We start from the raw sequence: 112910 nt of genomic DNA on the forward strand, positions 1-112910 counted from the left end.
CGCGAGAAATTCCGGGCCTGGATGCAGGCAAACGTGATCGAGAAAAGTCCCGACGATTTCGCGGCCCGGGTCTCGCATCTGCGGAACGCGGCATGAGCGACAATCAGCTGGGCTTCACCCCCAACGAGATGATGACGATCGCCGCGAGCCGGGCGCTGAGGAATGACAATGTCTGCTTCGTCGGCATTGGCGCGCCGTCCGCGGCCTGCAACGTCGCGCGGCTGACGCATGCGCCCGACATCACCTTGATCTATGAGAGCGGCACGATCGGTACGGCGCCCGACGTGCTGCCGCTGTCGATCGGCGATGGCGAATTGTGCGAAACCGCCGTCACCACCGTCGCGGTGCCGGAGATGTTCCGCTACTGGCTGCAGGGCGGCCGCATTTCCATCGGATTCCTCGGTGCGGCGCAGCTCGACAAGTTCGGCAACATCAACACCACTGTCATCGGCGACTATTTCCATCCCAAGACCCGACTGCCCGGCGGCGGCGGCGCGCCGGAGATCGCGACGTCGTCGAAGGAGATCTACATCACCATGGCGCAGACCAAGCGCGGCATGGTCGAGAAGATCGACTTTGTCACCTCCTTCGGCCATGGCGAGGGCGGCGATCACCGACAGCGGTTGGGCATCGAGACCGCGGGCCCCACGCTGCTGATCACCGATCTTGCCATCTGGAAGCCCGATCCGGTGACCAAGGAATTCACGGTCGTGTCGCTGCACCCCAAGGTAACCCGTCAGCAGGTGCAGGAGCGCTGTGGCTGGGTTGTTAAGTTCGCCGAGGCGCTTGACGAAACACCCGCGCCAAGCGAACTCGAACTGAAGACATTGCGCGACCTGCAGGCCCGCACCAAGGCGGCGCATGAGGGAACCGGAAAAACAAAGGCTGCATAAAATGGCCGAGGCCTACATCTGCGACTACATCCGCACGCCGATCGGCCGCTTCGGCGGTTCGCTGTCTTCGGTTCGTGCCGACGATCTTGCCGCCATCCCGCTGAAGGCTTTGCTCGAGCGGAATCCCGGCATCGACTGGCAGCGGATCGACGACGTCGTCTATGGCTGCGCCAACCAGGCCGGCGAGGACAACCGCAATGTAGCGCGCATGGCGTTGCTGCTAGCTGGGCTGCCGAAGGAGATACCAGGCTCGACGGTCAATCGCTTGTGCGGCTCGGGCATGGATGCGCTGACCATCGCGGCGCGTGCCATCAAGGCCGGCGAGGCGGAACTGATGATCGCGGGTGGCGTCGAATCGATGAGCCGCGCGCCTTTCGTCATGCCCAAGGCCGACACCGCCTTCTCCCGCAATGCCGAGATCTATGACACCACCATCGGCTGGCGCTTCGTCAACCCGCTGATGAAGAAGCAATACGGCGTCGATTCGATGCCGGAGACCGGCGAGAATGTGGCGGAAGACTTCGCTGTTTCCCGCTCGGACCAGGATGCCTTTGCCGTGCGCAGCCAGGACAAGGCGGTCGCGGCACAAGCCAATGGCCGGCTGGCGAAGGAGATCACCCCGGTGACGATTCCACAGCGCAAGGGCGATGCGGTCACTATCAGCAAGGATGAACATCCTCGCGCCGGCACAACCGTCGAGGCGCTGGCCAAATTGCCGACGCCGTTCCGGCAAGGTGGCACGGTGACGGCCGGCAATGCGTCGGGCGTCAATGACGGCGCGGCGGCGCTCATTGTTGCCTCGGAAGCGGCGGTGAAGACATGCGGGCTGACGCCGATCGCCCGTATTCTTGGCGGGGCCGCCGCCGGGGTCGCGCCGCGCGTCATGGGCATCGGTCCGGCGCCGGCAACGCAGAAGCTCTGCGTGCGGCTTGGCCTGACGCCGCAACAATTCGATGTCATCGAACTCAACGAAGCCTTTGCCTCGCAAGGCATCGCCGTGCTGCGCCAACTCGGCATTGCCGAGGATGCGCCGCACGTGAACCCGAATGGCGGCGCCATCGCACTTGGCCATCCCCTGGGCATGTCGGGCGCGCGCATCTCCGGCACGGCGGGGCTGGAGCTGCGCGAGCGCGGCGGCCGCTATGCGCTGGCCACCATGTGCATCGGCGTCGGCCAGGGCATTGCCATCGCGCTCGAACGGGCCTGAGCAATCGCTCTTCCTGGCTGGGCCAGGAGAGTGGATATGCTCGATCCTGCCAAATTTGACCATGTGGACAAAAGTCCGGACCCGTTCCATAGTTCCCCGTCTGATTTCAGGAACGGCCGGCTCGACACGGCTGTCAAACAGAGGGGCACTTCAATGGAAGACCGGAAGAACAGATCTCATTCGATGCGCGAAGGGCTGTCGCGACGCAACGTGCTGGAGCTGGGCGCGCTTGGCCTGGCCGCGACGATGCTGCCGGGTGCGGCCTTCGCGGCGGGCAAAAAACTGAAGGTGGCGGCGATCTTCGCCACGCCGATCGAGGAACCCTGGGACAACCAGATCCACGTCGCCCTGCAGAAGGCGCAGAAGGAGTTGGGCATCGAATACAAATGGTCGGAGAAGGTCCAGACCGCCGACTTCAGCCGCGTCATGCGCGAATATGCGCAGGGCGGGTACCAGCTGGTGCTGGGCGATGCCTTCGCCGCCGAGCGTGAATCGCGCCGCACGGCCAAGCAGTTCCCCAAGACAGCCTGGCTGTTCGGCTCCGGCGCCGGGCCGGCGGAGCCGAATTTCGGCGTGTTCGACAACTGGATCCACGAGCCCGCCTATCTCTCCGGCATGATCGCCGGCAAGATGTCGAAATCGGGCACGGTCGGCGCGGTGGCGGCGATGGGCATTCCGGAAGTGAACCGGCTGGTCAACGCCTTCTTCGCCGGCGCCAAGGAGGTCAACCCGAACGTCAAGAAGAAGGTCGCCTTCATCGGCTCCTTCTTCGATCCGCCGAAGGCCAAGGAAGCCGCGGTGGCGCAGATCGATGCCGGCGTCGATGTCATCTACGCCGAACGCTTCGGCGTCATCGAGGCGGCGGTGGAAAAGAAGATCTTCGCCATCTCCAACATGTCCGACCAGTCGAGCCTCGGCCCCGACACCGTCATCACCGGTCCGGTCTGGGATATGTACCCGACGGTCGAGCAGGCGATCAAGCTGGTCAAGGCCGGGGTGTACACGGCGCAGGATTATGGCGATTTCTCGCGCATGGCCAAGGGCGGTTCGTATCTGGCGCCCTTCCACAAGTTCGACAAGACTTTGCCCGCCGAGGTCAAGGATCTGGTCGAGAAGAAGAAGGCCGAGATACTGGAAGGCAATTTCCGGGTGGATGTGGACGAGAATACGCCGGTCTCGGATTGACGCCATGATTGAGGGGCTGGCGCGTGGCGCCCCCCTCCGCAGCTAAGGCCGGATCGGAAAAATCAGGAGCATTCTTGTCCGCCCCTCTCATCGAAATGCGCGGCATCACCAAGAGCTTCGGCGTCGTCAAGGCAAACGAGGCTGTGGATCTCAGCGTGGCGCCGGGGGAAATCCTCGGGCTGCTCGGCGAGAACGGCGCCGGCAAGACGACATTGATGAACGTGCTGTTCGGTGCCTACGCGCCGGATGCCGGTGAGATCCTGATCCAGGGCCAGCCAGTCAGGATCACCAGCTCGGCCGATGCGCTGGCCGCGGGCATTGGCATGGTGCATCAGCATTTTCATCTGGCACCACGGCTCACCGTGCTGGAAAATCTGCTCATTGGCATTCCGGGCAAATCGGGACGGATCGACCGCAGCGGCGGGCTGGCGCGGCTTGCTGAAATCAGCAGCCGGCACGGGCTGACGCTCGATCCCAATCTGCCGGTCTCGGCGCTGTCGGTCGGCGAGCAACAGCGGCTGGAGATCGTCAAGGCGCTGTTTCGCGGTGCCAAGCTCTTGATCCTTGACGAGCCGACGGCGGTGCTGGCACCGAGCGAGGTCGACGGACTGTTTTCGGCCCTGCGCTCGATGGCGGCGCAAGGCCTGGGCATCATCTTCATCTCGCACAAGCTCAACGAGGTGCGGGCGCTGACGCATCGCTGCACCGTGCTGAGGCACGGCCGCGTCGCGGGCCGTGTCGACGACCCCGCCAACACGACGTCGGCTGCAATGGCTGAACTGATGTGCGGCCATGAGATCGTGCCGCCGGCAAGGGGATCGTCGACGCCCGGCGCCGATGTGCTGACGCTCGACGGCATTTCAACCTCGAAGCATTCCGGCACGGCGTTGCGCGACGTGTCGCTTGCGGTTCGTGCCGGCGAAATCCTAGGCATCGCCGGCGTCTCCGGCAATGGCCAGCGGGCGCTGGCGGAGGTGATCTCCGGCGTGCTGGCGCCCGAGACGGGCCGAATGACGATAGCCGGCAAACAGGTGGCAAAATTCTCGCCGCGCGAGGTGCAGGCGCTCGGCCTTGGCCGCATCCCGGAAGATCGCATGACGACGGGGCTGGTCACCAATTTGCCGCTCGCCGATTCAATGGTGCTGCCGCGCATCGGCACTTCAGCCTTCTCCGCCAAGGGCTTGCTCAAGCCGGATGCGATCCGCGCTTTCGCCGAAGAACAGATCAAGGCCTATGACATCAGATGTCCCGGGCCGATGACGCGCGCCGGCGCGCTGTCCGGTGGCAATCTGCAGAAGGCGCTTCTGGCGCGCGAGCTTGCTTTCGATCCGAAGGTGCTGATCGTCTCACAACCGACACGTGGCCTCGACATCGGTGCGGCGCGCTTCATCCATGAAAAATTCCTCGACATGCGCGCCAAGGGCTGCGGCATCATCGTCATCGGCGAGGATCTGGAGGAACTGCTGGTGCTGTGCGACCGCATCGCGGTGATGTATGAGGGCCGCATCGTCGGCACGCTGGACAGTGCCGATGCGACCGTCGCCCGGCTCGGCCTGCTGATGACCGGCGCGGAGGGCCACTGATGTTCCGCCTCGAAGTCCGCACGTCCACGCCCGCCTGGTTCAACCTCGCGCTGCCCTTGCTGGCGATTCTCGCCACGCTCATCCTGTGCAGCGGCCTGATCGCGCTGGCCGGGGCCGGGGTGTTCGAATCCTACGGCGTGATGTTCACGGCCTCGCTTGGTGACAGCTACGCCGTCACCGAAACGCTGGTCCGCGCCGCCCCGATGATCTTTACCGGGCTGGCGGTGGCGGTCGCCTTCCGCGCAAAGTTCTGGAACATCGGCGCGGAAGGGCAATTGCTGGCCGGCGCGGTGGCGAGCTGTTTCATCGGTGCGATCCCGATGCCAGGACCGCTTGCCATGCTTTTCATGGCGCTGGCGGGGGCGGCCGCAGGCGCGGCGGTCGCGCTGGTGCCTGCGACGCTGCGCGTAAAGTTCAAGGTCGACGATGTCGTGAGCTCCTTGCTGCTCAACTCGGTCATCTATTATGCCCTGATGGCACTGATCGAGGGACCGTGGAAGGACAGCTTCAGCGGCTATCCGATCTCGCCGCCGATCGAGGATTCGGCGAACTTTCCGGTGCTGATCGAAGGCACGCGGCTGCATCTCGGTGTCGTCGCGGCGCTGATCGCGGCCCCGTTGATCTGGTTCCTGATCGTGCGCACGACGCTGGGCTTCCGGATCAGGGTCACCGGCGAAAACCCGGAAGCGGCACGCTATGGCGGCATCCATGTCGAGCGCGTGCTGCTGTCGACGGCGCTGCTGTCGGGCGCGTTGGCGGGGCTGGCCGGCGTCGGCGAGGTCGGCGGCGTGCATTTCCAGGTGATGAGCGATATTTCGCCGGGCTACGGCTATTCCGGCATAGTCGTCGCCATGCTAGCGCGGCTCAACCCGCTCGGCGTCGTGCCGGCGGCGATCTTCCTTGCAGCCGTGATGACCGGCGCCGAGGCTATGTCGCGGGCGACCGGCGTGCCGGCCTTCCTCAGCGACGTCATCCAGGGCACGGCGCTGCTTGCCATGCTGGTGGCGCTGCTGTTCACGGCCTATCGCATCCGCCGCGTCGGAGCCGTCGGATGAGCGCGGTGTTCGAGCAGATTTTTCAGGTCGGCTTTCTCGCCGCCATCATCCGCATCGCCACGCCGCTGGCCTTTGCCACGCTCGGCGAAATGTTCTCCGAACGGGCCGGCGTGCTCAATCTCGGCATCGAAGGCATCATGCTGCTCTGCGCCATGACCGGCTTCACCGCCACCAGCCTCAGTGGAAGCCTGTGGCTGGGTGTCCTGGTGGCGGTGCTGACCGGCATGCTGATGGGCGCGCTGCATGCGCTGTTCACGGTAGTGCTCGGCCTCAGCCAGCATGTCTGCGGTATCGGCGTCACCCTGTTCTCGTCGGGGCTGGCCTATTTCCTCTACCGGCTGATCTTCGGCCAGCAATCGGTGCCGCCGAGCATCAAGGGTTTTCAGACGCTGCCGATCCCGGTTCTCTCGGACATTCCCGTGCTGGGTCCTGCGGTGTTCAACCAGTTCGCGCTGGTCTACATGGCCATCCTGGCCATTCCTCTGGCGGGCTTCATCCTTTACCGCACCCCGTGGGGGCTGTCGGTGCGCATGGTCGGCGAGAACCCGCGCGCGGCCGACTCCGCCGGCGTCAGCGTCATCGCCACGCGCTTCCAGGCCGTCATTCTCGGCGGCGCCCTGATGGGGCTCGCTGGTGCTTTCCTGTCGATGGCGCAGTTCAACGCCTTCACCTTCGGCGTCGTTTCCGGCCGCGGCTGGGTGGCGATCGCGCTGGTCGTCTTCGGCCGTTGGGATCCCTGGCGCTCGGCAGGGGCCGCGCTGCTGTTCGCCTTCGTCGATGCCTTGCAATTGCGCATGCAGGCGAGTGGGCTTGGCCACATCCCCTACGAGGCGTTCCTGATGCTGCCGTTCATCTTCACCATCGTCGCCATGGCCGTCATGTCGCGCAACGCGGTGGCGCCCTCGGCGCTGCTCAAGCCGTTTCGGCGGGAGGAGCGATAGACGAGTAGGATTTGGTGCCCTTCCTATCCCTCCGGGACAGGAGAGGAAGGCGTCAAGCTGTCCCGGAATGAAGAAGCTTGACCTTGGGACGCCTCACATCGATGCCGCCACGCTCTTCCGATCGGTGGCCGGGGCCTATGCCAACAGCAACTTCACACCAATTTTTGGCCATTTATGAGAAAATAATTCTGCCACTTGCACAAGAATAGCAATCGACAAAGTCTACAAGTTTTGTAGATTAAGCGGCGAGACGGAGGTCGACATGTCCTATTTCCAGAACGCCCAGACCGACAGCAACGGCCAGCGAGTGGCCAATGCCCAGGGCTTTCGCCCGGCCTATGCCGGCGCTTTCGCCTATCTCGTCTTTGCCCTTGCGTTCGTGTTCACCGGGGCAGTCGTGCTGGGCCTTATTCCCTAAGGCGCGGGATCGAAGGGGCTGCTGCCCCACAGCTTTCAGGCAATCGGAGTTGAACCGAATCCCGGGGCGTTTTCGCGCGCCTGAGGATTCGCATTTCACAGCATCAGTGATTCCAGTGATGGAGGAGATGACAATGCCGATCGAATTCACGCATGTACCCGGCAAGACCGCCGACGCGGCGGTTCCCTTTTTCTATGACTTCGCCGAGACCTCGACCAAGCTCGGGCTGATCGAGGACGGCGGTTTCCAGAAGATCGTCGTCGACGATTCGGCCGGGCTGCTGACCAACATGGATCTGGCCTCGCAGGTGCTCAACCGCACCGCTTCGCTGCAAGTGGTGCTCACCCACTGGGCCGGCGTGATCGAACCCACGGTCGCTGCCCGCCAGCTGGCGTCCATCGACAGGGAGAGCGGCGGACGGCTGACGCTCAGGATGATCAGCGAGCCCTTGAACGACGACGATGCCGAGACACGGCCGGTCGGACATGGCGTCGTCTGGCAGCGCATCGACGAATATCTGGTGCTGTTGAAGCGGCTATGGTCGAACGACCGGCCCTTCGATCACGAAGGCGCGTTCTACAGCATCAAAAGCGGTTATGTGCCGCGCAAGGGCCCGCATGGCGCCGACCTCGTGGTCCGCATGGGCGGGCAATCCGGAACGGCGCTGAAGGTGGCCGGCCGGCATGCCGATGTCTTCGAACTGGCGCCGGGGCCGATCGACGATATCAGGCAATTGATGGAGCGGGCACGTGGCGCCGCGGCCGAACATGGCCGTGCGGGCAAACTGCGCTTCGCGCTTCCGGTCAGGATCCACCAGGGTGTTTCCGCCGCCGGCCACAAGGCGGTCGACCTATCCGGCCCGCCGGCCCAGGTCGCGCTGTCGCTGCTCGCCTATGCCGGGCTCGGGATCGATGAGTTCATGATCGTCGGCGTCGACACGCCGCGCGAGATCGCGACGGCCGGCCGGGAAACATTGGCGCTGCTGCGCAACTCCCTGGCGCGCCGGGAGGCCAGCGAGTTCCAGCCTGGAGCTTATGCGCCTCGCCCAGGATTGGAGACGCGAGCAGCGGGGTGAAGCCCATCAATCGTCTGCTGCTTGAGGCTGTCGCCAAGCCGCGACAGGCCTTCAATGACGGCGTCCGAATCGGCCAGCACGCCGAAGACGCCGTCCTCGACCGTCACCATGTGCAACGCCGCTTCATGCGCTTGTCTGTCGCCGCTGGCGCAGGCGTCCGAAATCGTCAGGCACTGGAAATTGCGGTCACAGGCCTCGCGCAGCGTGGTGTGGACGCAGACATCCGTCGTGCATCCGGAAAACATCAGATGCGTGATGCCTTGCGCCCGCAGCACAAGCTCGAAATCCGTATAGGTGAAGGCGCTGTTGCAGGTCTTGTCGATGATGATGTCGTGCGGCGCGACGTCGATCTCCGGGACGATCTGGAACCCAGCGCCTGAGCGCAGCAGGACGTCGGTGCCGTCGAGGCCGGAACGCTTGCGGCGCCATTTCTCGTAGGGCGTCATGTCGGCCATATCGGCGCGGTAACCCTGTCTTGTGTGGATGACCGTGACGCCGGCTTTGCGCGCGGCCGCGATCAGGCGGTTCACGGCGGGCAGGATCGCCCGCAGCGGCGAGGGGTCATACCCCTTCCTGGCGAAATAGCCCGATGTCGACAGGAAATCCTGTTGCAGGTCGATGACGACGAGCGCGGTGTTTTCGGCAACCAGCCTGCCGTCATAGGGGTAGTCGAAGGGTGTCGCCTTGATCATCCGGAGCTCCTTGCCGCCGGCTCACCCTAGCGTGTCCGCATCGATGCGGCGACACCGGATGCCGACATCGTGCGGCCCGGGATGGAGATCGCCGGCGCGGATCGGCCGGCTGCGCGAATGACGGCCCGTACGCGGCAACAATGCGCCGGCCGTTTCAGTTTTGGCGGCGCATTGCCAAATTGCCGAGTGTTGCGGTTATCTTAAATCTTGACTAATAATCTCATGTTTCATAATCAACCGGGGACCTGCCTCCGCAGCCAGGATGGGAATGCGGCGGCCGGGCTGGAGAAATGCCGTGACCATGGCCGAAGCCGATAGCCAGACCGCATTCGATATCGATGCCGTGCGTTTCGCCGTTGGCGAACGGACGCTGCTCGGTCCGGTTTCGCTCGAACTGCGGCGCGCGCGCGTCTACGGGCTGATCGGCCATAATGGTTCGGGCAAATCGACGCTGATCAAGCTTTTGGGGCGCCAGCAGCCGGCAAGCTCCGGCGCCATCACTTTCGCCGCGCGGCCGCTATCCCAATGGCGCGCGCGCGAGCTGGCGCGGGCTCTTGCCTATCTGCCGCAGACGACGCCGGCGGCGACGGGCTTGACCGTGCGCGAGCTGGCAACGCTCGGACGCTATCCGTGGCATGGCGCGCTTGGCCGTTTCGGCGCCGAGGACAGGCGCCATGTCGAGCAGGCGCTTGTGCTGACCGACATGGAAGGGTTCACTGAGCGGCTGGTGGATGAATTATCCGGCGGCGAGCGCCAGCGCGCCTGGCTGGCCATGCTGGTGGCGCAGAATGCCGGCGTCATGTTGCTCGACGAGCCGATCTCGGCGCTCGACATCGCGCATCAGGTCGAGGTGCTGGGCCTGGTCAGGGAGCTCAGCCGCAAGCGCGACCTGTGCGTCGTCGTGGTGCTGCACGACCCCAACATGGCGGCGCGCTACTGCGATGAGCTGATCGCGCTGAAGGACGGCAGGCTGCTGACGCGCGGCACACCGAGCGAGATCATGCGGAGCGATGTGCTCAAGGACATTTTCGGCGTCGAGATGGGTGTGTTCGCGCATCCCGTCACCGGCCAACCCGTCGGCTATGTGCAGTGAAGTCGTCGCCGGCGGTTGCAGGAACCGGCAAGCGGCTGGCCGCCGTGAGAACAAGGAAGAAGCTCATGTCGAGACATGGTTTGTTGGCGGCGTTGGTCGCATCGCTGGTTCTGGGGGCAACCGGCGCCACGGCCCAGGAGCAACCGGCCGGCTCTTCTCCAGCGGTTGAGGCCCCTGCCGCGCCGGCACAAGCTGCACCGGCTGCCATGGCGCCGGCGCAACCAGCCGGCCAGCCGAGCGCGACAGCGCCGGCCGAGGCCGCGCCTGCGGGGGCGATGGACCTGAACCTGCCGCATGACCTGTCGCCATGGGGCATGTTCAAGGCCGCCGACATCATCGTGAAGGCGGTGATGACTGGACTGGCCTTCGCGTCGCTCGTCACCTGGACGATATGGCTGGCCAAGTCGCTGGAGATTTTCGGCGGCAAGCTGCGCCTCCGCCGTACCGTCCGCGCGATCGGCGATGCCGCCACGCTGAAGCAGGCGAGCCGCGCGCTCGACCGCAGTGGCGATCCCGGCGCGCTCCTGGTGCGGGCAGCGGAAGAAGAGGCCGCGCTTTCGGCCAATGCGCTCGACCACGTCGGCGGCGACGGACTGAAGGAACGGGTCAGCTCGCGCCTGTCGCGCATCGAGGCGGCTGCGTCGCGGCGCATGTCGCGCGGCACCGGCCTGCTGGCGACGATTGGTTCCACCGCGCCTTTCGTCGGCCTGTTCGGCACCGTCTGGGGCATCATGAACGCCTTCATCGGCATCTCGCAGGCTCAGACCACCAATCTCGCCGTGGTCGCGCCGGGCATCGCCGAAGCGCTGCTGGCCACCGCGATGGGTCTGGTCGCGGCAATCCCAGCGGTGGTGATCTACAACGTTTTCGCCCGCTCGATAGCCGGCTACCGGCAGATCCTCGCCGACGCCTCGGCCGGCGTCGAACGGCTGGTCAGCCGCGACCTTGATTTCCGCACGATAGCGCCGGCGACAGCCTTGGCGGCGGAGTAGCGGGAGCGACGCCATGGGGAGCAGAATTCGACAGACCCTGGACGACGACCTCGAGGAAAGCCACGAGATCAACGTCACGCCCTTCATCGATGTCATCCTTGTGCTCCTGATCATCTTTATGGTCGCCGCACCGCTGGCGACGGTGGATGTCAATGTCGACCTGCCCGGCTCGACCGCGACGCCGGCGCCGCGACCGAAGACGCCGCTGTTCCTGACGCTGAAGAACGATCTCAGCCTGGCGATCGGCAACGATACGGTGCCGCGCCCGGCTTTTGCCGCCACGCTCGACAGCCGCACCAAGGGCGACAAGCAGACGCGGATATTCCTGCGAGCCGACAAGGCGGTCGCCTATGGCGAGCTGATGGAGGCGATGAACCTGCTGCGGGCCGCCGGCTACCTGAAGATCGCGCTGGTCGGCCTGGAGGCCGCGCCGGCTGGTGATATCGCCGCACCGGCGCCAGGCAAAGCGGCCGCTCCATGACGCCATCCGCCGCCTCGCCCACGGTGGTGCTGTCGCGCTTCGACTGGCGCGACCTTGGCCTATGGGCATGCGCGGTGGTGCTGATGCTTGGGGCTCATGGCGCGGTCGCTTATGCCGTGCAGAATTTCAGTCCAGTCGACCTGTCGGATGGCGGACCGCCGCCGGCCCTGGTGGTCGAGATGGCACCGATGATGGTGACGCCGGCGGTGCCCGAACAGGCCGCGATGCCCGACGCGGCCATTCCCGACCGGACCGAGCCGGTCGAAGAGATCGTGAAGGCAGCCGAAGCCGAGCCTGACAAGGCGGTCGAGCAAGCGGAGCCTGTTGCCGAGGCCGAGATGGTGCCGCCGGACGAACCCACGCAGATGACGGAGGCCGAACCGGTCGAACAGCCGCCGCTGGAAGAGGTCGTCCCCGATATTGTCGAGACCGTCGCGCCGGAGGCTGTCGTTCCGCTGCCGCGGGCAAAGCCGACGGAACGGCGCAAGGAAAAGAAACCGGCCGAAGCCAAGGTTAAAAAGCCGGTCGACAAGCCCAAGCCAAGGCCGAAGAAGGAAAAGGCCGAGCCACCGAAGACGGCAAGTGCCGCGAGCGCCGAGGCCAAGCCTGCCGCCAAGGCGGCAGCGCCGAGAGCCGCGGCCGGGTTCTCGGGTGTCAGCCCGGCCAAATGGGAGTCGCGGCTGACGGCGTGGATCAATCGCCACAAGCGCTATCCGAGCGCCGCGAAATCCCGGCGCGCGCAGGGCAATGTGAACGTGACTTTCACAATGGACCCATCCGGCCGGGTCCTGTCGGCCCGGGTCGCCCGTTCGTCCGGCGATGCCGAACTCGACCGAGCAGCACTTGCGGTGCTGCAGGGCGCGACCGTGCCGGCGCCACCGGCGGAACTCGGCCCGCGCGTCAGCCGTACAGCGCCATTCGTGTTCAGTTTGCGGGACTAGTGCCCCTCAAATCCGTGCCAGCCGTCCCGCAAGCCCGACAATTGCATCGCGCTACGCTGTTCTTGGCTGAGCGTGGTTGTCTTTCGGGTGTGCCTTGGGGTGCATCGGATTGCCGCTGAGCTGCGCGTGTCGTGCCGGCCGTGCGCCGCGCAAGACGTCGAAGGCTTCGGCATAGGCCATACCGAGCAGATAGGAGATCATGGGGAAGCGGCTCGCTTCGGCCATCTGCACCAGCTCATTGGTCATCGTCGCGATATATTGGAGACTGTCGAGCTCTGACTGACGTAAGGCCTGATTTGACATGTTCTGCTCCTGTCATCGAATGGAACTTTAGGGAATGCGTACTGGCTGCACTAGATGTACTACGCCGGCTAATTGATCGATCGACCGGCCGAATGCGGGTCAAGTTCCGGGATTGAGAGGGTCAACGCATAGACGGGCGCGTCGGTGAGGCGGTCGATGCCCGGAAGGCGCTTGATCGCCGAATGGCTCAGCGCCGCCGTGGGACAGGCCGACAAGCCGTGCCTGGTTGCCGCCAACATCATGTTCTGGCCAATGTTCACTTTCTTGGTCATTTTCGTCCCTTTCCCCGACCCCCAGGGGACCTGTTGAAAGATCCCGGAAAGGGATCCGCGGGAAGAAAGGTAAGGTCGGAAGAGTTACTGATTTGTTAAAACTGTAGTAAATCAGCTATGAGCTAAAATATCTTTCTTGGCTAGAAAGTCTAAAAAATCGATTTTACTCAGATATGGAGTAGGCAATCGCTGGCATACGCTTTTTTCGGGATATTCTTGTTCTTATTCAGCGTAAGCAAGCGGCTAACCCAGCCCGTCCCGTGCGAGGCTGACGACGAGCTGGTCGAGGCTGGGATCATCGAGCCTGACGACATGCGCCATGCGGATTGCATGCCTGGGCCGGATATTGGACCTGTCCTGCCGCATGATGACCGACACGAATGCCGGCCCGGCTTCGGTCAGAAGCATGGCCTTGCCTGTCAGCACCGGTTCGGAGATAGGTGCCCATTGCACCGAGATCAGCGACGGCTCGCCTGTCTGGCGGCGGTTGACGCCGCTGAAATAGATCCAGTTAAGGCGCGAGATCGCCACGCCGTAATGATTGCCGCGCGCCCGCGCCCATGTCGAGCCACGGTGCTCCGACCATCCGGTGACCCTGCGGAACGTGACCAGCTCGGCTTCGCGACGCACGAAGGTGATCGCCCGCACCAGCAGGTCGGATCTGCCGGGGATCGAAAAATAGGTGAAATAGGTGCCGCCCGCAATCGACGGAGCGGGCGGCCGGATCATCTGGGTGAACAGGCTTTCGGAGATCGGCGGCAGACCGGGAGCCGTAGGCGAGGGGGTGCCGGGATCCCGGTACAGCTCGGCTTCGTCGACGCGGAAATAATCGCAGATCAGCTTGGCGGTGGCCTTGTTGGGCACGGTCTGCCCTTGCAGGTAACGCTCGAATTGTGTGCGATTGATGCCAAGCTCGCGGCATACCGCGCTGACAGAAGCATGGTCCTTGCAGAGCCGCCTGAGATTTGCAGCAAGATTCTGGCGAATGGACACTAGTTTGCTTTCGCAGGCGGATACTTCATTTCGACTCGGAATCCGTATAGCGCTTTCGGTCGCCCCCGCCGAAACGCCCTGTCACAACACACAGAAAAAACTGATTTGAGAACGCCAGTCTAATGGGACGGCTTCCAAAAAAAATAGCGCCGGGGGGACACCAGCCACCGCCATAAGTCCAATTGACAACCATTTCGCCTTGGAAACGGCGAAATGCCATTTGGCCATTTTTGGGGGGATCGGGGCTATGCCTTGCATCGCGCCGTGGCGGATGGCGGCTGCACCTTGCCGGAACGATCAAAAGCAGACGATTATTCCGCTGGTGGAGCTGAGGAGGATCGAACTCCTGACCTCGTCATTGCGAACGACGCGCTCTCCCAGCTGAGCTACAGCCCCGTCCAGCGGATGGCGCATTTATCGGGCGCCGCGGTTTCCTGTCAAGGCGGCGCTTCACCGAAAAACCGGCTGCCAGTCGCGTGGCGGAACCCTGCCCTTGCCGGTTTGGCGCGTAATGGCTACATGTCGGCAACAATTGGAGTCCGGCATGCTCGCCCTCATACAAACCATCGTCATGGCGCTCGACCTCTATTGGTGGGTGATCATCGCCTCGGCGATCTTTTCCTGGCTCTATGCCTTCAACGTCGTCAACTCGCGCAACCAGTTCGTCGGGAGCATCGGGAACATGCTCTACCGCCTGACCGAGCCGGCGCTGCGGCCGATCCGCCGCTTCATGCCCGACCTTGGCGGTATCGACATCTCACCGATCATTCTGTTGCTGATCCTGTTCTTCCTCAGGCAGTTCATTCTCACCACGGTCGCGCCGCTGCTGCTGGCCTGACGATCGCATGAGCGCGCCGTTCCGCATGCGCGAGAACGGCGTCGATCTGTTCGTGCGGCTGACGCCGAAGTCTTCCGTGGACCGGCTCGACGTTGTAGAAACATTGGCGGACGGACGAAGTCACGTGAAGGCGCGGGTCCGCGCCGTGCCGGAAAATGGCGCCGCCAATCAAGCGCTGGAGAGGCTGGTCGCCAAGGCGCTAGGTGTTCCGGCATCGGCCGTTTCGGTCGTCGCCGGCGGTACGGCCCGCCTCAAGACGTTGCGAATATTGGGTGATCCGGAGGCGCTGGTAACAGGTGTCGAAGCGCTTTTCCAAAATTGAGACGCAGGCAGGACAGCGCCCACCTCTGTCCTGCCGGACCCGGTCCTGCGCCGTCGCTCCGGGCATTGGTCGTTCGGAAGCCAATCAGTTGGCTTTCCATCCGCTGCGCGGACACTCCTTCTCCCCGCTTGGGGAGAAATTGGCGGTTTCGGCGCCGGCTCGTCAATCGCCCAGCGGCAAACGGGGGTCGTCGACCTTCAGCGTGTTCACGCTCTGCTTGATGCGGCGCAGGTTCTCCAGCACCTTCGGTCCGCGTGTCTCGGCGACCGAGGTCACGATCATGTCGACGATCGCCAGCAACGCGTAACGTGACGATGTCGGCTTGTAGATGTTGCCGTCCTCGAACGGCTGCAGGTGGATGACAGTGTCGGCGACCTTGGCCAGTGCGGAGTCGGGCGCGGTGACCGCCACCGTGGCGGCGCCATATTGTTGGGCGACCTGCACCGCCTCGATGACCGAGCGCGCATAGCCGGAGACCGAGAAGGCGACCACCGTGGTGTCTGGCGTGGCAACGGCGGCATACATGCGCTGCAACTGTCCGTCGATCTGTGCCAGAACCGGCAGGCCGAGCCTGAACAGCCGGTTCTGCATTTCGGTCGCCATCATCGAGGAAATGCCACCCGAACCTATGCACAGCACATTGCCTGATGCCGCAAGGCGCGCGGCGACGTCGACCAGCGTCGTCATGTCGAGGTTCTCGCTGGCGCGCTGGATGGCTGTAACCGCCGCTTCGGTGATGGCCGAGGCAATGCGCTGTTCGCGGGCGTCGCGGCTCAGTGGCTCCGGCGACAGATACTGGCCGCCGATGGCGATGGCCTGGGCCAGGTAGAACTTGAAGTCGCGCAACCCCTCGCAGCCGAGATTGCGGCAGAAGCGGGTGACCGTCGGTTCGCTGACGCCGACCCGCGCGGCGATCTCGGAGATCGCGGCCTTGGAGGCGAAGTCGAGGTCGGACAGGACGAGGCTCGCCAGCCGGCGATCCGACTTGGTGCCGTCCTGCGACATCAGCTGCAGCCGCGTGATGATATCGGCCGGCGTCTTCATATCCGCGTTTCCGTCGTCATCGCAGCGGCAGGCCCGTCGCCGTGTCGAACAGGTGGATGTTGCCGGGGTCGACCGAGACCGGCAGCAGGTCGCCCGGCCGCACCGGCACCCGGTCGCGGAACACGGCGCGCACCGTATCAGTGCCAATGGCGCCGTAGACATGGGTTTCGGAACCGGTCGGCTCGACCACGTCAACCTTGAGCGTCATGGCATCGGTGGCTTCACCGACAATGAAATGCTCCGGCCGGATGCCCGCCTCGACGGCACTGCCTGCCGGCACCGGGTCGCCGGCAAGCGCAAGCCGGCCGCCGCCGACCGACTCGAACCAGGTCGTCCCGGGCGTCGTCTTCAGTGCCCCGGACACAAAACTCATCGACGGCGAGCCGAGGAAGCCAGCGACGAACTTGTTGGCCGGCCTGTCATAGAGCTCCAGCGGCGGCCCGACCTGCTGAATCCTGCCGCGGTCCATCACGACGATGCGGTCGGCCATGGTCATGGCCTCGATCTGGTCGTGGGTGACGTAAACTATGGTGGATTTCAGCCGCTGGTGCAGTGCCTTGATCTCGGTGCGCATTTGCACGCGCAACTGCGCGTCGAGATTGCTGAGCGGCTCGTCGAACAGGAACACCGAGGGTTCGCGAACGATGGCGCGGCCCATGGCGACACGCTGGCGCTGGCCGCCCGAGAGCTGGCGGGGATACCGGCCGAGATAGGAGAACAGGTTGAGGACGCCGGACGCCTTCTTGACCTTCTGGTCGATGGTGGCGCGGCTCTCGCCCCGGATTTTCGGACCGAAGCCGATATTGTCGGAAGCCTTCAGGTGCGGGAACAGCGCGTAGGATTGGAACACCATGGCGATGTTGCGCTGCTGTGGCGGCAGGTCGTTGGCGCGCGTGCCACCGATCAGGAGGTCGCCGGAACTGATGGTCTCCAGGCCCGCCAGCATGCGCAGCAAGGTCGACTTGCCGCAGCCGGACGGGCCGACGAGCACGACGAACTCGCCGCTCTTGATGTCGAGGCTGATCTCCTCGAGGATCTTGTGCTGGCCGAAGGATTTCGAGAGGTTGCGAAACTCGACGTCGGTCATGGTCACGCTCCCAGTATGTCGTCGATGAACGGCAGGCAGCCGGCGGTCAATCCCGCATCCACGGGCATCACCACGCCTGTTATGCCCGAGGCGCGGTCGGAGGCAAGGAAAGTCACCGCTTCGGCGACTTCGGAGGCGTTGACGATGCGGCCGAGCGGATAGAGCCGCTGCAGCTTGCCGATTATGTCAGGGTTCTTGGCAAGGCGATGGTCCCAGGCGGCGGTGCGAATCGATCCGGGGCAGACGACATTGGCGCGCACGCCGCTACGGCCGAGCTCGACGGCGATCGACTTGGCATAGGCGTTGATGCCGGCCTTGGCGGCGGCGTAGGCCGGATTGCCGAAATGCGCGATGGCGTTGACGGAAGAAATGAAGACGACGCTGCCCGAACCGCGTGCAGCCATCGCCCTAACCAGCGGGTCGGCGAAAGTCATCACACCGGTCAGGTTGAGGTCGAGCTCATGTTCGATCGTGTCCGCCGTCAGCGCATCGAGCGTTTCGGCGCGCGTCCAGCCGGCATTGTTGACCAGGATATCTGGCACGCCGTCCCGGTCGAGAACGGCGGCGATCCCCGCCTCGATGGAAGCCCGGTCGAGAAGGTCGAAGACATGCCGCGAGGCAAGGTGCGGGCTCGCCAGCGCCTCCTCTGATTGGTCGCAGCCGACCACCCGCGCGCCCCTGCCGGCCAGCAGTGCGACGATCGCCGAGCCAAGGCCGCCACCGGCGCCGGTGACGACGGCGGTCCTGCCTTCGAATTCGGCTCTCGAAACCACGCGCTTACTCCTCCCGCAGGTCAGGCAGATGCCGGAGAGGCTAAAGAACAGGATGTAATTAAGCAACATATTAATCCGCTTGCGCGCGGCGAATTCATCGATAATGTAGGAAAGTCACATAAATCTTGTGCCGGCACCGGCACAAGGAGCGCGAATGCGCGAAACAAATGGGAGAGATCGGATGAACCTTGCGAAATGGACTGCCGGCCTGATGGCCGGAATGGGCATTCTGGCCTTCGCGGCGCAGGCAGAGGCCGGCGAAGTGCGGGTTACCGTCGCCGAATACAGCGCCAAGACCGGTCCGTATTTCGAGCAGGTCAAGAAGGAGTTCGAGGCGAAGAACCCTGGCATCACGGTCAAGTTCGAGGTGGTGCCGTGGGATGTGCTCTTGCAGAAGCTGACCACCGACATCACCGCCGGCACCAACGCCGATCTCTCCATCATAGGCACGCGCTGGCTGATCGACTTCGTCCAGCAGGACGTCGCCGAGCCGCTCGACAGCTACATCACGCCCGACTTCAAGGGTCGCTTCATCGACACCTTCCTGTCGCCCTCGATCATGGGCGGCAAGACCTACGGCCTGCCGATCGCCGCCTCGGCGCGCGCCATGTATTACAACAAGGAGCTGTTCGAGAAGGCCGGCATCGCCAAGCCACCGGCAACCTGGACCGAATTGCAGGAGGATGCTCGCAAGATCAAGGCGCAGGGTGCCTTCGGTTTCGGCCTTCAGGGCAAGGAGATCGAGACCGACGTCTATTACTACTACGCGATGTGGTCGCAGGGCACCGAGATCCTCAACAAGGACGGCACGTCGGGCCTGAGCACGCCGGGCGCGCTCGAAGCGGCCAAGCTCTACAAGTCGATGATCGACGAGGGGCTGACGGAGCCCGGCGTCACCTCCAACAATCGCGAGGACGTGCAGAACCTGTTCAAGCAGGGCAAGGTCGGCATGATGATCACGGCGCCCTTCCTGTCCAACCAGATCAAGGACGAGGCGCCGAGCCTCAAATATGGCGTTGCCGCCATTCCGGCCGGTCCTACCGGTGCGCGCGGCACCTATGGCGTCACCGACTCCATGATCATGTTCAAGAACTCCAAGAACAAGGACGAGGCCTGGAAGCTGATGGACTTCCTGTTCACCACGGAACAGCGCGCCAAGTTCACGCAGGGCGAAGGCTTCCTGCCGGTGAACAAGGAAGAGGCCAAGATGGACTATTACGTCAACAACGCCGACCTGGCCGCCTTCACCGCCCTGCTGCCGGATGCCCGTTTCGCGCCGGTCATCCCAGGCTGGGAAGAAGTTGCCCAGATCACGTCGGATGCCATGCAGAAGATCTATCTCGGCGGCGATCCCGAGGCAGGCTTGAAGGAAGCGGCGGCCAAGGCCAACGCAGTGCTGAAGAAGTAGGGGCTGCGCCCAACAAATAGGGCGTATCTCCCTGCGCCCGTGGCGCGCCCCCTACTCAGGTGGGGCGCGCCACATTTCCAAACAGACATTTGGCTGCGCTCCACGTAAATAACGAAGACTGACAAGCAACCACTTTGGACGAATTGTCGACGTCAGCGCCGCCCCTCATTGCCCTGCCGGGCATTTCTCCCCGTATAGTGACGGGGAGAAAGGGCGGCCGGCATCTCGGAGCCCTTTCTGGACGCTGGTGACTGGCGAAAGCGGTGATGAAAGCTCCCCTCTCCCCGTCTCTATACGGGGAGAGGATGCCGGCAGGCAGGTGAGGGGCGGCGCCGACGCCGGGGAAGAGTTCGAAACCGAGCGCCTGGGAAGAACAGGTCAACTGGCCAACCAGTGCTACTGATGCCAACGCGGTGTAAAATCAGCCGATGCAAAATCGCTTCCTGCCCTACCTCCTGACCTTGCCCAGTCTGTTCCTGGCGGCGGTGGTCATCTTCTGGCCGGTCTGGGACCTGATCCAGATCGCCACGCATGACGTCAATCGCTTTGGTCAGCTGCGCGAGTTCAGCGGTCTTGCCAATTTCGCCGCGCTGGCCGCGGATCCCGACTTCGTCGCCGCGCTCTGGCGCACGGGGCTGTGGACGGTGCTGGTGGTCGGCGGAGCGCTGCTGCTCTCGGTCCCGGTGGCGATGATCCTCAACACCGATTTCTATGGGCGTGGCCTTGCCCGCGTCATCATCATGCTGCCTTGGGCAGTGTCGCTGACCATGACGGCCGTGGTCTGGCGCTGGGCGCTGAGCGGTGAAAGCGGCATGCTGAATTCGGCGCTGATCGGACTTGGCCTGATCGACCACAACATCCAGTGGCTTGCGAGCGCCGAGACGGCGTTTCCGATGCAGGTGCTGATCGGCATATTGGTGACGGTGCCGTTCACCACGACGATCTTTCTCGGCGGCCTGTCGTCGATCCCGGACGATCTCTACGAGGCGGCGGCGCTCGAAGGGGCAACGCCGCTGCAGCAGTTCCGCGAGATCACCTTTCCGCTCCTGAAACCCTTCATCAACATCGCCATCGTGCTCAACACCATCTACGTCTTCAACTCGTTCCCGATCATCTGGGTGATGACGCAGGGCGGGCCGGCCAACTCGACCGACATACTGGTCACCCACCTCTACAAGCTGGCATTCCGTATCGGCAAACTCGGCGAGGCGTCGGCGGTCTCGCTGGTGATGTTCGCCATATTGCTGATCTTCACCATGATCTATGTGCGCCTTGCCATGCGGGAGCAACGCGCATGAAGGCCAAGCTGAAGCGCACCATCATCGCCTGGCTGCTGCTGGCGCCCTTGATCGTGGTGACGATCTTTCCCTTCGCGGTGATGTTCCTGACAGCGGTCAAGCCGCGTACCGAAGTGCTGACGCCGACATGGTGGCCGAGCGAGTTCCGGTGGTCGAATTTTGCCGACATGTGGGTGGCGACAGGCTTCGGCCGGGCGCTGGCCAATTCGCTCTATGTGTCTGTCATCGCCACCGTTGGCGCCATCCTCATATCCGTCCCGGCGGCCTATGCCATGTCGCGCTTCCGCTTTGCCGGCTATGGAGCGTTCCGCCAGTTCCTGCTGATCTCACAGATGATCTCGCCGATCGTGCTGGTGCTCGGCCTGTTCCGGCTGATGGCTGCCTGGGGACTGGTCGAATCGACCACCGCGCTCGGCTTCATCTATATGGCCTTCAACGTCGCCTTCACCGTGTGGATGCTGCAGAGCTATTTCGACACCATTCCGCGCGACCTCGAGGAGGCCGCCTGGATGGAAGGCGCCGGCCGCTGGCTGACGCTGCGAAAAGTGTTCCTGCCGCTCTGCCTGCCGGCGATCGCGGTGACGGCGATCTTCACCTTCATCAATGCCTGGAACGAATTCGTCGTGGCGCTCACCATGCTGCGCAGCCAGGAGAGCTATACGCTGCCGATCCAGGTGTTCTCGCTGGTTGCCGGGCGCTACACGATCGAATGGCACCATGTGATGGCGGCGACGCTGCTGGCGACGCTGCCGGTGGCGATCCTGTTCATCTGGCTGCAGCGCTATCTTGTCCGGGGCTTGGCGCTCGGGGCTGTCAAATAGCAATCCCAGCAATTCCAGGAAAAGTGCCCAGCGGTTATCCGTCCGGAATTGCGAAAACAAGAAGTCCACGGAGTTTTCATGCGTATCTTCACCGCCTCGCTGGCGACGGAAACCAACACCTTCTCGCCGGTGCCAACCGACCGGGCCTCTTTCGAGATGGCGTTCTATGCCGGGCCGGGCAAGCATCCGGAAACGCCGACCCTGTGCTCCTCGCCGATGGTGGCGCTGCGCCGCCGCGCGGCCGCCGAAGGCCTGACCGTGATCGAAGGCACCGCCACCTGGGCAGAGCCCGGCGGCCTCGTGCAGCGGCAGACCTATGAGGCGCTCCGCGACGAAATCCTCGGCCAGCTCAAGGCCGCCTTGCCGGTCGATGCCGTCATTCTGGGCCTGCACGGTGCCATGGTGGCGCAAGGCTATGACGACTGCGAGGGCGACCTGCTGGAGCGCGTGCGTGGCATTGTCGGGCCAAGCGTGGTGATTGCCTGCGAGTTCGATCCGCACAGCCATCTGACGCCGAAGCGCGTGGCGGCGTCCGACATCATGGCCTATTTCCTCGAATTCCCGCACACGGATTTCTACGAGCGCGGCGAGCATGTGGTCGCGCTTGGCCTGGCCGCGGCGCGCGGCGAGATCAAGCCGGTCATCTCAACTTTCGACTGCCGCATGATCCAGGTGCTGCCGACCAGCCGCGAACCGATGCGCTCCTTCGTCGACCGCATCAAGGCGCTGCACGGCAAGGACGGCGTGCTGTCGGTCTCGGTCATCCACGGCTTCATGGCCGCCGACGTGCCCGAAATGGGCACGCGCATCCTTGTCGTTACCGACAATGACAAGGCCAAGGGCGATGCGCTGGCGGAGCGGCTTGGACGCGAGCTCTATGCCATGCGCGAAACGACCGCGATGACGATGCTGAGTACGGCCGACGGCATCGATCGGGCGCTGGCCGTGCGCAAGCAAAGACCGGGCAAGCCGGTGGTCATTGCCGATATCTGGGACAACCCCGGCGGCGGCGTTCCCGGCGACGGCACCTTCGTGCTACGCCAGATGCTGGCGCGGGGCCTGGACAAGTTCGGCGTGGCGACGATCTGGGATCCGATCGCGGTGACTTTCTGCCAGGCGGCCGGCGAGGGCGCCGTCATCGACCTGCGTTTCGGCGGCAAGGCCGGCCCGCAGGCGGGCGAACCGATCGATGCACGCGTCAAGGTACTGAAAGCGGTTGCCGAAGGCTGGCAGAGTTTTGGCCCGAGCCGGGTGACATTGGGACCATCAGCGGTGGTGCGCATCGAGGGCACGGAAGTCGATGTGATCCTGAACACTAATCGCACCCAGACCTTCGAGCCGGATGTCTTCTCCAACATCGGCGTCGATCCGCTGTCGAAAGACATATTGCTGATCAAGTCAACAAACCATTTTTACGCCGGCTTCGAGCCGATCGCCGCCGAGATCATCTATGTCGCGGCGCCGAGTTCCTATCCCAGCAATCCGGCGGCGACGAATTACACGAAGCTGACGCGGCCGGTGTGGCCAAGGGTAAAGGATCCTTGGGTCGGCAGCCAAGGACAACGAGGTTAACGTCGGCGCCGACTTCGGCGATTGCCTACACCAATCCGCGCTTGACCATCATCGCTTCCGGCGACGGCATTTTGCCGCGAAACGCCGTGTAGAGCTCTTCCGGATCCTTCGAGCCGCCGGCGGCGTAGATGTTCTTCCTCAGCCGCTCGGCCAGCGCCGGGTTGAAGGGGTCTCCGGTTTCCTCGAAGGCGGCGAAAGCATCGGCGTCCAGCACCTCCGACCACATGTAGGAATAGTAGCCGGCCGAATAGCCCTCGCCGGCGAAGACATGGCCAAAATGCGGGGTGCGATGGCGCATGGCGATCGTATCCGGCATATGCAGCGTCGCAAGCGTTTCGGCCTCGAAACGAAGCGGCTCTTCCGGCGCGTCGGGCCGTGCATGGTAGGCCATGTCCATCAAGGCAGAGGCGGTGAACTCGACGGTGGCGAAGCCGGCGCCGAAGGTGCGCGTGGCCAGCATCTTGTCGAGCAGCGCCTTCGGCATCGGCTTGCCGGTCTTGACATGCAGCGCGTGCTTTTCCAGAACCGCCGGCACCGTCAGCCAGTGCTCGTAGAGCTGCGAGGGCAGTTCGACAAAGTCGCGGCTGACCGAGGTGCCTGACACCGACGGCCAGGTGACGTCGGTCAGCATGCCATGCAGCGCATGGCCGAATTCGTGGAACAAGGTCTTCGCTTCGTCGACCGACAGCAAAGCCGGTTCGCCCGCTGGCGGCTTGGCGAAGTTCATGATGTTGTAGATCACCGGCTTCGAGCCATGGCCAAGCTTGTAACCGGACTTCAGCGCGCTCATCCAGGCGCCGGAGCGTTTTGACGGCCGCGCGAAATAGTCGGCGAGGAACAGGCCGCGCTCACTGCCGTCGGCATTTTTGACCACGAAGACGCGCGCGTCCGGATGCCAGGCGGCGATGCCTTTCTTCTCCTCGAACGTGACGCCGAACAACCGTGTCGCGACGTCGAAGCAGGCGTCAATGACGCGGTCGAGCTGCAGATAGGGTTTCAGCTCCGCTTCGTCGAAAGCGAACTTCTCGGCGCGCAGCTTCTCCTGGTAGAAGCGCCAGTCCCAGGCGGCGAATTTTTCGTTACTGCCGGCCTCGGCCGCCAGACGCTCCAGCTCTTTCTGGTCGGCGGCGGCTTTTTCCAGTGCCCTTTCCCAAACCGGGTCGAGCAGCGCGTGCACCGCCTTCGGTGTCTTGGCCATGGTGTCGTCGAGCTTGAGCGCGGCGAAGGAGGCGTAGCCGAGCAGCTTCGCCTTTTCGGCGCGCAGCTTCAGCATGTCGCGCACCACGGATGTGTTGTCGGACGCACCGCCGTTCTGGCCGCGCATGGTAAAGGCGCGATAGGCGATCTCGCGCAGGTCGCGGCGTTCGGAGAAGGTCGTGAACGGCTCATAGATCGAGCGCGACAGGGTGACGGCGTAGCGGCCCTTCTGGCCGCGCATCTCGGCGGCTTCGGCCATCGAGCTTTTCACGAAATCCGGCAGGCCGATGAGATCGGCCTCGTCGAGGAACAGCGCCCAGTCGCGCTCGTCGGCCAGCACGTTCTGACCGAAAGTCGTGCCGAGCGACGACAGCTCCTCGTTGATTTTGGCCAGCCGCGTCTTGCCGTCGGCGTCGAGCTTGGCGCCGGAACGGACGAAGCCTTTCCAGGTCTTCTCCAGGACGCGCAGCGTCTCGGGATCGAGGTCAAGGCTCTCGCGGCGCTGGTAGAGATCGTCGATGCGGGCAAACAGCTTCTCGTTCATCGAGATGGCCGAGAAGTGCCGCGACATCTTCGGCGAAATGTCACGCTCCAGGGCCTGGATGGTCTCGTTGGTGTGGGCGCCGGCGCGGCACCAGAAGATCGATGAGACATGATCCAGCGCCTCGCCGCCGAGCTCAAGCGCGGCAAGCGTGTTCTCGATGCTCGGCGTATCCTTGTTGCCTGATATCGCGTCGATCTCGGCCTCATGCGCCTTCAGCGCGGCGTCGAAGACGGGAGAAAAATCACCGTCGCCAATATGGGCGAAATCGGGCAGGCCGAGCGGCCCTCGCCACGCGGTCAACGGATGGGCGGCGAGATCGACGGCTTTCGGAGAGGGCATGGAGGGTCTTTCGCTGGCGTCAGGAAGGAGGTGTCACCGATGTAGGGCGCGGTCCGCGGGCCCGCAATATGCCAGTTGGCCGCTCCGCCTCAGTAGCCCTCGCAGTTTTCAGCGATTGCCGCCTGCGAACTGGCGGTGATGCGGTTGTCGCTCACCGCGAAGGTCTCCTGCATCAACATATCATTGTCGGGGAAGTCGTAGCAGGCGATCACGGTGGTGACCCCGCCTTCGGTCTTCTCGATGCGGTGGCGGATCGCGGCTCCCGCAACCGCGCCTTTCCATTCGTCGAGCGAGGCGATGAATTCCTGCTTGCTCTGGACAACGCCGAGGTCGTCGAGCTTGATGCGGACGTCGTCGGCGAGCAGGTCCGCCAGCTCGGTGCGATCGGCGACCAGCAGCGCCGAATACCAGCGGCTTATGATGGCGTGGTCATCGGCGCGAGCGGCAACGATCGCCATCATCAGCGCGGCCGCCGTGAAAACGACCGGCCGGACGCTCATCGCCTGCCGCGCCGTACCGTTCATTCCAGCACCGGCCGCTCGAAATCGCCGGTGTCCTTGTTCATCACCCAGAGCTCGCCGGTCGAAATGTCGAACCAGGCTCCGTGCAGCGACAGCCGACCCTTGCCCTCGAGGATCGAGACGCAGGGAAAGGTCCTGAGATTGGCGAGGGAGTAGCGGATCGAGATGCGCTCCAGGGCCGTCTGGCGTTCCGTCGCCGTCATGAAGGTGCTGGCCGACACCGTCTCGGCGGCCGGCGCGATCAGGCTCATCCACTTGCCGATGAAGTCGCCGGGAGATAGCGGCGCGGAGTTGGTGTCGAGCGCGGCCCGGATGCCGCCGCAGCGGCCGTGGCCCATGACAACGATATTCTTGACCTTGAGGCTCTGCACCGCGAATTCGAGCGCGGCCGAGGTCGAATGGAACTCGCCGTCCGGCTCGTAAGGCGGCACCAGATTGCCGACATTGCGCAGCACGAAGAGTTCGCCGGGGCCGGCGTCGAAGATCGCCTCGGGCGCGGATCGCGAGTCGCAACAGGCGACGATCATGGTCTCGGGCGCCTGGCCTTCGCGGGCGAGCTCGCGATAGCGGCCGCTCTCGGTGAGGTAGCGGCCGTTCATGAAATTGCGGTAGCCGGCGAGGAGGTGTTCGGGAAGATGAGGCATGGGCGGCTAAGGCCTTTCCGGGTTGGAGGCGGCAGCTCGTTGCGGTCGAGGAAAGCCTCTAACGGCAAAAGCCCGTTACGAGCAATGCAGAATTGTAGGAGCTAGCTATAAATGCCATGCGCCAAAGCGGGACGCCCGCTGACATTGTCACGCCCATATAGCGACCGGTATGCCAAAACCGTCAGCGCGAGGCGGGTCGGGAAACGGCTTCGCTTCGCCGCTGGCGATACGGCCGGCAATCAGCATCATCGCCGCGGCGTCCAGAAAATCGTCGGCGGCCGCACCACGTGGCGGCGGTCGGTCGAAGAAATCCATGTCATAGCCGTGCCGGCAAAGCAGCTCCTTGCGCTCCGCCATGCCGGCCGGATTGACGCTGCCCTTGATCTTCTTCGGCAACAGCATGGCCTGATCGCCGTTCAGGCGACAGAAGGCGACTTCCGGATGCGATTCGAAGATGCGGCCGCGCAGTTCGGGCCGCGCGATCAGCAATGTGTCGATCTCGCGGATTTTCGAAAAGATGCCGAAGGCCTGGATGGAAACGCCGCGCGGCGGGTTGGATGTGGCCTTGGCCGCTTCGCTTGCCCTGATATGCGCCGCGTACCAGGCTTCGATCGTGGTGAAGCCGCTGGTGTCGGCATAGAGCGCGGCACGGGACGGAATCGAGAAGACGCTGGACTGGCGAGCGCCAAGCAGCGGCCGCACCAGCGCTTCCGGCCCGCGTCCGCCCTTTTGCGAAAATTCCGGTAGACCGATCGGCATGTCGACGGCGACGATCGCGTCATCGGGGATCGCCGCCAGCAGGGCGGCGAACGAAGGGAAGACATCGACCGAAGGCGCCGTATCCGGGTCACGACGTGTCGAACCGGGTTCGCTCCGCACGGCGATCCAGCCGGCCTTGCAGCCATCGGCGCCGACGAGCACGACCTTGGCCGGGGTCACGCCCGGCGATCCCGCCCCGGATGCGTGAGGTGGCGAAGCTGGACCATGGCCATCGGGTGCGACAGGCTCTGCGCGTCGGTTTCGAGCTGCAGTTCGTCGCCGCCGCGTTTTGCGGTGCGCGCCAGGATTTCGTAGACCGCCGCCGTCGTCGACTGCAGCGCCTTGATCGCCGGCTGGCCGGACAGGATGCGCGCCAGGTAGACCGCTGCCGTCAAGTCGCCAAGGCCGTTCGGCGGCTTGTCGATCAGGCGGTGTTCGGCCAGCAGCGCCTGGGTGCCGTCGAGCAGCAGATTGCCTGTTCCGCCTGACATCATCGACGGTGCCGAGGTGACCAGCATGGTCGATGGTCCGGCGTGGAGTGCGGCCGAGATCACCGATTTCAGATCGGGCAGCGGCGCGCCGGCCATCCATTCCAGCTCATAGCGGTTGGGGGTGGCGATGTCGGCAATCGGCATCAGCCGGTCGCGCATGGCGGCGGCGGTGGGCTCGGGCACGTAGAGGCCGCCGGAATCACCCATCACCGGATCGCAGATATAGACGGCATCGGGCGTCCTCGCCTTGACCGCGGCGACCAGCGAGGCGACCGCCTCGGCCTGGCCGGCCTCGCCGAGATAACCCGACAGCACGGCCCCGACCTCACCCAGCCACGGCGCGCGCTCCAGATCGGCCATCAGCGCCTTGAACTGGTCGAGCGGCGGCACGATGCGGGTCGCGCGGCCATGGCCGGGATGCCAGGGCAGGGTGACCGTAGGTACGGCCCAGACCGGAAAGCCCAGTGTCTCCAGCGCGAAGACGGCCGCGCGGTTGCCGACGGAGCCGCGGGCGACATGGCTGGATATGACGATGACCGCGCGCGGCGCGTCGGCTTTTTCGGCGCTCATTGTCTCTTGATTCCTAGCTGCCCCGGGTGAGGAAAAGCACGAGCCAGACCATCAGGCCCAGCGCCAGAAGCAGGCCGAGTATCCTGCCAACACGCGTGCCCCAGACTTCGATCGGATCCGTGCGATCGGCATCGGCCGCGGAGACGTGGTCGCGCATGCCTTTCGTCGTCCGTGCCACGAAAGAATTGCCGGCCGGATCGGTCTCCTGCGCGACGCGCTGGAGGATACGGCGCGATTCGCTGTCGCTGTCCTGGCGTTTCGCCATGATGATATCCCGTTCTGATCGAACCTTATCGCGTTCACCGGGCCAATCACAGGGCCTTGCGCGGGCACAATTCATGCCGAGCCTGCTTCAGAGGCCGAGGCCGTTTTCTTGCGCGCCGATTGTGGTAATGCTTCGGATGCAACTTCTATCGAGGGATCCCTTCATGCTTGCCCAGCGCCTTGCTCGACCATCGACATTTCGCACGTTGCCCGCCTTCCTGATGATGGCAATCGTGCTGCCGCTGCTTGCCGGCTGCGGCTACAACACGATCCCGACGGCGGAAGAAAACGCCAGGGCGGCATGGAGCGAGGTGTTGAACCAGTATCAGCGCCGCGCCGACCTCATTCCCAATCTGGTCGAGACGGTCAAGGGCTATGCCTCGCATGAAAAGGACACGCTCGACGCCGTCGTCCAAGCGCGCGCCAAGGCGACGCAGATCACGGTGACGCCCGAAACGCTGAAGGATCCGGAAGCCCTCAAGAAGTTTCAGGATGCCCAGGCCGGGCTGACCAGCGCGCTGTCGCGGCTGATCGCGGTGTCGGAAGCCTATCCCGACCTCAAGGCCAACCAGAATTTCCTGGCGCTGCAGGCGCAGCTCGAAGGCACGGAGAACCGCATCGCGGTGGCGCGGCGCGACTACATCCAGGCGGTCAGGGACTACAATTTGACGCTGAAGACCTTCCCGTCGGTACTGTGGGCGACATTCTGGTTCCGCGGCAACGAGCCCTTCGCCAACTTCACCGTCGACGAAGACAAGATGCAGCCGCCGAAGGTCGATTTCGGCACGAAGCAGGGCGGGTGAACGGCGACTGTCCTCGGAACGAATTCCCGAAAAGACGGACCGCCGGCGTGCAAACACTCCCCTCTGTCCTGCCGGACATCTCCTCCTCAAGGGGGGCGCTACGGAACGCCCACCTTTCCTTTCTTGGCCTTCTTGCCGGCATCCTCTTCCTCCCGTTCGCCGCCTTCGCCGCCGATCTTCCGGCGCTGACCGGCCGCGTCGTCGACAATGCCGGCATCATCGATGCCGGCACACGTGCGGCGCTGACCCAAAAACTCGCCGACTTCGAGACCAAGGGCTCGGACCAGATCGTCGTCGCCACCATTCCCAGCCTCGGCGGCGAGGAGATCGAGCCCTACGCCAACCGGCTGTTCCGCTTCTGGAAGCTCGGCCAGGCCAAGGAGAACAACGGCGTCCTGCTTTTGGTCGCGCCAAACGACCGCAAGATGCGCATCGAGGTCGGGTACGGGTTGGAAGGCACGCTGACCGACCTGCACACCAAGCTGATCATCGAGAACGACATGGTGCCGGCCTTCCGCGCCGGCGATTTCCCGGGCGGCATCTCCAAGGCCGTCGACGACATGATCATGGTGCTGGAGGGCAATCCGGAAGAACTGGAAGCGCGCGGCAAGCGCAACGAGCAGGCACCATTCAATTCCGACGACCTGTTCTTCGCCATTTTTATCGGCATCTGGGCGATCATTTTCTTCGGCAGCATCGCGGCCTCGGTCCTGCCGCCGATCTTCGGCCAGAAACTCGGGCCCGGACGCTATCGCTGGCTCGGCATGACCTTCGAGCCGCACCGGCGATCATCGTCCGGCGGCTGGTCGTCCGGCGGCGGCGGTTGGTCCTCCGGCGGAGGGTCCTCCGGTGGCGGTTTTTCGGGCGGCGGCGGTTCGTCCGGCGGCGGCGGCTCCTCGGGAGGCTGGTAAGGCCATGGCCAGAGCTGCCGTCCCTTCAATGCCCGGCCAATGCGCTTCGCGGCTGCGCCTGGCCTTAATCATCCTGGCGTCTCTGCTGCTTGCCTCGATCGCCGCCGTGGCCGCCGACCTTCCGGCTCTCACCGGCCGCGTGGTCGACAATGCCGGCATCATCGATGCCGGCACACGTGCCGCGCTGACGCAGAAGCTGGCGGACTTCGAAACCAAGGGCTCCGACCAGATCGTCGTCGCCACCATTCCCAGCCTCGGCGGCGAGGAGATCGAGCCCTACGCCAACCGGCTGTTCCGCTTCTGGAAGCTCGGCCAGGCCAAGGAGAATAACGGTGTCCTGCTTATGGTCGCGCCAAACGACCGCAAGATGCGCATCGAAGTCGGCTATGGACTGGAAGGCACGCTGACCGACCTGCACACCAAGTTGATCATCGAGAACGACATGGTGCCGGCCTTCCGCGCCGGCGATTTCTCCGGCGGCATCTCCAAGGCCGTCGACGACATGATCATGGTGCTGAACGGCAATCCGGAGGACTTGGAGGCGCGCGGCCGGCGCAATCCCGCCGACAGCAGCACCCCCATGGATCCGGTCGTCGCGGTGTTCCTGATCCTGTGGGCGACGATGTTCTTCGGTGGCCTGGCAATGGCCTTCCTGCCGCCGATGTTCGGCACAAAGCTGTCGCCGGGCGTGTATCGATGGCTGGGTATGACGTTTCGTTATGGCCAGGGTGCGGGCGGATCATCCGGAACCAGCGGCTGGACGACAAGGTCGTCGGGCGGCGGCTGGTCCTCGGGTGGTTCCGGCAGTGGCTGGTCGTCGGGGTCAAGCAATGGCGGCGGGTTTTCCGGTGGCGGCGGCTCGTCCGGCGGTGGCGGTTCTTCAGGAAGCTGGTGAGACAAGATCATGGCGACACGACCGATCAGCCCGCAGGATCATGAGCGCATCGCCGCTGCGATCCGCGCCGCCGAAGCGCAAACCGACGGCGAGATCTACTGCGTCGTGGCGCATGCCAGCGATGGCTACTTAGCTCCCGCAGCCTTGATGGCGACCCTCGGCATGCTGGTCGTCAGCCTCGCGGTCGCCTATGGGCTGGAGGCCTGGTGGCTCACCATCCGCCTGCCACATTTCGTCATCGCTCAGTTGCTGGCCATGGCCTGCGTGCTGGCCCTGTTGTGGACGCTGCCCGGCCTGCGCATCCATATGGTGCCGCGTCGGCTGCGCTATCAGGCTGCGCACGCCAATGCGGTCAAGCAGTTCCTCGCCCGCAACGTCCACCGCACCACGGCGCGCACCGGCGTGCTGATCTTCGTCTCGATCGCCGAGCGCTACGCAGAAGTGGTCGCCGATTCGGGCATCGACGCCAAGGTCGGCCAGCATGTCTGGGACGGCGTGGTGCGCGATCTGACCGCGCATGCCGGCCACGATCGGCTTGCCGACGGTTTCGTCAAGGCGATCGAGGGGGTCGGGGCCGTGCTGGCCGAGCATTTTCCGGTTACTTCGGGCGATACCAACGAGCTCGACGACCATCTGGTCGAAATCTGAAAAGCCCTACCTGCAAACGCTACTCAGCCGGACGCCTGACGCGGCTTTGTGCGCTTCCGATGCCCACGGACCTAAAAGTCCGCTGGGTTTCGGTACTCGAAAGCCGCGCCATCCGCCTCGGCTGAGCGCGTTTTCAGGCAGGCTTTGGCCAATGTCGGCAGTGTCATGATCGTCTGTGCGAAAGCGGACCATCGGCCGCCGGGACTCTTGCAATCGGGCGATGCGGGTTTATGGTTAACAAATCATGAATACGCTGACGATCGACATTCGGAAGGCAGACCCGCGCGATGCCGGCGCCATCGCCGAAGTGCACCTCGAGGCTTGGCGCGGCGCGTATAGCGGAATCATTCCGCACCGCACGCTGACATCTATGATCAACCGTCGCGGAAGCGACTGGTGGGCCAACGCTATCCGCCGCGCCGCCACCGTCCTGGTCGTCGAGATCGGCGGCACGATCGCCGGCTACGCGACGATCGGCAAGAACCGCGCCAAGGAACTCAAGCAGCAGGGCGAGATCTACGAATTGTACCTGCGCCCGGAATATCAGGGCATCGGGCTCGGCAGGCGGCTGTTTTCGGCGGCCAGGGCACGTCTCGCCGACCATGGGCTGAAAGGCATGGTGGTGTGGGCGCTGGAAGACAATCAGAACGCACTTGCCTTCTATGCCGGGGCCGGCGGCCGCGACATCGCCGAAGGGGTCGAGATTTTCGAGCAGAAGGCGCTGAAGAAGGTCGCCTTCGTCTGGGAGTGACCGCCTGGGGATAATCGCGGAAGGTGTGGTCCCGGGCTCACGCACATCACGACCTTGAAACATCTTGTGCCGATGATTGAACGGGTCGACCGCCATCGCGTCTCGCCGGACGCCTGTAAGCACCATTCGCCGCATTGCACCATTTTGCGCCGCCCGCTATCTCCTGCCGACCGAGAGAGGGACAAAAGACATGCGCATCGAAGCTATAGCCACCGGAAAGAATCCGCCTGAGGACGTCAATGTCATCATCGAGGTGCCGATCGGCGGCGAGCCGATCAAGTACGAGATGGACAAGGAGGCCGGCACGCTGTTCGTCGACCGCTTCCTGCACACCTCGATGCGCTACCCCGGCAATTACGGTTTCGTGCCGCACACGCTGTCGGGCGACGGCGACCCGATTGACGTGCTGATCTGCAACACGCGCGCCTTGGTGCCGGGCTGCGTGATCAACGTGCGGCCGATCGGCGTGCTGATCATGGAAGACAATGCCGGCCAGGATGAAAAGATCATCGCGGTGCCGTCACCGAAGCTGACACTGCGCTACGAGAACGTCACCGAATACACGCAGCTGCCCGACATCACGCGCCAGCAGGTGCAGCACTTCTTCGAGCACTACAAGGATCTGGAACCCGGCAAATGGGTCAAGATCGAGGGCTGGCATGATTCCAAATACGCCAAGAGGATGATCATGGACGCGATCGACCGGGCGAAGGCGAGCAAGTAGCTCGAGCGGTCAGTTATCGACCCGGCCGAAAGCCGGCACGTCGCCAATCACCACGCGCTTGTCCTTGCCGCAGGCGAAGCCTTTCGCCTTCTCGTCGGCGATCTTGCGCGCCTGGTCGTTGGCGGCGGGGTTGCCGGTGGCCAACACCAGGCCGACGGTGCAGCCGTCCCGGGCGTCCATCTGGGCGACCTTGGCGACGAGCAGCACCTCGGTCTTCTTGGTCTCGTCCTCGCCATTGCTGATCGAGCGGCGGTGGATGACCGCGAACGGCACGGCTTTGTCGCCATTGGTTTCGACGCGCCACTCGACCTTGGCTCCGGACGAATTCAAGGCGGAAAAACTTTCCCAGGTGGACGTCATGTCGCCGCCGGGCGGAAAACCATAGAACAGCGATTCGCGGGCGTCGTCATATCCGACCAGCACGGGATAGCCGCGATAGCCGGAGCAGGCGAGGTCGGCCCAGTCGCCGTCGCCCTGCTCGGCCTGCGCATAGGTCACGCAGTCCTTCTTCCAGTCGAGGTCGGTGTAGGTGCTGGAAATGTCGCCGGCCTGTGCCGCCTGGCAAAGGCCGGCCAAGGTGAGCGGGATCAATAGGCTGCGCATGGCGGAGATCTCAGTTGGAGGTCTTCCCAGCGTATCGCCAATCGCTATTTCTTCAAGCTGGCTTCGATCAGCAGGTCGGCGTTGCGGGCAACCGACTGCGCGGGGCCGCCGAGGCCGAACAGTTGGCCGCTGATATAGGCGCCTTCGATAAGCAGCAGCAACCCGTCGCCCAGCGTGTCGGGGTCTTGCGCGCCCATCGCAGCCGCCATGGCGCGCAGGCGGCGGCGCAATTCCTGCTTGTTGGCCTCGCTGACGACGCGAGCCGGATGGCTGTGGTCGGGATATTCGACCGCCGCATTGGTCATGCCGCAGCCGCGATAGTCCGCCACTTGCGTTCGCTTGCCGATACGGGTCAGGAAAGCCTTGATCTGAGCGCGCGGGTCGCCGGGGTTGGCGGCGACGGCCTCGTCGAAACGCTCCCAATATTCAAGATCGTATTGCCTGAGGTAGGAGGCGGCCAGCTCGTCCTTGGAGGGAAAGCTGCGATAGAGGCTTGGCTTGGTGACGCCGGCACGCTTGACGATTTCGTCGACGCCGATCGCCCGGATACCGCGCCGGTAGAATAGGTCATAGGCCACGTCGAGGATCTTCTTGGCGGCCTTCGGTGGCGCCGACGCATGGCCGTCGCTGATGGTCAGTTCAATATTTTTGTCGCTTGGCATCATGGGACTCGATTGACAATGTTACCGATCGGTACGTATACATGCTCCCATCTTGCAACGTACCGGTCAGTAACATGATAGCTCAATCCCGTCCCTTTGGCCAGCGCTACGCTTTCGTGGTGGTGGGCGTCATCTTCCTCTGCCTGCTGATCGCGGCCGGCCTGCGCTCGGCGCCTTCCGTCATGATGCTGCCGCTCGAAAACAGCTTCGGCTGGCGGCGCGACGTCATTTCGCTGGCCGCGGGCGTCGGCATCCTGCTCTATGGGCTGACCGGTCCGTTCGCCGCCGCGCTCATGGAGCGCATCGGGCTGCGCCGCACGCTGCTGGCGTCGCTGGTGGTGATGTCGGCTTCGACCACGCTCAGCCTGCTGATGACCAAGCCATGGCATCTGTTCATCACCTGGGGCGTTTTTTCCGGCATCGGATCCGGCGCTGTCGCCAGCGTCCTTGGCGCCACCATCGTCAACCGCTGGTTCAAGACCAATCGCGGTCTTGTCATGGGGCTGATGTCGGCCTCCAGCGCCACCGGCATGCTGATTTTCCTGCCGCTCATCGCCTCGCTCGCCCAGTCAGGCGGCTGGCAGCCTGTCGTCATCGCTGTCGCGATCGCCACCGCGGCGTTGATCCCTCTGGTCTGGTTGCTGGTGCCGGAGCGCCCGGCCTCGATCGGCATGGTGCGTTATGGGGCCCAGGCGGATGATGTGCCGCCGACTTCGCCCGCATCACAAGGCAATTTCCTGGCGCATACGCTCAGCACGCTGCGCCGCGCCGCCGGCACGCGGGTTTTCTGGTACCTGTTCGCCACTTTCTTCGTCTGTGGCTTCACCACCAACGGGCTGGTCGGCACGCATTTGATCGCCTTCTGCGGCGACATGGGCATCGGCGAGGTGCAGGCCGCCGGCCTGTTGTCTATGATGGGCATTTTCGACCTGATCGGCACCACGCTGTCCGGCTGGCTCACCGACCGCTACGACCCGCGCAAGCTGCTCGGCGTCTACTATGCCATTCGTGGCCTGTCGCTGATCTATTTGCCCTATTCCGGCTTCTCGGCAACCAGCCTGATCATCTTCGCGGTGCTCTATGGTCTCGACTGGATCGCCACCGTGCCGCCGACTTTAAGGCTCGCCAACGAGGCCTTCGGCGACCGCAGCGGGCCGATCGTGTTCGGCTGGATCGTGGCCGGCCATCAGGTGGGTGCCGCCGCCGCCGCTGCCTTCGGCGGCACCATGCGCGAACTGCAGGGCAACTACGAACTGGCGTTCCTGATTGCCGGCATGACGGCGATCGCGGCGGCTTGTATTTCGCTCCTGATCAACACCAGCCGGCCGGCCTTCGATCCCGAACCGCAGGCGGCTTGAGGCGCGTCGATAATTCAGGTGAGGCCGGCCTGCAAACGGCGGATTCCTGCGCTTCTCAGTTCTACTGCGTCGCAGTAGAACTGAGCTCACGTACAAAATGTACGCTCCGCTCGGATCTCGAAAACCACTATTTTCGGCCCGGCCTGACCTGAATCTCAACACACCTCGGCGTGTAAGAACGGGCGCGAACGATCAGTCGGGGTAGCAGACCATTGGAATGTTGGGCCAGACCGCCGCGTCGCAGTTGGCGCTCGCCTGTCTCTGCTTGAAGGCGGCACTGACCGGCCCGGTCACCACGGGGTCGACGCCGTCGGGCGCGTCGGCAAAGGCCTGCTGCGCGGAAGGCGCATCGGCCGGCATGGCCGGCCGCGTTTCCTTCAGCGTCGCGGCCGACTGCGCGGCGTTGGCCGCCAGCAGCATCGCAAAGGCGGCGGAAGCGATAAGCGGCCAAAATCGGTTGAGTCTATCGGTCATGACGTTCGAACTGTCCGGGCCCTGAAAAGGTTCCCGCCTTGGTTAACAAAATCATTTCACACGCAGATGCTTAAGATTTGATGAGTATTTGGTATCGCGCGTCCCCTTTCGCAACTGCGAAAAACCCTGTATGAGCCGCGCAACCGAAAGAGGCAGCGCCTTTGGCCTGCTGCCTGCAACGCTTCCGAGACCAGAATCATGAACCTCCGTAATATCGCGATCATCGCGCACGTCGACCATGGAAAGACCACCCTGGTCGACCAGCTTTTGAAACAGTCCGGCTCCTTCCGCGACAACCAGCGCGTCGCCGAGCGCGCCATGGATTCCAACGATCTCGAAAAGGAACGCGGCATCACCATCCTGGCCAAGGCGACCTCGGTCGACTGGAAGGACACGCGCATCAACATCGTCGACACGCCCGGCCACGCCGATTTCGGTGGTGAGGTCGAGCGCATCCTGTCGATGGTGGATTCGGCCATCGTGCTGGTCGACGCCGCCGAAGGCCCGATGCCGCAGACCAAGTTCGTCGTCGGCAAGGCGCTCAAGGTCGGCTTGAGACCGATCGTCGTCATCAACAAGATCGACCGGCCGGACGCGCGCCATGTCGAGGTGGTCAACGAGGTGTTCGACCTGTTCGCCGCGCTCGACGCCACCGACGAGCAGCTCGACTTCCCGATCCTCTATGGTTCCGGCCGCGACGGCTGGGTGTCGGAAAATCCGGAAGGCCCGAAGGACCAGCAGCTTGCACCGCTGTTCGACCTCGTCATCAAGCATGTGCCGGCGCCGACCGTTCATCCCGGCCCGTTCCGCATGATCGGCACCATCCTGGAAGCAAACCCGTTCCTCGGCCGCATCATCACCGGCCGCATCGAGAGCGGCACGCTGAAGTCTAACCAGGCGGTCAAGGTGCTGCACAATGACGGCACCCAGATCGAGACCGGCCGCATTTCAAAGATTCTCGCTTTCCGCGGCCTTGAGCGTCAGCCGATCGAAGAAGCGCAGGCGGGTGACATCGTCGCCATCGCCGGCCTGTCCAAGGGCACCGTCGCCGACACGTTCTGCGACCTGGCGGTGACCGAGGCGCTGCATGCACAGCCGATCGATCCGCCGACCGTGACCATGTCCTTCCTCGTCAACGACAGCCCGTTGGCTGGCACCGAAGGCGACAAGGTGACCAGTCGCGTCATCCGTGACCGTCTGCTGCGCGAGGCCGAAGGCAATGTCGCGCTGAAAATTGAAGAATCGCCCGACAAGGATTCGTTCTTCGTTTCCGGCCGCGGCGAATTGCAGCTCGCCGTCCTGATCGAGACCATGCGCCGCGAAGGTTTCGAGATCGCCGTCTCGCGTCCGCGCGTCGTCATGCAGAAGGGCGAGAATGGCGAATTGCTGGAGCCGGTCGAGGAAGTCGTCATCGACGTCGACGAGGAGCATGCCGGTGTCGTTGTGCAGAAGATGTCGGAACGCAAGGCCGAAATGGTCGAGCTGCGTCCCTCGGGCGGCAACCGCCAGCGCATCGTCTTCCACGCGCCGACGCGCGGCCTGATCGGCTACCAGTCGGAACTGTTGACCGATACGCGCGGCACCGCCGTGATGAACCGTCTGTTCCATGCCTACGAGCCCTACAAGGGCGAGTTGCCTGGTCGCACCAACGGCGTGCTGATCTCCAACGAACAGGGCGAATCGGTGGCTTACGCCATGTGGAACCTTGAAGATCGCGGTCCGATGGTCATCGATCCCGGCGTCAAGGTCTATCAGGGCATGATCATCGGCATCCACAGCCGGGACAACGATCTCGAAGTGAACGTGCTGAAGGGCAAGAAGCTGACCAACATCCGCGCCGCCGGCAAGGACGAGGCGGTCAAGCTCACCCCGCCGATCCGCATGACGCTGGAGCGCGCGCTGGCCTGGATCCAGGACGACGAACTGGTCGAGGTGACGCCGAAGACCATTCGCCTGCGCAAACTCTATCTCGACCCGAACGAGCGCAAGCGTTTCGAGAAGTCGTCGAAGGCGGTCGGCGCGGCGTAAAGTTTCCCTTTCCGAGAGTTTGAGAGGGCGGAGCACTTGTTCTCCGCCCTCTTTCGTTCATCCACCAGCGGCCGAGATGATGGTCCGCCGGTCGGGCTCGCTGGCGAGATCGATGCGGATTGTCGCTCCCTCTCGGACCGGTTTGCGCAGGGCCTTTGCTCCATCCGGCTCGATGGTCAGCAGCCTCCGCTCGTCCAGTGCGTGAAGGCGCGACCGCGAGATGCCGAGTTCGTTGGCAAGCAGCCGGTCGAGCCTCAACGATACCGGTATTTCCAGACCAAGCCGGAGATCCAGCACCGTCGCGCCTTGCTTAATCCCGCCGATCACCTGCTTGCGCACGACGGCGTCGGGGAACTCTTCGACGCGTCCCACCTGGTTGCGCAGGGCGACGATGTCGAAGGCATGGCTCCGGACCAGTGCCGGATCATTGCTTTCGAGCGCCGCCAGCAGTGCCGGCGCGATATCGCGCCGGTTGCAGCGCTCGAAAATGCCGAAATTCCAGGAATTGTCGCAGTCGACGCAGCGATAGATCAGCCACGCGTCGATGCGCTTGCCGTTGGCGTTGACGCGGAATTTCTCGCTGCAGCGGTAGGCTTTCACGAAGCCACAGCGATTGCAGTTGATCAGGGGTCGTGGTGCGATTTCAGGCGCGATCGTCCAGTGGACGCGCAGGGCCGATGACATGCCGGTAAGTCCTTCCCGTTGGGAAGTTCATCCGGTCGGCGCTATCGAGATGCCCATGCGGGCGCGGCGTGGCGGGCGGCTGCGGAGATTGTGACGTCAGGTGTCGCTGGCGGTAAGCCGAGCGACAGCGGTTCAGCAGTGCCAAACCGGTCTCGAACCGCCGCCCAGAGGAACACATCAAAAAAACAAACAGGCACCGCTGATGCGGCGCCATGCAGGTGTGTCGGGGGAGTTGACGAGACCGGTGGTTACTGGGGCAAAGTGAAGCTCGAAATTGTTTCGCGGCGGCCCTTCTAGCGGCGTGACGCTGGGGCTGCAAGGGGCTCCGCAAGTCACGCTGAGGGGGTCAGCGCCCATGGCTCATATTGTCTTGCCTTTGCCAGAGACGCAGCTGTCGGGTTATTGTGATTGATGAAGCCCTGACGCGGAGACCCTCGCCATGCACCTCGCCTCGCTGCTGATTTTCGCCGCCGCCTTGTTCGTGGCCGCCGGTTCGCCTGGCCCATCGATCGCGGCGCTTGTCGCGCGCGTTATCTCGAAGGGGTTTCGCGATGTGTTTCCGTTCCTGCTTGCCATGTGGATTGGCGAAGGCATCTGGCTGTCGCTGGCGGTGTTTGGGCTGGCCGTGGTGGCGCAGACCTTCCATCTCGCTTTCGTCGTTGTGAAATGGATCGGCGTTCTCTACCTGGCCTATCTCGCCTGGAAGATGTGGACGGCGCCTGTCGACGCCAAGGAGGGCGAGATGCCGCGTGAGGATTCGGCCGGCAAGCTTTTTTTCGCCGGCATGGCCGTCACGCTCGGCAATCCCAAGATCATGATGTTTTACCTGGCGCTGTTGCCGACCATCATCGACCTCGCTTCGGTCAGTCTCGTCGGCTGGGTCGAACTGACGGCGACCATGGCGGTGGTGCTGATCGCCATCGATCTCGCCTGGGTGCTCGCCGCCTCGCAGGCGCGCAAGCTCCTCAGGAGCAAGCGCGCCATGAAGATCGCCAACCGCGTCAGCGCCACGACGATGGCCGGTGCGGCGGCGGCCATCGCGGCGCGGTAAGGCTATCTGGGCAAGACGCCGGCCGCAGGCATGGCGGCCGCCTTCGGCGCCTGCGGTCCGCCGGAATAGAATTTCGAGGCCGGGTTCTCCTGCATGAAATCGTAGGCGACCATGCCGAGCGGCCGCTTTTGCCGTTCCGATGCCGCCTGGTGCCAGGGGATCACCTGGCGCAGCGCCTCGAGCGCCGCGGTTGGCGCCTCGCCGAATTTCCGCTGCGGGTTCTGCGCCTTGCGGATTTCCATCCAATAGCTTGCCGTCAACAGGTCCTGCGCCAAGAGATGGAAGGATATGTCGACCGCCTCGCGGGCGCGTTGCGTCTTGATGCGGGTCTGCCCTTCCAGGTCCTCGACGGTGGCGACGATCGCCTGGCCATTCGGCGTCACCGGCGTGCCGAGGTCGGCCAGTTCCTGCCAGAGATCGGTCGGCAGATAGCCGTCGAAGGTCGGGATGTCCTTGCGCTCGTCGGGCTTCAGCGCATCGGTCGGCTTGATCACGGTGAAGAAGGGATTGCGGAAGCGCTCGATGCGCTGCGCCACCGCGACACCGAGATTGGTGAGAGAGATGGTGAAAGCCTCGACCTGATTGGCCATGGGATAGGGATCCCAGTTGGCGTTGGAGAAGATGTAGCCGGACTTGCCGCCGCTCAGCGGCCCGCCCTTGATGTAATATTTCATGAATTGCGGCGTGCTCAGCTCCGGCGAACTCTGCGGCGTCAGGCCCGGCAGCACGGCCGGATTGTGATCCGACGAATTGATGGAGAGCAGCACGGATTGGCGCAGATCCGCCCAGGCCTGCCAGGCCGAGCCCTGGCGCTGGCTGGAGGCGCGCATGCTTTCCGGATCCTGGATGATGCGGGCCTGATCCTCGTCGAAGAGATAGCTGCCCTTGATCATGTCCATGACCCGCGCGGCATCCCATGTCAGCCACGGGTAAGGCCGCATGGATTGCACGGGTGCCGAAATCGGCGTCACGCTGGAATTCATGCCGTTCAGCCCCATGGCGTAGCTGAGGTCGGTCCACTCCAGCAGTTTTCGCGCGTCCTCCAGCAAAAGCACGGCCTGTGCCTGTGCGTAGGCGTTGGTGCTGATCAGCGCGGCCTGGTCTGCGGCGAAAGGCTCGAGAGGCTTCAGACCGGCCTGCGAAAGGGCCTGTGTGGCCGGCATGCGGACGCCATCGAGATAGGCTTCGCCTTCGCCGACCATGGCCGCGCCGATATTGCCGAGCGTCGCGAGGTCGCCTTCGCCGAGCGTGCCGCGCGATTGCACGACCGGCGTCACCCGCTTGTTCAGCATGTCGACCAGCATATGCGTCAGCTGCGGGCTGGCAGCCTCGTAGGACATGGTGTTGGCGCGGATCGCCATGATGGCGCGTACCAGCGCTTCTTCCTGCAGCTCCGGCCCGTAGCCTCTGTTGACGCCGCCCTTGAAGCGGGCGAGCTGCTGATCCTTGAGCAGCTTACTGTTTTCCGGCGTCGTCGGATCGCCCGAGAAGATCACCGTCTCGCGCTGGTCGCCGGCGCCACGGTTGAACCAGTAGATGGTGACACCTTCGGCAGCACCTTCGAGCAGCAGGCCATAAGCGTCCGCCGAACGTTGCAGCGCCTCGGGACTGAGCTCGACCTTGGCGCCGTTGCGGGCGATGTCGATGACCTGTTCGACGGTCAGGTCATGGCCAGTCAGCGTTATCGTCTTGGCCGCGGCTGTCTCGAAAATGGGCTGGTAGGCTGTCACCGCCTCGAAGGCGTGGGCGGGTGGAGCGGCAAGCGCCAGCGTCATGGTCAGGGCGCGGAGAAAAATCCCGGGTTTGGCAATTGCATCAAGCATAGGGGGACTCCCATTCACGAAGCGTTGGCCTCGGGCATCAAGTTCACCCCTCGGAAATTTTGTTTCCCGGAAAACTAGCCGGCGGCATTCGCCTGTCAACGCTTGATGCGAAGCAGGACCGATGGTGGAACGCGCGTGGCCCTATCGCGCCATGGCGTGGTATTCGTCGTTCGGCCGCATGTCGATCGCGGCCGCGACACGGTTCGACATGTTGAAGAAGGCCGCGGTCGAGGCGATATCCCAGATGTCGCGATCGCTGAAGCCTGCCTGGCGCAGGGCGGCGCGGTCGGCCTCGACGATCCTGGCCGGCTCCTCGGTCAGCTTGACGGCGAATTCGAGCATTGCCGTTTGCTTCGGCGAAAGGTCGGCGGCGCGGAAATTCATCACCATCATCTCACCAAGCAGGGGATCGCCCGAGAGCTGGCGCACCGCCGCGCCATGCGCGGTCAGGCAGTAGTAGCAGTGGTTGATGGAGGAGACGGCGACCGCGATCATCTCGCGTTCCAGCTTCGACAGGCCGGACTCGCCCAGCATCAAATCATTGTACATGTCGGTGAAGGCGCGCAATTTCTTGTCGTCGAAGGCATAGGCCTTGAGCACGTTGGGGACGAGGCCGAGCTTTTCCTCGCATTTGGCGAAATAGGCCTTTGTCGGCTCGCTCAGTTCTCCGGCGGCCAGGTCTAGCGCGGTGATTTTGCCGGTCATCGTGTCATTTCTCCTCGTCATGCGAAGCCTTGCCGCCGAATTCCGAGAATTCTTGGCAAGCCGTCAAACCTTTGTCGCCAAACAGCGGTCATCTGCTACCATAGTCGCAAAAGCATGCGACGGGAGGGAAGAAGCGTCATGGCCAGCGTAAAATCCGCAGCTAAGTCGAAGAAGAAGGCACCTGCGGCAAAGGCCGATGACAGACCGGCCAGGCTCGCCGATTACCTGCTCGCCCGCGCGCCGGCGGAGGATATCGCCGCCTATGACGTGGCCGACCTCGAGCGTGCCGCCGATCTCGCCGGCCAGGCGGTCGCCGCCCACAAAAAGGGTGAGTGCGTCGTCGCCGTCGACGCCGATTCGGGCGTGGTTCGCGAAGGCCGTCCGGTGACCGTCATCACGGTGGTCAACGACAACATGCCATTCCTGTTCGATTCCATCCTCGGCGAGGTTACAGAAACCGCCGGCGAACCGACCCTGGTCACCCATCCGGTGATTACGGTCCGCCATGGCAAGACGGGTGTCGACGAAATCCTCGGCGATGGCAATTTCGCCAGGGATGACGGCAGCCACGACCGGCTCAGCGTGATCCATGTCCATATTCCCCGGCTGACGCCCGAACAAGCAAATGGCCTGGCCGAGCGGCTGCGCAAGATGCTCGGCCAGGTCCATGCCGCCGTCAACGACTGGCGGCCGATGCTGGCCCGGCTCGATCAGGCCATCTCCGAATTCCGCTATTCGGCGGTGCCGCTTGACAAGAAGAGCGTCGCCGAGGCGATCGCCTTCCTGGAGTGGCTGCGCGACGACAATTTCACTTTCCTTGGCATGCGTGAATTCAAGTACACCGGCGGCGAGGAAAGCGGCAATCTGGAGCGGGCCGAAAAACCCGGCCTCGGCATCCTGACCGACCCGGACGTGCTGGTGCTGAGACGCGGCACCGAGGCGGTGACGACGACGCCGGAAATCCGCGCTTTCCTGCACGGACCGGAGCCGCTGATCGTCACCAAGGCCAATGCCAAGTCGCTGGTGCACCGGCGCATCTATCTCGATTACATCGGCGTCAAGACCTACAGCGCCAAAGGCACGTTGGCGGGCGAACTGCGCATCGTCGGCCTGTTCACCTCGACCGCATACACGCGCTCGGTGATGAAGATCCCGTATCTCAGGTCCAAGGCCGAAACCATCATCGCCAAGTCGGGGTTCGACCGCCACGACCACTCCGGCAAGGCGCTGATCAACGTGCTGGAAAGCTATCCACGCGACGAGCTGTTCCAGGTTCCGGTGCCGATCCTGCGCAAGCATGCCGCTGCCATTCTGGGCCTGGTCGAGCGGCCGCGCGTGCGGGCGCTGGTGCGCGTCGACCAGTTCGACCGTTTCGTCTCGATCCTCGTCTTCGTGCCGCGCGACCGCTACGACAGCGTCGTGCGCGAGAAGATCGGCACCTATCTGAAAACCGCGTTCGAGGGCCGGCTGTCGGCCTATTACCCGGCTTTCCCGGAAGGCGGGCTGGCGCGCGTGCACTTCATCATCGGCCGCTCCGGCGGCAAGACGCCGAAGGTCGAGCAGGCAACGATAGAGGCGGCGATCCGAGACATCGTGCGCACCTGGGAAGATGCGCTTGCCGATGCGGCCGAAGCCAGCGGCAGCGACCCGGCGTTGAAAGCCATCGCCGCGCGGCTGCCAGAGAGCTACCGGGATACGTTCAGCGCTGGCGTGGCGCTGGCCGATGCCGGACGAATCGCCAAGATCAGCGCCGGCAATCCGATCGCCATCGATTATTACCGCCATGCCGAGCAGAAGCCGCACCAGGCGGCGCTGAAGATCTATCACCATGGCAGCCCGGTGGCACTGTCGCGGCGCGTTCCGGTGCTGGAGAACATCGGCTTCCGCGTCATCAGCGAGCGGACTTTCGAAGTCGGCGACGACCAGTCGGGCATGGTCTTCATCCACGACATGGAACTGGAGAACAGCTACGGCAAGCCGATCGACCTCGCCGACGGCGGTGCGCTGTTCGAGGACGCTTTCCTGTCGGTGTGGCGGGGCGACGTCGACAATGACGGCTATAACGGCCTCGCCCAGACCGCCGGCCTGTGGTCGGGCGAGATCACCATCCTGCGTGCCTATGGCCGTTACCTGCAGCAGGTCGGCATCCCGCAGAGCCAGGATTTCATCGCCGCCGCACTCAACCGCTATCCCGAGATCGCGCGCGGCCTGCACGCGCTGTTCATCGCCCGGCTCGGCCCGACGGCCGAAACCGAAGGCGTGGTGGCGGCAAAGCACCTCAAGGCCAAGATCAAGGATGCGCTGGAGGATGTGCCTAACATTGACGACGACACCATCATCCGCCGCTACCTCAATTTGATCGAAGCCTCGCTGCGCACCAATCATTTCGTTGCCGATACGAAAGAGAAAGGCCAGTCGCTGGCGATCAAGCTCGAGTCGCAGGCGGTCGAGGGATTGCCGGCGCCGCGGCCATGGCGTGAAATTTTCGTCTACGGCTCGGAGGTCGAAGGCCTGCACCTGCGCTTCGGCCCGGTTGCGCGTGGCGGCTTGCGCTGGTCCGACCGCGCCCAGGACTATCGCACCGAGGTGCTCGGCCTGGTCAAGGCGCAACAGGTCAAGAACGCCGTCATCGTGCCGGTCGGCGCCAAGGGCGGCTTCTATCCCAAGAAACTGCCGATGAGCGCCGGACGCGACGCGATCTTCGAGGCCGGCACATCGGCTTACAAGAACTTCGTTTCCAGCCTGCTCTCGATCACGGACAATATCGGCCTGGACGGCGTCATTCCACCGGCAGGTGTCGTGCGCCGCGACCAGGACGATCCTTATTTCGTCGTCGCCGCCGACAAGGGCACGGCAACCTTCTCCGACACCGCCAACGCCATCTCCGAAAAGCACGGCTTCTGGCTCGACGATGCCTTCGCCAGCGGTGGTTCGGCCGGCTACGACCACAAGAAGATGGGCATCACCGCCAAGGGCGCCTGGGAAGCGGTCAAGCGGCATTTCCGCGAGATGAACCGCGACATCCAGACCTCGCCCTTCTCTGTCGTGGGCGTCGGCGACATGTCGGGCGACGTGTTCGGCAATGGCATGCTGTTGTCGCCGAAAACGCGGCTGATCGCCGCGTTCGACCATCGCGACATCTTCATCGATCCCGATCCCGACATGGCGGCCTCGATGGCAGAGCGCGAGCGCATGTTCGCGCTGCCGCGTTCGAGCTGGCAGGACTATGACAAGACCAAGCTGTCGGATGGCGGCGTCATCGTTTCGCGCAGCCAGAAATCGATCACCTTGCCGGCTGCCGCGGCGGCGGCGATCGGACTTGCCAAGACGACCGCCGCGCCGGTCGAGATCATGACCGCCATTCTCAAGGCGCCGGTCGACCTCTTGTGGTTCGGCGGCATCGGCACGTATCTCAGGGCATCGACCGAGACCAATGCCGAGGTCGGCGACCGTGCCAACGACGCCATCCGCATCACGGCGCTCGACGTGCGCGCCAAGGTGATCGGCGAGGGCGCCAACCTGGGTGTGACGCAGCGGGCGCGCATCGAGTTCGGCATGAATGGCGGCCGCTGCAACTCCGACGCGATCGACAATTCGGGCGGCGTCAACTGCTCCGACGTCGAGGTCAACATCAAGATCGCTCTGGCGTCGGCAATGCGCAAGGGATCGCTGACGCGGCCGGCGCGCAACAAGCTGCTGGCCGAGATGACCGACGAGGTCGGCGGGCTGGTGCTGTCCAACAACTACCAGCAGACGCTGGCGCTTTCGATCGCCCGCAAGCGCGGCCTCGCCGACATTGCGCATCAGAGCCGCTTCATGACGGCGCTGGAAGCACGTGGCCTGCTCGATCGTGTCGTGGAAACACTGCCGTCGCCGGCAGCGCTTGCCGAGCGCGAGGCGCGCGGCGAGCCGTTGACCCGGGCCGAGCTCGGCGTGCTGCTCGCCTATGCCAAGATCGTGCTGTTTTCCGACATCGTCGCCAGCGACGTGCCTGACGATGCGCATTTCGACCGCGACCTGATGGGTTATTTCCCGGACCGGATGGCGAAGAAATACGCTTCCGAGATCCATGGCCACCGGTTGCGCCGCGAGATCATCGCGCGTGTCGTCGCCAACGATCTGGTCAATCGCGGCGGGCCGTCCTTCGTCAACCGGCTGCAGGAGGCGACGGGGCGCACTGCGGCAGATGTAGTGCGCACCTTCGCCGTGGTGCGCGATGGCTTTGCGCTGCCCGCGCTCTATCGCGAGATCGACGCGCTCGACAACCAGATCGACGGCCAGGTGCAACTCGATCTCTATCAGATGGTGAGCCGGCTTATCTATATGAGCAGCGGCTGGTACCTGAAGAACGATGCCGGCACGGCACCGCTCGGCCAGCGCATCGCCGAACTGCAGGATGCGCGCAAGGCGCTGGAGCCCAAGCTCGTTTCGCTGCTGCCGGCTTTTTCGCGCGAGCGGATCGAGGAGAAGCGGCACGGGCTGTTCAAGGCGGGCGCACCGGAAAAGCTGGCCGAGCAGCTGGCGATGAGCGAGGCGGCGGAGCTCATCCCGGACGTCGCGCTGACGGCCCGCACCGCCGGTGCCGATATCGTCGCGGCGGCCAAGGCGTTCTTCGCCGTCAGCGATGCCTTCCGCATCCCGCGCGTCGAGGATGCGGCGCGCTCGATCACGCCATCGGACTATTATGACCAGCTCGCTCTGTCCCGCGCCACCGACACGATCGGCGCGGCGCGGCGCGGCATCGCTATCGCCGCGCTTACCGGCCATGCCGAGGCGGCCGATCCGGTGGCGGCCTGGCTCGAAGCCGGTGGCGAGCGGGTGGCGCGCATCCGCGAACGGCTGCAGGCGTTGACGGAGGGCGGCGACATCACCGTGTCGCGGCTGTCGGTTGCGTCGGGGCTGATGAGCGATCTGACGGGCATGTGAGCCAGCGGTTGTCCGTTTGCATGATCATTCGAAACATGCAGACATGGCGCCCGAAATGGGCGGAGCGGACGCCGGGGGAATCACTATGGCGGTAGAGACAGTGCAGCGGGCATCCGGGCGCGGCATCTGGGGGTGGATGTTCTTCGACTGGGCGGCGCAGCCGTTCTTCACGGTCGTCACCACCTTCATCTTCGGCCCCTATTTCGTTTCGCGCATGGCGGGCGATCCAACCACTGGCCAGGCCGTCTGGGGTTATGGCATCGCCGCGGCCGGGCTGGTCATCGCGGTGCTATCGCCGATCCTCGGATCGATCGCCGACCAGACCGGGCCCCGCAAGCCGTGGATCGCGTTTTTCGCGGCGATCAAGATCACCAGTCTCACCTTGCTCTGGTTCGCCGCGCCGGGTTCCAACCTGTTCCTGGTCGTGGCGCTGTTCTCGCTGGCCTCGGTGGCAGCGGAGTTCTCCACTGTCTTCAACGATTCCATGATGCCGCGGCTGGTGCCGAAGAGCGAGATCGGCCGCATCTCCAACGTGGCCTGGGGCCTCGGTTATCTCGGCGGCATGATCGCACTGATCTTCGTCGTCACCTGCCTGGCCGGCTCGCCGGAGACCGGCAAGACGATCATCGGCATCACCCCGCTGTTCGGGCTCGATCCGCAGCTGGGCGAGGATGCTCGCGCCACAGGGCCGCTGTCGGCCGGCTGGTATTTCCTGTTCATCCTGCCGATGTTTTTCTTTACGCCCGACGCCATCAAGGGCATCCCGGTCGGGCCGGCGGTGCGCGAGGGCCTGTCGGAGCTGAAATCGACGCTGGCCGAGGTGCGCAAGCGCGGCGGCATCTTCCGCTTTCTCGTCGCCCGCATGATCTACCAGGATGGCGTCAATGCCTTGCTGGCGCTGGGCGGCACCTTCGCGGCGGGCATGTTCCACTGGTCGATCACCGAGATCGGGATGTTCGGCATCATCCTCAATATCGTCGCCATCTTTGGCTGCTGGGTCGCCGCCCGCCTGGACACCGCGCTGGGCTCCAAGGCGGTGGTGATGATTTCGCTGGTCATGCTGTCCATCGCCACTATCGGCGTGGTCTCGACCGGGCCTGGATTCACGCTGCTCGGCCTGATCCAGCTTTCGACCTCCGATTCAGGCGGCCTGTTCGGTACGGCGGCCGAAAAGGCCTACATCATCTACGGCCTGCTGATCGGCCTGGCCTTCGGGCCGGTGCAGGCCTCGTCGCGCTCCTACATGGCGCGCAGCGTGACCGCAGCCGAATCCGGTCGCTATTTCGGCATCTATGCGCTGGCCGGTCGGGCGACCAGTTTCCTGGCACCGTTCATGGTGGCGACGATTACCGCCACCAGCGGCTCGGCCCGGCTTGGCATGGCGGCGATTATTTTGTTCCTGGCCATCGGCATGGCGATCCTGGTTCGCACGCCATATCCGGCGGATCGGCCGGAGTAGATGCTTCGATATTCACCCCACTGGCCGCCGAGCGGCAGGTTAGTGCCGGAAATGCCGTACGCCGGTGAAGACCATGGCAATGCCGTGTTCGTCGGCGGCGGCGATGACATCGTCGTCGCGCATCGAACCGCCCGGCTGGATCACGGCGGTGGCACCGGCTTCGATGGCCGACAGCAGGCCGTCGGCGAAGGGGAAGAAGGCATCCGAAGCGACCACCGAGCCCTTGGTCAACGGCTCGGCCATGCCTGCCGTCTCCGCTGCGTCGATCGCCTTGCGCGCGGCGATGCGCGAAGAATCGACCCGGCTCATCTGGCCGGCGCCGATGCCGACCGTGGCGCCGTCCTTGGCGTAGACGATGGCGTTCGACTTGACGTGCTTGGCGACGCGGAAGGCGAATTTGAGATCGGCCATTTCAGCCGGCGTCGGCGCGCGCTTCGTTACCACCTTCAGGTCGAGGTCGTCGACCACGGCATTGTCGCGGCCTTGGACCAGCAGGCCGCCTGAAACCGACTTGACCGTCGTGCCGGCCGTGCGCGGGTCCGGCAGACCGCTGGTGACCAGCAGGCGCAAATTCTTCTTGGCAGCTATGATTGCAGCAGCCTCGTCGGTCGCGTCGGGCGCGATGATCACCTCGGTGAAGGTTTTCACGATTTCCTCGGCCGCCTCGGCGTCAAGGGTGCGGTTCAAGGCGACGATGCCGCCGAAGGCCGAGACCGGGTCGCAGGCGAGCGCCTTGGCGTAGGCCGCTTTCAGCGATGTGCCTTCGGCCACGCCGCACGGATTGGCGTGCTTGATGATGGCGACGGCGGCCGAGCGATTGGGATCGAATTCGCCGGCCAATTCGAAAGCGGCGTCGGTATCGTTGATGTTGTTGTAGGATAGCTGCTTGCCCTGCAGCTGCCGCGCCGTGGCGACGCCCGGCCGTTTGTCGCCATTGACGTAGAAGCCGGCGCCCTGGTGCGGGTTCTCGCCGTAGCGCATCACCTCGGCCAGCCTGCCGCCGAAAGCGCGCCAGGTTGGATGCTCGATCTCCAGCGCCTCGGCGAACCAGCCCGAGATCGCCGCATCGTAGGTGGCGGTGCGGGCGAAGGCCTTCGCCGCCAGCTTCTTGCGGAAATCCAACGACAGAGAGCCGATGTTCATCTCCAGCGCGTTGAGCACAGCGGCGTAATCGCCGGGATCGGTGACGATGGCTACATAGGCGTGGTTCTTGGCCGAGGCGCGGATCATCGCCGGGCCGCCAATGTCGATGTTCTCGACGATCGCCGCGTAGTCGGCGCCGGAGCGGCGGACTTCCTCGAACGGGTAAAGATTGGAGACGACGAGATCGATCGGCTCGATGCCGTATTTGCGCATCGCCAATGCGTGCTCGGGGTCGTCGCGCACGCCAAGCAGCGCGCCATGCACGGACGGGTGCAGCGTCTTGACGCGGCCATCCATGATCTCGGGGAAGCCGGTGAGCTCGGAGACGTCGCGCACCGCCATGCCGGCCTCGGCGATCGCTTTTGCCGTGCCGCCGGTGGAGACCAGCTCGACGCCGGCCGCGGCCAGTGCCCTGGCAAAGTCGATCAAGCCCGTCTTGTCGAAGACGGAGAGCAGCGCACGGCGGACCGGAACGAGGTCCGGGGCGGGAATGTTTTTGGCAGGAACGGCCATGGCTGGCGGCCTTTCATGTCTGGAGGAGCGTGCCCGCGCCGTAGCACATGAGGCTCGGAAATCAAGCATTGGCTTTTTCGCGGCATGCCATTGCCGCCGCAAGCTCAATTGTTTTCGGGATAACCGGCGATCTTTGTGCGGGTCAGCTGCCAGTGGACATCGGCAATTTCGGACGCCTTGAAGGCGAGTACGATCTGGCGGCTGCGGCGCGGACCGCCAAGACCGGCGAAATAGATCGATTCCTCAACTTCGGGCACCACTTCGCTGGAGGTGAACACCCAGGTATCGGCCTGATCGCCGGTCAGGACCAGCCGCTCCTGCTGGTCCTGCAGCAGATTGATGTCGGGGTGGATGTGAAAGCGCACGGTGATGAAATCGCGGCCATTGTTGCGGATCGCTGTGCTGCCCGGCCGCTGGAACCCGTCCCGGCCCACCAGCACATTGCCGTCCGAGGAGAGTTTCAGCTCGCGCTCATGCAGGAAGCCGAAACGCTGGAGATAGCCGTCATGACGGGCGATGAAGCCGTGGACGCCCTTCTGGTCGATGCGCTTGCACTGCACTTGCTGCGGGCCGCCGATCAACGGTGAACCCAACTGGTCGTTTACCCGCAGCGCGTGGGTGAAACGCGCCGAAGACGTGTCGTTGATGGTGGCCGTCGAATGCGCGGCGGTGGCGCGGGCCAGCGGCCGGAACTCGGCGGCGCCGTAGGTGTCGATGCCGGCATTGACGATGTAGTGCTGGCGGCCCGACGACAGTTCAAAGGCAAGGCAGCCGGCATGCGCTGCATTGGACACGTCGACCGGTGGCGGCAGGCCGGTATCGGCTATGACGGTGGTGCCGCCCATCGCCAGCCGCTCATAGCCCGAATGCGGCGCATGCAGCAGCGGTGCGCCGGCGGTGTCGTCATGGCGCAGGATGGTGGCGATGCGGTCATGGATGGTGGCGCCCATGCCGTTGAACCGGGCGAGGCTGCCGTCCTGGTGGCGGAAGAAACGCAATGCCGGCAGCATGCGGTCGATGGCACCGATCAGCGCCTGCGGCGGCGCTTCGGCCTGGTTGGCATAGGTCTGGCGCAGCGGCAGGAGGTCGGCGAGGATTTCCAGCACCGCCATTGGATTGCGCGAGATGTGACCGCCGTCGGCAAGGATCTGGCGATTGAGTTCCCCGGCGAGGTTGCGGGTGGCGCCGCGCAGCGCCGAGGCCGGCGCCGGCAGGGACAGCGCCGCGAAGGCCAGGGCGATGCGGGCGCGCAGCCGGTCCTTGCCGTCGGGCATTTCGCGCGCCATCGACCTGAGATAGCGGATCTGCATGGCCAGCGATTTCAGGAAAGCGCGGTAGAAGGGGAACTCGGCACCCTGCAGCACGATGGAGGAGTGCTGCAGCCAGGCAATGATGCGTTTGGCGGTCGTGCCTGGCTCCCAGGCAACGCCCGAAATATGATTGCCATGCATCGCGATCCAGTCCGAAACCAGGGCACGGGCGTTGGCGGCGGCAAGCTCGGTGCCGGCGGCGCGCATATGGCGCAGCCAGCGGAAGCCATGCAGCGTTTTCTGCCAACCGTGATTGGGGACATTAATCTGGAAAGGGGATTTGCCGCCGGTCTCGACCAGGTGGCCGGACAGGGGATAACGGCCGTAGTAGATCTCGAGCGCGATCTGCGGATCGGCGAGGCGCAGGTCCGGCGGTGCGATCAGGACACGTTCGGGCGTGCGGCCCGAATAGCGCCAGCGATAGATCGGCCCGGCGCGCAGGCGCCGGCGCGTCTTGCACCAGAACTCCTTCGCGACCAGCGTCCACAGACGCGTCGTGTTGCCGGCAGCAAGTGCCAAAACCCCTCCTGGTCGTCCTCTATCCCAAGCACAAGCTTATATGATTCAAGAACTTATGCGAAGGCGGATTTCGCCTCGGTAAGGCGCGCAACGGGCCGTGGCCGGGTCGCCCCTAAAAAAGTCACGTCTTTTCCGGGCCATACAGCCGGTTTTCCTGCGACTTATGTCTTCTTGCGGCGGCGGCCAAACGCGCTGGGCCAACAGTTTTCGCGGTCCCGAAAGGGCCGCGGAACGCGGAAGGCATCGCCGATATAGACCCTCGTCGCGACCGTTCGATCGAATCGGTAGCCGCCGCAATTGCCTCGCGAACAGGATGCGCGGCTGAAATGGCGTGAGCAGATGGAGGTCGGTTTCCTATCCATAGGAAGGGGCCGAATGATAAGGTATTCTCCGGCCAAGGTCGAACCGATCCAGGTGATTGAAATGTCGGTATCAACGGATGAGCAGGCATTTCCGGACACCCCGCCGGTTGCCCTCACAGCTGACGGCAAGCTGCTGTCGACAATGCCGAACAGGCTCGGATACCTTTCCGCGACCGACCCGTCCGTCGGCATTGAAGCCATCCGGCATCTTTATGCGACCCAAGGCTATGTCTGGCTGAAGGGCCTTTTGCCCCGCAGGGAAGTGATCGATTTTCGTGGCTGGGTGCTTTCCCATCTTGCCGAGAGCGGGCTTTTGGAACCCGGGACGGATCCCTCGCTCGGCATCGCTTCGGATCGTGCCATCGACCGTCAGCTCGCCGAGCGCCGGCTGATGTCGGTGGTCCGGTCAACCGGCTATGAAGGCTTTTGCGCGCAGCCGCGCCTGTCGCGCTTGATGGACGCTTTCGTGGGCGGCCTATCCTATCTGCACAAACGCAAGATCATGCGCTTCACCTTGCCTGGAACGGCCACCGCGACGCCGGCGCATTACGATCTCGTCTATCTGCGCGGAGGCACCGACCGGGTGGTGACGACCTGGATACCGATCGGCGACACGACCATCGACATGGGCGGCCTGGTCTACCTGGAGGGATCACACGCCGTCGGCGCCGCCCTGGAGGGACAGTTCAACAAGGACAATTCCGCTCTCAGTCCGCAGGAGCGCATCAGTGCCTATAATCGCAACATGAGTGAGGGCGGCTGGGTGTCGAAGGACCTGCCCGATATGGCGGAGCGGTTCGACACGCGCTGGCTGATGGCGGATTTCGAAGCGGGCGACATCGTCCTTCACTCGCCCTACATGATCCATGCCTCGACGACCAACCAGAGCCTCGATGGGTTGATCCGGCTGTCGACCGATATCCGCTACCAGAATGTCGACGACGAAATCGATGCCCGCTGGGGCAATCATTGGAGCCTTGATGACATGCTTTAGAGTGGTACAGCGTTTGATGGGATCGCCGACCGTTCTAACTCTTTGTTATCACGCAATTCCGGACGGAAAACCGTTACACGCTTTTCCCGGGATTGCTTTAGCCGGCACGCCGCATGCGGGCCGCGTAGAAGCCGTCGAGGCCGGAAATCGCGGGTGCGCCCAGCACCATGTCGGCGGGCGTGGTGCGCAGCGCGCCATCGGATGTGAGGAACGGGTCGAGACAGGCAAATTCACCCGGCCGGATCGGATCGGTGGTCACCCCCGGATTGTCGACCAGGAAGGCGCGGTAGAGTTCCTCGCCTTCCCGCGGATCGAGCGAACAATTGGAAAAGACGATCCGGCCGCCGGGCCTGACCAGCATCACGGCGCGGGCGAGCAGCCTGCGTTGCAGGTCGGCGAGTTTTTCGACGTCCGCCGCCGTCTTGGTCCACGGCACGTCGGGATGTCGCCGAACGGTGCCGGTCGAGGAACATGGCGCGTCGAGAAGCACGGCGTCGAACAACTCCGCCGGCTCGTATTTGAGCAGATCGGCCTGGACGATTTCGGCGGAGAGGCCGAGGCGCGCAAGGTTCTGCGTCAACCGCGCCAGCCGGTTCTTCGAAGTGTCGACGGCGGTGACCTTGGCACCGGCGAGAATGAGCTGCGCGGTCTTGCCGCCGGGCGCAGCGCAGAGATCGGCGACGCGCAATCCGCTGACATCGCCGAACAGCCTTGCCGGCAAGCCGGCCGCCGCGTCCTGGACCCACCATGCACCCTCCGCGAAGCCCGGCAATTCGGTGACAGCGCCGGCAAGCTTCTCCACCCGAACCGTGCCCGTCGGCAGGACAATGCCGCCAAGCTTTTCGGCCCAGAGTTCGGGATCGGCCTTGACCGAGAAATCAACCGGCGCCTCGTGGCGGTGGGCAGCCAGGATCTGCCGGGCCTTCTCGGCGCCATAGGCGGCCTTCAGCCGGTCGGAAAACCATTTCGGCGCTTCGTCGGTGGCGGCAAGCGCGGCCGGAAGCTCGGATTCCTTGGCCCGCGCGAGCGTGCGCAGCACACCGTTGACCAGGCCGGAAAAGCGCTGCGTGCGAGGATCGGACTTGGCGTGGGTCACCGCGAGGTCGACGGCGGCGCTGTCGGGAATATCGAGGAACAGGATCTGCGCCGCCGCCACATGCAGGATATGCGACAAGGCGGTTGCGTTGGGCGGCAGCGGGTTTTCCAGGCGCCGCGCCAGGAGCCCCGCTATGGTCATGCGGTAGCGCAGCGCGGTGACCAGTATGGCGCGCACCAGGCCACGGTCGCGCAGATCGAGCGCCTTGTATTGCGGATGGCCGTTCTCGTGATCGGTCAGGCCGTCGAGCGGCGTGCGGGCGTCGATGACGGCGGCCAGAAGCCGTGCCGCCGCCTTGCGCGCGGCCAGGCCGGCAACGAATTCGCCGCCGGCGTTGTGATCCTGATCGCCTGGAACCGTGCGTCGAGGTGCCCTGCCCGCGACACTCACGACCACCGGCCCTTGGGTCCGGTCGGATTGCGACCCCACGGATTGGATTTTGGGCTGGCCGGCCCGGTCGCCGGTTCTGGCGCGGTTGGCTTGCCCCACGGTCCGGTCATCTCCGGCTCGTCAGCCTGCGTTGACATCGGCGCTTGGCGCTGCGTGGCTGGCGGAGCGCCTTCTCCCATCCGCTGTGCCATCGCCTGCAGCGCGGCGATGCGGTTGTCGGTGCTCGGATGGGTGGAGAACAGACTGTCCATGCGCTCGCCATGCAGGGGGTTGATGATGAAGAGATGCGCCATCGCCGGATTGCGCTCGGCATCGGGATTGGGAATGCGTTCGGCCCCGCGGGCGATCTTGTCAAGCGCGGAGGCCAGCCACAGCGGGTGTCCACAGATTTCGGCGCCGCGCCGGTCGGCCTCGTACTCGCGAGTACGGCTGACCGCCATCTGCACGATCATGGCGGCGAAGGGCGCCACGATCATCGCCGCCAGCACGCCGACAAAGCCGAACGGATTGTTGTTTTCGCGGCTGCCGCCGAGGAAAAAGGCGAAATTGCCGAGCATCGAGATGGCGCCGGCAAAGGTGGCGACGATGGTCATGGTCAGCGTGTCGCGGTGCTGGACGTGGGCGAGCTCATGCGCCATCACGGCGGCGACCTCCTCATGGGTCAGCCGCTGCAGCAGGCCGGTGGAGGCGGCGACCGCCGCGTTCTGCGGATTGCGGCCGGTGGCAAAGGCATTCGGTTGCGGATTGTCGATCAGATAGGTCCTGGGCATCGGCAGGCCGGCCTGTTTGGCCAGCGCCTGGACGATGGCGTAATATTCCGGCGCGTTTTTCTCGTCGACCTCGACGGCGCGATTCATCGACAGCACCATCTTGTCGGCGTTCCAGTAGCTGAACAAATTGGTGCCGGCGGCAATGACCAACGCGATCATCATGCCGCCCGAACCGCCGATCAAAAAACCGACGCCCATGAACAGCGCCGTCATGGCGGCGAGAAGCATGGCGGTGCGAATGGTGTTCATCGTCTGCTCCTGTCCGGATGGTGGTGAAAAAGGCTCGATCCTCGTGAGGTCATCGCTATATGATGGGAAACGCCCGTTCCCGTTTCAATCCACTGGAAATATCGCATGAACGACGAAACCAGTAAAACGCCGCCCGGCCCGGACGATGGCACGCCGCCACGGGAGCTGACGCCCGCCGCCCGCCGCGCGCTGCAGGAAGCCGAGGCAAGGCGGCAGGACTACCGCCGCAAGGAAGCAGCACTTCCGCGGGAGATCGGCGGCCGTGGCGGCAAGGAGCCCGGCCGCTATGGTGACTGGGAGGTCAAAGGCCTGACCAGTGATTTCTAGCGACTGATCTCAAGCAGCGTTGCGCTGCGGCTCGAGCGCAACCCAGCCTCGCTCGTCGACGGTGATGCCGATTGCGTCATAACCTGATATCGCGGCGTGCTGTGTTGCCAGGGGGTGCTGGTGCGTGGCGTTGATCACCATGACCGAAGCGCCCGCCGCCTCCGCCGCCGCGATGCCGGCCGGGGCGTCCTCGAACACCAGGCAATCGCGCGCGTCGAAGCCAAGGCGTCTTGCGCCGAGCTGGAAGCAATCTGGCGCCGGCTTGCCGCGGGAAACGTCCTCCGCCGCGACGAGGACCGCGGGGACGGGAATGCCGGCGACCTTCATGCGTGCAAGCGCCAACGAGCGTGGCGCCGAGGTTACGATCGCCCAGCGCTCCGGCGGCAGGGAATTGAGGAATGCCACGGCGCCGGCGATCTGGACGATGCCGTCGAGATCGTCGGCCTCGGCCTTCAGCAGCAGATCCGCTTCGTGTCCCGGGTCGACGCCCGGAAGCGCCAGGGCGGTGATGGTCTCGATCGCCCGTACGCCGTGGATCGTCGGCAGGAAGGCCGCGACATCGAGGCCGTGGCGCCGCGCCCAATCGCCCCAGACCCGCTCCGCCGAGGCGATGGAATTGATGAGCGTGCCGTCCATATCGAAGAGGAAGGCGGCGAATTTTCTGCCAGCAAACATGATTTTCCTTGAAGTGCGGGGGAGGGGTCGAGGAGGACGCAACCGTAACGCCAAGGCGGTGACATGGAAAGGCGCGCGAGCGCATTTGGGGAAAGGCGCGCGAGCGCATTTGGGGCGCGATCCAGGGAACCACCGTCACCTTGCAACGTTTCAAACGTACAATTCCCACCACGCGAACCAAGGGACGACGCCCATGCTGATACGCCTCGGCTATGAGATTGCCATCGAGTGCGCCGAGGCCACTCCGGTGATTTCGCTGCTCGAGATTCACAAGGACAGGCAGGCCGACATCAAGCGGCAGACGCGTGTCCTGACCTCGCCTTCGGTGCCGACCAGACTCTATCATGACCTGCACGGCAATGCCTGCCGCCGCTTCACTGCGCCGGCCGGCGGCTTTCGCATCCTTTATGACGCGGTCGTGGAGGACAGCGGCGAGACGGATGAGGTCAATACGCTGGCCCGGGAAATGCCCGTCGCCGAGCTGCCCGACGAGGTGCTGTTCTATCTCCTGGGCAGCCGCTATTGCGAGACGGATCATCTGAGTAACCTTGCCTGGCAGCTCTTCGGCCATCTTCCTTCCGGCTGGGCGCGGGTGCAGGCGATCGTCGACTATGTCCATAACCGCCTGTCCTTCGGCTACGGCTATGCCCGTTCGACCCGCACCGCCGCGCAAGCGCACGAGGAACGTGTCGGGGTGTGCCGAGACTTTGCCCATCTGGCGATCACGCTCTGCCGCTGCATGAACATTCCGGCGCGCTACGTGAACGGCTACCTCGGCGATATCGGCGTGCCGGCGGATCCCGCGCCGATGGATTTCTCGGCCTGGATGGAAGCCTTCCTGGACGGCAAGTGGTATACGTTCGACCCGCGCCACAACCGGCCGAGGACCGGTCGCGTCGTCATTGCGCGCGGCCGCGACGCCACCGACGTACCCTTGCTGCACAGTTTCGGCCCGCACCGGCTGAGCTTGTTCAAGGTATGGACCTACGAACAGGAAGGCAGGCTGTTCAATCCACCCTATCACGGCATCGACAGGACGGTCAGCGCGCGGATGCTGGCCTAGCTGCGTTGATATTCAGGTGAGGCCGGGCTGCAAATGGCTTGGCCTGACCTGAATCTCAACACACCTGGCCGGGTTTGTGCCTCGACATGCTTCGCAATCCTGGGACAGTTGGCCCGCTTCGGGACAGAGATGCTGTGCCGCAACAAGACGTCGCCAGACACCGGACCAGCACTTCGGTCTGGGCATGGTAAGCGTCCGGTAAAGACGCGCGCGGATACACGCTGACGTTTACCGACCGTTCACCTCCTTACCCCGTGAAAATCCAATAAAAGCAATGTTCTGCTGGTGAATTCCCGATCGCGGATCGGGTCGCCTCCCGTTCCGGCTGGAATCCTGCATTGTCCCCGATGCGGCGACGAGGCCGAGGCAAGTGGAGGCTGTTGGATGCGGAATTACGGGGGTCTTGTTCACGCGGTCGGCGGCTTCGCCAGAGACCGCAGTGGAAATTTCGCGGTCCTGTTCGGCTTTGCTGCCTCGGTCTTGGCGCTGGCCGCAGGCTTCTCGGTCAATATCACGCAGCTCTACAACGCCAGATCGAGCCTGCAGGGCGTGCTCGACGCGGCAGTGACATCGACGGCACGTGACCTGACCACCGGCGCCATCAAGGAGGCCGACGCAAACAAATCCGTGCAGGCCCTTCTCGACGCCAACGGCGCGGCGGGCATTCTGCACGCTGGCCAGATCGTGCTCGACAAGCTGATCGTCGACAGGACCGCCAACACGGTCCGGGCGAATGCCCACGTCGATGTCGGCCTCTATTTCCCGTTGTTCAGCACCGGTGACATGCAGCGCGTCGGCGCTTCCACCACGGCGCTCTATTCCGACAAGCAGATAGAGGTGGCCATGATGCTCGACATAACGGGATCGATGGCCAGGCGGGGCAACGTCAACAAGATCGGCGATCTGAAAGTCGCTGCGACGAACGCCGTCAAGACGATGCTCGAGAACCAAGACCCGAAGACCCCCCGCGTCCGTGTCGCGATTGTGCCCTATGCATCTGGCGTGAACGCCGGAAAACTGGCCGAAAACGTCTATGCCGAGAAGCAAGGGAGTTCTGAACTACCACCCGTCGCCGGCAGTTCGCTTCTCGTTGCCAAGACGGGCAAAAATCTGCTGCCGTCCTTCAGCGACTACGTCTCCATTGTTGGGGCGGCCATGCCACACCCGGATAATTGCGCTACAGAGCGCAAGAATAAGAACGGCGATGCCGACTTGAGCGCCGATGGCCCTGACACGGTTCGCACAGACAGGAACGGCAAGAAATATTATGCCCTGGTAAATCGGGACGATCATCTCAGCGACCAGGGAATGAACAAGTGTCCTGACGCGCAAGTGATCCCGCTGACCGCGGATTCGGAGGCATTGCTTGATTCGATCGACGACTTCCAGGCCGATGGTTATACGGCCGGCGCGATCGCCATTCAGTGGACCTATTACATGCTGTCGCCGCAATGGCGCGCTGCGATCGAGAATGCCGGTCTCGGCAACGGCGCTTCGAACGCCGATGCGAAGAAGGTCGCCAAGGTTGCGATCCTGATGACCGATGGCCAGTTCAATACCGCCTTCGCGGGTGTTGCTGGGAGATACAACAGCCAAGGCAACCTTGCGCGCGGCAATGCTGAAACGCTGTGCGGCAATATGAAAAATGACGACATCGAGATTTTCACCATCGGCTTCGACCTCAACGATAAGGATATGTCGGCAACCGAGAGGGATCAGGCAAAGGCGGTGCTAAAGGATTGTTCTTCGAAAGACGCCTCCGCCGCCGACAGACATTACTTCGAGGTGTCCACCGGGCTGGAATTGGATAATGCCTTTCAGGAAATCATCCGCAACACCGAAAAGGTCGTACTGACCCAATAATCCGTGAAAAGGAAAAGGCCGCCGCTTCTTTCGAAGCCGGCGGCCTTCCGTGTTTCCGTCCATGGCGCGGCTCAATGGTGGTGACGCTTACGTCACCGACCGCGCATCTCGCGCCTTAACGGGAAGACTGCTTCCCGAAAGTGCAATCCGCTGAGCCCACGTTCTGGAAAACGAAATCACTCGACATCGGATCACCTCCTTTCGATTTGTTGAACACACACTCATGATGGGGTGCGTTGCAGCAAATGACAAGATGCCGGGTGGAAAAAGCGTGACGTGCTTGCGATCCGCGGCCCAAAAGGACAACATCGCGTCATCGACCGCGGGGAAGGGCATGGACGCCACCGAAAGAGCTGTGCGCATCGTTCGAACGGTAGTCGAGGCGATCAAGCCCGGCTTCGCGGTCAGGCTGTGGACCGGCGAGCGGATCGGCCTCGCCACCGGCCCCGTGCTGATCATCAACGACCACGATATTGTCTGGCAGATCGTTCGCCGACCGTCCCTGTCGACCCTTATCGAGATGTGGATTTCCAAGGCAGTCGACATCGAGGACGGATCGCTGTTCGATTTCTATGCCCTGCCTTCGACGGGCAAGCTGCGGTCGAAGCTGAAGGCGTTGCCCAAACGGGCGCTCCTGCGTGACTTGCCGGCGGTGCTGTTTTCGAGAAAGCAGATGGCGTCGCGGGTCGATCTCGCGGGGCGCAACCCGTTCGTCAGCGGCTCCAGCAAGGAGGCGATCCAGCATCACTATGACATCTCGAATGCCTTTTACGGGCTCTTTCTCGACGAGCGCATGGTCTATAGCTGCGGGTATTTCCAGGATTTCGCAAACGGCATCGACGAAGCGCAGGTCGACAAGCTCGACCATATCTGCCGCAAGCTTCGGCTGAAGCCCGGCGAAAGATTGCTCGACATCGGCTGCGGCTGGGGCGCGATGCTGATCCACGCCGCGAAAAACTATGGTGTCGTCGGACACGGCGTCTCGCTGTCGCAAGCCCAGACCTCACTAGCGCGCGAGCGCATTCGCGCCGAGGGTCTGGAGGACAAAATCACCATCGAGATAAAGTCCTATGCGGAGCTCACCGGCACCTTCGACAAGATATCGTCCATCGGCATGTTCGAGCATCTGGGCCTGGCAAACCATGCCGCTTATTTCTCCGCTGTCCACCGGCTGCTGAAACCGGGCGGCATCTATCTGCATCACGCCATCACCAGGCGCAGCAAGGGCGACGTCAAGAAGACCCTGCGCAAGGGGCCGGAATACAAGGCGCTGATCAAATACATCTTCCCGGGTGGCGAACTCGACACGATCGGCATGACATCAAGCAATCTCGAAGCACACGGCTTCCTCGTCTATGATGTCGAGAATTTGCGCGAGCACTATGCCCGCACCTGCAGGCTGTGGGCCGAGCGTCTGCAGGCGCGGTTCGACGAGGCGATCGCCGAGGTCGGCGAAGCCAAGGCGCGGCTGTGGCTGCTTTACCTGAGCGGCTGCTCCATCACCTTCGAACGCGCCTCGGCGCAGATATTCCAGACTGTCGCCACCAAACGCGCGCGAGGCCCGAGCGGCCTGCCACCGACGCGGGCGGATCTTTATCGATAGGCTTGGGCCGGAAGGTCAGACGAACCGCATCGGCGCGCCGGTCTCGACACGACCCGGCCGGTCGACGGTGCAGTAGACGCCGAGATTGTGGGCGTTGTGGCGGACCAGATTGCGCAGGATGCCCGGATCATCGTCGAAACCGTCCTGGGAGATGATGGTGAAGCCGCAGCGGCGGCACGGCTCGGAGATGGTCAGGACGAGGTCGCCGATGGCGAGCTTCTTGCCGATCCATTCGGTTTCGGGAAACGAGCCCTCGACCGAGGCCATGTCGACGACGATGTTGGGACGGAAGCGGCGGGGATCGGCGGCTCCCTCCGGATGGAGCGCCTCCAGCCGTGCCAGCGAGGCCGTGGTCAGGAGATGGATCGGCGCCTTGCGGTAGCGCTCCGCGGTCAGCGGCCCGGCATAGCCGGCCGCGTTCTCCCCGCGGAACGGCCGGATCGAGGCGCGGAAGCCGAGATACGCCGACACGACGCGGTCGCATTCGGGGCCGGGGGCGGCGAGCCAGTCGCCATCGGGGACGGCGATTTCCAGTTCGCTGTCGCGGCTCAGCCGGGTGCGGATGCGCGGCACCTTGTGCCACTTGGCGTCGCGATCCGGCCGGGCGATCTCATTGTCCGAGGCATCGACGAGGCCGAACAGGCGGTCGCCCTCGACGCCAACCGGTCCAACCAGGATGGTGTCCCGGCGCTCGCCGGCGAGCGAACTTGCCGGATAGCGCCACAACTGGGTGACGGTGCCCAATGCCGCGTCTTCCCGCATCAGCCCTTCTTGTTCTGCCTGTTGGCAACGAGGTCGTCGACCACGGCCGGATCGGCAAGCGTCGAGGTGTCGCCGAGCGCGGAAAAATCATCCTCGGCGATCTTGCGCAGGATGCGGCGCATGATCTTGCCCGAACGCGTCTTGGGCAGGCCCGGCGCGAACTGGATCTTGTCAGGCGTGGCGATTGCGCCGATCTCCTTGCGGACATGGGCGACAAGCTCCTTGCGCAGATCCTCGCTCGGCTGCCCGCCGGCCATCAGGGTGACGTAGCAATAGATGCCTTGCCCCTTGATATCATGGGGATAGCCGACGACGGCGGCCTCGGAAACCTTGTCATGGCTGACCAGGGCCGATTCGACCTCGGCCGTGCCCATGCGGTGGCCGGAGACGTTGATGACGTCGTCGACGCGGCCGGTGATCCAGTAGTAGCCATCGGCGTCGCGGCGGCAGCCGTCACCGGTGAAGTATTTTCCTTTGTAGGCGGAGAAATAGGTCTGCACGAAACGGTCGTGATCGCCATAGACGGTGCGCATCTGGCCGGGCCAGGAATCGGTGATGCAGAGGTTGCCGTCGGCCGCACCGTCCACCACCTTGCCCTCGCTATCGACCAGCTGCGGCTTGATGCCGAAGAAGGGCCGTGTCGCCGAACCCGCCTTGAGGTCGGTGGCGCCCGGCAGCGGCGTGATCAGGATGCCGCCGGTCTCGGTCTGCCACCATGTATCGACGATCGGGACCCTGCCGTCGCCGACGACGTTGAAATACCACTCCCAGGCTTCCGGGTTGATCGGCTCGCCGACCGAGCCCAGCACGCGCAGCGACTTGCGAGAGGTCTTCTTCACATGCGCGTCGCCGGCACCCATCAGCGCGCGCAGCGCCGTCGGCGCGGTGTAGAAGATGTTGACCTTGTGCTTGTCGATGACTTCCCAGAAGCGCGACTGAGAGGGGTAGTTCGGCACGCCTTCGAACATCAGCGTGGTGGCGCCGTTGGCGAGCGGCCCGTAGACGATGTAGCTGTGGCCGGTTACCCAGCCGACATCTGCGGTGCACCAGTAGATGTCGCCGTCATGATAGTCGAAGACATATTGGTGCGTCATCGAGACATAGACGAGGTAGCCGGCGGTGGTATGCAGCACGCCTTTCGGCTTGCCGGTCGAGCCCGACGTGTAGAGGATGAACAGCGGATCCTCCGCCTTCATCTTCTCCGGCTTGCAATCAGACTTAACCGTCGCGACTTCGTCGTGATACCAGACATCGCGTCCCGGCGCCCAGCCGATCTTGCCGCCGGTGCGGCGCACGACCACAACGGTCTTGACCTTGACATGGTGCTTGGCGGCGATGTCGATCGCCTTGTCGGTGTTTTCCTTGAGCGGAATAGGTTTGCCGCCGCGCAGACCCTCATCGGCGGTGATGACGAAGGTCGATTCGCAATCGACGATGCGACCGGCCAAGGCGTCCGGCGAAAAGCCGCCGAAGACGACCGAATGGATAGCGCCGATACGCGTGCAGGCCAGCATCGCGTAGGCCGCCTCCGGGATCATCGGCATGTAGATGGTGACGCGGTCGCCTTTCTTGACGCCGTGCTTCTTCATCACATTGGCGAGCCGGCAGACGTGCCCGTAGAGTTCGTTGTAGGTGATTTTCTTGTCGTCGTAGGGGTTGTCGCCTTCCCAGATGATGGCGGTCTGGTCGCCGCGCTTCTTCAGGTGGCGGTCGATGCAATTGTACGAGACATTGGTCTGGCCATCCTCGAACCACTTGATCGAGACCTTGCCGTCGAAGGAGGTGTTCTTGACCTTGGAGAAGGGCTTGAACCAGTCGATGCGCTTGCCGTGCTTGCCCCAGAACTTGTCCGGGTTCTTCACGCTGTCGGCATACCATTTGAGGTAGGTGTCATTGTCGATCAGGGCGTTCTTCTTCCACGCCGGCTGGACGCGATGGACATGAACCTCGGACATTTCTTGGCTTTCCTCCCGAACCAGTCCGCCGGCTTGAAACGCCCGCGGGATCGCGGCGACGCAGCCGCGAATTCGGCGGCATTATTACCAGTTCCGTCGCGACGGCAACATTAGACGTTGGATTCGCGCGGCGGGATGCCGCAGGGGCGCTTTCCGGAACTGTCAGCACTCGACGTGGTTCGCTGCTAACCGCATGTTTTTACCCGAGAAGTTCCCTTTGAGACCAACAAAAATCAATAGACAGTTAAGTACCGGCGCGCACAATTGGCAGCTGGGAGGAAAGGAGAATCAACCAGGGGACCACCCAAGGGGACCATAATGCGCGACCATCTTGAAATGGACCTGATGCTCAAAGGCTACGGTCTGACCACGGCCAAGATTCTTTATCATTTTCCCGACCACCCGCATCTCCTGCAGAGCTTCGTCTGGCAGGACTACGACATCGCTCCGAAGTTTCCGGTGCTGATCGGGTTCATCGAATTCTGGAAAGCCAAGCTCGATGGGCCGCTGCATTCGGTGCTCTACACGCACCAGAAGCTTATCGCGCCGAATGAATGGCGCAAAGTGGATGGCGAGTTCGTGCTGCATTGAGCGGTGATACAGCTGATCTCCCCCCTTGCGGGGGAGATGCCCGGCAGGGCAGAGGGGGGTGCTGTCCCGGCGACATCTCAGCAATTGTCCATGAGGCCGTTCGCCGCTAGTGGTTCTAGTCAACGCCGCGTTCCTTCACACCCCTCTCTGTCCTGCCGGACATCTCCCCCGCAAGGGGGGGAGATTGGCAGCTTCAACGCCAGCGCGGCTCAAACCGCCGGCGGGTTCAGCCGGGCGAAGCCCTCCTGGCGGCGATAGGGGAAGTACGGGTAGGGCGCGGTGACTTCGCTTGCGGCGTCGAGCTTCTTCACCTGCTCCGGTGTCAGCGCCCAGCCGACGGCGCCAAGGTTTTGGCGCAGCTGCTCCTCGTTGCGAGCGCCGATGATAACGGAGGAAACGGTCGGGCGCCGCAGCAGCCAGTTGATGGCGATCTGCGGCACGGTCTTGCCGGTTTCCTGCGCCACCGCGTCGAGCTCATCCATGACCCGATAGAGATGCTCGTCCCCGACCGGCGGCCCGAAATCAGCCGTCTCGTGCAGCCGGCTCTTTTCCGGCAGAGGCTGGCCACGGCGGATCTTGCCGGTCAGGCGGCCCCAGCCGAGCGGGCTCCACACCAGCGCGCCGACGCCCTGGTCGAGGCCGAGCGGCATCAGCTCCCATTCGTAGTCGCGGCCGAGCAGCGAATAGTAGACCTGATGCGCGGCGTAGCGGGGATAGCCGTGCTTCTCCGCCAAGCCGAGCGACTTCATCACCTGCCAGCCGGAGAAGTTGGAGGCGCCGACATAGCGCAGCTTGCCGGAGCGAACGAGGTCATCCAGCGTCGACAGCACTTCCTCGATCGGCGTGCCCGCATCGAAGGCGTGCAGTTGCAGCAGGTCGATATAATCGGTGCCGAGGCGCTTCAGCGCGGCGTCGACCGACTTGATCAGCCGCGAGCGCGAGGAGCCGTAGTCGCCCGGCCCTTCGCCCATCGGCAGCGCCGTCTTGGTCGAGATCAGCACCGCGTCGCGACGGCCCTTGATCGCTTCGCCGAGCACCTCCTCCGAGGCGCCGTTCGAATAGACGTCCGCCGTGTCGAACAGGTTGACGCCGGCCTCGAGACAGATGTCGATCAGCCGCCGCGCTTCCTGCGCGTCGCTGTTGCCCCAGGCGCCGAACAGCGGGCCGGAGCCGCCGAAGGTGCCCGCGCCGAATGAAAGCGCCGGGACTTTCAGGCCCGATGCGCCGAGACGTCGATAGTCCATTTTCTTGCTCCTGGTGGTTTGTGAAGAGGTCGAGAGGATTCGGGTGTCGGCTGGCGTCACGACCGGACGGAGACAGGCGCACCTGATGTGGTGCCACCATCGAGGTGCAGCGCCAGTCCAGCCACGGTGAGCGCCGCGAGCGGCAGCAGGGCGGCGACCCAGGTGAGCGAACCCAGTCCAAGGCCATGGGCGATGACCGCGCCGCCAAGCCAGGCGCCGGCCGCATTGCCGAGATTGAAGGCGGCGATGTTGAACGATGAGGCCAGGCTCTGGCCGGCGCCTTGCGCCTTTTCCAGCACCCACATCTGCAGCGGCGCCACTGTGGCGAAGGCGGCGGCGCCGAGCAGGCCGACATAGATCACGGCCATGACCTGGCTGTGAATGGCGAAGCTCATCGTGGCAAGCACCAGCGCCAGCACCACGAGGCTGCCGAGCACCGCCGGCACCAGCCAGCGATCGGCGATCTTGCCGCCGGCGAGATTGCCGGCGATGAGGCCGCCGCCAAAGACGAGCAGGATCGGCGATACAGCGGCTTCGCTGAAGCCGCTGATCTCGGTGAGCAACGGGGCGATGTAGGTGAAGACGGCGAAGACGCCGGCATAGCCGAGCACCGTGGTGGCGAGGCCGAGCAGGACGGGCGTGCGGCGCAGAACGGCGAGATCGGCGCGCAGATCGCTCTTCTCGGGCGCTGCCTGGCCGCGCGGCACCAGGGCGAGGATGACGGCGAAGGCCGCCAGGCCGACGGCGGTCACCGCCCAGAGGGTCGCACGCCAGCCAAAGGCTTGGCCGAGCCAGGTGCCGAAGGGCACGCCTAGGATGTTGGCGATGGTCAGGCCGGTGAACATCAGCGCGATCGCCGAAGCCTTCCTGTTGGGCGCGACCAGACCAGTGGCGACGACCGAGCCGACGCCAAAGAAGGTGCCGTGGGCGAAGGCGGTGATGATGCGGGCACCCATCAGCGTCCAGTAATCGGGCGCCAGCGCACAAGCGAGGTTGCCAATCGTGAAGATCGCCATCAGCGCCAGCAGCACGGTTTTGCGCGGCCAGTTGCCCGTGGCAATGGTCAACAAGGGTGCACCGATGACGACACCGAGCGCATAGGCAGAGATCAATTGGCCGGCGGCGGAGATCGACACGCCGAGGTCTTTGCTGACATCGATAAGCAGGCCCATGATGACGAATTCGGTAACACCGATGCCAAAAGCACCGGCGGCGAGGGCATAAAGAGCAAGAGGCATGGCGATGGTCCCATCTGTCGGCGAAGGACGCTCAGTCCGCGCCCCGGCCCTGAAGATCATGATCCGCGATGTTGTGAACCAGACTTGCCCAAGGCACACTTCTTGTGAAATAGATTCACAGATGGCCAGGCCCGACATCAACCGTTCCGGCGAGATCGAAGTCTTCGTGCGCGTCGTCGAGGCGGGTAGTTTTTCGGCCGCGGCGCGGCAGCTGCGGATGACGCCATCGGCGGTGAGCAAGCTGATAGCACGGCTCGAAACCCGGCTTGGGGCGCGGCTTGTCAGCCGCTCGACGCGCAAGCTCCAGCTCACGCCGGAAGGGACGGCGTTCTACGACAGCGGCGTGCGCGTGCTCGCCGACATGGACAAGGCCGAGCGTGAAGCCGCGGCGGGAGCCGCGCCGCGCGGCAGGCTGAGAGTTAACAGCTACGTGCCGTTCGGCCAACACCGGCTGATGGAACTGCTGCCGCGCTTTCTGGAGCGCTATCCCGAAATTTTCGTCGAGGCTGTGCTGACCGACAGCGTGATCGACCTGCTGGAAGAGCGGGCCGATGTCGCGATCCGCGCCGGGCCGCTGCGCGAATCGAGGCTGGTGGCGCGCAAGCTCGGTCAAAGCCGAATGGTGGTGGTCGCGGCACCTTCCTATCTCGAAGCACATGGCACGCCGCGCACGCTGTCCGATCTCGGGCGTCACAACATGCTCGCCTTCAGTTTCGCGCGGCATATCGACGGCTGGCCTTTTATCGATACGGCAGGCGCGCCGGTGATCACCCCGGTTGTCGGAAACCTGGCATTGACCGATGGCGAGGCGATGCGCCAAACGACCGTCGCCGGGGCCGGCATCGCCCGACTGGCGCGCTGGCATGTCGAACCCGACATCGCCGCCGGCCGGCTGGTGCCGCTGCTGGAAGATTTCAACCCCGGCGACGAAGAGCCGACGCATGCCGTCTATGTCGGCCAGGGCAAACACCTGCCGGCACGTGTGCGGGCCTTTCTCGACTTTCTTGCCGAGACCGTTCGGCTGTAATCGAAGCCGCGCGTCGACGAGACGCGCGGCGTTGAAGGACCGACTTGCCAGCGGTACGCGCTATGCCTTCGGCACGAAAGGCCCCGGACGACGGCCGGCGCCCTGGCGTTCGACCATCCAGCCGGGATATTCGGCGGGTAGTGCGCTCACTTCGTCAAGCCTGGCGAGATCGTCGGCATCGAGCTTGAGGCTGGTGGCGGCAAGGTTCTGCTCGAGCTGGTCCATGCGGCTGGCGCCGATGATCACGCTCATCACGAAAGGCTTGGCCAGGACATAGCCGAGCGCCACGGTCGCGACGCCGACATCATGCTTCTCGGCGACCTCCCGCATGACGGCGACCGCCGCCCAGGCGCGGTCCTCGTTGACCGGCGGGAAGTTGAAGGACGCGCGGCGGCCCTCGCCATTGCCCGGCGCGCCGGGCCCATATTTGCCGGACAGCAGCCCGCCAGCCATCGGCGACCACACCATCAGGCCGAGCTTCTCCTCGTTGATCAGCGGCACGATCTCGCGTTCGAGGTCGCGGCCGGCGATCGAATAATAGGACTGGACGGTCTCGAAGCGGGCAAAGCCCTTGCGGTCGGCGATGCCGAGCGCCTTGGCGATGCGCCAAGCCTGCCAGTTGGAGACACCGACATAGCGGACCTTGCCGCTGGAGACGAGATCATCAAGTGCCCGCAGCGTCTCGTCGATCGGCGTCACCGCATCGGTGCCGTGCAACTGATAGAGATCGATATGGTCGAGCTGCAGCCGCTCCAAGCTGGCGTCGACCGAATCCATGATATGGCCGCGCGAGGAGCCGCGCTGGTTTGGTCCCTCACCCATGGCGCCGTGGACCTTGGTGGCGATGACCACGTTTGACCGGGCAACACCGAGATCCCTAAGCGACTGACCAAGCAGGCGTTCGGACTCGCCGACGGAATAGACGTCGGCCGTGTCGAAGAAGTTGACGCCGGCGGCGATCGAGCGGCCGACGATCTCGTTGACGCCCTTCTGGTCGAGGCTGGCGATCAGGCCCCATTGGGCGTTCTGGCCGGCGGCGCCGAAGGTCATGGTGCCGAGGCAAAGTTCGGAGACGAATAGCCCCGTGTTTCCAAGCTGATTGTAACGCATCGTGAGACTCCAGGAAGATGTGCGGTGACATCAAGGCAAATAGGAACGGCACGTTTCGTTTCAAGCACTGGTATAATGGTGCTTGTGGATCAGGCCCAGCGATATGCACGGCAAGCTGGAAATTCGGACTACCGGCTTCCAAAAATCGCCGAACCGACCCTGACGCTGGTGGCGCCAAAGGCGATCGCGGTCTCGAAGTCGCCGGACATGCCCATCGACAGTTTGGCGACCCCGGCTTCCTTGCCGAGTTTCTCCAACAAGGCGAAGTGGGGGCCGGGGTTCTCGTCCGCCGGCGGGATGCACATCAGGCCTTCGATGCCGAGGCCATGCACTTCCCGGCAGCGTCTGACGAAGGCGACCGCCTCGCTCGGTTCGATCCCGGCTTTCTGCGGTTCGGAACCGGTGTTCACCTGGACATAGAGTTTTGGCGCACGGCCTTGCCGGACAATTTCCTTGGCGAGCTCCGCGGCGATCTTGTCGCGGTCGACCGTCTCGATGACCTCGAACAGCGCCACCGCTTCCCTCGCCTTGTTCGACTGCAGCGGGCCGATCAAATGCAGTTCGATGTCGGGGAAAGCTTCCTTCAGGTCAGGCCATTTGCCTTGCGCTTCCTGCACGCGGTTTTCGCCGAAGACGCGCTGGCCGGCCTCGATCACCGGGCCTATGTCGGCGGCGTCGAAGGTCTTGGAGACCGCCACCAGCGTCACCGCGCCGGCTTCACGGCCGGCCTCCCGCTCGGCGGCGGCGATCTTCGCCTTGACCGCGAAAAACTGCTGAACGGCGTCGCCCATATGTAAATCCCGCTGTTTTGACCCGCGTTTTTGTCAGCCGCGATGCCCATATGGTTGACGGGTTTGCCAAACCATGGTGAACACCCGGACCACATTCATGAACTGCCGGGCTCTTGCCCGCAGTCCGCATGCTTTTAAGTGAAAAACGTCCCATGGCAACCGAACGATACAACCCGCGCGCGTCAGAACCCAAATGGCAGAAGGCCTGGGCCGAGAAGAAGCTTTTCGAAGCGCACAATGACGATCCGCGTCCGAAATACTACGTGCTGGAAATGTTCCCCTATCCGTCGGGCCGCATCCATATCGGCCATACCCGCAATTACACGATGGGCGACGTGGTGGCCCGCTACAAGCGCGCCAAGGGTTTCAACGTGCTGCATCCGATGGGCTGGGATGCCTTCGGCATGCCGGCTGAGAACGCCGCGATGCAGAACAAGGTGCATCCCAAGGAATGGACCTACCAGAACATCGCCGCCATGCGCGAGCAGCTCAAGGTGATGGGCCTGTCGCTGGACTGGGCGCGCGAATTCGCCACCTGCGACGTCGATTACTACCACCGCCAGCAGATGCTGTTCCTCGACTTCGTCGAGAAGGGGCTGGTGACGCGCAAATCCTCCAAGGTCAACTGGGATCCGGAGGACATGACGGTGCTCGCCAACGAGCAGGTCATCGAGGGGCGCGGCTGGCGCTCCGGCGCGCTGGTTGAACAGCGCGAGCTGACGCAATGGTTCTTCAAGATCACCGACTTTGCCCAGGATTTGCTGGATTCGTTGGACGGTCTCGACGAGTGGCCCGAAAAAGTGAAGCTGATGCAGCAGAACTGGATCGGCCGTTCGGAAGGCCTGCTGATCCGCTGGCCGCTGGCCTCGGAAATCGCCGGCGAGCATGAGCTGGAAGTCTACACGACAAGACCGGACACCATTTTCGGCGCCTCGTTCATGGCAATCGCCGCCGATCATCCGCTGGCCAAGAAGGCCGCGGAGACCAATCCGGCCCTGGCGAAGTTCATCGACGAAGTGCGCCATATGGGCACCTCGGTGGCGGCGCTCGAGACGGCCGAGAAGAAGGGCTTCGACACCGGCATCCGCGTCGTCCATCCCTTCGACGATAGCTGGACGCTGCCTGTCTACGTCGCCAATTTCGTGCTGATGGAGTACGGCACCGGCGCCATCTTCGGCTGTCCGGCGCATGACCAGCGCGACCTCGACTTCGCCAACAAATACGGCCTGCCGGTGGTGCCGGTGGTGATGCCTGATGGCGCCGATGCCAAGACGTTCCAGATCGTCGACGAGGCCTATGTCGACGATGGCGCGATGATCAATTCGCGGTTCCTCGACGGCATGGCGCCGGACAGCGCTTTCGATGAAGTCGCCGGGCTGCTGGAGCAAAAGACCATCGGCAACCGGCCGATGGCCGAGCGCAAGGTGAATTTCCGCCTGCGCGACTGGGGCATTTCGCGCCAGCGCTACTGGGGCTGCCCGATCCCGATGATCCATTGCGAGGATTGCGGTGTGGTGCCGGTGCCGAAGGCCGATCTGCCGGTCAAGCTGCCCGACGATGTCGATTTCGACCGGCCAGGCAATCCGCTCGACCGTCACCCGACCTGGCGGCATGTGAAGTGCCCGCAATGCGGCAAGGACGCGCGGCGCGAAACCGACACGATGGACACGTTCGTGGATTCGTCCTGGTATTTCGCCCGCTTCACCGCGCCCTGGGCACATGAGCCGACCGATCCCAAGGCAGCGAACGAGTGGCTGGCGGTCGACCAATATATTGGCGGCATCGAGCATGCGATCCTGCATCTGCTCTATTCGCGCTTCTTCACCCGCGCCATGCGCGAGACCGGCCATGTTGCCCTGGCCGAGCCGTTCAAGGGCCTGTTCACGCAAGGCATGGTGGTTCACGAAACCTACCGTGTAGGCTCGGCGTCGAATGGGCGCTGGCTGGCGCCGACCGAGGTTCGTCTGGAGGACGTCGACGGCAAGCGCCGCGCCATCGACGTCGCCACCGGCGAGGCGGTCACCATCGGCCCGCTCGAGAAGATGTCGAAATCGAAGAAGAACACGGTGAGCCCGGAAGACATCACCGATGGCTACGGCGCCGACACGGCGCGCTGGTTCATGCTGTCGGATTCGCCGCCCGAGCGCGATGTCGAGTGGACCGACGACGGTGCCGCCGGCGCGCATCGCTTCATGCAGCGCATCTGGCGGCTGGTGTCGACGGCGGCCGAGACGCTGGCAGGGGTCACGCCCAAGGCGGCCAATGACGGAGAGGCCGGGGCGGTTTCCAAGGCCGCGCACAAAATCCTGAAGGCGGTCGGCGAAGACATCGAGAAGCTCGCCTTCAACCGCGCCATTGCTCGCATCTATGAACTTGCCAACGCGCTGACAGCCCCGCTCAACGAAGTGGCGGAAGGCAAGACCGTTCCGGCGCTGAAAAGCGCCTGCCGCGAGGCGGTTGAGATCATGGTGCATCTGATCGCGCCCGTGATGCCGCATCTGGCTGAAGAGTGCTGGGAGACGCTGGGCGGCATCGATCTGGTGGCCGAACGGCCGTGGCCGGTCTTCGATCCAGCACTGGTCGTCGACAACGAAGTCACCTATCCGGTGCAGGTCAACGGCAAGAAGCGGGGGGATTTGACAATTGCCCGCGACGCGGACCAAGGTGCGGTCGAAAAAGCGGTCTTGGCTCTCGACTTCGTGCAGAAAGCACTTGAAGGTAAGGCTCCGCGCAAGGTGATCATCGTGCCGCAGAGGATCGTCAATGTCGTTGCCTGATCGGGAAAAGACAGAGCTGGGCCGTCTGCTGCGCCGCATCGCGCTTGCCGGCCTCGTCGGCTCGCTGGCGCTCATTTCGGCCTGCCAGGTGCGGCCGCTCTATTCGAGCGCGCCGTTGTCGACGGGCTCGACCGCCAATGCCGAGATGGCATCGATCGCCGTCAAGCCGGTCCGGACGCGCTATGCCCAGCAGGTGCGTAACAATCTGATCTTCGGGTTCGGGCGCGGCGCGGGCGAGCCCGCCTCGCCGCTTTATTCCCTCGACCTCGGCGTGAGCGAAGGCGTTGAATCCTCGGCGCTGGTACAGAATGGAACCGATCAGGACGAGCCGACCGCCGGTTCGGTGACGTTGACCGCGGGCTACACGCTGACCGATGTGAAAACCGGCGCGGTGATCGCCGTCGGCAAGCGGGCGATCACCTCGTCCTTCGACAGGCCGCGTCAGGAGTTTGCCTCCTACCGGGCGCAGATCGACGCCGAGAACCGCGCCGCGCGCGAACTGGCTGAAGCCCTGCAGCTGTCGATCGCCCAGGATCTGGCCCGGCACGGCAAGGCGGCCAGCTAGCGCGTTCGCCGTCTCAAAAGAGGGCCGAACGCCCTCTTTCATTCTCTCGATGTCCCGATCCTGTGTCCGGGCGACGGAAACGCGCCGGCAGCTGGGCTTTGGAGCCATGTGGATCCTGTCCGCGGGTTTTTCCCGTGACCAAGGTTCGCCCCGCTTTCCAGCCCAGCGCTTCGCCGCGAAAGATGCGTCTCGATCGCTCTAGCGACGCTGACGGGAAGCAACTGTTAACCACTCGCTCCCTATTGCTCGGCAGTCGTTTCACAGTGAGTCTTGAGCATGGAAGCCAGGCGTTTTTCTCGGATCAATTCGTTGCACACAGCTGCGCCCGATGACCCCCAAGGAGAGCGTTCCGGCGGCCCGCGCGGCAAGGTCGATGTCCGCCAGTCCGGCGCTTCTTTCCCGCAGGGTGGCGACACCGAAAGCCCGGCCTGGCAAGAGTATTTTTTCCTTGCGCCCAATGTGCGTTTTACACGCACGCCGGACTATGAGCCAAAGCACCGCCAACCGCAGGACGACGTTGCCGAGCAGGATGCACGGCAGGCGCTCCCGACGCAGCAGGTCGGTCCTGGCGCCGTCATGCATCGCGGACCGGCACCGGCCGGGCCCGCTCAGCCGGCGCGTAGCGGGGAGACGGCGCAAGGCGTTGCGCCGGCGGCTCTAAAGGGGCCAGCAACGGCACGGGCGGCCACGCGCCCGGCGCCCGTTGTCGGGAATGGCGCGCCGGTCAAAGCAGCCCCCGCTGAAAAAGCCCGGCGGCCCTATCTTTCGGATCACGCCTTCTTCGAGGGCTTGGCGCCGCTTCTGGTCGACGTGACGCCCGCCCGCCAAGTCAGCCCGGTCCCGCGTGCACCGGTGCTGGCTCCGCCGGTTGCCGCCGCCCGGGCCGATGTCTCCGGACCGGCGGTGGCCGATGTCACCGCCTTGTTCCGTGTCATCGAATGCCTTCCTGGCCAGGTTCCACCTGCCTTGCCGGACGTCTTTCCGGCCAACTCCAACAAGGTGGTGGTCGAGCCGGCCGTCCCGGCGGGCAGAGCCGCCCGGCTGGGTCGGACAACGGCCGCGACGGCGCCTGCCGCAGCCAGCGCCGCCCCGGGGCCACTTTTGCAACGCGTGGAGGAAACCGTTCCCGCCGTGCGTTCGCCGTCGCTGCCCATGGCCGGAAAGGTTGTGCAGCCGGTGACGGGCGAAGGCTACGCGCTTCCCTCGGAGGAGCTGCTGCAGCAGCCGCCGGAAGGGCAGGGCTTCTACATGTCGCAGGAGCGGCTTGAGCAGAATGCCGATCTCCTGGAAAGCGTGCTGGAGGATTTCGGCGTCCGCGGCGAAATCATCCATGTTCGCCCCGGCCCGGTCGTTACCCTCTATGAGTTCGAACCGGCGCCGGGCGTCAAATCCTCCCGCGTGATTGGTCTCGCCGACGATATCGCCCGCTCCATGTCGGCGGTCTCGGCGCGCGTCGCCGTGGTGCCCGGCCGCAACGTCATCGGCATCGAGCTGCCGAACGAGACACGCGAGACCGTCTATTTCCGTGAACTGATCGAATCGCAGGGCTTCCGCAAGACCAGCTGCAAGCTGGCGCTTTGCCTTGGCAAGACGATCGGCGGCGAACCTGTCATCGCCGAGCTGGCGAAAATGCCGCATCTGCTCGTCGCCGGCACCACCGGGTCCGGCAAGTCGGTCGCCATCAACACCATGATCCTGTCGCTGCTCTACCGGTTGAAGCCGGAAGAATGCCGGCTGATCATGGTCGACCCGAAGATGCTTGAGCTGTCAGTTTACGACGGTATCCCGCACCTTCTGACGCCCGTCGTCACCGATCCCAAGAAGGCGGTTACCGCGCTCAAATGGGCGGTGCGCGAGATGGAAGACCGCTATCGCAAGATGGCGCGGCTCGGCGTGCGCAACATCGACGGCTACAATGAGCGTGCCGCCACTGCCCGCGACAAGGGCGAGACGGTCGTCATGACCGTGCAGGCCGGCTTCGAGAAGGGCACCGGCGAGCCGCTGTTCGAACAGCAGGAGATCGACCTCGCGCCGATGCCCTACATCGTCGTCATCGTCGACGAGATGGCCGACCTGATGATGGTCGCCGGCAAGGAGATCGAAGGCGCCATCCAGCGCCTGGCGCAGATGGCGCGCGCCGCCGGGATCCACCTGATCATGGCAACGCAGCGGCCTTCCGTCGACGTCATCACCGGCACGATCAAGGCCAACTTCCCGACCCGCATCTCCTTCCAGGTCACCTCCAAGATCGACAGCCGCACCATTTTGGGCGAGCAGGGTGCCGAGCAGCTGCTCGGCCAGGGCGACATGCTGCACATGATGGGCGGCGGGCGCATCGCCCGCGTGCACGGCCCCTTTGTGTCCGACGCCGAGGTCGAGCATGTCGTGGCGCATTTGAAGGCGCAGGGCCGCCCCGAATATCTGGAGACCGTAACGGCCGACGAGGATGAAGAGGAAGAGGAAGACGACCAGGGAGCGGTCTTCGACAAGGGAGCCGTTGCCGCCGAGGACGGCGATTCCAGCTATGACGAGGCGGTCAAGGTGGTGTTGCGCGACAAGAAATGTTCGACGTCCTACATCCAGCGCCGCCTTGGCATCGGCTACAACCGCGCCGCTTCACTGGTCGAGCGGATGGAGAAGGAGGGTCTGGTCGGCGCACCGAACCATGTCGGCAAGCGCGAGATCATGGCGGGCAAGCGCCCGCCGGCAACCATACCTGGGGATGACGGCACGGATCGATCGGCCCCTTGATCCGCAACGCATAAAAAGGCCGGTTGCCCGGCCTTTTTCGTATCGGGCATAAGCTCGCTCAGCCGATTTTCTGGCCGGTCTTTGCCCAGTCGGCGAGGAAGGCGGCAAGGCCCTTGTCGGTCAGCGGGTGATTGACCAGCGCCTTCAGGGTCGCGGGTGGCGCGGTGACGATATCGGCGCCGATGAGCGCCGCCTGCTTCACGTGGTTCACTGTGCGCACGGAAGCGGTCAGGATCTCGGTCTGGAAATCGTAATTGTCGTAGATCTGACGGATCTCCTGGATCACTTCCATGCCGTCAGAGCCGGTATCGTCGATGCGGCCGACGAAGGGCGAGATGAAGGAGGCGCCTGCCTTGGCGGCGAGCAGCGCCTGGTTGGCCGAGAAGCACAGCGTGACGTTGACCATGCGGTTCATCTCGGTGCGGATCGTCTTGCAGGCCTTCAATCCGTCCAGCGTCAACGGCACCTTGATGGCGACATTCGGTGCGATCTTGGCCAGCACCTCGGCCTCGGCCATCATCTGCTTGTATTCGGTCGCCACGACTTCCGCGGAAACCGGGCCTTCGACGATGTCGCAGATCTGCTTGGTGACCTCGGCGATTTTGCCGCCCGATTTCAGGATCAGCGACGGGTTGGTGGTGACGCCGTCGAGCAACCCCAGATCGATCAGTTCACGGATTTCCTTGATATCGGCTGTGTCGGCAAAAAATTTCATGGCGGTCTCCTGACGATTTCGTGGCGCCTGCGAAGGCACGTTCAGCGTTGCCCTTTGATCTAGAGCAAAGTCGGGGCAAGGTCACGCCTAATGATCGAAGATTCGCCCTTTGTCGCAGCCGCACCGGTGCTGGTGCCGATGCCGGCTGAACGCCCCTACACCTATGCCGTGCCGGCCGGCATGCGGGTGGTGCCGGGCTCGATCGTGCGCGTGCCGCTCGGGCCGCGCCAGGTCGCCGGCATCGTCTGGGACGGCGTGGTCGAGCAGGTCGATGCCAGGAAATTGCGCCCGATCGAACAGGTTTTCGACTGTCCGCCGATCGATCGCGCCATGCGCCGCTTCGTCGACTGGGTGGCGCAATACACGCTGTCGGCGCCGGGCATGGTGGCGCGCATGCTGCTGCGTGCGCCGGAAGCTTTCGATCCCGAACCCTGGATCGAAGGACTGCAGCGGACGCTCGTCATGCCCGATCGGATGACGGATGCGAGGACGCGGGTGCTGGAGACGGCCGAAGGAGGGCTGGCCTGGACGCGCTCGGGGCTGGCGCATGCCGCCGGCGTGTCGTCGACGGTGATCGAGGGGCTGAAAGCGCAAGGCGTGTTCGAAACGGTGATGATCCCGCCGCGCCCGGTGGTGGCCGCACCCGACCCAAGCTATGCCGTGCCGGACCTGATGCCGGACCAGAACGACGCCGCGTCGATGCTGCGCGCCAATGTCGCGGCCGGTGTGTTCAATGTCGCGCTGCTCGACGGCGTCACCGGGTCCGGCAAGACGGAGGTCTATTTCGAGGCGGTGGCGGCCGCGCTCGATCAGGGAAAACAGGTGCTGATCCTGCTGCCCGAAATCGCGCTGACGCATGCTTTTCTCGAACGCTTCCAGCAGCGCTTCGGTGCCAAGCCGGGGGAATGGCATTCCGATCTGCCGCCCAGGATGCGCGAAAAAGTCTGGCGGCAAGTGGCGGAAGGGGGCGTGCGTGTCGTCGCCGGCGCACGCTCGGCGCTGTTCCTGCCGTTCAAGGAACTTGGCCTGATCGTGGTCGACGAGGAGCACGACCCAGCCTACAAGCAGGAAGACCGTGTCTTCTACAATGCGCGCGACATGGCTGTCGTGCGCGGGCATATTGGCAGCTTTCCGGTGGTGCTGGCGTCGGCGACGCCGTCGGTCGAGAGCCGGGTCAACGCAAGCCAGGGCCGCTATGCCAGGGCTGTTCTTTCCGCCCGCTTCGCCGAGGCGGCACTTCCCGATCTCAAGTCGATCGACATGCGCCGCGCGCCGCCGGCCCGTGGCGGCTTCCTGTCGCCGGTGCTGATCGACCATATGCGCAAGACGCTGGAGAAGCAGGAACAGTCGCTGCTGTTCCTCAACCGGCGCGGCTATGCGCCGCTGACGCTGTGCCGGGTCTGCGGCCATCGCTTCGGCTGCCCGGTGTGCTCGGCCTGGATGGTCGAACACCGCTTTCGCGGCCAGTTGGTGTGTCATCACTGCGGTCACAATGAGCGCCGTCCGGAAGCCTGCCCCGAATGCGGCACGCTCGACCATCTGGTCGCTTGCGGGCCGGGGGTCGAGCGCATCGCCGAAGAGGTCGTCACGCATTTCCCGGACGCGCGTACCATCGTGCTGTCGTCGGATATAATGGGGGGTGTACGACGGTTGCGGCTGGAACTGGAGGCTATCGCCAACGGCGAGGCCGATATCGTCATCGGCACGCAACTGGTCGCCAAGGGTCACAATTTCCCGAACATGACGCTGGTCGGCGTCGTCGATGCCGATCTGGGCCTTGCCAATGGCGATCCGCGCGCCGCCGAGCGCACCTTCCAGCTGCTCAGCCAGGTGACCGGCCGTGCCGGCCGCACCGGCAAGAAGAGCCTTGGCCTGCTGCAGACCTTCCAGCCCGACCATCCGGTGATGCGGGCGATCGTCTCCGGCGATGCCGAGTCTTTCTACCAGCGCGAGATTTCAGAGCGCGAACGCGCTGCCTTGCCGCCCTTCGGCCGGCTGGCAGGCGTCATCGTCAGCGCGGTGACGCGGGCGGAAGCGGAAGGCCATGCACGCGGCCTGCGCCGCTCCGCACCGGAGGCGCCGGATCTGTTCGTGCTCGGGCCGGCGGAAGCGCCATTATCGTTGCTCGGCGGTCGCCACCGCTTCCGCCTGCTGATCCAGGGCGAACGGCGCGCCGACATGCAGAGCTTCATCCGCGCCATGCTGGCCAACGGGCCGAAACAGCGCGGCTCGGTTCGGGTGCAGGTGGACGTCGACCCGCAGAGCTTTTTGTAAGCTCGCTGAACATCTCGTTAGGCGCCGAGTTCGGCCTCAAACGGATTCAGACTTGCGACCTTCAGAGCGTCGAAATGGCGGTTGTTCGCGGTAAGGATCGTCAAATCGTGCACAAGCGCGGTAGCAGCGATCAGGATATCGGGAAGACCTGGGTTGCGCCCAAGAGCAATCGCCATATCTTCCATTTCTCCCGCCCGTCTGGCGATGGCGGAGCCTACCGGCAGGAGCCGTTCATCAAATTCATCCAGCAGACTGTCCAGCCAGCGCTCCAGTCGTTCCGCTCGCTGAGTGCCCCCGGCACGCCTCAACTTGGCAACGCCCTTCTGGACTTCAGCCGCTGCTATAGCCGGAATATACCAAGTGTGGCGCCGCCCCGTATGCGACAGCCAAGTCTGGAAAGCGGGCGGAAGTGCAGCACGATCGGGAGCGAACACCGACAACACCGACGTGTCGAGAAGATATCCGTTCAAAAATCAAAATCCCTGAGGATCGATTGATCTCTTTCAAGCTCGATGCCGCCCGGATATTTGAGAAGGAAGTCGATGAAGGCGTCGTTACGATCCGGGTAGAGCTTGCGGGCCTCTTCGATCGGTACAACCGCCGCGGCAGGTTTGCCATGCTTTGTGATGATTGTAGGCTCGCCGTTTTCGGCAGCTTCCACGAGCGCGGAGAAACTTGCTTTGGCCTCTCGTACCTGCATTGTCTTCATGGCCGAGCTCCTTGTGGTCTCATGGGGTCATAATATAGAAATCGTACGGGAAAGGAACAGCCCGTCATGAAAACCCTCGGCCTGCTCGGCGGCATGAGCTGGGAATCGACCGCCATCTACTACCGCCTGCTCAACGAGATCGTGCGTGAGCGGCTGGGCGGTCTGCATTCGGCGAAGCTGCTGCTCTGGTCGTTCGATTTCGCCGAGATCGCCGAACGGCAGCATGATGGCGACTGGGACGGTGCCGGTGCGCTGCTGATCGATGCCGCACACAAACTTGAGGCCGGCGGTGCGGAGGGCCTGCTTCTGTGCACCAACACCATGCACAGACTGGCCGACCAGGTGCAGGCGGCTGTGTCGATCCCGCTGATCCATATCGCCGACGCCACCGCGGCCACGGTCAGGCAGGCCGGCCTGCGGCGGCCGGCGCTGCTGGCAACGCGGTTCACCATGGAGCAGGACTTCTACAAGGGCCGGCTTGCCGACAAATATGGCCTGTCGCCAGTGGTACCGGATTCGGCCGGGCGCGACATGGTGCATCGCGTCATCTACGAGGAACTCTGTCAGGGCATCGTCACCGAAGCCTCGAAGGCGGCCTATGTCGCCGAGGCAAACCGCTTGCGCCGCGACGAAGCCGCCGACAGCCTGATCATGGGCTGCACCGAGATCACCATGCTCATCGGCCAGGATGATTTCGACATCCCGGTTTTCGACACGACGCGCATCCATGCCGGGGCGGCGGTGGAATTCGCACTCGGTTGATGCGCGTCTCCTAAAGTGGCTGAAGCCATCTGGCGCCGGTTCTTTCCTTCGCTAGAATGTCGGCGATTTTCAAAACAGGCATTTCGAGGGACACGATGGATTTTGCGCTTCCATGGCCGACGAGCCAGGGCGAATGGCTGGCCTGGTCGAGCGCGGCCTTCACCGTGCTGCTCGGTCTTCTGTTTTTCCTGGCGCCGGGGCTGGCGTTCCGTATCCTGCGCCTGCAGGCGAAACCCGAGAAGGCGGCGGCGATCGCCGAGGGGCGCGGCCGCATGTCGGGCTTCTATCTCGGAGTCGGCCTGTGCTGCATCCTGCTCGCGCAGCCCCTGGTCTACATGGCTCTCGGATTTTCCTGGCTGTTCACCGCATTCGGCCGGCTGCTGTCGATGATGTCGGATGGCGCCAATACACCTTTCAATTGGGTTTCCATTGTGGTGGAATTGGCGCTCGCGGCCTTGCCGCTCGCCTTTGCCTTCGGCTTTGTGCCCTGAATCCTGGGGTATTCAGGCGCGCAGGACGCTGATCTTTCGCCGGATGCGACAATAGTGCCTGAAAACCATGCGGAACGACGCATTGCGGTCTTAAAATGCCTGTGCTAGACGGCAATCGACTTTCGGCCGGGGATAGCGGAAGCCGCGCCTCCGTGCTTGGAAAAATGCAGTAAGGTCAAAGATTTAGCCAGAGTTTTTGCTCGCGCCAACAATCTGCGGCCTGTCAGACAAGAGAAAAGACGGTCCGTGGCTCAATCGTCATCGCCAATCTCAGGTGTCGCAGAACGCTATGCCGGTTCGCTGTTCGAACTGGCATCGCAGGCAAATTCCGTGGCCAAGGTCGAGGCCGACCTCACCAGTTTCGAGGCCATGCTCGCGGGCAGTGCCGACCTGACCCGGCTGATCAACAGCCCGGTATTCTCCAGCGAGGACCAGGCCAAGGCCATCGGGGCGATCGCCGACAAGGCCGGCATCACCGGCCTGACCGGCAATTTCCTGCGCGTCGTCGCCAAGAACCGCCGCCTGTTCGCGGTGCCCGGCATGATCAAGGCATTCCGCCAGATCGCCGCTGAACACCGTGGCGAGGCCGCCGCCGACGTGACGTCGGCTCATGAGCTGACCGCGGCCCAGCAGACCGAACTCAAGGCGGCGCTGAAGGGCGTTGCCGGCAAGGACGTGACCATTTCCGTCACCGTCGATCCGTCGCTGCTCGGCGGGCTGGTGGTCAAGATGGGCTCGCGCCAGATCGATACGTCGCTCAAAACCAAACTCAATTCGCTCAAGCTTGCACTGAAAGAGGTCGGCTGATGGACATCCGCGCCGCGGAAATTTCCGCAATTCTGAAAGACCAGATCAAGAATTTCGGCAAGGAGGCCGAGGTCTCCGAAGTCGGACAGGTGCTGTCCGTCGGTGACGGTATCGCCCGCGTCTATGGCCTCGACAATGTCCAGGCCGGCGAAATGGTCGAGTTCCCCGGCGGCATCCGCGGCATGGCGCTCAACCTCGAAGCCGACAATGTCGGCGTCGTCATCTTCGGCGCCGACCGCGACATCAAGGAAGGCGACATCGTCAAGCGCACCGGCGCCATCGTCGACGTTCCCGTCGGCCCCGGCCTGCTCGGCCGCGTCGTCGACGCGCTCGGCAACCCGATCGACGGCAAGGGGCCGATCAAGGCGACCGAACGCAAGCGTGTCGACGTGAAGGCGCCGGGCATCATTCCGCGCAAATCGGTCAACGAGCCGATGTCGACCGGTCTCAAGGCCATCGACGCGCTGATCCCGGTCGGCCGCGGCCAGCGCGAGCTGGTCATCGGTGACCGCCAGACCGGCAAGACCGCCATCATCCTCGATACGATGCTCAACCAGAAGTCGGTGCACGACAACGGCCCGGAAAAGGAAAAGCTCTACTGCGTCTACGTCGCCGTCGGCCAGAAGCGTTCGACCGTCGCGCAGTTCGTCAAGGTTCTGGAAGAGCGCGGCGCGCTCGAATACTCGATCATCATCGCCGCCACCGCTTCCGACCCGGCGCCGATGCAGTTCCTGGCGCCGTTCGCCGGCTGCACCATGGGCGAATATTTCCGCGACAACGGCATGCATGCGCTGATCAGCTATGACGATCTGTCGAAGCAGGCTGTCGCCTATCGCCAGATGTCGCTGTTGCTGCGCCGCCCGCCGGGCCGCGAAGCCTATCCCGGCGACGTCTTCTACCTGCACTCGCGCCTGCTCGAGCGCGCCGCCAAGCTCAACGACGATCTGGGTGGCGGATCGCTGACCGCCCTGCCGATCATCGAGACGCAGGCCAACGACGTGTCGGCCTATATCCCGACCAACGTGATCTCGATCACCGACGGCCAGATATTCCTCGAAACCAACCTGTTCTTCCAGGGCATCCGTCCGGCCGTCAACGTCGGCCTGTCGGTCAGCCGCGTCGGCTCGGCCGCGCAGATCAAGGCGATGAAGCAGGTCGCCGGCTCGATCAAGGGCGAGCTCGCGCAGTACCGCGAAATGGCTGCCTTCGCGCAGTTCGGCTCGGATCTCGACGCCGCCACGCAGCGCCTGCTCAACCGCGGATCGCGCCTGACCGAACTCCTGAAGCAGCCGCAGTTCTCGCCGCTGAAGACGGAAGAGCAGGTCGCGGTGATTTTCGCCGGCGTCAACGGCTATCTCGACAAGCTGCCGGTCAACCAGGTCGGCAAGTTCGAGCACGGCCTGCTCAGCCACATGCGTGCGGCGGGCAAGGACGTTCTCGACGCCATCCGCAAGGAAAAGGCGCTTTCGGACGATCTGCGCGCCAAGCTCAAGGCCGAGATCGACGCCTTCGCCAAGACCTTCGCCTGAGCGAAGCGCCAGTCCGGATGAGACAAGACGGGATCAGGTTTGAAGCATGCCTTCATTAAAAGACCTTCGTAACCGTATCGCCTCGGTCAAGGCGACGCAGAAGATCACCAAGGCGATGCAGATGGTCGCCGCGGCGAAGCTGCGCCGTGCGCAAGAGGCGGCGGAAGCGGCGCGCCCCTATTCGGAGCGCATGGGTTCCGTGCTGGCCAACATCACCCAGGCGATCGGCGGTGGCGGCGATGCCCCGGCGCTGATGACGGGCACCGGCAAGGACGCCGTGCATCTGCTCGTGGTCTGCACCGCCGAGCGCGGCCTGTGCGGCGGCTTCAATTCGCAGATCGCCCGTCTTGCCCGCGATCACATCCGCCGGCTTCTGACCGACGGCAAGCAGGTCAAGATCATCTGCGTCGGCAAGAAGGGCTTCGACATCCTGCGCCGCGACTATGCATCGATGATCATCGACCGTGTCGATCTGCGCGAGGTCAAGACGCTCGGCTTCGTCAATGCCGATGCGATCGCCAAGAAGGTCATCCATCTCTTCAACGAGGGCGCCTTCGACATCTGCACGCTGTTCTACTCGCAGTTCAGGTCGGTGATCAGCCAGATCCCGACCGCGCAGCAGATCATCCCGGCCAGCACCGCTTCGGCTCCGGCCGCGGCGGTGGATGGCGGCAGCGCCGTCTATGAATATGAGCCGGAGCCGGGCGAAATCCTCTCCGACCTCATCCCGCGCAACATCTCCGTGCAGGTTTTCCGGGCGCTGCTCGAAAACGCCGCCGGCGAAATGGGCGCCAAGATGAGCGCCATGGACAATGCGACGCGCAACGCCGGCGAGATGATCAACAAGCTATCGATCACCTACAACCGCCAGCGGCAGGCGCAGATCACCAAGGAACTGATCGAAATCATTTCGGGCGCCGAGGCGCTCTAGGCGCGGTCCGCGGGTGACTGTCCCGCGAACCGGACCGCGTGAGAAACAAAGGACGAAAAGGGTAAAGACGATGGCGAAAGCAGCGACCCCCCAGAAGGCAACTCCGAAGGCGGCAGCCCCCAAGGCAGCAGCCCCAGTGAAAGCGGCCAGGGCTCCGGCAGCGGCGGCAAAGGCTGCTCCGGCCAAGGCAGCAGCGGCGCCGGCCAAGGCCGTGGCCGCCAAGACGCAGGCCATGGCCACGAAAGCCACCGGCGTTGTCGGCAAGGTTCGCCAGGTCATCGGCGCCGTTGTCGACGTGCAGTTCGGCGATCACCTGCCGGCGATCCTGAACGCGCTCGAGACGACCAATGTCGGCAACCGCCTGGTGCTCGAAGTTGCCCAGCATCTGGGTGAAAACACCGTGCGCTGCATTGCCATGGACTCCACCGAAGGCCTGGTGCGCGGCCAGGAAGTGCGCGACACCGGCGCTCCGATCACCGTGCCGGTCGGCCCAGGCATGCTCGGCCGCATCATCAACGTCATCGGCGAGCCGGTCGACGAAGAAGGCCCGGTCGACGCAATCGAAATGCGCTCGATCCATCAGCCGGCTCCGACCTATGTCGAGCAGTCGACGGAAGCCCAGATCCTGATCACCGGCATCAAGGTGCTCGACCTCTTGGCGCCTTACGCCAAGGGCGGCAAGATCGGCCTGTTCGGCGGCGCCGGCGTCGGCAAGACCGTGCTGATCCAGGAACTGATCAACAACATCGCCAAGGCACATGGCGGCTATTCGGTGTTCGCCGGCGTCGGCGAGCGCACCCGCGAAGGCAACGATCTCTATCACGAGTTCATCGAATCCGGCGTCAACAAGAAGGGCGGCGGTGAAGGCTCCAAGGCAGCGCTGGTGTACGGCCAGATGAACGAGCCGCCGGGCGCGCGCGCCCGTGTCGGCCTGACCGGCCTGACGGTCGCCGAATATTTCCGCGACCAGGGCCAGGACGTGCTGTTCTTCGTCGACAACATCTTCCGCTTCACGCAGGCGGGTTCCGAAGTGTCGGCTCTGCTCGGCCGCATCCCGTCGGCCGTGGGCTACCAGCCGACGCTCGCCACCGACATGGGCGCGCTGCAGGAACGCATCACCACCACCACCAAGGGCTCGATCACCTCGGTGCAGGCGATCTACGTGCCGGCCGACGACTTGACCGATCCGGCGCCGGCGACCTCGTTCGCTCACCTTGACGCGACGACGACGCTCAACCGTTCGATCGCAGAGAAGGGCATCTATCCGGCCGTCGATCCGCTGGACTCGACCTCGCGCATGCTCGACCCGCTGGTCGTCGGCGACGAGCATTATGGCGTCGCCCGCCAGGTGCAGTCGATCCTCCAGCGCTACAAGTCGCTGCAGGACATCATCGCCATCCTGGGCATGGACGAGCTCTCGGAAGAGGACAAGCAGACCGTGGCCCGCGCCCGCAAGATCGAGCGCTTCCTGTCGCAGCCGTTCTTCGTCGCCGAAGTGTTCACCGGCGCGCCGGGCAAGCTGGTCGACCTCGCCGACACCATCAAGGGCTTCAAGGGCCTTTGCAACGGCGATTACGACCACCTGCCGGAAGCCGCCTTCTACATGGTCGGCGGCATCGAGGAAGCGGTCGAGAAGGCACAGCGCCTCGCGGCAGAAGCGGCGTAAATCAAGCGAATAGGGAGTAGTCAGTAGTCAGTAGTGAATAGCAGCTGGGCGAGTCGGATAGTTGTTCTCTTGCCCTACTTCTTACTCACTATTCCCTACTCACTAAATTGACATGGCTGAAGCTTTCAAGTTCGAACTGGTTTCCCCGGAACGCCTGCTGGTTTCCGCCGAGGTCGAGTCGGTCGTCATCCCGGGCGCCGAAGGCGAGATGACCGTCATGGCTCATCACGCGCCGGTCATGACCACGATCAAGCCGGGTGTCGTCACGGTGAAGAGCGCCTCGGGCAGCGAGGAACGCTATGTCGTGTTCGGTGGCTTCGCCGACATCGTCCCGGCCGGCTGCACGCTGCTGGCGGAATCCGCTGTCGCGGTGAAGGACGTCGACCGCGCCGATCTCGCCCGCCGCATCCAGGAAGCCAGGGAAGATGCTGCCGACGCCAAGGACGACCAGGCGCGCAGCAAGGCCGAACAATTCCTTAGCCAGCTCACCACGCTGGAAGGCGCGATCCTGCCGGCCTGAAACGCGTCGCGGGACAACGGATTGAAAGCGGGGCATTGCCCCGCTTTTTTATTTGTCGGGACATTATGGCGTGAGAGTTGATGTGGCGGCGGTGCCGGAGTTGCGCGACATCGGCAGGACAGAGGGGGCGCTGCCCCGGCGACATCAAGTTCCGTACCGCTCGCGCCTTACTGTCCTTCGGCTTCTATGCCGAGCGCGGCGAAGGCCAGCGTCGGGCCGTCTCGTCGCAGGTGGACGAGATGGACGGCCACGAGTTCGATCAGCGTCTGGCGCTCGGCGTGATCCCGGGCGAAGCCGGCCATGTCAAACACCGCCGTCACGGTTTCGTTCGCCGGCAGCTGCTGGTCCAAAAGCGCGGTCATCGGCGCATCGAGCGGATCGGTGAAATGGCCTTCCGGCAACGTCTTTCCGCGCGCCGCGCAGGCGGCGATCCAGGCAGCCACCACCAGCGTGAGATGGACCAGCTCGGTGCCGGCTTCGAGGCACTCGACAGCCGAGGCGATAATGCGCTGCGGCAGTTTCTGGCTGCCGTCATTGGCGATCTGCGCCGTACGGTGGGCAAGTGCCGTGTTCGAAAAACGCTCGGCAAGCTCGGCCGTATAGGCTGATGGGTCGAGGCCGGCGTCGTCCGGCAATGTTGTTATGGCCTCTTGCCATAGCGCGTCGACGAACCGCCGGATCGCCGGATCGGCGAAGGCACTGTCGACCGTCGCGTGGCCGCAGAGCAGGCCGAGATAGGCGATGCCCGAATGCGCGCCGTTGAGCAGCCTCAGCTTCATGTCCTCGAAGGGAGCGACATCCCCAACCATGGTGACGCCGAATTTTTCCCAGGTAGGACGGCCCATGGGGAAATCGTCCTCGATCACCCACTGGCGGAAGGGTTCCGTCATCACGGGCCAGGCGTCCTCAATACCAAGTTCGCCCGCTATCCGCGCCCTGTCGGCGTCGGTCGTGGCTGGCACAATGCGGTCGACCATGCTTGAGGGAAATGCGACGTGACTGGCGATGTGGTCGGCCATTCCGGCATTGCCCGCCGAACTGGCACTTGCATCGCGCAGCGTGGCGAATTCGATCAGCAGCCGGTGCAAGGTGGCGCCGTTGGCCGGCAGGTTATCGCAACAAAGCACGGTAAAGGGCGGGGTGCCAGCGCCCCGCCTCCGGGCGAGCGCTTCGGTCAGAAAACCATGCGCCGTCTTCGGTGTTCGCGGATTGGCCAGGTCGTGGACGATGTCGGCATGCGCTGCGTCCAATCCGCCGCCGGCCGCCCGCAAATAGGCTTTCTCGGTGATCGTCAGCGTCACGATGCGGGTACGCGGATCGGCCAGCACCGCCAGCACCGCTTCCGGGTCTTCCGGCGCCACCAGCAGCGAGCCGATCGAGCCGATGACATGCAGCTTCTCGCCGCCGCTGCCGCGCACAGCCAAGGTGTAGAGCCCGTCCTGCGGCGCCAGCGCGTCGCGCGTTTCCGCGCTGCGCAGCGACACGCCTGATATGCCCCAGTCCGTTTCTCCGGCCGCCAGGCATTCATCGATATAAGCGGCCTGGTGGGCGCGGTGAAAGGCGCCGACGCCCAGATGCACGATGCCCGGCGTGATTGCGCCACGATCATATCGAGGCGCGGCGACCTCGGCCGGCAATGCCTGCGCCATGCGGTTGGAAAGGCGGCGGTCTGTCATCGGTTCGGCACTCATCTCGTGGAACGATTTGCGGGGTAACACTGACGGCGTCCGCCGACAATGCTCAGCTTTGCCTAGGAGTCATCATACAACAATCCGATTTTTGTATGTTGACATTATTTCTGACCGATACTACCCATGGAGCCGGAGGATGGCCGTGGCACTGACCAATGCGGATTTGCTGTTTTCAGCCGAGGCGCGTCAGCTGTCGATTGCCCGCGCCCTCTACGCCGGCATCAAGGACCTGCCCATCATCAGCCCGCACGGCCATACCGACCCGCGCTGGTATGCGCTGAACGAGCCGTTCCCCGATCCCGCGCAACTGCTCATCGTGCCGGACCACTATATTTTTCGCATGCTGTTCAGCCAGGGCGTGCGGCTGGAGGCTCTCGGCGTGCCGACCCTCGATGGTGAGCCCGTCGAGACCGACGGCAGGGCGATCTGGCGGTTGTTCGCCGAACACTATTACCTCTTTCGTGGCACGCCGACCCGATTGTGGTTCGACCATGTCCTTGCGCATCTGTTCGGCATCGAAGAGCCGTTGAGCGCCGCGACCGCCGACCGCCATTACGATACGATCGCAACGCTGCTGCAGTGGGAGAACTTCCGCCCTCGCGCGCTGTTCGAGCGCTTCAACATCGAGGTCATCGCGACGACCGAAGGCGCGCTCGACGATCTCAAATGGCACCAGATGATCCGCGACAGCGGCTGGGAGGGCCGTGTCGTCACCGCCTATCGGCCGGACGCCGTCGTCGATCCCGATTTTGAAGGCTTTTCGGCCAATCTCGATCGGCTCGGCGAGATCACCGGCTGCAACACCGGGACCTGGGCCGGTTATCTCGACGCACATCGCCAGCGGCGCGCCTTCTTCAAGAGCTTCGGCGCGACTTCGTCGGATCACGGGCATCCGACGGCGGAGACCGCCAATCTTTCCAACGCGGCGGCGCAGGAGCTGTTCAACCGGGTCCGCGCCGGCTCGCAGGATGAGCGCGAGCGAAAATTGTTTCGCGCGCAGATGCTGACCGAGATGGCCAAGATGAGCCGGGACGACGGGCTGGTCATGCAGATCCATCCCGGCTCCATGCGCAATCATTCGGCTTCCGCTTTCCAGAAATTCGGCAGGGACAAGGGTTTCGATATCCCGACCCGGACCGACTATGTCACGGCATTGAAGCCATTACTGGACTGCGTCGGGCTGGAGCGCGACCTGACCGTCATCCTGTTCACGCTGGATGAAACCAGCTACGCGCGCGAACTGGCGCCGTTGGCCGGCGTCTATCCGGCGCTGAAGCTCGGGCCGGCCTGGTGGTTCCACGACAGCCCGGAAGGCATGCGCCGGTTCCGCGAGATGACCACCGAGACCGCCGGCTTCTACAACACGGTCGGCTTCAACGACGACACGCGCGCCTTTCCGTCGATACCGGCCCGCCACGACGTGGCGCGGCGGGTCGACTGTGCGTTCCTGGCGCGTCTCGTCGCCGAGCACAGGCTGCGTGAGGACGAGGCGCATGAACTCGCGAAGGAGCTTGCCTACACGCTTGCCAAGAATGCGTACCGGCTCTGAGCCGGGCGTTTCGATTTTCAAAGGGAGGAAGTCATGTTGCATTTTTCGAAATTGACGGCGGCGGCGACATTCGCCATCGGTTCGCTGCTGATCGGCGCTGCCAACGCCGAAACCGTGCTGCGATCCTCGGATACCCATCCGGACGGCTACCCGACCGTCGAGGCGGTCAAGTACATGGGCGACCTGATCAAGCAGCGCACCGCCGGCCGCTATTCGATCGAGGTCTATCACTCGGCGCAGCTCGGCGAGGAGAAGGACACGATCGAGCAGACCCAGGCCGGCGTCATCGACCTCGACCGTGTCTCGATGGGACCGTTCAACGGCATCGTGCCGGAGACCGCCGTGCCGTCGCTGCCCTACATGTTCCGCTCCGTCGAGCACATGCGCCACGTCATGGACGGCGCTGTCGGCGACCAGATCCTGAAGGCGTTCGAGGCGCATGATCTCGTCGGCCTCGCCTTCTACGATTCCGGTGCTCGGTCCTTCTACAACACCAAGAAGGACATTACCTCGATGGCGGACATGAAAGGCATGAAGTTCCGCGTCATCCAGTCCGATGTGTTCGTCGACATGGTCAACGCGCTTGGCGCCAACGCCACGCCGATGGCCTATGGCGAAGTCTATTCGGCGCTGCAGACCGGCGTCATCGACGGCGCCGAAAACAACTGGCCGAGCTTCGAATCCGCCAAGCACTACGAAGTGGCCAAGCATTACACGATGGACGAACACCAGATCGTGCCGGAAGTGCTGGTCATGTCGAAGGCAAGCTGGGACAAGCTCTCGCCGGAAGACCAGGCGATCGTGCGCCAGGCAGCCAAGGACAGCGTCGTCAAGATGCGCGAACTGTGGGACGCGCAGGAGAAGAAGTCGCGCGGCCTCGTCGAGGCCGCCGGCGTTAAGGTCAGCGAGATCGACAAGCAGCCGCTAATCGAGGCGATGAAGCCTGTTTACGACAAGTACTTGTCGACGCCCGAACTGAAGGACCTGGCCGCCCGCATACAGGCCGAGAAATGAACGGCAGGGGCAATGGATCGAGCAGCGCGGAGGCCCCCGCGCTGCCTTCGGACGCGTCCGCCATGCGAGGATTCTGGCTGGGTGCGGAGCGGGTCCTGTCAGGGCTTGCCAGGCTGGCGCTTTGGATCAGCGGCGCCGGCCTGACACTGATGACGATCATCATCTTCTGGCAGGTCTTCTCGCGCTATGTGTTGAACCGTTCGCCGAGCTGGACGGAATCCTTCTCGGTTCTGCTGATGGGCTGGTTCATTTTTCTCGGCGCCGCCGTCGGCGTGCGCGAACGCACCCATCTTGGCTTCGACGTGCTGCTCTATGTCCTGCCTGTTTCGGCCAAGGCGGTACTGCGCAGCATTTCCGACCTTGTCGTGCTGGCCTTCGGCGCCGGCATGATCGTCTATGGCGTGCAATTGGCCAGGCTGACCTGGAACACGGTCATGCCGTCACTTGCCCTGCCGGGCGGCGTCAGCTTCCTGCCGGTCATCCTGGGTGGGGCGCTGGTCTGTCTGTTTTCGCTGGAACGGCTGGCCGGGCGCTTTGCCGGCCTGCCCGTCGACGCCGACATCCATGCAACCGGCGAGGAGCCCTGAACCATGGCCCTGATCGTCCTCTTCGGCACCTTCGTGTTCCTGCTGGTCATCGGCACGCCGATCGCCTTCTGTCTCGGCGTCGCCAGCTTTGCCACGATCCTCACGCTTGGCTTGCCGCCGGTCGTCGTGTTCCAGCGGCTGAATTCCGGCGTCGCCGTGTTTTCGCTGATGGCCATCCCGTTCTTCATCTTCGCCGGCGACCTGATGGTGCGCGGCGGCATCGCCGCGCGGCTCGTCGCGCTGGCAGGCTCCCTGGTCGGTCATTTGCGCGGCGGCCTGGGGCAGGTCAACATCGCGGCGTCGACCATGTTCGGTGGCATCTCCGGCTCGGCGGTGGCGGATGCGTCGGCGGTCGGCGGGCTGATGATTCCGCAGATGAAGGCGCGCGGCTACGGCGTCGACTATGCCGTCAACATCACCTCGGTCGGGGCCATCATCGCGCTTCTCATTCCACCGTCCCACAACATGATCATCTATTCGATCTCCGCCGGCGGCCGTATCTCGATCGCCGACCTGTTCACGGCTGGCGTGCTGCCGGGTCTGCTGCTGGCGCTTTCGCTGATGATAACGGCCTATTGGGTCGCCAGCCGCCGGGGATATCCGACGGAGCCCTTCGCCGGCTTCGGCCGGGCCTTGCAGCTGCTTGTCGCCGCCATTCCCGGGCTCATCCTGATCGCCATCATCTTCGGCGGCGTCAGGTCCGGTGTCTTCACCGCGACCGAGAGCTCCTGCATCGCCATCGTCTACGCCTTCCTGGTGACGCTGATCATCTACCGCTCGATGAGCTGGGGCGACTTCGTCGCGGCGACGACGGCGTCGGTGCGCACCACGGCCATGGTGCTGATGATCATCGGCTGCGCGGCGGCCTTCGGCTGGTTGCTCGCCTATCTCAGGGTGCCGGCGGCACTGGTCGCCTTTCTGCAGTCGGTGTCCGACAACAAGCTGGTGATCCTGCTGCTGATCAACGTCGTCCTGCTCATTCTCGGCACCTTCATGGACATGTCGCCGCTGATCATCATCACGACGCCGATCTTCCTGCCTGTCGTCATGGCCTATGGGGTCGATCCCGTGCATTTCGGCGTGATCCTCATCCTCAATCTCGGCATCGGGCTTTGCACGCCACCGGTCGGCGCTGTTCTGTTCGTCAGCTGCGCCATCGGGCGAATTCCGATCTGGACCGCGATGCGCTCGATCTGGCCATTCTACGGCGCCGCCTTCGCCGTGCTGATGCTTGTCACCTACGTGCCGGAAATCTCATTGTGGCTACCGGGACTGTTTCATTAGAGCGGTTCGGCGATCGTTAGAATCGTTGAACCGCTCTAACTCTTTGTGTTTACGCAATTCCAGGCGGAAAGCCGCTACGCACTTTTCGTGGAATTGCACTAGGAGGTCACCGAGGTGTCCGATACCGCAAACGACCTCAGGGTCGAGAGAAAACCCAAGCTGTCGGAAACCGTCGTGGGGGCGATCCGCAAGCAGTTGCAGGCGGGCGAGATCCCGCCCGGCCACAAGCTGCCGACCGAGGGCCAGCTGACCGAAACCTTCGGCGTCAGCCGAACCGTCATCCGCGAGGCGCTGGCCAAGCTTGCCGCCGACGGTCTGGTCGAGCCGCGGCAGGGCGCCGGGGTGTTCGTAACAGAGCATATTTCGACCATGTTCGGGGCGCTCGCCGCCGACATGGGAGCCAAGGATTCGGTCGCGCTCAACGTGCTCGAGGTGCGGCTGGCGATCGAGATCGAATCGGCTGGGCTCGCTGCCATCCGTCGCAACGCCGCGCAGGAGGCGGCGATCCAGGAAGCCTTCTTCGAGTTCGAGCGGCTGCTGCTCGACAGCCAGCCGACCGGTCCGGCCGACCTCGCCTTCCATCGCGCCATCGCCAGCGCCACCAATAACCCCTTCTATGTCGAGATGCTCGACGTGCTCGGCCGGCGCGCCATTCCGTGCGACGTGACCTCGCCCTGGTCGACCGAACTGGCGCAGTCCGACAGCTACCAGCGCGGGCTGCAGCGCGAGCATCTGGTGATCCTGAACGCGATCACGGCGGGCGATGCCGAAGCCGCGCGCGAGGCGATGCGCACCCATCTCGGCGCCAGCCAGCAGCGTTACCGCGAGCGGCTGCAGGCGCGGCAGGCCTACTACGCCAGCTCGGTCAAGGCGGCCGCGGGCGAATGATCCACCGAAAGCCAGGACAGAAATGAGCCAGAACCACACCGACTACACATCGCGCTTCGCCATAGACCCGGCGGCCGCCGCCGCCATGGGAACGGATGAGCTGCGCCATAATTTCCATATCGAGGATCTCTTCCAGCCCGGGCGCATCAGCCTGACCTACACGCACTACGACCGCATGATCGTCGGCGGCGCCGTGCCTGCGGCAACGGCATTGCCACTGGAAGCGATCAAGCCGACCGGCACCAAGGGGTTTCTCGACCGGCGCGAATTGATCGCCGTCAACATCGGCGGTGCCGGCACGATCGAAGCCGGCGGCCAGTCCTTCGACCTGCGGACGCGCGACATGCTCTATCTCGGCATGGGCACCGACACGGTTTCCTTCGCTTCTGCTGATAGGAACGACCCCGCCAAGTTCTATCTGCTCAGCGCCCCGGCGCATCAGGCTCATCCCAGCCGGCTGATCCGCCTCGATGACGCCAAGCGCCTCGATCTCGGCAGCAAGGAGGCCTGCAACGAGCGCTCGATCTTCCAGTTCATCCATGCCGGGGGAACAAAAACCTGCCAGCTCGTCGTCGGCATGACCCAGCTGGCGCCGGGCTCGATCTGGAACACCATGCCGTGCCATGTGCATGACCGGCGCATGGAGGCCTATCTCTATTTCGACCTGCCCGAGGCGGCCCGCGTCTTCCACTTCATGGGCGAGCCGGACGAGACACGCCACATCGTCATGCGCAACGAGGAGGCGGTGCTGTCGCCGGGCTGGTCGATCCACTCTGGCGCCGGCACGTCCAACTATGCCTTCATCTGGGCGATGGCCGGCGACAATGTCGACTACACCGATGTCGATCCGGTGGCGATGGACATGCTGCGGTGAGCGACCTCTCCGCCTTCAGCCTGGCCGGCAAGCACATCCTGGTGACCGGCGCCAACACCGGCATCGGCCAAGGCATTGCCATCTCGGTCGCGCGCGCCGGTGGCGCCGTGATCGGCGTCGGCCGCTCATCGATGGACGACACCGCGAGCAAGGTCGGCGCGGTGGGCGGCCAATTCGAGGCGGTGAGCATCGATCTTGCCGACACGGCAGCAGTCGGACCGATGCTGGACCGCGTCTGGGATCAAAACGGTCCGATCGACGGGCTGGTCAACAATGCCGGCATCATCCGGCGCGCCGATGCCGTCGATCTCGGCGAAGCCGACTGGGACGACGTGATCGACGTCAATTTGAAGTCCGTCTTCCTGCTGTGTCAGTCCTTTGCGCGGCGCCTCCTTGCCGGTGGACGCCAGGGCAAGATCGTCAACATCGCCTCGGTGCTGAGTTTCCAGGGCGGCATCCGCGTCGCGTCCTACACGGCGTCCAAGCATGGCGTGCTCGGCATCACCAGGCTGCTCGCCTGCGAGTGGGGGGCGAAGGGCATCAACGTCAATGGCATAGCGCCGGGCTATATCGACACCAACAACACGCAGGCGCTGCGCGCCGATCCCGACCGCAGCGCGGCCATCCTCGGGCGCATTCCCGCCGGCCGCTGGGGCGAGCCCGGAGACATTGGCGATGCCGCCGTCTTCCTGCTGGCGCCGGCCTCGAACTACATGCATGGCGCGGTGGTGCCGGTGGATGGGGGATGGCTGGCGCGATGAGGAGAAGACGATGACCGAGCCGAAGATTTTCGCGCATGCCGGCCAGGGTGCCTGGACGCTGACCCCGGATGGGAATCGCCGGCGGGTTCTCCTCTCCACCGACGAACTGATGATGGTCGAATTCGGTTTCGACAAGGGTGGTGTCGGCGCCTTGCACTCGCACCCGCATGTGCAGGCGAGCTATGTCGCCGAAGGCCGTTTTGAGGTGACCATCGACGGCCGGACCGAAATCGTCGAGACCGGCGGCAGCTTCATCGTGCCGTCCGGCCTGGTGCACGGCGTCAAGGCGCTCGAGGCGGGGCGGCTGGTCGACAGTTTTACGCCGCACCGCGCCGATTTCCTCGCCTGACCGGGTCGCCGACGATTTCTCGGCCAACGAAAAAACCCGCGCCTCCAGGGAAGCGCGGGTTGTTGCCTGGGCGCCAATGGCGCCGCGGTACTCAAAACATCACCGCAGGGTGCGAAAGCTGCCGCATCATGGTGAAGATAGACTTAATGCGCGTCAGGTGATGCGCCTGAGCAGCCCGAAAAGCCGTTCGAACGTCTTGCCGTAGGGCGGCCGCAGAAGGCTCCCTGCGCTCAAGCGCGACTGCAGGAAGACCGGTTTCTCCTTGCTGAAGGTGCGGAAACCCCATTCGCCGTGATAGGCGCCCATGCCGCTGGCGCCGACGCCGCCGAAGGGCTGGTTCTCCTGCACCAGATGCAGCATGCAGTCGTTGATGGTGACGCCGCCGGCGACCGTCTCGCGCAGGATGCGCTGGCGGTTGCCGCCGTCGTTGCCGAACCAGTAGAGCGCCAGCGGCCGGTCGGCGCTGTTCACATAAGCGATCGCGTCGTCGAGCGTGACGTATTCGACGATCGGCAGCACCGGGCCGAAAATCTCCTCGCGCATCAGCTTCAGGTCCGAGCCGGCGTTGCTGACCAGGGTCGGCGGAAGCTTCCGGCCCGCATTACCGAGGTCCTCGCCGGCCGGGTTTATCTCGGTGACATGGGCACCCGCGTCGCGGGCTTCCACGATCATGGCGCGCAGACGCTGGTAATGCCGATCGCTGATGATGGCGGTATAGTCGGGGTTGTCGCGCAGCGAGGGGTAGAGCCGCGCCATGGCGATTGCGAGCTTCGCGGCGACCGTACCTGCTTGTCCCTTCGGCACCAGCAAATAGTCCGGCGCGATGCAGGTCTGCCCGGCATTCAACAGCTTGCCATAGGCGACGCTGGCAACCGCGGTGTCAAGATCGCAGGAGGGGTCGAGGATCGCCGGCGACTTCCCGCCGAGTTCGAGCGTGACCGGGGTCAGGTTGGCGGCGGCGGCGATCGCAACCTGGCGTCCGACCGCGGTCGAACCGGTGAACAGCAGATGATCGAACGGCATCGAGACGAAGGCTTTCCCCGTATCGGCATCGCCGGCGATGACGCTGAGTTCATCCGGGGCGAAATGTTCGCCAGCCAGCCTGGTCAGCAGCCCGGAAAAAGCCGGCGTCAGTTCGGAAGGCTTGACCAGCACGCGGTTGCCGGCGGCAAGCGCGGCCGTAACCGGCGCGACGGCGAGCTGAAAAGGATAATTCCAGGGCGATACGATGCCGACGACGCCGAGCGGCTGCGGGACGAGGCGATTCCGGCCCGGCAGGAACGGCAAGGTGGTGGCAACGCGGCGCTCCCGCATCCAGGCGCCGACATGGGCGAGCGCATGGCGAATGCCGGCGCGCACGACGAACAGTTCGGCCAGGCGGGTTTCATGTGCCGAGCGGCCGCCGAAGTCGGCATCGATCGCAGCGCAGATTTCAGTCTCGTGCCGCTCGGTCAGCGCCAGCAGGCGCCTCAGCCGGTCCTTGCGGACGCCAAGATCGGGAAAGGGTTGTGCCTTGAAGGCCGCGCGCTGCAGCCGGAACCGTTCGCCCAGCAAATCCTGTCTCACCTGCAGCATCGCGCCCTCCCTGGCGTGTCGGCGAGGGTAAGTTTACATCGCAACGCGGCGGAATCCATCAGGGCTGCGTGTGCCGCAGGGGAAGGCGGGCCGGCGGTGTTGCCGAGGGCATTGAAGGGCTGTTGTGATGGGATGAGCGGTGGGCTACTCCAAGGCCTCACAAGGAGTGGCCCTTGACCATCTTGCCCGATCTCTCCCGTCTGCGAAAAATCACTTGCCGCCAGGCGGCCGCCTGATGCCGGCGCAGGCGGCGGGTATCAGGGCCGAGGATCCCAAGCGGCGCGTCCTGAAGGAGGTGTTCGGCTTCGACGATTTTCGCCCCGGCCAGGCCGACGTCATGGACGCACTGCTTGGCGGGCGCCATGTGCTGGCCGTCATGCCGACGGGCGCGGGCAAATCGCTCTGCTACCAGGTTCCGGCGCTGGTTCTGGGCGGGCTCACCCTCGTCGTCTCGCCGCTGGTGGCTCTGATGCAGGACCAGGTCGCGGCGCTGCGGCTTGCCGGCGTGGCGGCCGATACGATCAATTCCTCGCTCGATCGCGAGGCCAATGTGGCGGCCTGGCGCCGTGTCGCATCTGGCCAGACGCGGCTGCTCTATCTGGCGCCGGAGCGGCTGATGACCGAGCGCATGCTGGACGCCCTTTCCAGGCTCCACGTCAGCCTGATCGCCATCGACGAGGCGCATTGCATCTCGCAATGGGGTCCGGCGTTCCGGCCCGAATATGAGGATCTGTCCCGGTTGCGCGGTATCTTTGCCAATGTGCCGATCATCGCGGTGACGGCGACTGCCGATGAGAGCACGCGCACCGACATCGCCGCCCGCCTGTTCGCCGAGCAGGTCGAAACGCTGGTGCTGGGTTTCGACCGGCCCAACATCAAGCTGGCCATCGCGCCCAAGCAGGACAGCAAGCGCCAGCTGCTCGGCTTCATCGAGCGCCATGCGGGCAAGAGCGGCATCATCTATTGCTTGTCGCGCAAGAAAACCGAAGAGATGGCGGCCTTTCTGAAGCGCAACGGCGTCACCGCGCTCGCTTACCACGCCGGCATGAGCAAGGAGGCGCGTGAAGCCAATCAAAATGCCTTCATGACCTTGTCCGGCGTCGTCATGGTGGCAACCATCGCGTTCGGCATGGGCATCGACAAGCCTGATGTCGCCTTTGTCTTCCACACCGATATGCCGGGCAGCCTGGAAGCCTATTATCAGGAAATCGGCCGTGCCGGCCGCGACGGACGCGAGGCCGAGGCGCATATGCTTTACGGCCTTGGCGACATCCGCATGCGCCGGCTGTTCATCGACGACGAGGATGCCTCGTCAGAGCACAAGAGGCGGTCACACCGCCGGCTCGACACGCTGATCGGCTATTGCGAGACGGCGCAATGCCGCCGCCAGGTGCTGCTCGGCTATTTCGGCGAAGAGGCCCAGGCCTGCGGCAATTGCGACAACTGCCTCGACCAGGCGCCGCGCGCCGATGGCAGTGCCGAAGCGCGGAAGATCCTGGCGGCGGTCACAGAGAGCGGCGAGCGCTTCGGCGCGGCCCATGTCATCGATATCCTGCTTGGCCACGAGACCGAGAAGGTGCTGGCGAGAGCTCATCAAACACTCAGCAGTTTCGGCACCGGCGCCGCGCACAGAAAGACAGTGTGGCTGTCGCTGGTCCGGCAACTGGTGGCCGGCGGGTTCCTGATGCCGGATCCCGAGGGCCATGGCGGTCTCGCCATCTCCGAAAGCGGCCGCGCGCTCGGCCGTGGCGAGATTGCATTCCAGTATCGCGTCGAGACGCGGGACCCTCTGGCGCGCGGCAGGAAGCGTTCCGGGGAAGGCGCCGCCGCCGGAGCCGAGGGCGTCGATGCTTCGCTGCTGGCGGCGCTCAAGTCGCTGCGGCTACGGCTCGCCAAGGAGCGACAGGTCCCGGCCTATGTGGTGTTTTCCGACCGCACGCTCATCGACATGGCCGACCGCCGCCCGCGCGACCTCGACGCCTTTGCCGAAGTGAATGGCGTGGGAGGGGCCAAGCTCAAGGAGTTCGGCGCGGTTTTCCTGGCCGCGATCGCCGCGCAACAGCCTGATTGAAAGCTTGATGGCGAGCGGTAGGGCTGATCAGGCTGGTCGAATGAGCAGTAAAAGCCAGGTCATCAAAGTTGGGAGCGCAGCCTGCTGGCCAGCCAGTCCGAAATTTTTTCCCGCAGGGGACGCGCTTCCCATTCGGCCAGGGTAACTTGCCGGGATCTCCCAAGGTCTTGGTTGAACAGGTCGATCTGCGTGTTCGCGAAATCCCTGCCGTAGACGTTCAGACTGGCTTCATCGTTCAGCCGCAAGGAGCGTTCGTCCAGATTGGTGGAACCAAAGCTCGTCCAGATGTCGTCAACGATCAGCAGCTTGGGATGATACATGGTGGGTTGAAACTCGTAGATACGCACTCCAGCCCTAAGCAAGTCGCCCCAGAAATAGCGCGAGCCCTTCCGAACCAAAGGCACGTCGGTGAGCGCATTCGGAACGATCACATCGACAGACACGCCTCGCTTCCTGGCGTCCAGGATCTGCTGGAGGGCGATGTCGTCGGGGACGAAATAGGCCATTCCGATTCGCAGGTGATCCCTCGCGGCGGCTATCGCGGCCAGCATCATCAATTCCATGTTCTCCGAGCCATTTGGCTGCGAAGAAAGTATCAGCTGGGCGCCGAGCGACCCCGCCGGTTCGGGCGGAGGGTAGAACTTCCGACCCTGCAATGTCTCACCGGTCGTCTCCAACCAATTTTCGGCAAAGGCTGCCTGGAAAGCAGGCACGGCGGTCCCTTCGATCCGATAGTGCGTATCGCGCCATTCATCCGGATTGCGGGCGTCTCCCCGCCATTTGTCGGCGATGCCGACGCCGCCCGTAAAGGCCACTCGTCCGTCGACGATGAGCAGTTTGCGATGGGTCCGGTTGTTCACGCGGTCCAACGTATACCAATGGATCGGCCGGTAGCGCTGGAACCTCACGCCGGCTCCTGTCATGATATGGATCAAGTTTTCATCGAAAGGCAGACTGCCGACCCAGTCGACGAGCACCCGGACCTCGACACCTTGCCGCGCCTTGGCCGCCAAGGCTTGTGCGAATTCATATCCAACGGCCCCAGACCAATAGATATAGGTCTCAAAATCGATGGTGGACCGGGCCGCGCCGATCGCCTGGAGCATCGAAGGAAAAATCTCGTCGCCGTTCACAAGGGTCTGCACCGCGTTCGCGTTTGACATCTGTCCCAGCGAGTAGCTGCTCATCGACCTCGCGAACTGCGGATCCGATGCGTCGAAGCGATGCGGGACAATCGTCCGCAAAACCCGCGGTTCAGGGGTCAGGTTTATGGCCGCCAACGTGGCCAGACCGGCGACAACCGCAACGGCCACATAGCTTAATCCCTTGAGCAGCGGGCTGAATTTTCGATCCAACCGCGTTGGCTTCGCGCCCCTCAGGAACGCCACGAGACCGGCAGCGCGCATGTTAGTCGCCCTGCTGCTTGCGATCGCGATGTTTCTCGATGTCCTCGGGCTCTTCATCGTCGATGCGGGTGATGGTCGAAGCCGAACTGTTTGATCTCAGCATTTCGTCCAACTTGGCATGAATGGCCTGGGTATCGCGATGTTCAGCCCGCTGAATGAAGAGCGTCATGGCCCAGGTGAGGAGCGTAGCCGCGCCATGCCAGTTCAAGCTTTGCCGGTCGAAAACGATCCAGAAGATCGCATAGGCCAGCAGGACCAGGAATGCTGCCGGACGAGAGGTCCACGTGCCGATCGAGGTGAGCGCGCCGGTAATGGGGTGATTTGCCATCAGCAGGAACTTTCCACGGTAACGCAGGTTCCCGCGAGCGCGTCGGCGAGGCTGCCGTACGGCACAGTTGTCTGCAGAAAGCGCCGCCAGGCCCTGACCATCCGTCTGGGGTGGGCGTTGGCTCGAATGGCTGCAGCGTCAGAGGCTGCAATGGGAGCCTTGCGATCTCGGGCCTGTCTCGGAGTGCCGCAGCGTCGGGACGTCCTCACGCAGGCAGCCCGGCGAGTACTGCGCCAATACCCTTTCCAGACGCGCCAGAAGGACTTTCCTCGACTTTATCTCGTACCCCAACCGCAATGTGCCTCCCATGCTTTTGCGGTTGGTGGTCAACTCCTGCTGGAGGATGCCGATGCGGATGCGTACCTCATCGGCCTGTGCTCGAAGTGCTGCCTTGATTGGCCCTCGACCTTGCATGCTGAACTCGATCTCCCCTGGAAACGGATATCGAACTTGAGGGACATGCTTTGGTTCCTCGGCATCGCTTCTTATTTTCCGACCCGCGACAGCCGGTCGCGTCCCGCCGCACGCATGTAAGCGCCTGTCGGCGATCATTATCGCCGAGGATGGGGACGAACCCGCGAATTGGCGGTAGCCGATGCCGCCGGCATTTTCTATTTGGGGGAATGGCGGAGAGGGAGGGATTCGAACCCCCGATGGGCTTGCACCCATGCCGCATTTCGAGTGCGGTGCATTCGACCACTCTGCCACCTCTCCGCGGTCATGGTCGGCCGTTGCCGGCGCGGCGCACTAGATAACGGCTGAACGGGCAGGTTACAAGGCCAAATCCACCGGAAATTCAGCTTCCTGTACGGGCCTCGTTCGGAGTGCCACGCTCCGTCCTCGGCAGGAGTCTGGCTCGCATGGCAGGGAACCCCGCCCGTTTGCCTTGACTCCCACGCAACCTTCGGTTAGGGACAGCGCGCAATCGGCGTGGAGGGTTCTTCCACGCCGCTTGTTTTTTGAACCCGCAGACTGACAAAAAGACGGCCGAACCGCCAGAGGCGGTTCATCAAGGCCGACCGAACAGCGAAAGGCAAAAAATGTTCGCAGTCATTAAAACGGGCGGTAAGCAGTATCGCGTTGCCGCCAACGATCTCCTGAAGATCGAAAAAGTCGAAGCCAATGTCGGCGACATCGTCGAGATCGGCCACGTGCTCGCTCATGGCGAGGGCGAGAATGTCACGTTCGGCGCGCCGTTCGTCGATGGCGCCCTGGTGACCGCCGAAGTCGTCGAGCAGGGCAAGAACCGCACGGTCATCGCTTTCAAGAAGCGTCGCCGCCAGAATTCGCGCCGCAAGATCGGCCATCGCCAGCTTTTGACCACCGTGCGGATCTCCGAGATCCTGCTGGGTGGCGCCAAGCCCGCCAAGAAGGCGGCCGTCAAGGCGGAAGCCAAGGCTGAGGTCGCTCCCGAGGCCGCGCCGAAGGAAGCCAAGGCCAAGAAGGACGCCGCCCCCAAGGAAGACGCGAGGGCCGAGGCCGTCGCCGCGCCGCTGTTCAAGGCGCCGAAGGGCGAGCCGGACGACCTGACCGTGATCAAGGGCATCGGCCCGGTCGCCGCCAAGGATCTCGCCGAGCAGGGCATCATCACCTTCGCGCAGCTCGCCAAGCTGACCGAGAAGGACGTTGCCAAGATCGACGAGAACATGCCGTTCAGCGCCGACCAGATCAAGGACTGGCGCGAGCAGGCCAAGGAGCTGGCCAAGAAGTAAGGCGAACCGGCGCGAAACGTCGCCGGATCGGACTTGAAACGGAACGCGAACGCGTTCATAAGACCATTCAAGCGCCCATGGGCGCATCGGAGTTAGTTAGATGGCACACAAGAAAGCTGGCGGCTCGTCGCGCAACGGTCGCGACTCGCATTCCAAGCGTCTGGGCGTGAAGAAGTTCGGCGGCGAAGCCGTCATCCCGGGCAACATCATCATTCGTCAACGCGGCACCACCTGGCATCCCGGCGTCAATGTCGGCATGGGCACGGACCACACCCTTTTCGCGCTCGAAACCGGCGCCGTGACGTTCAACAAAAAAGCCAACGGCCGAACCTACGTATCGGTCAACCCGATTACCAAAGCCGCGGAGTAGCCGGTTCCGCACTAGAACACCGGCGCCCATCTCGGGACCGGTGTCTGGCAAAACCAGGAAAAGGATCAGGGGAGATGGGTTTCCATCTCCCCTTTTTCTTGTGCCTGGAGGACTTCAAATGGTTGCCGAAGCGGAAGATTCAGAAGACGAAAGTTACGCGATAGATTGCCCGGTGCTGGTCACCGAGCGGCTGGTGATGCGCGCTCCCGATGAGCGGGATATCGCGCAACTGGTCGAACTTGCCGACAACCGTCACGTTGCCGAGATGCTGGCGCGCATGCCGCACCCCTATGGGGAGGCCGAGGGACGTGCTTTCCTCGCCATGACCAAGGCGCGGCGCGCCGGCATCGCCTATGCCTTGACGCTGGCCGGCGCCGACACTTTCGTCGGCTGCGCCGGGCTGAACACCACCGATCGCGGCCTTGAGCTCGGCTACTGGATCGGCGAGCCCTACTGGAAGAAGGGCTACGCCACGGAAGCCGCGCACGCGCTGGTCGACCTCGCCTTCCAGAAGACGTCGATCCAGGTGCTGCAGGCCTCGACCAGGGTCATCAATCCGGCTTCACGCCGCGTCATCCACAAATGCGGCTTCCAATATGCCGGCCAGGGCATGCTGAATTCGATCGTCGCCGGCCAGGTGCCGGTCGAACGTTATCGGCTCGACAGGAAAACCTGGACGAGCCTGCGCAATTGGATCCACTTCTAGGTGCGTCGATATTCAGGTGAGGCCGGCCTGACCTGAATATCGGCAAACCTTGGCGCGTGGGGCGAAACAGTACAAATCAGCTCGGGACCGGACTTGGGCTTAGCCCAGTTCGACCCAGACCGGCCGGTGGTCGGAACCGACTGATTGTCTGTCGACCCACAGGCGCTTCAGCGACCGGGCAAGCGAGGCGCTGGTGAAGATATAGTCGATGCGCTTGTGGCGGCTGGCGTTGGTGGGGTCGTTGGGATCGACCCAGGAGACGAGATCGTCGCCGGCGACATCGAGGCGCAGGGCGGCATCGACGGCGAAGTCGGCGGTCAGCGGCATGCCGAATTCATGATCCGGCCGGCCGGCGAGTTCGACATATTCGGGCGAGCCGGCCAGCATGTTGAAATCGCCCATGCCGACAAAGGCTTCCGGATGCGGCAGTTCCGGCAGGCCGATCTCGGCGACGCCGGACAGCGCACCGCCTTCGAGCGCATAGTTCAACAGGCGCTGGCGCAGGAACTGGATCTGGCTGGCGCGTTCGACCGGGCTGCGGTGATCGAGATGGATGGAATAGAAGCGGATGAAACCAAGCGGCGTCTCGATCAGGGCTTCCAGCGCGCCGCGCTGGAAGTTCATCATCTCGAAGCTGCGGCTGCGCGGCAACAACAGGTTGCGCGACAGATGAATGGGCGTTTTCGACAAGACCATGTTGCCGAGCTGGAAGGTCGTGGTGATGGCGCGGCCGTCCTCGATGCGCGAGCCGATATTGGCCTCGAAATTGCTGCCATAGACGGCGAAATAATCGGGCAGCGCCTCGCCGATCTCGGCCACCATGTCGCGGCTGCCGTTCCGGGGATTGTTGCGGGTGACCTCCTGCAGCGCGATTACGTCGGCGCCGCGCACCGCGTCGGCGATGCGCCCGAGATCGTAGCGTCCATCGAGACCGATGCCGTACTGGATGTTGTAGGTTACAAGCTTCATTCTGACGTCTCTCCGGCCAACCCCGCGCGGCCATCGTCACAAAACGGCCTCGCCCTTCGCCGCGCCTTGGTTTAGAGCAAGGCCCAAGGTTTAGAGCAATGCCGCAAGGCCAATAAAAGAAACTGCAGTCCCATGAAATTTCTCGATCAAGCCAAGGTCTATGTCCGCTCCGGTGACGGGGGCGCCGGTTCGGTGTCGTTCCGGCGCGAGAAGTTCATCGAGTTCGGTGGGCCGGATGGCGGCGATGGCGGCCGCGGCGGCGATGTCTGGCTGGAAGCGGTCGACGGGCTGAACACGCTGATCGACTATCGCTACCAGCAGCACTTCAAGGCCAAGACCGGCGTCCACGGCATGGGCCGCAACATGACCGGCGCCAAGGGCGCCGATGTCACGCTGAAAGTGCCGGCCGGAACGCAGGTCTTCGAAGAGGACAATGAGACGCTGATCTGCGACCTCACCGTGGTCGGCCAGCGCTTTCTCCTGGCCAAGGGCGGCAATGGCGGCTTCGGCAACCAGCACTTCAAGACCTCGACCAACCAGGCGCCGCGCCGCGCCAATCCCGGCCTTCCCGGCGAAGAACTCAACATCTGGCTCAGGCTGAAGCTGATCGCCGACGCCGGGCTGGTCGGGCTGCCCAATGCCGGCAAGTCGACATTCCTGGCCGCCGTCACCGCGGCCAAGCCGAAGATCGCCGACTATCCGTTCACGACCCTGCATCCGGGCCTCGGTGTCGCCCGCATCGATGCGCGCGAATTCGTCATCGCCGATATTCCAGGTCTGATCGAAGGTGCCCATGAGGGCGTCGGCATCGGCGACCGCTTCCTCGGCCATGTCGAGCGCACGCGCGTGCTGCTGCACCTGGTCTCCGCGCAGGAGGAGAACCCGGGCAAGGCCTACAAGACCGTGCGGGCCGAGCTCGAGGCCTATGGCCACGGCTTGGCCGACAAGGCCGAGATCCTGGCGCTGAGCCAGGTCGATACGCTCGACGCAGACGCGCGCAAGAAGAAGGTCGCCTCGCTGAAGCGTGCCGCCGGCCGCGCGCCGATGCTGCTGTCGGCGGTCACCGGCGAGGGCGTCGAGGCGGTGCAGCGCGCGTTGATGGCTGTCATCGCGGAGGCGCGCGCGCGGATCGCCGCGCCGGTCGAGACGCGCTGGGAAAAGTAAAGTCATGCAGCCGCTCAGGAAATACCGGCGCATCACCGTCAAGATCGGCTCGGCATTGCTCGTCGACCGCGCGAGCGGCCTGAAGCGCGACTGGCTGGCCTCGCTCGCCGACGACATCGCGGTGCTTGCCCAGGGAGGCGCCGAAATCCTCGTCGTGTCGTCGGGCGCCATCGCGCTCGGCCGCACCATCCTTGGCCTTGGCAAGCGCGCCCTGAAGCTCGAGGAGAGCCAGGCCGCCGCCGCCGTAGGGCAGATCGCGCTCGCCGGCGCATGGTCGGACGCGCTCGGCAAGGGTGCCTTGAAATCGGGCCAGATCCTTTTGACGCTCGGCGACACCGAGGAGCGCCGGCGTTATCTCAACGCGCGGGCCACCATATCGACGCTGCTCAAGATGAAGGCGGTGCCGGTCATCAACGAGAACGACACGGTGGCGACCTCCGAAATCCGCTATGGCGACAATGACCGGCTGGCGGCCCGCGTCGCCACCATGATGGGCGCGGACCTTCTGGTGCTGCTCTCCGACATTGACGGGCTCTACACCGCGCCGCCAGCGTCGGACCCCGGTGCAAAGTTCATTCCGGTGGTCGACCGCATCACACCAGACATCGAAGCGATGGCGGGAGCCGCCGCGTCCGAGCTGTCGCGCGGCGGCATGCGTACCAAACTCGACGCGGGCAAGATCGCCAATGCTGCGGGCACGGCGATGATCATCACCTCCGGCACAAGGCTGTCGCCGCTGATGGCGATCGAGCGCGGCGAGCGCGCGACGTTCTTCAAGCCCAGCGCCAATCCGGTGAAAGGCTACAAGACCTGGATCGCCGGCCAGCTCGAACCGGCCGGGCGGCTGACCGTCGATGCCGGCGCCATCGGCGCGCTCATTTCGGGCAAGTCGCTGCTGCCGGCCGGCGTCAAGCTGGTCAGCGGCAATTTCTCCCGCGGCGACACGGTGGCGATCCTGTCGCCCGAAGGCCGCGAGATCGCGCGCGGGCTGGTTGCCTACGATGCCGCCGATGCCGTAAGGATCGCAGGCCTGAAGACGGCCGAGATCGAGACGGTGCTCGGTTACGAGGCGCGTTCGGCGATGATCCACCGCGACGATCTCGTCGTAAGTCACGCCGGAAGCGACACAAGCGGAGGATGAGCCATGCTGAAGCTGCATGAAAAATCCGGGGACGACACCGTGGCGCTGATGGCCGATATCGGGCGCCGCGCCCGCGCTGCCGCCCGACCGCTGGCCATCGCCACCGCCGCCGCCAAGAACGCCGCTCTTGTCGCTATGGCCGACGCGATCATTTCCCGCGCGCGGGACATTCTCGACGCCAACGCCATCGATGTCTCGAATGGCCACGAATCCGGGCTTTCCGGCTCTTTCATGGATCGGCTGAAGCTCGATCCGGCACGCATCCGCGCCATGGCGGACGGTATTCGCGAAATCGCTGCCCTGCCCGATCCAGTCGGTGATGTCATCGCCGCGTGGGAGCGGCCGAACGGTCTGCGCATAGAGCGCGTACGTACGCCGCTCGGTGTCGTCGGCGTCATCTATGAAAGCCGGCCGAACGTGACGGCGGATGCCGGCGCTCTCTGCCTCAAGGCGGGCAATCCGGTCATCTTGCGCGGCGGCTCGGATTCACTCAATTCCTCCTCGGCGATCCATGCCTGCCTGGTCGAGGGACTGAAGGCGGCCGGTCTGCCCGGGGATGCCATCCAGCTGGTGCCGACCACCGACCGCGCCGCGGTCGGCGAGATGCTCAAGGGGCTTGGCGGCAATCTCGACGTCATCATTCCGCGCGGCGGCAAAAGCCTGGTCGGGCGGGTGCAGAGCGAGGCGCGGGTGCCGGTCTTCGCCCATCTCGAAGGCATCTGTCATCTCTATATCGACCGCTCCGCCGAGCTCGACATGGCGGTGCGGATCGCCGTCAACGCCAAGATGCGGCGCACCGGCGTCTGCGGTGCCGCCGAAACGCTGCTGGTCGACCGTGCGGTCGCCGCCACCCATCTGGTGCCGGTCCTCGATGCGCTGCGCGCCGCCGGCTGCGAGATCCATGCCGATCAAGAAGTGATGAAAATGTTCTTCGACGCCAAGCCGGCGACCGACGCCGACTGGGTGACCGAATATCTCGACGCGATCATCGCGGTGAAGCTGGTCGACGGGATCGCTGGTGCGATCAATCACATCGAAACCTTCTCCTCGCATCATACCGAGGCGATCGTCGCCGAGGACGCGAAGGCGGTCGAACGGTTCTTCAACGAGATCGATTCGGCGATCCTGCTGCACAACGCCTCGACGCAGTTCGCCGATGGCGGCGAGTTCGGCATGGGCGCCGAGATCGGCATCGCCACCGGCAAGATGCACGCGCGCGGGCCGGTCGGCGTCGAGCAGTTGACCTCGTTCAAATATCGCGTGCGCGGGTCGGGACAGGTGAGGCCTTGAAGCTTTTGATCGCCAGAGCCTGAAGCGATGCTGGCCTCTTCCGAACCGGCGACACCCTCCAGCTATCTGAAGATGCCGCATGCCGAGAAGGGGCTGGCCGTCGGACTGTTCGGCGGTTCGTTCAACCCGCCGCATGCCGGCCACGCGCTGGTCGCCGAAATCGCTTTGCGGCGTCTGGCGCTGGACCAGCTTTGGTGGATGGTGACCCCAGGCAATCCGCTGAAGAGCACGCGCGAACTGGCGCCGCTGGGCGAGCGCATCGCGCTTTCCGAGAAGATCGCCAAGAACCCGAAGATCAAGGTCACCGCCTTCGAGGCGGCACACAATGTGCGCTACACCGCCGACACGCTGGCGCTGGTCAAGGCACGCAATCCCGGCGTCGACTTCGTCTGGATCATGGGCGCCGATTCCCTGCGGGACTTCCATCGCTGGCAGCGCTGGCGCGAGATCGTCATGACCTTTCCGATCGCGGTCATCGACCGCCCGGGCGCGACGCTGTCCTTTCTGTCGTCGGTTGTCGCCAAGACCTTCGATTACGCCCGCATCGACGAAGGCGACGCGCCAAGGCTTGCGCGGATGAAGGCGCCGGCCTGGACCTTCATCCACGGTCCGCGTTCCTTGCTGTCGTCGAGCGCGATCCGGAAGATGGCGAAGGGTTGAGCGTCGTCCGTCCGGCCATGTCGTTTTTACAGCGGCGTCCGCCTGACCCATGGGCGATGCTGACCAGCCATGGCGATTCACAAGAAAACCCATCCCACGATCGATCCCGACCAGGGCAGCACGCCTGCGCCGCTGATCGCGATTGCCAGTGTCATCGTGTCGATGGCGCTGATTGCCATCGGCAACGGGCTGATGTTCGCCTATATCCCCGTCCGGCTCGGCGTCGAAGGGTTCGATCCGGTCTGGGCAGGGCTGATCGTCACCGGCCTGTCGGCCGGCGGCCTCGCCGGCTGTATCCTGACCGGTCCGCTGGTGCGCCGGGTCGGCCACGCCCGCGCCTTCATGGTGCTGTCGGCGCTGATCGCGCTGTCCAATGCCGCCATCGGCGCCGGACCGCACCCGCTGCTGTGGATCGTGGCGCGCGCGCTTTACGGCTTTGCCATATGCGGCCTGTTCATCGTCGCGCAAAGCTGGCTCAACGACGCGCTGCCGAACGCCGTACGGGGCCGGGTGATGGCCGTGTTCTATGTCGCCTACATTGCCGGTCTTGGGGTCGGCTATGCGACGCTTGCCGTGATCGACATCCACACGGCCGCCGCGTCGCTGATCGGCATCGCCTTTACCGCTCTGTCGATCCTGCCTGTCGGCATGACACGCCTTGCCCAGCCGCCGGCGCCGCAGGCGGCTTCGGTGGCTCTGCGCCAAGCCTGGCGGATTTCGCCGGTCGGCGTCGCCGGCATGCTGGCGGTCGGCGGCCTGTCGATGATCATTTCCGGCTTCGCGCCCATCCACGCGACGGCCAAGGGCTACAGCCAGGCCGATGTCGCGCTGCTGCTGTCGGCAATGCCGGTCGGCACGCTGATCCTGCAGATACCGCTCGGCTGGCTCTCCGACCGTACTGATCGGCGCTACGTGCTTGCCGGCGCCGCGGCGCTGGCGGTCGTTGCCAGCGTGCTCGCCATCGCCTTCGACGGCGGTGCGCTGATGGTGCTGGTGGTGATCTATCTGATCTGGGACGGGGCGGCGGAATCGATCTACGCGCTCTCCAGCGCGCATGCCGCCGACCGCGCCAGGAAGGATGAACTGCTGGCGCTGTCGAGCTCGATGCTGTTTGCCTGGTCGCTCGCCGGCTTCATCGTGCCGGGCATTGTCACGGCGCTTTCCGCCGTCTTCGGCACGGCAACCTTCATCTATGTCGGCATCGTCATCGCCTCGGTATTCTGCCTTTTCGTGCTGTGGCGGGTGATCGCGGCGGGCCGCGTTCCGGCTGCCGCCACGGGCAGTTTCGCACCGATGTCGGCGCAAGCGCCCTTGCCGGTCGAACTCGCCTTCGCGCCGGACGAAGTGGTCCGCCACAGGGGCGACTGATTACTGCTTGCGGGCCTCGGGTGGCGATGCTTCCGGAGGCGGCTGCGGGATCGAGATGCCTTCGCTGTCGAAGGCCTGCTTGGCGCGTTTCGTCATGTCGATCTGGGTGGCGAAATGGTCCGCCGCCGCGGTCCAGTAGCGCAAGGTGAGCGAAACGGTCGTATCGCCGAGCCCGGCCACGAAGGCGATCGGCGCCGGTTCGCGGCGGATGCGCTTCTCGGCACCGGCAATGGCAAGCAATGTCTTCTGGGCGCCGTCTATGTCGTTCCAGGAGCCGATGCTGAGCGTGATGTCGGTGCGGCGCACGCCGTTGCGGGTGAAATTGCGCACCGGCTGATTCCACAGCGTCGAATTCGGCGCCAATATGTAGATGCCGTCGGCGGTCCTGAGCTTGGTGGCGAAAAGGCCGATTTCCTCGACCGAACCGGCAATGGAACCGACCTCAACGGACTCGCCAATGCGGAATGGCCGCAACGCGAGCAGCATGATGCCTGCGGCGATGTTCTGCAGCGTGCCTTGCAGGGCGAGACCGATGGCGAGGCCGATGGCGCCGATCGCGGCGATGATCGATGCAGTCTGCACGCCGAACTGGCCGAGCACCATGATGACGACGAGGATCAGAATGGCGTAGCGCCCGATCTTTGAAAAGAAATGCCGCAGCGTCGCGTCGAAACCATGGATATGGCCGAGGCCAGCCGAGATCGAGCGCTCGGCAAGGTTGGCAACGATGTAGCCGACCACCAGGAGGATGACGGCGCCGATGGCGGAAAAGGAATAGGAGACGATCAGCGTACTCAGCTGCGCGAGGCCGGTCTGGACGGTGAGAAGGGTGTCTTGCGGGTCGATCGGCATGGCGGGATTCCGGTTGGTCGGTCAGCCGGTAACCGCTGTGGAAGGCCTGGGTTCCGATGTTTTTGCGTCACCCGTGGAACAACATTCCACTCGGCGAGTTCGCGTCGATCGGGGCTCCGTCTTGAAACTGCAACGGAACTCTGCCTATCTAAGTGGTGTCACCTGCTTTAAGGGGTGATTTGGTTGTTCTTGCTGCGAAAGGAAATACACTGAGAACAGCACTGCGGAAGAAGGCCGACATCGTGCCTTCGCCGGCCAGGATCAGCGTAGACGACGCCGTGTCCCGTGCCATCAAGACAGTCCTTGCCAGTCTGGAAGACTCCAAGGCCGAAAACATTGTCTCAATCGACATTCAGGGGAAATCGAGCCTCGGCGACTACATGGTCGTTGCGTCGGGCCGATCGCACCGTCATGTCGCGGCTGTCGCAGACCATCTCCTCAAGGCGCTCAAGGATGCCGGCCTCGGCACCGCGCGCGTCGAGGGACTGTCAGGCGCCGACTGGGTCCTGATCGATTCTGGCGATATCATCGTCCATGTCTTCCGCCCCGAAGTCCGCGAATTCTACAATCTCGAAAAGATGTGGCAGGCGCCGGATCTCGAGGAAGAGACCCTCCACTAAGCCGATTGTGTTCGATGCATGTCGTTGCCGTAAACCGGTTCCCCCTGTCGGGTGACATGCATTAGCGGCTATAGAGGCGAGGATGAGGATTTCAGTTCATGTCGTGGGCCGAATGAAAGCCGGCCCCGAGCGGGAGTTAGCCGACCGCTATTTCGAGCGGTTCGCCAAGAGCGGACCCGGCGTGGGGCTCGAATTCGCCGGGATCACCGAGATCGTCGAGGGCCGCGCGCAGAGCGCCACCGAGCGCCAGCGCGACGAAGGTTCGCGGCTGCAGGCACAGCTGCAGCCAGGTACGGCCCTCATCCTGCTCGACGAGCGAGGCAAGAGCCTGTCTTCACAGGATTTCGCCGGCCGTCTGGGACAGTTGCGCGACGGCGGACGCAAGGCGCTGGTCCTCGCCATTGGTGGCGCCGACGGCCACGATCCGTCGCTGCGCGGCCAGGCCGAGCTGGTGATGTCGTTCGGGGC

Annotated in this window: 106 protein-coding genes and 2 tRNA genes (2 of these 108 cut by a window edge); 67 read left to right on the forward strand and 41 right to left on the reverse strand. The window is 64.1% G+C overall.

The annotated features are described in order from the left end of the window. The 9 genes from MESAU_RS05650 to MESAU_RS05685 form a co-directional block, all read left to right on the forward strand. On the forward strand, positions 1-96 hold the 3' portion of the coding sequence (locus tag MESAU_RS05650; RefSeq protein ID WP_015315096.1) for a CoA transferase subunit A. Its footprint begins 762 nt before the window's first position; the window shows 96 of its 858 coding nt (coding positions 763-858); its start codon lies off the left edge, out of view; it ends in the stop codon at positions 94-96. Beyond that, on the forward strand, positions 93-893 hold the full coding sequence (locus tag MESAU_RS05655; protein WP_015315097.1) for a CoA-transferase subunit beta: 801 nt from the start codon (positions 93-95) through the stop codon (positions 891-893). Before MESAU_RS05650 ends, MESAU_RS05655 begins: the two co-directional genes overlap by 4 nt. A 1-nt stretch (position 894) precedes the next feature. After that, positions 895-2100 (forward strand): 3-oxoadipyl-CoA thiolase, encoded by a 1206-nt coding sequence (pcaF, locus tag MESAU_RS05660; protein ID WP_015315098.1) that lies wholly within the window; start codon positions 895-897, stop codon positions 2098-2100. 153 nt (positions 2101-2253) lie between these two features. After that, a complete protein-coding gene (locus tag MESAU_RS05665) occupies positions 2254-3285 on the forward strand; it encodes a BMP family protein (protein ID WP_041163292.1) in 1032 nt (343 codons plus the stop codon). Positions 3286-3359: 74 nt separating this feature from the next. Continuing rightward, positions 3360-4868: an ABC transporter ATP-binding protein gene (locus MESAU_RS05670; protein WP_015315100.1), complete on the forward strand. Its 1509-nt coding sequence runs from the start codon at positions 3360-3362 to the stop codon at positions 4866-4868. After that, the gene (locus MESAU_RS05675) at positions 4868-5923 is read left to right on the forward strand and encodes an ABC transporter permease (RefSeq protein WP_015315101.1); all 1056 of its coding nucleotides are present in this window, start codon (positions 4868-4870) and stop codon (positions 5921-5923) included. Before MESAU_RS05670 ends, MESAU_RS05675 begins: the two co-directional genes overlap by 1 nt. Continuing rightward, on the forward strand, positions 5920-6864 hold the full coding sequence (locus MESAU_RS05680; RefSeq protein WP_015315102.1) for an ABC transporter permease: 945 nt from the start codon (positions 5920-5922) through the stop codon (positions 6862-6864). Before MESAU_RS05675 ends, MESAU_RS05680 begins: the two co-directional genes overlap by 4 nt. 262 nt (positions 6865-7126) lie before the next feature. Next, positions 7127-7282: a hypothetical protein gene (locus MESAU_RS29900; RefSeq protein ID WP_015315103.1), complete on the forward strand. Its 156-nt coding sequence runs from the start codon at positions 7127-7129 to the stop codon at positions 7280-7282. Between the two features lie 133 nt (positions 7283-7415). Then, the gene (locus MESAU_RS05685; protein ID WP_015315104.1) at positions 7416-8357 is read left to right on the forward strand and encodes an LLM class flavin-dependent oxidoreductase; all 942 of its coding nucleotides are present in this window, start codon (positions 7416-7418) and stop codon (positions 8355-8357) included. Here the strand turns inward: MESAU_RS05685 and MESAU_RS05690 are convergent. Beyond that, positions 8315-9049 carry a cysteine hydrolase family protein gene (locus tag MESAU_RS05690; RefSeq protein ID WP_015315105.1) on the reverse strand — a complete coding sequence of 245 codons (735 nt, stop codon included), beginning with the start codon at positions 9047-9049 and terminating at the stop codon, positions 8315-8317. The genes MESAU_RS05685 and MESAU_RS05690 overlap by 43 nt on opposite strands. A gap of 301 nt (positions 9050-9350) precedes the next feature. Between MESAU_RS05690 and MESAU_RS05695 the strand changes: the two genes are divergently transcribed. From MESAU_RS05695 to MESAU_RS05710, 4 genes are all read left to right on the forward strand, one after another. Beyond that, positions 9351-10142: an ATP-binding cassette domain-containing protein gene (locus MESAU_RS05695; RefSeq protein WP_041163293.1), complete on the forward strand. Its 792-nt coding sequence runs from the start codon at positions 9351-9353 to the stop codon at positions 10140-10142. A 65-nt stretch (positions 10143-10207) separates the two neighbouring features. Next, entirely contained in the window at positions 10208-11134 is a 927-nt protein-coding gene (gene exbB / locus MESAU_RS05700; protein WP_015315107.1) for a tonB-system energizer ExbB, read from the forward strand. 13 nt (positions 11135-11147) lie between these two features. Then, complete coding sequence (exbD, locus tag MESAU_RS05705; RefSeq protein ID WP_015315108.1) at positions 11148-11615, forward strand: TonB system transport protein ExbD; 468 nt, start codon at positions 11148-11150, stop codon at positions 11613-11615. Further along, the gene (locus MESAU_RS05710; RefSeq protein ID WP_015315109.1) at positions 11612-12556 is read left to right on the forward strand and encodes an energy transducer TonB family protein; all 945 of its coding nucleotides are present in this window, start codon (positions 11612-11614) and stop codon (positions 12554-12556) included. Before exbD ends, MESAU_RS05710 begins: the two co-directional genes overlap by 4 nt. A 51-nt stretch (positions 12557-12607) precedes the next feature. Here the strand turns inward: MESAU_RS05710 and MESAU_RS05715 are convergent, their stop codons facing one another. The 4 genes from MESAU_RS05715 to MESAU_RS05730 form a co-directional block, all read right to left on the reverse strand. Beyond that, on the reverse strand, positions 12608-12859 hold the full coding sequence (locus MESAU_RS05715) for a hypothetical protein (RefSeq protein ID WP_015315110.1): 252 nt from the start codon (positions 12857-12859) through the stop codon (positions 12608-12610). A 68-nt stretch (positions 12860-12927) separates the two neighbouring features. Next, positions 12928-13131 (reverse strand): nitroreductase family protein, encoded by a 204-nt coding sequence (locus MESAU_RS05720; protein ID WP_041163294.1) that lies wholly within the window; start codon positions 13129-13131, stop codon positions 12928-12930. Between the two features lie 243 nt (positions 13132-13374). Next, the gene (locus MESAU_RS05725) at positions 13375-14124 is read right to left on the reverse strand and encodes a helix-turn-helix domain-containing protein (RefSeq protein ID WP_015315111.1); all 750 of its coding nucleotides are present in this window, start codon (positions 14122-14124) and stop codon (positions 13375-13377) included. Positions 14125-14444: 320 nt separating this feature from the next. Further along, positions 14445-14520: transfer RNA gene (locus MESAU_RS05730), tRNA-Ala, on the reverse strand. Between the two features lie 148 nt (positions 14521-14668). Here MESAU_RS05730 and MESAU_RS05735 point away from each other — a divergent pair. Next, a complete protein-coding gene (locus tag MESAU_RS05735) occupies positions 14669-14962 on the forward strand; it encodes a YggT family protein (RefSeq protein WP_015315112.1) in 294 nt (97 codons plus the stop codon). 7 nt (positions 14963-14969) lie between these two features. Further along, a complete protein-coding gene (locus MESAU_RS05740; RefSeq protein WP_015315113.1) occupies positions 14970-15284 on the forward strand; it encodes a DUF167 domain-containing protein in 315 nt (104 codons plus the stop codon). Between the two features lie 162 nt (positions 15285-15446). On the opposite strand, the gene MESAU_RS05745 is transcribed toward MESAU_RS05740, so the two are convergent. The 3 genes from MESAU_RS05745 to MESAU_RS05755 are packed head-to-tail and all read right to left on the reverse strand — an operon-like array spanning position 15447 to position 18188. Next, positions 15447-16328 (reverse strand): MurR/RpiR family transcriptional regulator, encoded by an 882-nt coding sequence (locus MESAU_RS05745; protein ID WP_015315114.1) that lies wholly within the window; start codon positions 16326-16328, stop codon positions 15447-15449. 16 nt (positions 16329-16344) lie between these two features. Continuing rightward, positions 16345-17415 carry an ABC transporter ATP-binding protein gene (locus MESAU_RS05750; protein WP_015315115.1) on the reverse strand — a complete coding sequence of 357 codons (1071 nt, stop codon included), beginning with the start codon at positions 17413-17415 and terminating at the stop codon, positions 16345-16347. Between the two features lie 2 nt (positions 17416-17417). Continuing rightward, positions 17418-18188 carry an SDR family NAD(P)-dependent oxidoreductase gene (locus tag MESAU_RS05755; protein WP_041163643.1) on the reverse strand — a complete coding sequence of 257 codons (771 nt, stop codon included), beginning with the start codon at positions 18186-18188 and terminating at the stop codon, positions 17418-17420. 181 nt (positions 18189-18369) lie between these two features. Between MESAU_RS05755 and MESAU_RS05760 the strand changes: the two genes are divergently transcribed. The 4 genes from MESAU_RS05760 to MESAU_RS05775 all read left to right on the forward strand — a co-directional run bounded on the left by MESAU_RS05760 (position 18370) and on the right by MESAU_RS05775 (position 23287). Further along, positions 18370-19596, forward strand: coding sequence for an ABC transporter substrate-binding protein (locus tag MESAU_RS05760; RefSeq protein ID WP_041163295.1), 1227 nt, complete (start codon positions 18370-18372; stop codon positions 19594-19596). Positions 19597-20024: 428 nt separating this feature from the next. Next, positions 20025-20894 carry a carbohydrate ABC transporter permease gene (locus MESAU_RS05765; protein ID WP_015315118.1) on the forward strand — a complete coding sequence of 290 codons (870 nt, stop codon included), beginning with the start codon at positions 20025-20027 and terminating at the stop codon, positions 20892-20894. Then, complete coding sequence (locus MESAU_RS05770) at positions 20891-21715, forward strand: carbohydrate ABC transporter permease (RefSeq protein ID WP_015315119.1); 825 nt, start codon at positions 20891-20893, stop codon at positions 21713-21715. The genes MESAU_RS05765 and MESAU_RS05770 overlap by 4 nt, the downstream gene beginning before the upstream one ends. Positions 21716-21793: 78 nt before the next feature. Beyond that, positions 21794-23287 (forward strand): M81 family metallopeptidase, encoded by a 1494-nt coding sequence (locus tag MESAU_RS05775; protein ID WP_015315120.1) that lies wholly within the window; start codon positions 21794-21796, stop codon positions 23285-23287. A gap of 25 nt (positions 23288-23312) precedes the next feature. On the opposite strand, the gene MESAU_RS05780 is transcribed toward MESAU_RS05775, so the two are convergent. From MESAU_RS05780 to MESAU_RS05805, 6 genes are all read right to left on the reverse strand, one after another. Further along, positions 23313-25367, reverse strand: a complete 2055-nt coding sequence (locus MESAU_RS05780) for a M3 family metallopeptidase (RefSeq protein WP_015315121.1) — start codon at positions 25365-25367, stop codon at positions 23313-23315. A gap of 89 nt (positions 25368-25456) precedes the next feature. Then, positions 25457-25891 (reverse strand): hypothetical protein, encoded by a 435-nt coding sequence (locus tag MESAU_RS05785; protein WP_015315122.1) that lies wholly within the window; start codon positions 25889-25891, stop codon positions 25457-25459. Next, positions 25888-26532, reverse strand: a complete 645-nt coding sequence (locus MESAU_RS05790; RefSeq protein ID WP_015315123.1) for a carbonic anhydrase — start codon at positions 26530-26532, stop codon at positions 25888-25890. Before MESAU_RS05790 ends, MESAU_RS05785 begins: the two co-directional genes overlap by 4 nt. 147 nt (positions 26533-26679) lie before the next feature. Then, a complete protein-coding gene (locus MESAU_RS05795) occupies positions 26680-27471 on the reverse strand; it encodes a DUF429 domain-containing protein (protein ID WP_015315124.1) in 792 nt (263 codons plus the stop codon). Then, positions 27468-28352 carry a pyridoxal kinase PdxY gene (gene pdxY, locus MESAU_RS05800; RefSeq protein WP_015315125.1) on the reverse strand — a complete coding sequence of 295 codons (885 nt, stop codon included), beginning with the start codon at positions 28350-28352 and terminating at the stop codon, positions 27468-27470. The genes MESAU_RS05795 and pdxY overlap by 4 nt, the downstream gene beginning before the upstream one ends. 13 nt (positions 28353-28365) lie before the next feature. After that, positions 28366-28617: a hypothetical protein gene (locus MESAU_RS05805; RefSeq protein ID WP_015315126.1), complete on the reverse strand. Its 252-nt coding sequence runs from the start codon at positions 28615-28617 to the stop codon at positions 28366-28368. 163 nt (positions 28618-28780) lie between these two features. On the opposite strand from MESAU_RS05805, the gene MESAU_RS05810 reads away from it, so the two are divergent. From MESAU_RS05810 to ppa, 6 genes are all read left to right on the forward strand, one after another. Then, positions 28781-29419 (forward strand): LemA family protein, encoded by a 639-nt coding sequence (locus tag MESAU_RS05810; protein WP_015315127.1) that lies wholly within the window; start codon positions 28781-28783, stop codon positions 29417-29419. A 77-nt stretch (positions 29420-29496) separates the two neighbouring features. Further along, positions 29497-30330: a TPM domain-containing protein gene (locus tag MESAU_RS05815; RefSeq protein WP_411908826.1), complete on the forward strand. Its 834-nt coding sequence runs from the start codon at positions 29497-29499 to the stop codon at positions 30328-30330. Positions 30331-30334: 4 nt separating this feature from the next. Further along, positions 30335-31225, forward strand: a complete 891-nt coding sequence (locus tag MESAU_RS05820; RefSeq protein ID WP_015315129.1) for a TPM domain-containing protein — start codon at positions 30335-30337, stop codon at positions 31223-31225. 9 nt (positions 31226-31234) lie between these two features. Next, positions 31235-31873 carry a TPM domain-containing protein gene (locus MESAU_RS05825; RefSeq protein WP_015315130.1) on the forward strand — a complete coding sequence of 213 codons (639 nt, stop codon included), beginning with the start codon at positions 31235-31237 and terminating at the stop codon, positions 31871-31873. 244 nt (positions 31874-32117) lie between these two features. Then, positions 32118-32624: a GNAT family N-acetyltransferase gene (locus MESAU_RS05830; RefSeq protein WP_015315131.1), complete on the forward strand. Its 507-nt coding sequence runs from the start codon at positions 32118-32120 to the stop codon at positions 32622-32624. Between the two features lie 190 nt (positions 32625-32814). Beyond that, positions 32815-33348 (forward strand): inorganic diphosphatase, encoded by a 534-nt coding sequence (ppa, locus tag MESAU_RS05835; RefSeq protein ID WP_015315132.1) that lies wholly within the window; start codon positions 32815-32817, stop codon positions 33346-33348. A 9-nt stretch (positions 33349-33357) separates the two neighbouring features. On the opposite strand, the gene MESAU_RS05840 is transcribed toward ppa, so the two are convergent. Both MESAU_RS05840 and MESAU_RS05845 read right to left on the reverse strand, forming a co-directional pair. Further along, positions 33358-33951, reverse strand: coding sequence for a hypothetical protein (locus tag MESAU_RS05840; RefSeq protein WP_015315133.1), 594 nt, complete (start codon positions 33949-33951; stop codon positions 33358-33360). A 44-nt stretch (positions 33952-33995) separates the two neighbouring features. Continuing rightward, positions 33996-34613, reverse strand: coding sequence for a TetR/AcrR family transcriptional regulator (locus tag MESAU_RS05845; protein ID WP_015315134.1), 618 nt, complete (start codon positions 34611-34613; stop codon positions 33996-33998). A gap of 74 nt (positions 34614-34687) precedes the next feature. On the opposite strand from MESAU_RS05845, the gene MESAU_RS05850 reads away from it, so the two are divergent. Beyond that, the gene (locus MESAU_RS05850; RefSeq protein WP_015315135.1) at positions 34688-35971 is read left to right on the forward strand and encodes an MFS transporter; all 1284 of its coding nucleotides are present in this window, start codon (positions 34688-34690) and stop codon (positions 35969-35971) included. Between the two features lie 192 nt (positions 35972-36163). Here the strand turns inward: MESAU_RS05850 and MESAU_RS05855 are convergent, their stop codons facing one another. Continuing rightward, entirely contained in the window at positions 36164-36445 is a 282-nt protein-coding gene (locus MESAU_RS05855) for a hypothetical protein (protein WP_041163296.1), read from the reverse strand. Positions 36446-36643: 198 nt separating this feature from the next. Here MESAU_RS05855 and typA point away from each other — a divergent pair, with 198 nt between their 5' ends. Next, the gene (typA, locus tag MESAU_RS05860) at positions 36644-38473 is read left to right on the forward strand and encodes a translational GTPase TypA (protein WP_015315136.1); all 1830 of its coding nucleotides are present in this window, start codon (positions 36644-36646) and stop codon (positions 38471-38473) included. A 57-nt stretch (positions 38474-38530) separates the two neighbouring features. Here typA and MESAU_RS05865 read toward each other — a convergent pair whose 3' ends face one another. Continuing rightward, complete coding sequence (locus tag MESAU_RS05865; RefSeq protein WP_015315137.1) at positions 38531-39157, reverse strand: DUF1062 domain-containing protein; 627 nt, start codon at positions 39155-39157, stop codon at positions 38531-38533. 439 nt (positions 39158-39596) lie between these two features. On the opposite strand from MESAU_RS05865, the gene MESAU_RS05870 reads away from it, so the two are divergent. After that, positions 39597-40208 (forward strand): LysE family translocator, encoded by a 612-nt coding sequence (locus MESAU_RS05870; RefSeq protein WP_015315138.1) that lies wholly within the window; start codon positions 39597-39599, stop codon positions 40206-40208. 2 nt (positions 40209-40210) lie between these two features. Here MESAU_RS05870 and MESAU_RS05875 read toward each other — a convergent pair whose 3' ends face one another. Beyond that, complete coding sequence (locus tag MESAU_RS05875; RefSeq protein ID WP_015315139.1) at positions 40211-42031, reverse strand: aromatic amino acid ammonia-lyase; 1821 nt, start codon at positions 42029-42031, stop codon at positions 40211-40213. 141 nt (positions 42032-42172) lie between these two features. After that, a complete protein-coding gene (locus MESAU_RS05880; RefSeq protein WP_015315140.1) occupies positions 42173-42736 on the reverse strand; it encodes a peroxidase-related enzyme in 564 nt (187 codons plus the stop codon). Positions 42737-42874: 138 nt separating this feature from the next. Here MESAU_RS05880 and MESAU_RS05885 point away from each other — a divergent pair, with 138 nt between their 5' ends. After that, positions 42875-47662: an NAD-glutamate dehydrogenase gene (locus MESAU_RS05885; protein ID WP_015315141.1), complete on the forward strand. Its 4788-nt coding sequence runs from the start codon at positions 42875-42877 to the stop codon at positions 47660-47662. Positions 47663-47747: 85 nt separating this feature from the next. Further along, complete coding sequence (locus MESAU_RS05890; protein ID WP_015315142.1) at positions 47748-49121, forward strand: MFS transporter; 1374 nt, start codon at positions 47748-47750, stop codon at positions 49119-49121. Positions 49122-49160: 39 nt separating this feature from the next. Here MESAU_RS05890 and purH read toward each other — a convergent pair whose 3' ends face one another. Together purH and MESAU_RS05900 are read right to left on the reverse strand one after the other, a co-directional pair. Then, on the reverse strand, positions 49161-50777 hold the full coding sequence (purH, locus tag MESAU_RS05895; protein ID WP_015315143.1) for a bifunctional phosphoribosylaminoimidazolecarboxamide formyltransferase/IMP cyclohydrolase: 1617 nt from the start codon (positions 50775-50777) through the stop codon (positions 49161-49163). A 104-nt stretch (positions 50778-50881) separates the two neighbouring features. Continuing rightward, entirely contained in the window at positions 50882-52606 is a 1725-nt protein-coding gene (locus MESAU_RS05900; RefSeq protein ID WP_015315144.1) for a heparinase II/III family protein, read from the reverse strand. Between the two features lie 423 nt (positions 52607-53029). On the opposite strand from MESAU_RS05900, the gene MESAU_RS05905 reads away from it, so the two are divergent. Next, the gene (locus MESAU_RS05905) at positions 53030-53962 is read left to right on the forward strand and encodes a phytanoyl-CoA dioxygenase family protein (protein ID WP_041163645.1); all 933 of its coding nucleotides are present in this window, start codon (positions 53030-53032) and stop codon (positions 53960-53962) included. 97 nt (positions 53963-54059) lie between these two features. Here the strand turns inward: MESAU_RS05905 and MESAU_RS05910 are convergent, their stop codons facing one another. Continuing rightward, on the reverse strand, positions 54060-55448 hold the full coding sequence (locus MESAU_RS05910; RefSeq protein ID WP_015315146.1) for an RsmB/NOP family class I SAM-dependent RNA methyltransferase: 1389 nt from the start codon (positions 55446-55448) through the stop codon (positions 54060-54062). Continuing rightward, complete coding sequence (htpX, locus tag MESAU_RS05915) at positions 55445-56467, reverse strand: zinc metalloprotease HtpX (protein ID WP_015315147.1); 1023 nt, start codon at positions 56465-56467, stop codon at positions 55445-55447. Before htpX ends, MESAU_RS05910 begins: the two co-directional genes overlap by 4 nt. A 105-nt stretch (positions 56468-56572) precedes the next feature. On the opposite strand from htpX, the gene MESAU_RS05920 reads away from it, so the two are divergent. Then, positions 56573-56794, forward strand: coding sequence for a DUF1674 domain-containing protein (locus tag MESAU_RS05920; protein ID WP_015315148.1), 222 nt, complete (start codon positions 56573-56575; stop codon positions 56792-56794). A gap of 9 nt (positions 56795-56803) precedes the next feature. On the opposite strand, the gene MESAU_RS05925 is transcribed toward MESAU_RS05920, so the two are convergent. Beyond that, positions 56804-57469, reverse strand: coding sequence for an HAD-IA family hydrolase (locus MESAU_RS05925; RefSeq protein WP_015315149.1), 666 nt, complete (start codon positions 57467-57469; stop codon positions 56804-56806). 193 nt (positions 57470-57662) lie between these two features. Between MESAU_RS05925 and MESAU_RS05930 the strand changes: the two genes are divergently transcribed. From MESAU_RS05930 to MESAU_RS05940, 3 genes are all read left to right on the forward strand, one after another. Then, entirely contained in the window at positions 57663-58532 is an 870-nt protein-coding gene (locus MESAU_RS05930) for a transglutaminase-like domain-containing protein (RefSeq protein ID WP_015315150.1), read from the forward strand. 384 nt (positions 58533-58916) lie between these two features. Continuing rightward, on the forward strand, positions 58917-60395 hold the full coding sequence (locus MESAU_RS05935; RefSeq protein WP_015315151.1) for a TadE/TadG family type IV pilus assembly protein: 1479 nt from the start codon (positions 58917-58919) through the stop codon (positions 60393-60395). 334 nt (positions 60396-60729) lie between these two features. Then, complete coding sequence (locus tag MESAU_RS05940; RefSeq protein ID WP_015315152.1) at positions 60730-61998, forward strand: SAM-dependent methyltransferase; 1269 nt, start codon at positions 60730-60732, stop codon at positions 61996-61998. A gap of 15 nt (positions 61999-62013) precedes the next feature. On the opposite strand, the gene MESAU_RS05945 is transcribed toward MESAU_RS05940, so the two are convergent. Both MESAU_RS05945 and acs read right to left on the reverse strand, forming a co-directional pair. After that, positions 62014-62760: an MOSC domain-containing protein gene (locus MESAU_RS05945; RefSeq protein WP_015315153.1), complete on the reverse strand. Its 747-nt coding sequence runs from the start codon at positions 62758-62760 to the stop codon at positions 62014-62016. Further along, positions 62760-64715, reverse strand: a complete 1956-nt coding sequence (gene acs / locus MESAU_RS05950) for an acetate--CoA ligase (RefSeq protein WP_015315154.1) — start codon at positions 64713-64715, stop codon at positions 62760-62762. Before acs ends, MESAU_RS05945 begins: the two co-directional genes overlap by 1 nt. A 318-nt stretch (positions 64716-65033) precedes the next feature. Here acs and MESAU_RS05955 point away from each other — a divergent pair, with 318 nt between their 5' ends. Continuing rightward, positions 65034-65306 (forward strand): usg protein, encoded by a 273-nt coding sequence (locus MESAU_RS05955; RefSeq protein ID WP_015315155.1) that lies wholly within the window; start codon positions 65034-65036, stop codon positions 65304-65306. Between the two features lie 209 nt (positions 65307-65515). On the opposite strand, the gene MESAU_RS05960 is transcribed toward MESAU_RS05955, so the two are convergent. After that, positions 65516-66550: an aldo/keto reductase gene (locus tag MESAU_RS05960; RefSeq protein WP_015315156.1), complete on the reverse strand. Its 1035-nt coding sequence runs from the start codon at positions 66548-66550 to the stop codon at positions 65516-65518. 56 nt (positions 66551-66606) lie between these two features. Continuing rightward, on the reverse strand, positions 66607-67788 hold the full coding sequence (locus MESAU_RS05965; RefSeq protein ID WP_015315157.1) for an MFS transporter: 1182 nt from the start codon (positions 67786-67788) through the stop codon (positions 66607-66609). Between the two features lie 121 nt (positions 67789-67909). Here MESAU_RS05965 and MESAU_RS05970 point away from each other — a divergent pair, with 121 nt between their 5' ends. Beyond that, positions 67910-68815 (forward strand): LysR family transcriptional regulator, encoded by a 906-nt coding sequence (locus MESAU_RS05970; RefSeq protein ID WP_015315158.1) that lies wholly within the window; start codon positions 67910-67912, stop codon positions 68813-68815. Between the two features lie 60 nt (positions 68816-68875). On the opposite strand, the gene MESAU_RS05975 is transcribed toward MESAU_RS05970, so the two are convergent. Both MESAU_RS05975 and MESAU_RS05980 read right to left on the reverse strand, forming a co-directional pair. After that, on the reverse strand, positions 68876-69925 hold the full coding sequence (locus MESAU_RS05975) for an aldo/keto reductase (protein ID WP_015315159.1): 1050 nt from the start codon (positions 69923-69925) through the stop codon (positions 68876-68878). Between the two features lie 128 nt (positions 69926-70053). Further along, positions 70054-70716, reverse strand: coding sequence for a YggS family pyridoxal phosphate-dependent enzyme (locus tag MESAU_RS05980; RefSeq protein ID WP_015315160.1), 663 nt, complete (start codon positions 70714-70716; stop codon positions 70054-70056). A gap of 152 nt (positions 70717-70868) precedes the next feature. On the opposite strand from MESAU_RS05980, the gene leuS reads away from it, so the two are divergent. The 3 genes from leuS to MESAU_RS05995 all read left to right on the forward strand — a co-directional run bounded on the left by leuS (position 70869) and on the right by MESAU_RS05995 (position 76809). Continuing rightward, positions 70869-73493: a leucine--tRNA ligase gene (gene leuS / locus MESAU_RS05985; RefSeq protein ID WP_015315161.1), complete on the forward strand. Its 2625-nt coding sequence runs from the start codon at positions 70869-70871 to the stop codon at positions 73491-73493. Continuing rightward, positions 73480-74058, forward strand: coding sequence for an LPS assembly lipoprotein LptE (locus MESAU_RS05990; protein WP_015315162.1), 579 nt, complete (start codon positions 73480-73482; stop codon positions 74056-74058). Before leuS ends, MESAU_RS05990 begins: the two co-directional genes overlap by 14 nt. Before the next feature lie 276 nt (positions 74059-74334). Then, a complete protein-coding gene (locus MESAU_RS05995; RefSeq protein WP_015315163.1) occupies positions 74335-76809 on the forward strand; it encodes a DNA translocase FtsK in 2475 nt (824 codons plus the stop codon). Between the two features lie 58 nt (positions 76810-76867). Here the strand turns inward: MESAU_RS05995 and fsa are convergent, their stop codons facing one another. Next, on the reverse strand, positions 76868-77524 hold the full coding sequence (fsa, locus tag MESAU_RS06000; RefSeq protein WP_015315164.1) for a fructose-6-phosphate aldolase: 657 nt from the start codon (positions 77522-77524) through the stop codon (positions 76868-76870). A gap of 90 nt (positions 77525-77614) precedes the next feature. On the opposite strand from fsa, the gene MESAU_RS06005 reads away from it, so the two are divergent. Then, positions 77615-79798, forward strand: coding sequence for a primosomal protein N' (locus MESAU_RS06005; protein ID WP_015315165.1), 2184 nt, complete (start codon positions 77615-77617; stop codon positions 79796-79798). A 17-nt stretch (positions 79799-79815) separates the two neighbouring features. Here the strand turns inward: MESAU_RS06005 and MESAU_RS06010 are convergent, their stop codons facing one another. Both MESAU_RS06010 and MESAU_RS06015 read right to left on the reverse strand, forming a co-directional pair. Beyond that, positions 79816-80268: a type II toxin-antitoxin system VapC family toxin gene (locus MESAU_RS06010; protein WP_015315166.1), complete on the reverse strand. Its 453-nt coding sequence runs from the start codon at positions 80266-80268 to the stop codon at positions 79816-79818. Then, entirely contained in the window at positions 80265-80507 is a 243-nt protein-coding gene (locus MESAU_RS06015; protein WP_015315167.1) for a type II toxin-antitoxin system Phd/YefM family antitoxin, read from the reverse strand. Before MESAU_RS06015 ends, MESAU_RS06010 begins: the two co-directional genes overlap by 4 nt. 66 nt (positions 80508-80573) lie before the next feature. Between MESAU_RS06015 and MESAU_RS06020 the strand changes: the two genes are divergently transcribed. The 7 genes from MESAU_RS06020 to MESAU_RS06050 all read left to right on the forward strand — a co-directional run bounded on the left by MESAU_RS06020 (position 80574) and on the right by MESAU_RS06050 (position 87213). Further along, entirely contained in the window at positions 80574-81269 is a 696-nt protein-coding gene (locus MESAU_RS06020) for an aspartate/glutamate racemase family protein (protein ID WP_015315168.1), read from the forward strand. Between the two features lie 95 nt (positions 81270-81364). After that, positions 81365-81760: an AGROH133_08824 family phage infection protein gene (locus MESAU_RS06025; RefSeq protein WP_015315169.1), complete on the forward strand. Its 396-nt coding sequence runs from the start codon at positions 81365-81367 to the stop codon at positions 81758-81760. 246 nt (positions 81761-82006) lie between these two features. Next, the gene (locus tag MESAU_RS06030) at positions 82007-82567 is read left to right on the forward strand and encodes a F0F1 ATP synthase subunit delta (protein ID WP_015315170.1); all 561 of its coding nucleotides are present in this window, start codon (positions 82007-82009) and stop codon (positions 82565-82567) included. Next, complete coding sequence (gene atpA, locus MESAU_RS06035) at positions 82567-84096, forward strand: F0F1 ATP synthase subunit alpha (protein WP_015315171.1); 1530 nt, start codon at positions 82567-82569, stop codon at positions 84094-84096. Before MESAU_RS06030 ends, atpA begins: the two co-directional genes overlap by 1 nt. A gap of 46 nt (positions 84097-84142) precedes the next feature. Beyond that, complete coding sequence (locus tag MESAU_RS06040) at positions 84143-85027, forward strand: F0F1 ATP synthase subunit gamma (protein ID WP_015315172.1); 885 nt, start codon at positions 84143-84145, stop codon at positions 85025-85027. Positions 85028-85097: 70 nt separating this feature from the next. Beyond that, complete coding sequence (gene atpD, locus MESAU_RS06045; RefSeq protein ID WP_015315173.1) at positions 85098-86693, forward strand: F0F1 ATP synthase subunit beta; 1596 nt, start codon at positions 85098-85100, stop codon at positions 86691-86693. Between the two features lie 112 nt (positions 86694-86805). Further along, complete coding sequence (locus MESAU_RS06050; RefSeq protein WP_015315174.1) at positions 86806-87213, forward strand: F0F1 ATP synthase subunit epsilon; 408 nt, start codon at positions 86806-86808, stop codon at positions 87211-87213. Positions 87214-87380: 167 nt separating this feature from the next. On the opposite strand, the gene MESAU_RS06055 is transcribed toward MESAU_RS06050, so the two are convergent. Then, the gene (locus MESAU_RS06055) at positions 87381-88889 is read right to left on the reverse strand and encodes a mannitol dehydrogenase family protein (protein ID WP_015315175.1); all 1509 of its coding nucleotides are present in this window, start codon (positions 88887-88889) and stop codon (positions 87381-87383) included. 151 nt (positions 88890-89040) lie between these two features. Here MESAU_RS06055 and uxaC point away from each other — a divergent pair, with 151 nt between their 5' ends. The 8 genes from uxaC (at position 89041) to MESAU_RS06095 (ending at position 96210) form a co-directional block, all read left to right on the forward strand. Continuing rightward, positions 89041-90453, forward strand: coding sequence for a glucuronate isomerase (uxaC, locus tag MESAU_RS06060; RefSeq protein WP_015315176.1), 1413 nt, complete (start codon positions 89041-89043; stop codon positions 90451-90453). A 33-nt stretch (positions 90454-90486) separates the two neighbouring features. Further along, a complete protein-coding gene (locus tag MESAU_RS06065) occupies positions 90487-91467 on the forward strand; it encodes a TRAP transporter substrate-binding protein (protein ID WP_015315177.1) in 981 nt (326 codons plus the stop codon). A gap of 62 nt (positions 91468-91529) precedes the next feature. Next, on the forward strand, positions 91530-92054 hold the full coding sequence (locus tag MESAU_RS06070) for a TRAP transporter small permease (RefSeq protein ID WP_041163297.1): 525 nt from the start codon (positions 91530-91532) through the stop codon (positions 92052-92054). A gap of 3 nt (positions 92055-92057) precedes the next feature. Continuing rightward, positions 92058-93338 (forward strand): TRAP transporter large permease, encoded by a 1281-nt coding sequence (locus MESAU_RS06075; protein WP_015315179.1) that lies wholly within the window; start codon positions 92058-92060, stop codon positions 93336-93338. A gap of 114 nt (positions 93339-93452) precedes the next feature. Beyond that, positions 93453-94226, forward strand: coding sequence for a FadR/GntR family transcriptional regulator (locus tag MESAU_RS06080; protein ID WP_015315180.1), 774 nt, complete (start codon positions 93453-93455; stop codon positions 94224-94226). A 22-nt stretch (positions 94227-94248) separates the two neighbouring features. Further along, positions 94249-95100: a 5-dehydro-4-deoxy-D-glucuronate isomerase gene (gene kduI / locus MESAU_RS06085; protein WP_015315181.1), complete on the forward strand. Its 852-nt coding sequence runs from the start codon at positions 94249-94251 to the stop codon at positions 95098-95100. Continuing rightward, positions 95097-95861 (forward strand): 2-dehydro-3-deoxy-D-gluconate 5-dehydrogenase KduD, encoded by a 765-nt coding sequence (gene kduD / locus MESAU_RS06090; RefSeq protein WP_015315182.1) that lies wholly within the window; start codon positions 95097-95099, stop codon positions 95859-95861. The genes kduI and kduD overlap by 4 nt, the downstream gene beginning before the upstream one ends. A gap of 10 nt (positions 95862-95871) precedes the next feature. Further along, entirely contained in the window at positions 95872-96210 is a 339-nt protein-coding gene (locus MESAU_RS06095) for a cupin domain-containing protein (RefSeq protein ID WP_015315183.1), read from the forward strand. Between the two features lie 153 nt (positions 96211-96363). On the opposite strand, the gene MESAU_RS06100 is transcribed toward MESAU_RS06095, so the two are convergent. Then, complete coding sequence (locus tag MESAU_RS06100) at positions 96364-97785, reverse strand: coniferyl aldehyde dehydrogenase (protein ID WP_015315184.1); 1422 nt, start codon at positions 97783-97785, stop codon at positions 96364-96366. Between the two features lie 235 nt (positions 97786-98020). Here MESAU_RS06100 and recQ point away from each other — a divergent pair, with 235 nt between their 5' ends. After that, entirely contained in the window at positions 98021-99856 is a 1836-nt protein-coding gene (gene recQ, locus MESAU_RS06105) for a DNA helicase RecQ (protein WP_015315185.1), read from the forward strand. A gap of 62 nt (positions 99857-99918) precedes the next feature. Here recQ and MESAU_RS06110 read toward each other — a convergent pair whose 3' ends face one another. The 3 genes from MESAU_RS06110 to MESAU_RS06125 form a co-directional block, all read right to left on the reverse strand. Then, a complete protein-coding gene (locus MESAU_RS06110) occupies positions 99919-101262 on the reverse strand; it encodes a phospholipase D-like domain-containing protein (RefSeq protein ID WP_015315186.1) in 1344 nt (447 codons plus the stop codon). A 1-nt stretch (position 101263) separates the two neighbouring features. After that, positions 101264-101590, reverse strand: coding sequence for a low affinity iron permease family protein (locus tag MESAU_RS06115; protein ID WP_015315187.1), 327 nt, complete (start codon positions 101588-101590; stop codon positions 101264-101266). 624 nt (positions 101591-102214) lie between these two features. Next, a tRNA-Ser gene (locus MESAU_RS06125) sits at positions 102215-102304 on the reverse strand. Positions 102305-102630: 326 nt separating this feature from the next. Between MESAU_RS06125 and MESAU_RS06130 the strand changes: the two genes are divergently transcribed. The 3 genes from MESAU_RS06130 (at position 102631) to MESAU_RS06140 (ending at position 104378) form a co-directional block, all read left to right on the forward strand. Beyond that, positions 102631-103302, forward strand: coding sequence for a 50S ribosomal protein L21 (locus tag MESAU_RS06130; RefSeq protein ID WP_015315189.1), 672 nt, complete (start codon positions 102631-102633; stop codon positions 103300-103302). Positions 103303-103402: 100 nt separating this feature from the next. Then, the gene (gene rpmA / locus MESAU_RS06135) at positions 103403-103672 is read left to right on the forward strand and encodes a 50S ribosomal protein L27 (RefSeq protein ID WP_015315190.1); all 270 of its coding nucleotides are present in this window, start codon (positions 103403-103405) and stop codon (positions 103670-103672) included. A 118-nt stretch (positions 103673-103790) separates the two neighbouring features. Next, positions 103791-104378: a GNAT family N-acetyltransferase gene (locus MESAU_RS06140; RefSeq protein ID WP_041163298.1), complete on the forward strand. Its 588-nt coding sequence runs from the start codon at positions 103791-103793 to the stop codon at positions 104376-104378. 99 nt (positions 104379-104477) lie between these two features. Here the strand turns inward: MESAU_RS06140 and MESAU_RS06145 are convergent, their stop codons facing one another. Further along, entirely contained in the window at positions 104478-105347 is an 870-nt protein-coding gene (locus MESAU_RS06145; protein WP_015315191.1) for an endonuclease/exonuclease/phosphatase family protein, read from the reverse strand. A gap of 132 nt (positions 105348-105479) precedes the next feature. On the opposite strand from MESAU_RS06145, the gene obgE reads away from it, so the two are divergent. The 5 genes from obgE to MESAU_RS06170 all read left to right on the forward strand — a co-directional run bounded on the left by obgE (position 105480) and on the right by MESAU_RS06170 (position 110970). After that, complete coding sequence (gene obgE / locus MESAU_RS06150; RefSeq protein WP_015315192.1) at positions 105480-106511, forward strand: GTPase ObgE; 1032 nt, start codon at positions 105480-105482, stop codon at positions 106509-106511. Positions 106512-106515: 4 nt separating this feature from the next. Further along, positions 106516-107652 carry a glutamate 5-kinase gene (gene proB / locus MESAU_RS06155; protein ID WP_015315193.1) on the forward strand — a complete coding sequence of 379 codons (1137 nt, stop codon included), beginning with the start codon at positions 106516-106518 and terminating at the stop codon, positions 107650-107652. 3 nt (positions 107653-107655) lie between these two features. Further along, complete coding sequence (locus MESAU_RS06160; RefSeq protein ID WP_015315194.1) at positions 107656-108942, forward strand: glutamate-5-semialdehyde dehydrogenase; 1287 nt, start codon at positions 107656-107658, stop codon at positions 108940-108942. A 72-nt stretch (positions 108943-109014) separates the two neighbouring features. Continuing rightward, positions 109015-109602 carry a nicotinate-nucleotide adenylyltransferase gene (locus tag MESAU_RS06165; RefSeq protein WP_041163647.1) on the forward strand — a complete coding sequence of 196 codons (588 nt, stop codon included), beginning with the start codon at positions 109015-109017 and terminating at the stop codon, positions 109600-109602. Between the two features lie 69 nt (positions 109603-109671). Next, on the forward strand, positions 109672-110970 hold the full coding sequence (locus MESAU_RS06170; protein ID WP_015315196.1) for an MFS transporter: 1299 nt from the start codon (positions 109672-109674) through the stop codon (positions 110968-110970). On the opposite strand, the gene MESAU_RS06175 is transcribed toward MESAU_RS06170, so the two are convergent. Then, a complete protein-coding gene (locus MESAU_RS06175) occupies positions 110971-111822 on the reverse strand; it encodes a mechanosensitive ion channel family protein (RefSeq protein ID WP_015315197.1) in 852 nt (283 codons plus the stop codon). Between the two features lie 242 nt (positions 111823-112064). Between MESAU_RS06175 and rsfS the strand changes: the two genes are divergently transcribed. Together rsfS and rlmH are read left to right on the forward strand one after the other, a co-directional pair. After that, on the forward strand, positions 112065-112442 hold the full coding sequence (rsfS, locus tag MESAU_RS06180; protein ID WP_015315198.1) for a ribosome silencing factor: 378 nt from the start codon (positions 112065-112067) through the stop codon (positions 112440-112442). A gap of 82 nt (positions 112443-112524) precedes the next feature. Further along, positions 112525-112910 carry the 5' portion of a 23S rRNA (pseudouridine(1915)-N(3))-methyltransferase RlmH gene (gene rlmH / locus MESAU_RS06185; RefSeq protein ID WP_015315199.1) on the forward strand. 97 nt of this gene lie beyond the right edge of the window, so the window shows 386 of its 483 coding nt (coding positions 1-386); the start codon lies at positions 112525-112527; the stop codon falls past the right edge of the window.

This window comes from Mesorhizobium australicum WSM2073 (assembly GCF_000230995.2).
GTDB classification, from domain to species: domain Bacteria; phylum Pseudomonadota; class Alphaproteobacteria; order Rhizobiales; family Rhizobiaceae; genus Mesorhizobium; species Mesorhizobium australicum.

What these genes read in the sequence shown, in the direction of transcription:
- MESAU_RS05655 (WP_015315097.1), top strand. Translation starts at nt 93, where the DNA reads ATGAGCGACAATCAGCTGGGCTTCACCCCCAACGAGATGATGACGATC.
- pcaF (WP_015315098.1), top strand. Translation starts at nt 895, where the DNA reads ATGGCCGAGGCCTACATCTGCGACTACATCCGCACGCCGATCGGCCGC.
- MESAU_RS05665 (WP_041163292.1), top strand. Translation starts at nt 2,254, where the DNA reads ATGGAAGACCGGAAGAACAGATCTCATTCGATGCGCGAAGGGCTGTCG.
- MESAU_RS05675 (WP_015315101.1), top strand. Translation starts at nt 4,868, where the DNA reads ATGTTCCGCCTCGAAGTCCGCACGTCCACGCCCGCCTGGTTCAACCTC.
- MESAU_RS05680 (WP_015315102.1), top strand. Translation starts at nt 5,920, where the DNA reads ATGAGCGCGGTGTTCGAGCAGATTTTTCAGGTCGGCTTTCTCGCCGCC.
- MESAU_RS29900 (WP_015315103.1), top strand. Translation starts at nt 7,127, where the DNA reads ATGTCCTATTTCCAGAACGCCCAGACCGACAGCAACGGCCAGCGAGTG.
- MESAU_RS05685 (WP_015315104.1), top strand. Translation starts at nt 7,416, where the DNA reads ATGCCGATCGAATTCACGCATGTACCCGGCAAGACCGCCGACGCGGCG.
- MESAU_RS05690 (WP_015315105.1), bottom strand. Translation starts at nt 9,049, where the DNA reads ATGATCAAGGCGACACCCTTCGACTACCCCTATGACGGCAGGCTGGTT.
- MESAU_RS05695 (WP_041163293.1), top strand. Translation starts at nt 9,351, where the DNA reads ATGGCCGAAGCCGATAGCCAGACCGCATTCGATATCGATGCCGTGCGT.
- exbB (WP_015315107.1), top strand. Translation starts at nt 10,208, where the DNA reads ATGTCGAGACATGGTTTGTTGGCGGCGTTGGTCGCATCGCTGGTTCTG.
- exbD (WP_015315108.1), top strand. Translation starts at nt 11,148, where the DNA reads ATGGGGAGCAGAATTCGACAGACCCTGGACGACGACCTCGAGGAAAGC.
- MESAU_RS05710 (WP_015315109.1), top strand. Translation starts at nt 11,612, where the DNA reads ATGACGCCATCCGCCGCCTCGCCCACGGTGGTGCTGTCGCGCTTCGAC.
- MESAU_RS05715 (WP_015315110.1), bottom strand. Translation starts at nt 12,859, where the DNA reads ATGTCAAATCAGGCCTTACGTCAGTCAGAGCTCGACAGTCTCCAATAT.
- MESAU_RS05720 (WP_041163294.1), bottom strand. Translation starts at nt 13,131, where the DNA reads ATGACCAAGAAAGTGAACATTGGCCAGAACATGATGTTGGCGGCAACC.
- MESAU_RS05735 (WP_015315112.1), top strand. Translation starts at nt 14,669, where the DNA reads ATGCTCGCCCTCATACAAACCATCGTCATGGCGCTCGACCTCTATTGG.
- MESAU_RS05740 (WP_015315113.1), top strand. Translation starts at nt 14,970, where the DNA reads ATGAGCGCGCCGTTCCGCATGCGCGAGAACGGCGTCGATCTGTTCGTG.
- MESAU_RS05745 (WP_015315114.1), bottom strand. Translation starts at nt 16,328, where the DNA reads ATGAAGACGCCGGCCGATATCATCACGCGGCTGCAGCTGATGTCGCAG.
- MESAU_RS05750 (WP_015315115.1), bottom strand. Translation starts at nt 17,415, where the DNA reads ATGACCGACGTCGAGTTTCGCAACCTCTCGAAATCCTTCGGCCAGCAC.
- MESAU_RS05760 (WP_041163295.1), top strand. Translation starts at nt 18,370, where the DNA reads ATGAACCTTGCGAAATGGACTGCCGGCCTGATGGCCGGAATGGGCATT.
- MESAU_RS05765 (WP_015315118.1), top strand. Translation starts at nt 20,025, where the DNA reads ATGCAAAATCGCTTCCTGCCCTACCTCCTGACCTTGCCCAGTCTGTTC.
- MESAU_RS05770 (WP_015315119.1), top strand. Translation starts at nt 20,891, where the DNA reads ATGAAGGCCAAGCTGAAGCGCACCATCATCGCCTGGCTGCTGCTGGCG.
- MESAU_RS05775 (WP_015315120.1), top strand. Translation starts at nt 21,794, where the DNA reads ATGCGTATCTTCACCGCCTCGCTGGCGACGGAAACCAACACCTTCTCG.
- MESAU_RS05780 (WP_015315121.1), bottom strand. Translation starts at nt 25,367, where the DNA reads ATGCCCTCTCCGAAAGCCGTCGATCTCGCCGCCCATCCGTTGACCGCG.
- MESAU_RS05785 (WP_015315122.1), bottom strand. Translation starts at nt 25,891, where the DNA reads ATGAACGGTACGGCGCGGCAGGCGATGAGCGTCCGGCCGGTCGTTTTC.
- MESAU_RS05790 (WP_015315123.1), bottom strand. Translation starts at nt 26,532, where the DNA reads ATGCCTCATCTTCCCGAACACCTCCTCGCCGGCTACCGCAATTTCATG.
- pdxY (WP_015315125.1), bottom strand. Translation starts at nt 28,352, where the DNA reads ATGAGCGCCGAAAAAGCCGACGCGCCGCGCGCGGTCATCGTCATATCC.
- MESAU_RS05805 (WP_015315126.1), bottom strand. Translation starts at nt 28,617, where the DNA reads ATGGCGAAACGCCAGGACAGCGACAGCGAATCGCGCCGTATCCTCCAG.
- MESAU_RS05810 (WP_015315127.1), top strand. Translation starts at nt 28,781, where the DNA reads ATGCTTGCCCAGCGCCTTGCTCGACCATCGACATTTCGCACGTTGCCC.
- MESAU_RS05820 (WP_015315129.1), top strand. Translation starts at nt 30,335, where the DNA reads ATGGCCAGAGCTGCCGTCCCTTCAATGCCCGGCCAATGCGCTTCGCGG.
- MESAU_RS05825 (WP_015315130.1), top strand. Translation starts at nt 31,235, where the DNA reads ATGGCGACACGACCGATCAGCCCGCAGGATCATGAGCGCATCGCCGCT.
- MESAU_RS05830 (WP_015315131.1), top strand. Translation starts at nt 32,118, where the DNA reads ATGAATACGCTGACGATCGACATTCGGAAGGCAGACCCGCGCGATGCC.
- ppa (WP_015315132.1), top strand. Translation starts at nt 32,815, where the DNA reads ATGCGCATCGAAGCTATAGCCACCGGAAAGAATCCGCCTGAGGACGTC.
- MESAU_RS05840 (WP_015315133.1), bottom strand. Translation starts at nt 33,951, where the DNA reads ATGCGCAGCCTATTGATCCCGCTCACCTTGGCCGGCCTTTGCCAGGCG.
- MESAU_RS05845 (WP_015315134.1), bottom strand. Translation starts at nt 34,613, where the DNA reads ATGCCAAGCGACAAAAATATTGAACTGACCATCAGCGACGGCCATGCG.
- MESAU_RS05850 (WP_015315135.1), top strand. Translation starts at nt 34,688, where the DNA reads ATGATAGCTCAATCCCGTCCCTTTGGCCAGCGCTACGCTTTCGTGGTG.
- MESAU_RS05855 (WP_041163296.1), bottom strand. Translation starts at nt 36,445, where the DNA reads ATGACCGATAGACTCAACCGATTTTGGCCGCTTATCGCTTCCGCCGCC.
- typA (WP_015315136.1), top strand. Translation starts at nt 36,644, where the DNA reads ATGAACCTCCGTAATATCGCGATCATCGCGCACGTCGACCATGGAAAG.
- MESAU_RS05865 (WP_015315137.1), bottom strand. Translation starts at nt 39,157, where the DNA reads ATGTCATCGGCCCTGCGCGTCCACTGGACGATCGCGCCTGAAATCGCA.
- MESAU_RS05870 (WP_015315138.1), top strand. Translation starts at nt 39,597, where the DNA reads ATGCACCTCGCCTCGCTGCTGATTTTCGCCGCCGCCTTGTTCGTGGCC.
- MESAU_RS05875 (WP_015315139.1), bottom strand. Translation starts at nt 42,031, where the DNA reads ATGCTTGATGCAATTGCCAAACCCGGGATTTTTCTCCGCGCCCTGACC.
- MESAU_RS05880 (WP_015315140.1), bottom strand. Translation starts at nt 42,736, where the DNA reads ATGACCGGCAAAATCACCGCGCTAGACCTGGCCGCCGGAGAACTGAGC.
- MESAU_RS05885 (WP_015315141.1), top strand. Translation starts at nt 42,875, where the DNA reads ATGGCCAGCGTAAAATCCGCAGCTAAGTCGAAGAAGAAGGCACCTGCG.
- MESAU_RS05890 (WP_015315142.1), top strand. Translation starts at nt 47,748, where the DNA reads ATGGCGGTAGAGACAGTGCAGCGGGCATCCGGGCGCGGCATCTGGGGG.
- purH (WP_015315143.1), bottom strand. Translation starts at nt 50,777, where the DNA reads ATGGCCGTTCCTGCCAAAAACATTCCCGCCCCGGACCTCGTTCCGGTC.
- MESAU_RS05905 (WP_041163645.1), top strand. Translation starts at nt 53,030, where the DNA reads ATGTCGGTATCAACGGATGAGCAGGCATTTCCGGACACCCCGCCGGTT.
- htpX (WP_015315147.1), bottom strand. Translation starts at nt 56,467, where the DNA reads ATGAACACCATTCGCACCGCCATGCTTCTCGCCGCCATGACGGCGCTG.
- MESAU_RS05920 (WP_015315148.1), top strand. Translation starts at nt 56,573, where the DNA reads ATGAACGACGAAACCAGTAAAACGCCGCCCGGCCCGGACGATGGCACG.
- MESAU_RS05925 (WP_015315149.1), bottom strand. Translation starts at nt 57,469, where the DNA reads ATGTTTGCTGGCAGAAAATTCGCCGCCTTCCTCTTCGATATGGACGGC.
- MESAU_RS05930 (WP_015315150.1), top strand. Translation starts at nt 57,663, where the DNA reads ATGCTGATACGCCTCGGCTATGAGATTGCCATCGAGTGCGCCGAGGCC.
- MESAU_RS05935 (WP_015315151.1), top strand. Translation starts at nt 58,917, where the DNA reads ATGCGGAATTACGGGGGTCTTGTTCACGCGGTCGGCGGCTTCGCCAGA.
- MESAU_RS05940 (WP_015315152.1), top strand. Translation starts at nt 60,730, where the DNA reads ATGGACGCCACCGAAAGAGCTGTGCGCATCGTTCGAACGGTAGTCGAG.
- MESAU_RS05945 (WP_015315153.1), bottom strand. Translation starts at nt 62,760, where the DNA reads ATGCGGGAAGACGCGGCATTGGGCACCGTCACCCAGTTGTGGCGCTAT.
- acs (WP_015315154.1), bottom strand. Translation starts at nt 64,715, where the DNA reads ATGTCCGAGGTTCATGTCCATCGCGTCCAGCCGGCGTGGAAGAAGAAC.
- MESAU_RS05955 (WP_015315155.1), top strand. Translation starts at nt 65,034, where the DNA reads ATGCGCGACCATCTTGAAATGGACCTGATGCTCAAAGGCTACGGTCTG.
- MESAU_RS05960 (WP_015315156.1), bottom strand. Translation starts at nt 66,550, where the DNA reads ATGGACTATCGACGTCTCGGCGCATCGGGCCTGAAAGTCCCGGCGCTT.
- MESAU_RS05965 (WP_015315157.1), bottom strand. Translation starts at nt 67,788, where the DNA reads ATGCCTCTTGCTCTTTATGCCCTCGCCGCCGGTGCTTTTGGCATCGGT.
- MESAU_RS05970 (WP_015315158.1), top strand. Translation starts at nt 67,910, where the DNA reads ATGGCCAGGCCCGACATCAACCGTTCCGGCGAGATCGAAGTCTTCGTG.
- MESAU_RS05975 (WP_015315159.1), bottom strand. Translation starts at nt 69,925, where the DNA reads ATGCGTTACAATCAGCTTGGAAACACGGGGCTATTCGTCTCCGAACTT.
- MESAU_RS05980 (WP_015315160.1), bottom strand. Translation starts at nt 70,716, where the DNA reads ATGGGCGACGCCGTTCAGCAGTTTTTCGCGGTCAAGGCGAAGATCGCC.
- leuS (WP_015315161.1), top strand. Translation starts at nt 70,869, where the DNA reads ATGGCAACCGAACGATACAACCCGCGCGCGTCAGAACCCAAATGGCAG.
- MESAU_RS05990 (WP_015315162.1), top strand. Translation starts at nt 73,480, where the DNA reads ATGTCGTTGCCTGATCGGGAAAAGACAGAGCTGGGCCGTCTGCTGCGC.
- MESAU_RS05995 (WP_015315163.1), top strand. Translation starts at nt 74,335, where the DNA reads ATGGAAGCCAGGCGTTTTTCTCGGATCAATTCGTTGCACACAGCTGCG.
- fsa (WP_015315164.1), bottom strand. Translation starts at nt 77,524, where the DNA reads ATGAAATTTTTTGCCGACACAGCCGATATCAAGGAAATCCGTGAACTG.
- MESAU_RS06005 (WP_015315165.1), top strand. Translation starts at nt 77,615, where the DNA reads ATGATCGAAGATTCGCCCTTTGTCGCAGCCGCACCGGTGCTGGTGCCG.
- MESAU_RS06015 (WP_015315167.1), bottom strand. Translation starts at nt 80,507, where the DNA reads ATGAAGACAATGCAGGTACGAGAGGCCAAAGCAAGTTTCTCCGCGCTC.
- MESAU_RS06020 (WP_015315168.1), top strand. Translation starts at nt 80,574, where the DNA reads ATGAAAACCCTCGGCCTGCTCGGCGGCATGAGCTGGGAATCGACCGCC.
- MESAU_RS06025 (WP_015315169.1), top strand. Translation starts at nt 81,365, where the DNA reads ATGGATTTTGCGCTTCCATGGCCGACGAGCCAGGGCGAATGGCTGGCC.
- atpA (WP_015315171.1), top strand. Translation starts at nt 82,567, where the DNA reads ATGGACATCCGCGCCGCGGAAATTTCCGCAATTCTGAAAGACCAGATC.
- MESAU_RS06040 (WP_015315172.1), top strand. Translation starts at nt 84,143, where the DNA reads ATGCCTTCATTAAAAGACCTTCGTAACCGTATCGCCTCGGTCAAGGCG.
- atpD (WP_015315173.1), top strand. Translation starts at nt 85,098, where the DNA reads ATGGCGAAAGCAGCGACCCCCCAGAAGGCAACTCCGAAGGCGGCAGCC.
- MESAU_RS06050 (WP_015315174.1), top strand. Translation starts at nt 86,806, where the DNA reads ATGGCTGAAGCTTTCAAGTTCGAACTGGTTTCCCCGGAACGCCTGCTG.
- MESAU_RS06055 (WP_015315175.1), bottom strand. Translation starts at nt 88,889, where the DNA reads ATGACAGACCGCCGCCTTTCCAACCGCATGGCGCAGGCATTGCCGGCC.
- uxaC (WP_015315176.1), top strand. Translation starts at nt 89,041, where the DNA reads ATGGCCGTGGCACTGACCAATGCGGATTTGCTGTTTTCAGCCGAGGCG.
- MESAU_RS06065 (WP_015315177.1), top strand. Translation starts at nt 90,487, where the DNA reads ATGTTGCATTTTTCGAAATTGACGGCGGCGGCGACATTCGCCATCGGT.
- MESAU_RS06070 (WP_041163297.1), top strand. Translation starts at nt 91,530, where the DNA reads ATGCGAGGATTCTGGCTGGGTGCGGAGCGGGTCCTGTCAGGGCTTGCC.
- MESAU_RS06075 (WP_015315179.1), top strand. Translation starts at nt 92,058, where the DNA reads ATGGCCCTGATCGTCCTCTTCGGCACCTTCGTGTTCCTGCTGGTCATC.
- kduI (WP_015315181.1), top strand. Translation starts at nt 94,249, where the DNA reads ATGAGCCAGAACCACACCGACTACACATCGCGCTTCGCCATAGACCCG.
- MESAU_RS06095 (WP_015315183.1), top strand. Translation starts at nt 95,872, where the DNA reads ATGACCGAGCCGAAGATTTTCGCGCATGCCGGCCAGGGTGCCTGGACG.
- MESAU_RS06100 (WP_015315184.1), bottom strand. Translation starts at nt 97,785, where the DNA reads ATGCTGCAGGTGAGACAGGATTTGCTGGGCGAACGGTTCCGGCTGCAG.
- recQ (WP_015315185.1), top strand. Translation starts at nt 98,021, where the DNA reads ATGCCGGCGCAGGCGGCGGGTATCAGGGCCGAGGATCCCAAGCGGCGC.
- MESAU_RS06110 (WP_015315186.1), bottom strand. Translation starts at nt 101,262, where the DNA reads ATGCGCGCTGCCGGTCTCGTGGCGTTCCTGAGGGGCGCGAAGCCAACG.
- MESAU_RS06115 (WP_015315187.1), bottom strand. Translation starts at nt 101,590, where the DNA reads ATGGCAAATCACCCCATTACCGGCGCGCTCACCTCGATCGGCACGTGG.
- MESAU_RS06130 (WP_015315189.1), top strand. Translation starts at nt 102,631, where the DNA reads ATGTTCGCAGTCATTAAAACGGGCGGTAAGCAGTATCGCGTTGCCGCC.
- rpmA (WP_015315190.1), top strand. Translation starts at nt 103,403, where the DNA reads ATGGCACACAAGAAAGCTGGCGGCTCGTCGCGCAACGGTCGCGACTCG.
- MESAU_RS06140 (WP_041163298.1), top strand. Translation starts at nt 103,791, where the DNA reads ATGGTTGCCGAAGCGGAAGATTCAGAAGACGAAAGTTACGCGATAGAT.
- MESAU_RS06145 (WP_015315191.1), bottom strand. Translation starts at nt 105,347, where the DNA reads ATGAAGCTTGTAACCTACAACATCCAGTACGGCATCGGTCTCGATGGA.
- obgE (WP_015315192.1), top strand. Translation starts at nt 105,480, where the DNA reads ATGAAATTTCTCGATCAAGCCAAGGTCTATGTCCGCTCCGGTGACGGG.
- proB (WP_015315193.1), top strand. Translation starts at nt 106,516, where the DNA reads ATGCAGCCGCTCAGGAAATACCGGCGCATCACCGTCAAGATCGGCTCG.
- MESAU_RS06160 (WP_015315194.1), top strand. Translation starts at nt 107,656, where the DNA reads ATGCTGAAGCTGCATGAAAAATCCGGGGACGACACCGTGGCGCTGATG.
- MESAU_RS06165 (WP_041163647.1), top strand. Translation starts at nt 109,015, where the DNA reads ATGCCGCATGCCGAGAAGGGGCTGGCCGTCGGACTGTTCGGCGGTTCG.
- MESAU_RS06170 (WP_015315196.1), top strand. Translation starts at nt 109,672, where the DNA reads ATGGCGATTCACAAGAAAACCCATCCCACGATCGATCCCGACCAGGGC.
- MESAU_RS06175 (WP_015315197.1), bottom strand. Translation starts at nt 111,822, where the DNA reads ATGCCGATCGACCCGCAAGACACCCTTCTCACCGTCCAGACCGGCCTC.